108 protein-coding genes and 4 tRNA genes (2 of these 112 cut by a window edge) are annotated in these 112635 nt (G+C 67.2%); 52 read left to right on the top strand and 60 right to left on the bottom strand.

The features are described 5' to 3' along the window. Positions 1-772: the 5' portion of an ABC transporter permease subunit gene (locus EPL00_RS19665; RefSeq protein WP_135854930.1), read on the bottom strand. It extends 209 nt beyond the left edge of the window; only the first 772 of its 981 coding nucleotides appear in the window; the start codon lies at positions 770-772; the stop codon falls past the left edge of the window. Further along, on the bottom strand, positions 769-1680 hold the full coding sequence (locus EPL00_RS19670) for an ABC transporter ATP-binding protein (RefSeq protein WP_135854929.1): 912 nt from the start codon (positions 1678-1680) through the stop codon (positions 769-771). Before EPL00_RS19670 ends, EPL00_RS19665 begins: the two co-directional genes overlap by 4 nt. A gap of 336 nt (positions 1681-2016) precedes the next feature. Here EPL00_RS19670 and EPL00_RS19675 point away from each other — a divergent pair, with 336 nt between their 5' ends. Both EPL00_RS19675 and epsC read left to right on the top strand, forming a co-directional pair. Continuing rightward, positions 2017-3267, top strand: coding sequence for an MBL fold metallo-hydrolase (locus EPL00_RS19675; protein WP_135854928.1), 1251 nt, complete (start codon positions 2017-2019; stop codon positions 3265-3267). Positions 3268-3345: 78 nt separating this feature from the next. Next, positions 3346-4218, top strand: a complete 873-nt coding sequence (epsC, locus tag EPL00_RS19680) for a serine O-acetyltransferase EpsC (protein WP_135854927.1) — start codon at positions 3346-3348, stop codon at positions 4216-4218. 138 nt (positions 4219-4356) lie between these two features. Here epsC and EPL00_RS19685 read toward each other — a convergent pair whose 3' ends face one another. The 14 genes from EPL00_RS19685 to EPL00_RS19750 all read right to left on the bottom strand — a co-directional run bounded on the left by EPL00_RS19685 (position 4357) and on the right by EPL00_RS19750 (position 18885). After that, positions 4357-4623: a hypothetical protein gene (locus EPL00_RS19685; protein ID WP_135854926.1), complete on the bottom strand. Its 267-nt coding sequence runs from the start codon at positions 4621-4623 to the stop codon at positions 4357-4359. Positions 4624-4685: 62 nt separating this feature from the next. After that, a complete protein-coding gene (locus EPL00_RS19690; protein ID WP_135854925.1) occupies positions 4686-4895 on the bottom strand; it encodes a hypothetical protein in 210 nt (69 codons plus the stop codon). Positions 4896-4977: 82 nt separating this feature from the next. After that, the gene (locus EPL00_RS19695) at positions 4978-6258 is read right to left on the bottom strand and encodes an ornithine cyclodeaminase, nickel-pincer nucleotide-dependent (RefSeq protein ID WP_135854924.1); all 1281 of its coding nucleotides are present in this window, start codon (positions 6256-6258) and stop codon (positions 4978-4980) included. An 82-nt stretch (positions 6259-6340) separates the two neighbouring features. Next, the gene (locus EPL00_RS19700; RefSeq protein WP_135854923.1) at positions 6341-7480 is read right to left on the bottom strand and encodes an ABC transporter permease; all 1140 of its coding nucleotides are present in this window, start codon (positions 7478-7480) and stop codon (positions 6341-6343) included. Continuing rightward, entirely contained in the window at positions 7477-8130 is a 654-nt protein-coding gene (locus tag EPL00_RS19705; RefSeq protein ID WP_135854997.1) for an ABC transporter ATP-binding protein, read from the bottom strand. The genes EPL00_RS19700 and EPL00_RS19705 overlap by 4 nt, the downstream gene beginning before the upstream one ends. A 151-nt stretch (positions 8131-8281) precedes the next feature. Beyond that, positions 8282-9553 (bottom strand): COG1361 family protein, encoded by a 1272-nt coding sequence (locus EPL00_RS19710; RefSeq protein ID WP_135854922.1) that lies wholly within the window; start codon positions 9551-9553, stop codon positions 8282-8284. A 313-nt stretch (positions 9554-9866) separates the two neighbouring features. Beyond that, positions 9867-11018, bottom strand: coding sequence for an NAD(P)/FAD-dependent oxidoreductase (locus EPL00_RS19715; protein ID WP_135854921.1), 1152 nt, complete (start codon positions 11016-11018; stop codon positions 9867-9869). Positions 11019-11113: 95 nt separating this feature from the next. Further along, entirely contained in the window at positions 11114-11818 is a 705-nt protein-coding gene (locus tag EPL00_RS19720) for an ABC transporter ATP-binding protein (RefSeq protein ID WP_135854920.1), read from the bottom strand. Between the two features lie 112 nt (positions 11819-11930). Continuing rightward, a complete protein-coding gene (locus EPL00_RS19725; RefSeq protein WP_135854919.1) occupies positions 11931-12686 on the bottom strand; it encodes an ABC transporter ATP-binding protein in 756 nt (251 codons plus the stop codon). After that, positions 12683-13750 carry a branched-chain amino acid ABC transporter permease gene (locus EPL00_RS19730; protein ID WP_135854918.1) on the bottom strand — a complete coding sequence of 356 codons (1068 nt, stop codon included), beginning with the start codon at positions 13748-13750 and terminating at the stop codon, positions 12683-12685. The genes EPL00_RS19725 and EPL00_RS19730 overlap by 4 nt, the downstream gene beginning before the upstream one ends. Continuing rightward, on the bottom strand, positions 13747-14661 hold the full coding sequence (locus EPL00_RS19735; protein ID WP_135854917.1) for a branched-chain amino acid ABC transporter permease: 915 nt from the start codon (positions 14659-14661) through the stop codon (positions 13747-13749). Before EPL00_RS19735 ends, EPL00_RS19730 begins: the two co-directional genes overlap by 4 nt. Before the next feature lie 3 nt (positions 14662-14664). After that, a complete protein-coding gene (locus tag EPL00_RS19740) occupies positions 14665-15975 on the bottom strand; it encodes an ABC transporter substrate-binding protein (RefSeq protein WP_135854916.1) in 1311 nt (436 codons plus the stop codon). 282 nt (positions 15976-16257) lie between these two features. After that, complete coding sequence (locus EPL00_RS19745) at positions 16258-17559, bottom strand: 5'-deoxyadenosine deaminase (RefSeq protein WP_135854996.1); 1302 nt, start codon at positions 17557-17559, stop codon at positions 16258-16260. Positions 17560-17940: 381 nt separating this feature from the next. Next, entirely contained in the window at positions 17941-18885 is a 945-nt protein-coding gene (locus EPL00_RS19750; RefSeq protein WP_135854915.1) for a hypothetical protein, read from the bottom strand. Between the two features lie 128 nt (positions 18886-19013). On the opposite strand from EPL00_RS19750, the gene kdgK1 reads away from it, so the two are divergent. The 4 genes from kdgK1 to EPL00_RS19770 all read left to right on the top strand — a co-directional run bounded on the left by kdgK1 (position 19014) and on the right by EPL00_RS19770 (position 23644). Further along, positions 19014-19967 carry a bifunctional 2-dehydro-3-deoxygluconokinase/2-dehydro-3-deoxygalactonokinase gene (gene kdgK1 / locus EPL00_RS19755; protein ID WP_135854914.1) on the top strand — a complete coding sequence of 318 codons (954 nt, stop codon included), beginning with the start codon at positions 19014-19016 and terminating at the stop codon, positions 19965-19967. Between the two features lie 75 nt (positions 19968-20042). Next, entirely contained in the window at positions 20043-21422 is a 1380-nt protein-coding gene (locus tag EPL00_RS19760) for a hypothetical protein (RefSeq protein ID WP_135854913.1), read from the top strand. Positions 21423-21483: 61 nt separating this feature from the next. Next, positions 21484-22098 carry a carbohydrate binding domain-containing protein gene (locus EPL00_RS19765; protein WP_135854912.1) on the top strand — a complete coding sequence of 205 codons (615 nt, stop codon included), beginning with the start codon at positions 21484-21486 and terminating at the stop codon, positions 22096-22098. Between the two features lie 100 nt (positions 22099-22198). Beyond that, complete coding sequence (locus EPL00_RS19770) at positions 22199-23644, top strand: FAD-dependent oxidoreductase (RefSeq protein ID WP_135854911.1); 1446 nt, start codon at positions 22199-22201, stop codon at positions 23642-23644. On the opposite strand, the gene EPL00_RS19775 is transcribed toward EPL00_RS19770, so the two are convergent. Then, positions 23641-23814, bottom strand: a complete 174-nt coding sequence (locus EPL00_RS19775; RefSeq protein WP_135854910.1) for a YHS domain-containing protein — start codon at positions 23812-23814, stop codon at positions 23641-23643. The genes EPL00_RS19770 and EPL00_RS19775 overlap by 4 nt on opposite strands. A 509-nt stretch (positions 23815-24323) precedes the next feature. Here EPL00_RS19775 and EPL00_RS19780 point away from each other — a divergent pair. From EPL00_RS19780 to EPL00_RS19790, 3 genes are all read left to right on the top strand, one after another. Further along, positions 24324-24737: a hypothetical protein gene (locus tag EPL00_RS19780; protein ID WP_135854909.1), complete on the top strand. Its 414-nt coding sequence runs from the start codon at positions 24324-24326 to the stop codon at positions 24735-24737. Positions 24738-25186: 449 nt separating this feature from the next. Then, positions 25187-25666, top strand: coding sequence for a FlaD/FlaE family flagellar protein (locus EPL00_RS19785; RefSeq protein ID WP_135854908.1), 480 nt, complete (start codon positions 25187-25189; stop codon positions 25664-25666). 161 nt (positions 25667-25827) lie between these two features. After that, positions 25828-29892: a PAS domain S-box protein gene (locus EPL00_RS19790; protein ID WP_135854907.1), complete on the top strand. Its 4065-nt coding sequence runs from the start codon at positions 25828-25830 to the stop codon at positions 29890-29892. A gap of 78 nt (positions 29893-29970) precedes the next feature. Here the strand turns inward: EPL00_RS19790 and EPL00_RS19795 are convergent, their stop codons facing one another. From EPL00_RS19795 to EPL00_RS19805, 3 genes are read right to left on the bottom strand one after another with little or no spacing between them, the layout of a single operon-like run. Continuing rightward, positions 29971-32679 (bottom strand): heavy metal translocating P-type ATPase, encoded by a 2709-nt coding sequence (locus EPL00_RS19795; protein ID WP_135854906.1) that lies wholly within the window; start codon positions 32677-32679, stop codon positions 29971-29973. A gap of 4 nt (positions 32680-32683) precedes the next feature. Continuing rightward, entirely contained in the window at positions 32684-33571 is an 888-nt protein-coding gene (locus EPL00_RS19800) for a sulfite exporter TauE/SafE family protein (protein WP_135854905.1), read from the bottom strand. Positions 33572-33576: 5 nt separating this feature from the next. Beyond that, on the bottom strand, positions 33577-33807 hold the full coding sequence (locus EPL00_RS19805; RefSeq protein WP_135854904.1) for a hypothetical protein: 231 nt from the start codon (positions 33805-33807) through the stop codon (positions 33577-33579). 145 nt (positions 33808-33952) lie between these two features. Here EPL00_RS19805 and EPL00_RS19810 point away from each other — a divergent pair, with 145 nt between their 5' ends. Genes EPL00_RS19810 through EPL00_RS19830 form a run of 5 tightly spaced genes read left to right on the top strand, consistent with a single transcriptional unit; the run spans position 33953 to position 37324 of the window. Next, the gene (locus tag EPL00_RS19810) at positions 33953-34180 is read left to right on the top strand and encodes a hypothetical protein (RefSeq protein WP_135854903.1); all 228 of its coding nucleotides are present in this window, start codon (positions 33953-33955) and stop codon (positions 34178-34180) included. A gap of 13 nt (positions 34181-34193) precedes the next feature. Continuing rightward, the gene (locus EPL00_RS19815) at positions 34194-34706 is read left to right on the top strand and encodes a cytochrome c oxidase subunit II (protein WP_135854902.1); all 513 of its coding nucleotides are present in this window, start codon (positions 34194-34196) and stop codon (positions 34704-34706) included. Between the two features lies 1 nt (position 34707). Then, entirely contained in the window at positions 34708-36435 is a 1728-nt protein-coding gene (locus tag EPL00_RS19820) for a b(o/a)3-type cytochrome-c oxidase subunit 1 (protein ID WP_135854901.1), read from the top strand. Continuing rightward, entirely contained in the window at positions 36432-36629 is a 198-nt protein-coding gene (locus EPL00_RS19825; protein WP_135854900.1) for a CbaC protein, read from the top strand. The genes EPL00_RS19820 and EPL00_RS19825 overlap by 4 nt, the downstream gene beginning before the upstream one ends. Positions 36630-36634: 5 nt before the next feature. After that, positions 36635-37324 carry a DUF7546 family protein gene (locus EPL00_RS19830; protein WP_135854899.1) on the top strand — a complete coding sequence of 230 codons (690 nt, stop codon included), beginning with the start codon at positions 36635-36637 and terminating at the stop codon, positions 37322-37324. A gap of 86 nt (positions 37325-37410) precedes the next feature. On the opposite strand, the gene EPL00_RS19835 is transcribed toward EPL00_RS19830, so the two are convergent. The 5 genes from EPL00_RS19835 to EPL00_RS19855 all read right to left on the bottom strand — a co-directional run bounded on the left by EPL00_RS19835 (position 37411) and on the right by EPL00_RS19855 (position 41180). Continuing rightward, complete coding sequence (locus EPL00_RS19835; protein ID WP_135854898.1) at positions 37411-37662, bottom strand: hypothetical protein; 252 nt, start codon at positions 37660-37662, stop codon at positions 37411-37413. Positions 37663-37852: 190 nt separating this feature from the next. Continuing rightward, a complete protein-coding gene (locus EPL00_RS24200) occupies positions 37853-38998 on the bottom strand; it encodes an outer membrane protein assembly factor BamB family protein (RefSeq protein WP_368407957.1) in 1146 nt (381 codons plus the stop codon). A 180-nt stretch (positions 38999-39178) separates the two neighbouring features. Next, positions 39179-40489 (bottom strand): phospholipase C/P1 nuclease family protein, encoded by a 1311-nt coding sequence (locus EPL00_RS19845; RefSeq protein ID WP_135854896.1) that lies wholly within the window; start codon positions 40487-40489, stop codon positions 39179-39181. 291 nt (positions 40490-40780) lie between these two features. After that, a tRNA-Ile gene (locus EPL00_RS19850) sits at positions 40781-40855 on the bottom strand. Between the two features lie 252 nt (positions 40856-41107). Then, a tRNA-Asn gene (locus EPL00_RS19855) sits at positions 41108-41180 on the bottom strand. Between the two features lie 134 nt (positions 41181-41314). Here EPL00_RS19855 and cca point away from each other — a divergent pair. After that, a complete protein-coding gene (gene cca / locus EPL00_RS19860) occupies positions 41315-42688 on the top strand; it encodes a CCA tRNA nucleotidyltransferase (protein WP_135854895.1) in 1374 nt (457 codons plus the stop codon). 103 nt (positions 42689-42791) lie between these two features. Next, positions 42792-45521, top strand: coding sequence for an Hvo_1808 family surface protein (locus EPL00_RS19865; RefSeq protein ID WP_135854894.1), 2730 nt, complete (start codon positions 42792-42794; stop codon positions 45519-45521). Positions 45522-45539: 18 nt separating this feature from the next. Here EPL00_RS19865 and EPL00_RS19870 read toward each other — a convergent pair whose 3' ends face one another. Continuing rightward, positions 45540-45821 carry an RNA-dependent RNA polymerase family protein gene (locus EPL00_RS19870; RefSeq protein ID WP_135854893.1) on the bottom strand — a complete coding sequence of 94 codons (282 nt, stop codon included), beginning with the start codon at positions 45819-45821 and terminating at the stop codon, positions 45540-45542. 105 nt (positions 45822-45926) lie between these two features. On the opposite strand from EPL00_RS19870, the gene EPL00_RS19875 reads away from it, so the two are divergent. The 3 genes from EPL00_RS19875 to EPL00_RS19885 all read left to right on the top strand — a co-directional run bounded on the left by EPL00_RS19875 (position 45927) and on the right by EPL00_RS19885 (position 48782). Continuing rightward, the gene (locus tag EPL00_RS19875; RefSeq protein WP_202932722.1) at positions 45927-47060 is read left to right on the top strand and encodes a S1C family serine protease; all 1134 of its coding nucleotides are present in this window, start codon (positions 45927-45929) and stop codon (positions 47058-47060) included. A gap of 91 nt (positions 47061-47151) precedes the next feature. Further along, positions 47152-48042, top strand: a complete 891-nt coding sequence (locus EPL00_RS19880) for an NAD(P)H-binding protein (RefSeq protein ID WP_135854892.1) — start codon at positions 47152-47154, stop codon at positions 48040-48042. Further along, positions 48039-48782: a DUF7530 family protein gene (locus EPL00_RS19885; RefSeq protein WP_135854891.1), complete on the top strand. Its 744-nt coding sequence runs from the start codon at positions 48039-48041 to the stop codon at positions 48780-48782. Before EPL00_RS19880 ends, EPL00_RS19885 begins: the two co-directional genes overlap by 4 nt. Before the next feature lie 8 nt (positions 48783-48790). Here EPL00_RS19885 and EPL00_RS19890 read toward each other — a convergent pair whose 3' ends face one another. Next, positions 48791-49849 carry an NAD(P)/FAD-dependent oxidoreductase gene (locus tag EPL00_RS19890; RefSeq protein ID WP_135854890.1) on the bottom strand — a complete coding sequence of 353 codons (1059 nt, stop codon included), beginning with the start codon at positions 49847-49849 and terminating at the stop codon, positions 48791-48793. A 696-nt stretch (positions 49850-50545) separates the two neighbouring features. Then, on the bottom strand, positions 50546-51058 hold the full coding sequence (locus EPL00_RS19895) for an Hsp20/alpha crystallin family protein (protein WP_135854889.1): 513 nt from the start codon (positions 51056-51058) through the stop codon (positions 50546-50548). A gap of 177 nt (positions 51059-51235) precedes the next feature. Here EPL00_RS19895 and EPL00_RS19900 point away from each other — a divergent pair, with 177 nt between their 5' ends. Beyond that, the gene (locus tag EPL00_RS19900) at positions 51236-51616 is read left to right on the top strand and encodes an STAS/SEC14 domain-containing protein (protein ID WP_135854888.1); all 381 of its coding nucleotides are present in this window, start codon (positions 51236-51238) and stop codon (positions 51614-51616) included. 59 nt (positions 51617-51675) lie between these two features. Here the strand turns inward: EPL00_RS19900 and serB are convergent, their stop codons facing one another. Further along, on the bottom strand, positions 51676-52314 hold the full coding sequence (serB, locus tag EPL00_RS19905) for a phosphoserine phosphatase SerB (protein ID WP_135854887.1): 639 nt from the start codon (positions 52312-52314) through the stop codon (positions 51676-51678). 140 nt (positions 52315-52454) lie between these two features. Here serB and EPL00_RS19910 point away from each other — a divergent pair, with 140 nt between their 5' ends. Next, positions 52455-52721 (top strand): antitoxin VapB family protein, encoded by a 267-nt coding sequence (locus tag EPL00_RS19910; RefSeq protein ID WP_135854886.1) that lies wholly within the window; start codon positions 52455-52457, stop codon positions 52719-52721. Beyond that, a complete protein-coding gene (locus tag EPL00_RS19915) occupies positions 52718-53107 on the top strand; it encodes a PIN domain-containing protein (RefSeq protein ID WP_135854885.1) in 390 nt (129 codons plus the stop codon). The genes EPL00_RS19910 and EPL00_RS19915 overlap by 4 nt, the downstream gene beginning before the upstream one ends. A 15-nt stretch (positions 53108-53122) precedes the next feature. Here EPL00_RS19915 and EPL00_RS19920 read toward each other — a convergent pair whose 3' ends face one another. After that, positions 53123-53530 carry a hypothetical protein gene (locus tag EPL00_RS19920; protein WP_135854884.1) on the bottom strand — a complete coding sequence of 136 codons (408 nt, stop codon included), beginning with the start codon at positions 53528-53530 and terminating at the stop codon, positions 53123-53125. A gap of 219 nt (positions 53531-53749) precedes the next feature. Between EPL00_RS19920 and hisA the strand changes: the two genes are divergently transcribed. Then, complete coding sequence (gene hisA / locus EPL00_RS19925) at positions 53750-54478, top strand: 1-(5-phosphoribosyl)-5-[(5-phosphoribosylamino)methylideneamino]imidazole-4-carboxamide isomerase (RefSeq protein WP_135854883.1); 729 nt, start codon at positions 53750-53752, stop codon at positions 54476-54478. Between the two features lie 8 nt (positions 54479-54486). Here hisA and EPL00_RS19930 read toward each other — a convergent pair whose 3' ends face one another. Then, positions 54487-54684, bottom strand: a complete 198-nt coding sequence (locus EPL00_RS19930) for a hypothetical protein (protein WP_135854882.1) — start codon at positions 54682-54684, stop codon at positions 54487-54489. Positions 54685-54812: 128 nt separating this feature from the next. On the opposite strand from EPL00_RS19930, the gene hisB reads away from it, so the two are divergent. Beyond that, entirely contained in the window at positions 54813-55400 is a 588-nt protein-coding gene (hisB, locus tag EPL00_RS19935; protein ID WP_135854881.1) for an imidazoleglycerol-phosphate dehydratase HisB, read from the top strand. A gap of 36 nt (positions 55401-55436) precedes the next feature. Here the strand turns inward: hisB and EPL00_RS19940 are convergent, their stop codons facing one another. Then, entirely contained in the window at positions 55437-56759 is a 1323-nt protein-coding gene (locus EPL00_RS19940) for a hypothetical protein (protein ID WP_135854880.1), read from the bottom strand. A gap of 82 nt (positions 56760-56841) precedes the next feature. On the opposite strand from EPL00_RS19940, the gene EPL00_RS19945 reads away from it, so the two are divergent. Then, positions 56842-57345 (top strand): ACT domain-containing protein, encoded by a 504-nt coding sequence (locus tag EPL00_RS19945; protein ID WP_135854879.1) that lies wholly within the window; start codon positions 56842-56844, stop codon positions 57343-57345. A 36-nt stretch (positions 57346-57381) separates the two neighbouring features. Here EPL00_RS19945 and EPL00_RS19950 read toward each other — a convergent pair whose 3' ends face one another. Next, on the bottom strand, positions 57382-57864 hold the full coding sequence (locus EPL00_RS19950; RefSeq protein ID WP_135854878.1) for a GNAT family N-acetyltransferase: 483 nt from the start codon (positions 57862-57864) through the stop codon (positions 57382-57384). Between the two features lie 135 nt (positions 57865-57999). On the opposite strand from EPL00_RS19950, the gene EPL00_RS19955 reads away from it, so the two are divergent. The 4 genes from EPL00_RS19955 (at position 58000) to EPL00_RS19970 (ending at position 62728) form a co-directional block, all read left to right on the top strand. Then, positions 58000-59460 (top strand): PQQ-dependent sugar dehydrogenase, encoded by a 1461-nt coding sequence (locus EPL00_RS19955; RefSeq protein ID WP_135854877.1) that lies wholly within the window; start codon positions 58000-58002, stop codon positions 59458-59460. 75 nt (positions 59461-59535) lie between these two features. Then, positions 59536-60738, top strand: coding sequence for an AI-2E family transporter (locus tag EPL00_RS19960; protein WP_135854876.1), 1203 nt, complete (start codon positions 59536-59538; stop codon positions 60736-60738). Next, the gene (locus EPL00_RS19965) at positions 60735-61430 is read left to right on the top strand and encodes an IMPACT family protein (RefSeq protein ID WP_135854875.1); all 696 of its coding nucleotides are present in this window, start codon (positions 60735-60737) and stop codon (positions 61428-61430) included. Before EPL00_RS19960 ends, EPL00_RS19965 begins: the two co-directional genes overlap by 4 nt. A gap of 89 nt (positions 61431-61519) precedes the next feature. After that, positions 61520-62728: a hypothetical protein gene (locus EPL00_RS19970; RefSeq protein WP_135854874.1), complete on the top strand. Its 1209-nt coding sequence runs from the start codon at positions 61520-61522 to the stop codon at positions 62726-62728. 21 nt (positions 62729-62749) lie between these two features. Here EPL00_RS19970 and EPL00_RS19975 read toward each other — a convergent pair whose 3' ends face one another. Further along, positions 62750-63961, bottom strand: coding sequence for a sodium:calcium antiporter (locus EPL00_RS19975; protein ID WP_135854873.1), 1212 nt, complete (start codon positions 63959-63961; stop codon positions 62750-62752). A gap of 151 nt (positions 63962-64112) precedes the next feature. Here EPL00_RS19975 and hisI point away from each other — a divergent pair, with 151 nt between their 5' ends. Next, complete coding sequence (gene hisI / locus EPL00_RS19980; RefSeq protein WP_135854872.1) at positions 64113-64568, top strand: phosphoribosyl-AMP cyclohydrolase; 456 nt, start codon at positions 64113-64115, stop codon at positions 64566-64568. Next, on the top strand, positions 64561-65706 hold the full coding sequence (locus EPL00_RS19985; RefSeq protein ID WP_135854871.1) for a DUF7118 family protein: 1146 nt from the start codon (positions 64561-64563) through the stop codon (positions 65704-65706). The genes hisI and EPL00_RS19985 overlap by 8 nt, the downstream gene beginning before the upstream one ends. A gap of 32 nt (positions 65707-65738) precedes the next feature. On the opposite strand, the gene EPL00_RS19990 is transcribed toward EPL00_RS19985, so the two are convergent. Together EPL00_RS19990 and glmM are read right to left on the bottom strand one after the other, a co-directional pair. Beyond that, positions 65739-66146: a hypothetical protein gene (locus tag EPL00_RS19990; protein WP_135854870.1), complete on the bottom strand. Its 408-nt coding sequence runs from the start codon at positions 66144-66146 to the stop codon at positions 65739-65741. Positions 66147-66201: 55 nt separating this feature from the next. Beyond that, entirely contained in the window at positions 66202-67566 is a 1365-nt protein-coding gene (gene glmM / locus EPL00_RS19995; RefSeq protein WP_135854869.1) for a phosphoglucosamine mutase, read from the bottom strand. A gap of 544 nt (positions 67567-68110) precedes the next feature. Between glmM and EPL00_RS20000 the strand changes: the two genes are divergently transcribed. Further along, the gene (locus EPL00_RS20000) at positions 68111-69040 is read left to right on the top strand and encodes an HVO_0234 family beta-propeller protein (protein WP_135854868.1); all 930 of its coding nucleotides are present in this window, start codon (positions 68111-68113) and stop codon (positions 69038-69040) included. Positions 69041-69181: 141 nt separating this feature from the next. Next, on the top strand, positions 69182-70039 hold the full coding sequence (locus tag EPL00_RS20005) for a ribose-phosphate diphosphokinase (RefSeq protein ID WP_135854867.1): 858 nt from the start codon (positions 69182-69184) through the stop codon (positions 70037-70039). An 18-nt stretch (positions 70040-70057) separates the two neighbouring features. Here the strand turns inward: EPL00_RS20005 and ileS are convergent, their stop codons facing one another. Continuing rightward, complete coding sequence (ileS, locus tag EPL00_RS20010; protein ID WP_135854866.1) at positions 70058-73300, bottom strand: isoleucine--tRNA ligase; 3243 nt, start codon at positions 73298-73300, stop codon at positions 70058-70060. 126 nt (positions 73301-73426) lie between these two features. Here ileS and EPL00_RS20015 point away from each other — a divergent pair, with 126 nt between their 5' ends. The 3 genes from EPL00_RS20015 (at position 73427) to EPL00_RS20025 (ending at position 75204) form a co-directional block, all read left to right on the top strand. After that, entirely contained in the window at positions 73427-73855 is a 429-nt protein-coding gene (locus EPL00_RS20015) for an SHOCT domain-containing protein (RefSeq protein WP_135854865.1), read from the top strand. 74 nt (positions 73856-73929) lie between these two features. Further along, complete coding sequence (locus EPL00_RS20020) at positions 73930-74361, top strand: HIT family protein (RefSeq protein WP_135854864.1); 432 nt, start codon at positions 73930-73932, stop codon at positions 74359-74361. Positions 74362-74430: 69 nt separating this feature from the next. Next, positions 74431-75204: an AAA family ATPase gene (locus EPL00_RS20025; RefSeq protein ID WP_135854863.1), complete on the top strand. Its 774-nt coding sequence runs from the start codon at positions 74431-74433 to the stop codon at positions 75202-75204. 475 nt (positions 75205-75679) lie between these two features. On the opposite strand, the gene EPL00_RS20030 is transcribed toward EPL00_RS20025, so the two are convergent. Then, on the bottom strand, positions 75680-76201 hold the full coding sequence (locus EPL00_RS20030; RefSeq protein ID WP_135854994.1) for a DUF7858 family protein: 522 nt from the start codon (positions 76199-76201) through the stop codon (positions 75680-75682). A 172-nt stretch (positions 76202-76373) separates the two neighbouring features. On the opposite strand from EPL00_RS20030, the gene EPL00_RS20035 reads away from it, so the two are divergent. Continuing rightward, complete coding sequence (locus tag EPL00_RS20035; protein ID WP_135854862.1) at positions 76374-77249, top strand: transcription initiation factor IIB; 876 nt, start codon at positions 76374-76376, stop codon at positions 77247-77249. A gap of 26 nt (positions 77250-77275) precedes the next feature. On the opposite strand, the gene EPL00_RS20040 is transcribed toward EPL00_RS20035, so the two are convergent. From EPL00_RS20040 to EPL00_RS20070, 7 genes are all read right to left on the bottom strand, one after another. Further along, positions 77276-77956 (bottom strand): MinD/ParA family ATP-binding protein, encoded by a 681-nt coding sequence (locus EPL00_RS20040; protein ID WP_135854861.1) that lies wholly within the window; start codon positions 77954-77956, stop codon positions 77276-77278. After that, positions 77953-78666, bottom strand: coding sequence for a DUF7857 domain-containing protein (locus tag EPL00_RS20045; RefSeq protein WP_135854860.1), 714 nt, complete (start codon positions 78664-78666; stop codon positions 77953-77955). Before EPL00_RS20045 ends, EPL00_RS20040 begins: the two co-directional genes overlap by 4 nt. A gap of 188 nt (positions 78667-78854) precedes the next feature. Continuing rightward, positions 78855-79661, bottom strand: coding sequence for a DUF7856 family protein (locus EPL00_RS20050; RefSeq protein WP_135854859.1), 807 nt, complete (start codon positions 79659-79661; stop codon positions 78855-78857). Further along, positions 79658-79996, bottom strand: coding sequence for a DUF7855 family protein (locus tag EPL00_RS20055; protein ID WP_135854858.1), 339 nt, complete (start codon positions 79994-79996; stop codon positions 79658-79660). Before EPL00_RS20055 ends, EPL00_RS20050 begins: the two co-directional genes overlap by 4 nt. Positions 79997-80060: 64 nt before the next feature. Further along, complete coding sequence (locus EPL00_RS20060) at positions 80061-80696, bottom strand: DUF835 domain-containing protein (protein WP_238398258.1); 636 nt, start codon at positions 80694-80696, stop codon at positions 80061-80063. 151 nt (positions 80697-80847) lie between these two features. After that, positions 80848-81126 carry a DUF7854 family protein gene (locus EPL00_RS20065; protein ID WP_135854857.1) on the bottom strand — a complete coding sequence of 93 codons (279 nt, stop codon included), beginning with the start codon at positions 81124-81126 and terminating at the stop codon, positions 80848-80850. Position 81127: 1 nt separating this feature from the next. After that, a complete protein-coding gene (locus EPL00_RS20070; protein WP_135854856.1) occupies positions 81128-85693 on the bottom strand; it encodes an LAGLIDADG family homing endonuclease in 4566 nt (1521 codons plus the stop codon). A gap of 280 nt (positions 85694-85973) precedes the next feature. On the opposite strand from EPL00_RS20070, the gene EPL00_RS20075 reads away from it, so the two are divergent. Continuing rightward, on the top strand, positions 85974-86465 hold the full coding sequence (locus EPL00_RS20075) for a DUF4112 domain-containing protein (RefSeq protein WP_162224281.1): 492 nt from the start codon (positions 85974-85976) through the stop codon (positions 86463-86465). Next, the gene (locus tag EPL00_RS20080; RefSeq protein ID WP_135854854.1) at positions 86462-87781 is read left to right on the top strand and encodes a hypothetical protein; all 1320 of its coding nucleotides are present in this window, start codon (positions 86462-86464) and stop codon (positions 87779-87781) included. Before EPL00_RS20075 ends, EPL00_RS20080 begins: the two co-directional genes overlap by 4 nt. Before the next feature lie 75 nt (positions 87782-87856). Here EPL00_RS20080 and EPL00_RS20085 read toward each other — a convergent pair. From EPL00_RS20085 to EPL00_RS20105, 5 genes are all read right to left on the bottom strand, one after another. Further along, a tRNA-Pro gene (locus EPL00_RS20085) sits at positions 87857-87929 on the bottom strand. Positions 87930-88002: 73 nt separating this feature from the next. Then, on the bottom strand, positions 88003-89817 hold the full coding sequence (locus EPL00_RS20090) for an SLC13 family permease (protein ID WP_135854992.1): 1815 nt from the start codon (positions 89815-89817) through the stop codon (positions 88003-88005). 110 nt (positions 89818-89927) lie between these two features. Continuing rightward, on the bottom strand, positions 89928-90218 hold the full coding sequence (locus EPL00_RS20095) for a HalOD1 output domain-containing protein (protein ID WP_135854853.1): 291 nt from the start codon (positions 90216-90218) through the stop codon (positions 89928-89930). A 253-nt stretch (positions 90219-90471) separates the two neighbouring features. Further along, complete coding sequence (locus tag EPL00_RS20100) at positions 90472-90798, bottom strand: hypothetical protein (RefSeq protein WP_135854852.1); 327 nt, start codon at positions 90796-90798, stop codon at positions 90472-90474. A gap of 98 nt (positions 90799-90896) precedes the next feature. Then, entirely contained in the window at positions 90897-92951 is a 2055-nt protein-coding gene (locus EPL00_RS20105) for a DEAD/DEAH box helicase (protein WP_135854851.1), read from the bottom strand. 248 nt (positions 92952-93199) lie between these two features. On the opposite strand from EPL00_RS20105, the gene EPL00_RS20110 reads away from it, so the two are divergent. Next, positions 93200-93373 (top strand): hypothetical protein, encoded by a 174-nt coding sequence (locus tag EPL00_RS20110; protein WP_162224282.1) that lies wholly within the window; start codon positions 93200-93202, stop codon positions 93371-93373. 11 nt (positions 93374-93384) lie between these two features. Here the strand turns inward: EPL00_RS20110 and EPL00_RS20115 are convergent, their stop codons facing one another. Further along, entirely contained in the window at positions 93385-93759 is a 375-nt protein-coding gene (locus EPL00_RS20115) for a cupin domain-containing protein (protein WP_135854850.1), read from the bottom strand. 527 nt (positions 93760-94286) lie between these two features. Continuing rightward, complete coding sequence (locus tag EPL00_RS20120) at positions 94287-95495, bottom strand: RNA-guided endonuclease InsQ/TnpB family protein (RefSeq protein WP_135854991.1); 1209 nt, start codon at positions 95493-95495, stop codon at positions 94287-94289. Positions 95496-95758: 263 nt separating this feature from the next. On the opposite strand from EPL00_RS20120, the gene EPL00_RS20125 reads away from it, so the two are divergent. Further along, positions 95759-96943, top strand: a complete 1185-nt coding sequence (locus tag EPL00_RS20125) for a site-2 protease family protein (RefSeq protein WP_135854849.1) — start codon at positions 95759-95761, stop codon at positions 96941-96943. Then, a complete protein-coding gene (locus EPL00_RS20130; protein WP_135854848.1) occupies positions 96943-97686 on the top strand; it encodes an SOS response-associated peptidase in 744 nt (247 codons plus the stop codon). The genes EPL00_RS20125 and EPL00_RS20130 overlap by 1 nt, the downstream gene beginning before the upstream one ends. Before the next feature lie 484 nt (positions 97687-98170). On the opposite strand, the gene EPL00_RS20135 is transcribed toward EPL00_RS20130, so the two are convergent. After that, a tRNA-His gene (locus EPL00_RS20135) sits at positions 98171-98243 on the bottom strand. Between the two features lie 161 nt (positions 98244-98404). Between EPL00_RS20135 and EPL00_RS20140 the strand changes: the two genes are divergently transcribed. Further along, on the top strand, positions 98405-98860 hold the full coding sequence (locus EPL00_RS20140) for a DUF5814 domain-containing protein (protein ID WP_135854847.1): 456 nt from the start codon (positions 98405-98407) through the stop codon (positions 98858-98860). A 10-nt stretch (positions 98861-98870) separates the two neighbouring features. Here EPL00_RS20140 and EPL00_RS20145 read toward each other — a convergent pair whose 3' ends face one another. Beyond that, positions 98871-99281 (bottom strand): ribbon-helix-helix protein, CopG family, encoded by a 411-nt coding sequence (locus EPL00_RS20145; RefSeq protein ID WP_135854846.1) that lies wholly within the window; start codon positions 99279-99281, stop codon positions 98871-98873. A gap of 190 nt (positions 99282-99471) precedes the next feature. On the opposite strand from EPL00_RS20145, the gene EPL00_RS20150 reads away from it, so the two are divergent. After that, on the top strand, positions 99472-100302 hold the full coding sequence (locus tag EPL00_RS20150; RefSeq protein WP_162224283.1) for a mechanosensitive ion channel family protein: 831 nt from the start codon (positions 99472-99474) through the stop codon (positions 100300-100302). Between the two features lie 53 nt (positions 100303-100355). Here the strand turns inward: EPL00_RS20150 and EPL00_RS20155 are convergent, their stop codons facing one another. Continuing rightward, complete coding sequence (locus tag EPL00_RS20155; RefSeq protein WP_135854844.1) at positions 100356-101000, bottom strand: helix-turn-helix domain-containing protein; 645 nt, start codon at positions 100998-101000, stop codon at positions 100356-100358. 87 nt (positions 101001-101087) lie between these two features. Here EPL00_RS20155 and hutU point away from each other — a divergent pair, with 87 nt between their 5' ends. From hutU to hutH, 4 genes are all read left to right on the top strand, one after another. Then, positions 101088-102908, top strand: coding sequence for a urocanate hydratase (gene hutU, locus EPL00_RS20160; RefSeq protein ID WP_135854843.1), 1821 nt, complete (start codon positions 101088-101090; stop codon positions 102906-102908). A 26-nt stretch (positions 102909-102934) separates the two neighbouring features. Then, the gene (gene hutG, locus EPL00_RS20165) at positions 102935-103900 is read left to right on the top strand and encodes a formimidoylglutamase (protein WP_238398261.1); all 966 of its coding nucleotides are present in this window, start codon (positions 102935-102937) and stop codon (positions 103898-103900) included. Next, positions 103897-105174 carry an imidazolonepropionase gene (gene hutI, locus EPL00_RS20170; protein ID WP_135854841.1) on the top strand — a complete coding sequence of 426 codons (1278 nt, stop codon included), beginning with the start codon at positions 103897-103899 and terminating at the stop codon, positions 105172-105174. Before hutG ends, hutI begins: the two co-directional genes overlap by 4 nt. A 64-nt stretch (positions 105175-105238) precedes the next feature. After that, the gene (gene hutH / locus EPL00_RS20175) at positions 105239-106813 is read left to right on the top strand and encodes a histidine ammonia-lyase (protein WP_135854990.1); all 1575 of its coding nucleotides are present in this window, start codon (positions 105239-105241) and stop codon (positions 106811-106813) included. A 71-nt stretch (positions 106814-106884) separates the two neighbouring features. Here hutH and EPL00_RS20180 read toward each other — a convergent pair whose 3' ends face one another. Continuing rightward, positions 106885-107415, bottom strand: coding sequence for a DoxX family protein (locus tag EPL00_RS20180; RefSeq protein WP_135854840.1), 531 nt, complete (start codon positions 107413-107415; stop codon positions 106885-106887). 167 nt (positions 107416-107582) lie between these two features. On the opposite strand from EPL00_RS20180, the gene EPL00_RS20185 reads away from it, so the two are divergent. Beyond that, positions 107583-107987 carry a universal stress protein gene (locus tag EPL00_RS20185; RefSeq protein WP_135854839.1) on the top strand — a complete coding sequence of 135 codons (405 nt, stop codon included), beginning with the start codon at positions 107583-107585 and terminating at the stop codon, positions 107985-107987. Between the two features lie 80 nt (positions 107988-108067). Here the strand turns inward: EPL00_RS20185 and EPL00_RS20190 are convergent, their stop codons facing one another. The 4 genes from EPL00_RS20190 to EPL00_RS20205 all read right to left on the bottom strand — a co-directional run bounded on the left by EPL00_RS20190 (position 108068) and on the right by EPL00_RS20205 (position 111292). Continuing rightward, positions 108068-108478: a hypothetical protein gene (locus EPL00_RS20190; RefSeq protein ID WP_135854838.1), complete on the bottom strand. Its 411-nt coding sequence runs from the start codon at positions 108476-108478 to the stop codon at positions 108068-108070. A 387-nt stretch (positions 108479-108865) separates the two neighbouring features. Beyond that, a complete protein-coding gene (locus tag EPL00_RS20195; protein ID WP_135854837.1) occupies positions 108866-109540 on the bottom strand; it encodes an RPA family protein in 675 nt (224 codons plus the stop codon). Position 109541: 1 nt separating this feature from the next. Beyond that, positions 109542-110477 (bottom strand): replication factor A, encoded by a 936-nt coding sequence (locus tag EPL00_RS20200; protein WP_135854989.1) that lies wholly within the window; start codon positions 110475-110477, stop codon positions 109542-109544. Between the two features lie 140 nt (positions 110478-110617). Next, positions 110618-111292 carry a LysE family translocator gene (locus EPL00_RS20205; RefSeq protein WP_135854836.1) on the bottom strand — a complete coding sequence of 225 codons (675 nt, stop codon included), beginning with the start codon at positions 111290-111292 and terminating at the stop codon, positions 110618-110620. Positions 111293-111396: 104 nt separating this feature from the next. Here EPL00_RS20205 and EPL00_RS20210 point away from each other — a divergent pair, with 104 nt between their 5' ends. The 3 genes in view from EPL00_RS20210 to EPL00_RS20220 are tightly spaced (at most 40 nt apart) and all read left to right on the top strand, a layout consistent with a single transcriptional unit that may run on beyond the window. Continuing rightward, on the top strand, positions 111397-111666 hold the full coding sequence (locus EPL00_RS20210) for a DUF7322 domain-containing protein (protein ID WP_135854835.1): 270 nt from the start codon (positions 111397-111399) through the stop codon (positions 111664-111666). Positions 111667-111706: 40 nt separating this feature from the next. Then, positions 111707-111985 carry a DUF7091 family protein gene (locus EPL00_RS20215; protein WP_135854834.1) on the top strand — a complete coding sequence of 93 codons (279 nt, stop codon included), beginning with the start codon at positions 111707-111709 and terminating at the stop codon, positions 111983-111985. A 2-nt stretch (positions 111986-111987) separates the two neighbouring features. Beyond that, positions 111988-112635, top strand: partial view of a mannose-1-phosphate guanylyltransferase gene (locus EPL00_RS20220; protein WP_135854833.1) — the 5' portion only. The gene runs 402 nt beyond the window's last position; only the first 648 of its 1050 coding nucleotides appear in the window; the start codon lies at positions 111988-111990; its stop codon lies beyond the right edge, outside the window.

Genomic DNA, 112635 nt, shown 5'->3' on the forward strand with positions numbered 1-112635 from the left:
AGAAGTACCACTCGGGCTTGGGATAGGGGTCCTCGACGCCCGACATGAGCAGGAACTGGAGCGCGGGCCACCCCGCCCGGAGGACGGTGAACGCCGCGATGACCACCGCGACCGAGCGGTTCGAGGTGTCGGCGTACGCCGAGGCGGTGAGTCCGATGCCGACGAACAACAGCGCGTAGGGAATAGAGAGCATCGTCAGCCCGACCATCCCGAGGAGCGAGCCGTTCTCGAACGTGAGCGCGACGATGACGCCCGTGAGGACGAGACAGACCACCAGCGGGACGACGACGACCGCCGACCGCGAGAGGTACTTGCCGACGTACGCCTCGTCGCGGGAGTTGGGCAGGCCCAGCAGGAACCGGACGCTCCCGGTCTCGCGCTCGCCGACCAGCGCGGCGTAGCTCCCGACCAGACAGACCAGCGGGAGGAGGACCGACAGCGCCGACCCGACCGCCACGATTGCGAGTTCCATGTCCGGCCGCCCGCCCACCGACTGCGGTTCCGAGAGCGCGAGCGTCGCCACGACCGCCAGCACGGTGAACCCGACGACCACGCCCGCGATCTGCTTGGGGTTCCCGAGGAAGACCAGCGCGAGGAGCGACGCGATGGCGGCGAGACCGCCGACGCCGCCCAACAGCGCCACGTCGCTGGCCAGCGCGAACAGGCCGACCGCGACCACGGTCGCCAGCGCGACGATGGCCGAGACCGCGGTGCCGGTCCGGGACCGGTAGACGCTGGTCAAATCGCGCCGGAACACGTCGGCGCGGCTCACGCCGGACCCTCCGTGTACTTCGAGAACACGTCCGACAGCGACGCGTCGCTGACCTCGAAGTCCTCGAAGACGCCCGCGTCGGCGACCGCGTTCAGCGCCCGGAGCTTCGTCTCGCCGCCGCCGTCGCAGGCGATTTCGACGCGACCGTGGCGCTCCCGGACCTCGCGGACGCCCTCGATTTCGCGGAGGTCGGCCAGCAGCGACTCGGACACCGACGAGACCCACACCGAGAGGGTCGTGCCCGCACCGAGTTCCCGCTGGAGTTCGCCGACCTCGCCGACCGCCGCGAGCGACCCGTCGAGCAGGATGCCGATGCGGTCGGCCACCGCGTCCACCTGTTCGAGGATGTGCGACGAGAAGAACACCGTCGCGCCCCGGTCGGCCTCCTCGACCACGACCTCACGGAGGGTGCGCGCGCCGTTGGGGTCGAGACCGGTCGATGGTTCGTCCAGCACGAGGAGGTCCGGATTACCGACCAAGGCGACGGCGAGCGCCATCCGCTGGCGCATCCCCTTCGAGTAGCCGCCAGCGCGCCTGTCGGCCGCTTCCCGGAGGCCTACCCTGTCGAGCAGTTCGTCGGGGTCGTCGTCGGCGTCCTTCGTCTCGATGGCGTGTTCGACGTGTTCGCGCCCGGTGAGCCGCGGGTACGCGCCGTAGCCCTCCAGCAGGAGGCCCGACCGCTCGCGGACCGCGACCGACTCGCGGTTGGCGTCGTTCCCGAACACCCGAATCTCGCCGCTGGTCGGCTTCGTGAAGTCCAACATCGCGTTGATGGTCGTGGACTTCCCGGCACCGTTCGGGCCGAGGAAGCCGAACACCTCGCCCTCCTCGACCGACAGCGACAGGCCGTCTACCGCGGCAACGTCGCCGAACTGCTTCGTCAACTCGTCTATCTCGATGACTGACATTGGGGACCTTGTTGCCGTTGGCTCAGGGACGCGGAATAAGTCTTCTTGCTATCAGATATGCGAATCGACACGACGTAACCGACAACCGACGTAGGCCAGTGGATCAGCCGCCGTCCTCGGCGGACTGAAAGGGCGAGCGAGGCTCGCGTTTACTCGGTCGTCTCAGCGCGGCCCTATTCGGCGCGCGCAGACCTGCGCGCGCCGAATATCCCGGTGAGCGACCGCGAGCCGCGCGAGGGCTTTCGAGGCTACCCTCCCTCTGAACCCATGTTCAACCCCGACTTCCCCACTCTAGAACCGACGGACGAAAAGGCCCGCGCCGAGTACTCCCCGCTAATGAACATCGAGTTTCTCGGCGGAGCCCGCGAGATAGGGCGAAGCGCCCTCCTCGTGGACGACTCGCTCCTGCTGGACTACGGGATGGCGACGGGCAACCCGCCGTCGTTCCCGGTCGGCGACCCCGACCCCGACGCCGTGGTGGTGAGCCACGGCCACTTGGACCACGTCGGCGCGATTCCCTCCCTGCTGTCGGGCGACGCTCGCCCGCCGATTCACTGGACGCCGCCGACCCGCGACCTGACGCGCGTGCTGGCCGAGGACACGCTCAAGTTGCACGGCGGGAGCTACGACTGTCCGTTCACCCACACCGAGGTCAAGCGCATGAGCCAAGTTTCCGAGACCCACGGCTACGGCGAGACCTTCGCAGTCTGCGGGGGACCCGCGTCCGGCGGGTACGAAGTCACCTTCTACGACGCGGGCCACATTCCGGGGAGCGCGCACGTACTGGTGGACGACGGCGAGACCCGACTCCTCTATACCGGCGATTTTCATACGGAGGACACGCAACTCCTCTCGGGGACCACGGCCCGGCCTGACGCCGACATCGTGATTACGGAATCGACCTACTCCGACGTGGACCACGACCCCCGCCAGCAGGTCGAGGAGTCGTTCGTCGAGAGCGTCCGGACCACCATCTGGGAAGGTGGGACCGTCGTCGTCCCGGCGTTCGCCATCGGTCGAACGCAGGAGATGCTGATGGTCTGTGCGGCCCACGACCTCGACTGCTACGTCGATGGGATGGGCCAGCAGGTCACGCGCATCGCGCGCCAGTACCCCGAGTTCGTCCGGGACGCCGACGCCCTCGGTCGCGCGAAGTCCAACGCCCGGTTCGTCACCGGCCGCGACGGCCAGCGCAAGCGCATCGCCGAGAAGAACACCGTCGTCGTGACGACCTCGGGGATGCTCTCGGGCGGCCCCGCGATGACCTACATTCCGGAAATCCGCGCGAACCCGACGAACAAAATCGCCTTCACGGGCTACCAAGTCGAGGGGACGCCGGGCCGGGAACTGCTGGACTCGGGGCGCGCCGAAATCGACGGACGAGTAATGCCCGTGAGCGCGCAGGTCGAGTCCTACGACTTCTCGGCGCACGCAGACCGTGACGGACTCTTGGGGTTCCTCGACTCGTATCGGAACGCGCAGATTCTCGTGAATCATGGCGACCGATGCGGGGACTTCGCCGACGAGTTGCGCGAGGAGGGCTTCGATGCGAGTGCCCCCGAACTCGGGGAGAGCATTCCTGCCTGACATGCTCTCTCGGAAACGACGAGGAGTCCCCGAGAGAGTAAGCGAACAAACTTCACTCGACGGCGGTACCACTCACACATGGGGTACGAGTACACCGGTGACGCCCACAGCGAACTCGTCGAGTCCTATCGAGTGGACGAATCGCCTTTTCCGACGGACACCTCGCGGGTCTACCCCCGCCGCGATTCGCTACGTGACGAACCGCCCCTCCTCAAACAGTTGCTGTTCCCGAGGTGCTGGAACGCGACGGAACTGGTAGACGACCCCGACGAAGTTCGCGCGCACCTGACCGAACTCGGAGTCTGTATGCAGAAGGGCATCACGGCCTATTCGGACGGTGACGGTGACGACTCGACCGGAATCGTGGACGAAACACTCGACCGATTGCCAGCGGTTCGACGCGCGCTGAAGAAGGATGTCGAGGCCGCGTACAAGGGCGACCCCGCGGCGAAGAGCTACTGCGAGATTATCCGGTCGTATCCCGGCTTTCACGCTATCATGATTCACCGGGTAGCGCACGGCCTCTACGAGAAGGACTGCCCCGAGTACGCCCGCGAACTCGCCGAGTACTCGAAGACCGAGACGGGTATCGACATCCATCCCGGTGCAGAAATCGGCGAGTACTTTTTCATCGACCACGGGACCGGCGTCGTCGTCGGCGAGACCGCGACCATCGGCGACTGGGTTCGGGTCTATCAGAACGTCACGCTGGGCGCGCTCCACTTCGAGGAGGAGGAAGGCGAGGACCACATGCTGGCGAAAGAGTACAAGCGCCATCCGGACATCGGCGACAACGTCGTTATCGGCGCTGGAAGCAACGTCCTCGGGCCGGTAGAAATCGGCGACCACGTGAGCATCGGTGCGAACTCGTGGGTGACCGACGACGTTCCGGACGACACGAGCGTGTTCATCAGCGACCATCCAGAACAAGAGCGGAAATCGAACAGATAGTGTCGAATCGCCGAGTTCGCAGTCGTTCCCTCGGTAGAGAGTTTCGCGGCAAGCGCGACAGAAATCGGAGAGCGCGGTACCGCGAAGTGACTCGTTGGGTGTCGAGACGGACCGCTCGCCGGAAAGTTGGGAGAAGCTCTACCCACCGCCCCCGCCGAAGCTCCCTTTCTCGGCCTCCAGTTCGTTCTCGCGTCGAGTTCGCTCGTCGTCGGAGTCCGGCGGCGTTTCGGTCTCCTGTCCGGACTGCCGGACCGCGAGCGCCCAACCGAGACCGTACGCCGCGACGGCGCATCCGACTCCGGCCGCGGTCCCGAGGAGGGACGCCCCGACGAGAAACGACGCGATAGCCAGTACCGGGCCGCCGAGGAGCGCGTACCCGAGGTTTTCGGTCACGAGTCGTCGCATCGTCGCATCGACGTTTTCGAGCGCAGTGCAAATGCTTTGTCCGTTAGCCGTCGGAGGGTGGCCTACTCGGTCTGCGGGTCGATGTGGTGGACCGCCTCGGGCGACAGCAGGCGACCCGAGGGGAGTTCGACCCAGCCGTTCCCGAGGACCCTGATGGGACCGTCGTGGAGGACCGTCTCACCCTCGAAGTCGGCGTAGACGACCGCGCTCTCGCACTCCGTCGTGAAGTCGTCGGCGACCTCGCTCCAGACCGGTTCCGTGGAGAATACCATGCGGTCGCCTTCGACTGACAGACTGATAACAGTATCGCGGCGTTTCGGTCTCCGACTCGGCGCTCCGCGCCGACCCGCCTCGCTACTCCTCGACCAGCACCTCGGCGAGTTTCGGGACGAAGGTGCCCACGTCGGTCACCATCCCGATGGCTTGGGCGCTCCCGCGGTCCAGCAGTTGCGTGACCGTCGCGGGGTCGATGTCCACGCAGACGACCTTCGTGGTCGAGGGCAGGCAGTTGCCGACCGCGACCGAGTGGAGCAGGGTCGAGAGCATTATCACGAGGTCGGCCTCGCGGGCCTGCTCGCGGATGGCGTTCTGGGCCTCCACCGCGTCGGTGATGGTGTCCGGAAGCGGACCGTCGTCCCGAATCGACCCCGCGAGGACGTAGGGCGCGTCGTTTGCGACGCACTCGTACATCACGCCCTCCTCGACCAGTCCGTCTTCGACGGCCTCCTCGATGCCGCCAGCCCGGATTATCTCGCTGATGGTGTAGATGTGGTGCTTGTGGCCCTTCCGGGGGCTTTCGAGCGTCTCCACGTCTAAGCCCAGCGACGTGCCGTACTGGCCGCGTTCGAGGTCGTGGACCGCGAAGCCGTTGCCCGCCGAGAGCATGTCCACGTAGCCCTCGCGGACCAGTCGGGCCAGCGCGTCGCCAGCGCCCGCGTGGATGACCGCGGGACCGGCGACCGCCAAGACGGTGCCACCCTCGGCCTTCGTCTCGGCGACGGCCTCGGCGATTTCCCGGATGAGCGACCCCGACGGGCGCTCGGCGGACACCCCGCCCTGCATGAACCCGAACGGACCCTTCGACCCGCGGGGGCGCTCGGGCGGGTCCACCCGGACGCCAGCCTCGTCGGTCACCACGAAGTCGCCCTCCTCGATGGCGTTCAGGACCTTCGTGTAGGCCCGCGGGCCGTCGTCCGCGGTCTCCGCGTCGCTCTCTCCATCTCCGGCCTCCGCGTCGGGGTCCGACGCCGGTTCGACCACGACGGCGCAGTCCATCTCGACGTTCTCGACGGGGAGCCACTCGCCCTCGTAGCGAACTTTCGTCGGGTGGTTCGTCGTGGAGTAGAAGCCGTGGGGCACCACTTTGTCGCCGGGTGCGGGTTCGAGCGTCGCGTCGGGCGGGTCCGAGAGGTGCGCACCGTGCTGGTGGAGTTCGTGCAGGATTTCGCGCAGGGACTCCTCGTCGTCGGCCGTGACCACCATCCGGCAGTACGACTCGGCGTCCTTGTGCGTCCCCACGTCGAAGACCTCCACGTCGAAGTCGCCCCCGAGGTCCATCACGACGCCGAAGCACTGTTGCATCATCCCCGAGTCGATGATGTGGCCCTCCAGCTCGACCGTGCGTGCGACTGTCATACCCGGAGAACGGAAGGCCGAGCAATCAACGTTGCGCTGGCGGTGGTTATTCGCTGGTCGCAGAACGGTCGGAGTCGAGGAGTCAGTCCCGGAGCGCCTCGACCGGACGCTCGTTGGCGGCCTTCCACGCGGGGTAGAGTCCGCTGATGACCGCCGCACCGACCCCGAACGCGAGTCCGAGTCCGATGTACTGGAACCCCTTCGCGGTGAACGCGAATGGGTCCCCGAGCAGTTGCCGGTTGATGAGCAGCCCGAGTCCGAGACTCAACACGGCACCGACGAGCGCGCCGACGAGTCCGAGGAGCGCCGACTCCCCGAGCATGAGCTTGAGGATGTCGAACCGGCCGTAGCCGACCGCCCGGAGGACGCCGATCTCCTCGCGGCGCTCGATGACGCTCATCAACTGGACGTTCAGGATGGAGATGCCCGCCACGAGCAACGAGATGCCCCCGACCCCGAGGAGAAAGAGGTTGATGGTCGACATCTGCTCGTTGAACCGCTCGATGGAGTCTTTGAAATCGACGATGCGGTAGCGGTCCTCGCGGCCGAAGCCCAGACGCTCACGGAGCATCACCGCGGTCCGGTTGGCTTCGGTCGGCGAATCGGTCCGAATCTGAACCTGCGAGTACTGATCCTCCTCGAACGTCGACATCGGGACGAGAACGCCATCGTCGAGGCTCTGGAACGCGCCGCCGCGGGGTTGGTCTTCGAGGACGCCCGCGACTCGGTACGACTTGCCGTCGAGCGTGACGCTACTGCCGGGACCTACGCCGTAGGTGGCGGCGGTCTCCGCGCCGACCAGCACCTGCTTGCGCCACGTGTTCGGTATCCGCCCGCGCTTCGTCGAGAGGTACTGGCGGGCCTCCTCGAGACCGTAGACGGAGACCGGCCCGGACTGCCGGAGATGCGACAGCCGCCCGCGGCGCTGTTTCATCGCGTACACCTCGTCGTCGGCGTCCACGTTCGACTTCACCTTCGAGACCTGACTCTGCGAGAGCGTGAAGTTGGCGTCCTCGCCCGGCATGACGAGGACCGTGTTCCCGAACGTCGCGCCTTGGAGGAACGACAGTTTGAACGCGACGCCGAACACGCCGAGCGAGGCGATGGCGACGACGCCGATGACGACGCCGAGCATCGCCAGCGCCGACCGAGTTTTGGCCCGAGAGAGGTTCCTGCGGGCGAGCATCGCCAGCGGAAACCGCTCGAACAGCCACTCCATCATCGTATTCGTCCGTCCACGAGTTCGATGGTTCGGTCGGCGAACTCCGTCACCTGTTCGTCGTGGGTGACGGCGACGACCGCGACGCCGTCGTCGGTGATGCGACCGAACTCCGCGAGGACCTGCGACCCGGTGTCTTGGTCCAAGTTCCCGGTGGGTTCGTCGGCCAGCACGAGGTCGGGTTCGTTGACCAGCGACCGCGCGACCGCGACGCGCTGTTTCTGGCCGCCGGAGAGTTCGTTCGGGAGGTGGCCGAGTCGGTCGCCGAGACCGACCCGTTCCAGCAGGTCCGTGGCGAGGTCGTGGGTCGCCGACCGGTCGCCGTCGAGCAGCCGAGGCACCTTCACGTTCTCGACGGCCGACAGCGTCGGGATGAGATAGAAGTTCTGGAAGACGAACCCGACGGTGCGCTTGCGCAGTCGCGTCCGCTCGGCGATAGAGAGGTCGCTCACCGCGGTTCCCCGGACCGAGACCGTGCCCTCCGTGGGCGTGTCGAGCAGTCCGAGTTGGTTCAACAGCGTCGATTTGCCGCTCCCGCTCGGGCCGACGACCGCGACGAACTCGCCGGGACGAACTTCGATATCGATACCCTTGAGCGCACGCAGGACCTCCTCGCCGGAGTCGTACTCTTTGACGACGTTTCGCGAGCGGATAACGGGCGACGTGTCGGCGGCCGACTCGCCGTCGTTCCCGCCGGATTCGCCGTCGGTCGTGGCGGGGGTAGCGTCGGTCGCTCCGGTCTCGCCGTCGGTCGTCGCGTCGGTCGCGTCGGCGAGACCCGCGGTAGTTCCCTCGGTCGATTCGTCAGTCGCCACGGAACCACCTCCAACCGCCCGCGAGCGCGACCAGTCCGACGAGACCGCCGCCGACGAGCGGCAGTGATAGCGGGAGCGACGACCCCGACTCGGAAGTGGCCGGTTCCGCGGGGCGTTGGGGTACGTCGTAGGTCACCGAGACGGTCCGATTCCGGCGCACGTCGTCCACGATGTAGCTGACCCGCAGCGGAACCGTCACCGTCGAGACGTTCCCGTCGAGTTGCGCCCGAACCTTGAACGAGGTGAAGTCGCTCGACGCCACTTTACCGACGAAGTATTCGGCGGTCGATTGACCGGGCGAGACGTTCTCGCCCGACTTCACGCCGACGGTCACGCCGAGTACGTCGGTCGTCCCGACGTTGCTCGCGCTCCCGGAAATCTGGAGCGTCTGGCCGCGGCGCACGACCGAGAGGCCGGTGAGTTCGATGGCTCCGGGACTCGAAAGCGGGGTGAACGTCGGCCGAAGCGTCCGGGTGACGCTCCGGTGAGTCCCGTTCGCAGTCGTGTATTCGAGATCTGCGGTCAGATTCGCGGTTCCCTCGGTATCGCCGCTCACCTCGAACGCGAACTGCTCGGTAGACGTTGCGGCCAGTTTCGCGACGCTTCGGCGGTTGTCCTTCACCGACACGCCGTCACCCCGGAGTCGGACTTCGACGCTCCGAATCTCCTCGTCGTTTCCGTTCGACAGCGAGAAGTTCAGCGTCGTTCGACTGCCGGGGAGGGTCGGTTCGGTCTCGACCGTCATCTTGGGATGGGGGTCGTAGACGGTGATTCCGACCGGTTGCTCGACTACGTAGTCGGTCTTATCGGTGCGGCGTAACTCGAGGTGGACCGTGAGGTCGTGTTCGCCCGGTTCCTCCAAGGCGAACGACTGTGCGCTTTCGAGACGCTGGCCGGACCAGAGTCGCTTGTTCGGGGTCTTCTCCGCGAGTACCTCGCCGTCGGACTGTCGGCGTATCTCGACGGTCTCGACGTACACGTCGCCGTCTCCGTCTTCGACGTTCTCGACGTGCGTCGTGAGCGTGACGTTCGACCCCGCTTCCGGTTGGGTGTCGTTCAGCGATGTCCTGACCGTCACGAGCGTCGGCGTACTGGACTGGGCCGCGGCGGTGTCGAGGGCGGCAGGTTCTTCGCCAGAGGAGACCGACTCCTTCGCGGGAGTATCGGCCGCTCCGGCGGAGGCGGCGACCGCGGGGGCGACTCCGGAGGCGGCCGCCGAGACGACGACGACCAGACACGCGAGGAGTCGTGCCGTCGTCATCGCGGCGCACACCTCTCGGTCGTCGGTTCGGCGTCTGTCGGTGAGGAGGGGCGAACGTGGCGGAGGGCGGGCGTGCCGTCGTCGCCGGACCGGTCCGCACGCGTCGGACCGTCCCGCCGAGTTCGGACGCCGCGCCGCGTCGTGTTCGGGGACATGTCGGTACGGGTTGATATCTCTGCTTTCATTAATAACGTTAGGATTTCTTCGAGCGACGGTCCGCCGTCCTCGATTCTTCCGCTCGATTCACCGCTCGGAGAAAGGCCCGTTCAGTCGATTACTGGGGTTCCCGGTCTGTGCCGTCCCGGCCGACGCGTCACGCGACGTTCTGCTCGACCAACTCCCCGCCCTCGTCGCCGAACCGGTCGCTCGACAGTGAACTCACGTCTACGAGCGACGCCTCGCCGTCCAGACAGAGTTGGGCGACCAACGTCCCGGTCGCCGGGGCGTGCTGGAAGCCGTGACCCGAGAACCCGGCCGCGGTGACGAACCCCGGCGCGGTCTCCTCGATAATCGGGTGGTGGTCGGGCGTCACGGCGTACAACCCGGCCCACCCGCGCTTGATGCGCGAGTCGGCGTCGAAGTAGGTCGCGCAGTCGGCCGCGCGCTCGACCGCGGTCGCCGCCCACTCGATGTCCATCGACTCCGAGTAGGCGTCCGGGTCCACGTCGGGGTCCTCGTCGCCAAACTGTCCCCCGACCAGCGCCGCGCCGTCGCGCTCGGGTCGGAAGTACGACCCCGTGTCGAGGTCGATGGTCAGAGGCACGTCTTCGGGGACCGGCGTCGTCGGTTCGACCGTCGCAATCTGGCGTCGCCGGGGGTGTATCGGCAGGTCGAGGCCAGCCAGTTCGGCGACCCGACTCGCCCACGCTCCGGCGGCGTTCACCACGAAGTCGGCGTCGATGCGCTCGTCGTCGGTCTCGACGCCGACGACGCCCGAATCGTCGGTCAGCACGTCCCGAACCGCCGTCTTCGTTCGAATGTCCGCTCCGGCCTCGCGGGCCGCCTCGGCGTACCCCTGTACGGCGAGGTTCGGGTCCGCGAAACCGTCCTCGGCGTTGTACTGGGCCGCGACGAACTCCTCGTCCCGGAGTCCGGGGCAGTGTTCGCGGGCCTCGGCGGGCGAGAGGTACTCACTGCCGACGCCGAGGTCGTTCTGCATCGCCACGTCGGCCCGGAACCGTTCGGCGGTCCCGTCGCTCCGCGCGAGAAAGAGATAGCCCGGTCGCCGATGTTCGATGTTCACGCCGAACTCGTCGGCGAAGCCGTCCCAGACTTCCATGCTCGCCAGCGAGAGCCTGACGTTGACCTCCGTCGAGAACTGCATCCTGATGCCGCCCGCCGAACGCGCGGTGCTTCCCATCCCGAGCGACCCCTTCTCCGCGAGCGTGACGTTCGCGCCGCGCTCCGCGAGCGCGTACGCCGAGGAGAGTCCGACGATTCCGCCGCCGACCACGACAACGTCCATATCTCCAGATACTCGACGCCACGGCTAAATAAGTGTACTGTTACCACATGGCGAGAAAGATTCGCAGGTCGAAGGTGTCGGTCGGTTCGAACGCTTCAGCCGCCGAGGAACTGCTTGCGAACCTCGTCGTCGCCGAGGAGGTCCCGGCCCGAGCCTTCGTAGCGGTTCTCGCCTTGGGCCAACACGTAGCCGCGGTCGCACCGCCGCAGGGCCTCCTTGGCGTTCTGTTCGACCATCAGGACGGCCGTGCCCGAGTCGTTGACCGCGTCCACGCGGTCGAACATCTCGGTCACGAGGTCGGGCGCGAGTCCAGCCGACGGCTCGTCGAGTAAGAGGAGGTCGGGGTCCAGCATCAGCGCCGCGCCCATCGCGAGCATCTGCTGTTGGCCGCCCGAGAGCGTCCCGGCGTTCGCGTCGAGTCGCTCTTCGAGGATGGGGAACCGCTCGAAGACGGCCCGGCGGCGTTCCTCGGGCGTCTCGTCGAGGATGTACGCGCCGAGTCGCAGGTTCTCCTCGACCGTCAGCGACGGGAACACGTTGTCCACCTGCGGGACGTAGCTCAGTCCCTCGTGGATGACCTCCTCGGGGTCCATGTCGCCGATGTCGCCCCCGTCGAAGGTGATGGAGCCGTCCAGTCGGTCGGCGATGCCGAAGACGGCCTTCATCGCGGTGGACTTGCCAGCCCCGTTCGGACCGACGATGGTGACGTACTCGCCCTCCTCGACGTGGAGGTCCACGTTCGAGAGGACCTGTAGCTCGCCGTAGCCCGCGTCGAGGGCCGACACGTCGAGGAGGCTCACGCGACCACCTCCGTCGCTCGCTCGGCGGTCTCCCGTCGCTCGCCGACCGCCAGTCGCTCGCGGGCCGTCTCGTCTCGGTCCAACTGCTCGTGAGTGTATCGTGCGTTCATGGTCACTCTCCGAGGTACGCCTCGATGACGCGCTCGTCCGCCAGTACCTCCTCGGGGTCGCCCTCCACGAGGAGGCTCCCCTGCTGGAGGACGACGAGTCGGTCCACGAGTTCGGTCAGCGTCTCCAACTCGTGTTCGATGATGACGACCGTCATCCCCTCGTCGTTCAGTTCGCGGATGCGGTCGGCGATGTCGCGGGTCAGCGAGGGGTTGACCCCCGCGAACGGTTCGTCCAGCATCAGCAGGTCCGGTTCGAGCATCAGCACCCGCGCGAGTTCCAGCAGTTTGCGCTGGCCGCCCGAGAGGTTGCTGGAGTACTCGTCTTCGAGGTGGTCCAACTCGAACGCCTCGATGAGTTCGTCCGCGCGCTCGCGGACCTCGCGCTCGGTGGTCTGCATTCCGTCCGTGCGCAGGAGCGCGGGAAGCGTCCGCTCGCCGGGTTGCTCGGGCGCGGCCAGTCGCACGTTGTCCCGGACGGTCATCGTCTCCAACTCGCGGGTCCGCTGGAACGTCCGGACCAGTCCCTTCCGGGCTAGCTCCTCGGGGGAGTCGCCGGTCACCTCCTCGCCCGCGAATCGGACCTGTCCGTCGTCGGGCGTCAGCACGCCGCTGACGCAGTTGAAGAACGTGGACTTCCCGGCCCCGTTGGGACCCATCACGCCCACGAGTTCGCCCTCCTCGACCGACAGCGAGAGCCGGTCGATGGCCCGGAGGCCGCCGAACTCCTTGACGATGCCGTCCACGTCGAGGAGGGTCACGTGTCCACCCCCAGTTCCTTCGCGTCGCCCCAGATGCCCGCCGGGCGGTACCGGATGACCGCGACGAGGACGAGACCGACGAAGATGAGTCGGATGGAGGCGAACGCGTCCGCCGAGACCGGCGCGACGCCGAGCGCGAACCGCGAGGCGAGTCGCAGGCCCATGATGACCGCGAGGCCAGCCAGCACCGCGCGGTGGTTCGACGCGCCGCCCAAAAGCATCCCAATCCAGACCGTCACCGTCACCTGAATCGTGAAGTAGCCGGGCGCGACCGCGCCGTTGTAGAGCGCGAACAGGCCGCCAGCGAGTCCGGCGAGCGCCGCGCCGTAGACGAACGACTGCATCTTGTAGGTGAACGTGGACTTGCCGACCGATCGCGTGACGAGTTCGTCGGCGCGGATGGCCCGCAGGACCCGGCCGTACGGCGAGTCGGTGAGTCGCGTCACGACCGCGAAGACGATTGCGCAGACGCCGCCGAACAACAGCAGGGTCGCCAGTAGCGTCGTGTCGGTGTTGCCCGCGAGGTCCTTGATCGGCTGTGGCACGCCGAGGATGCCGGTGTTCCCGCCGAAGACGCCGCGGAAGTTGACGAACAGCGAGTGGAATATCTCGGCGGTCGCCAGCGTGGCGATGGCCAGAAAGTCGTCCCGGAGTCGGAGCGAGGTCGCCCCGACGACCGCGCCGAGGAGTCCCGCGACGACGATTCCGGCGACGAGCGCCAGCGGCCACGGGAAGCCGAGGCCGATACCCGCGAAGGGGTCCTCGGCCGACAGCATCGCGACCGTGTAGCCCCCGGCCGCGAAGAAGACCACGTGGCCGAAGTTGACCAGCCCAGTGTGGCCGTACTGGAGGTCCAACCCCAGCACGAGGACGCCGTAGATGGCGAACAGGATGGCGACCTCCAAGAAGACGTACAGCGCGCCGGGGAGCGTCGCGCTGATGGGCGTCAGCAGGAACAGCGCCGCCAGCAGGGCCAACGCGCCCCCGAAGACGAGCGCCGTGTCGCCGCTCCCGTCGGGGAGGCGGTCGCCGATGCTTCCGGGGAGGCGGTCGGCGACGCTCACGCCTCACGCACCTCCTGACCGGCGATACCGCTGGGCTTGACCAGCAGGACGACGACGAGGATGAAGAACGCCACCGCCGTCGAGATGCCCGTCATCCCTGCGGGGAGGAACGCCGTCGAGAGCGCCAGCACGAGACCGATGACGTAGGCTCCCGCGATGGCTCCGTACGGACTCCCGGCACCGCCCAAGATGGCGGCCGCGAGAATCTGCAGGATGTGGCTGAACCCGGTACTCGAACTGACGTTCGTCTGGATGCCGATGAGGACGCCCGCGAGTCCGGCCAGCACGCCCGCCAGCACCCACACGCTGTCCCGGATGAACTGCGTGTCGATGCCCCGGACGCGGGCCAGACTCTCGTCGTCGCCCATCGCGCGCATCGCGATGCCCACGTCGGTCCGGGTCAGCATCGCGTGCAGGACGACGAAGACCGCGACCGCACTGCCGACGACCACGAGTTGTTCGGACGTGACGAACAGGTCGCCCAGCAGGTCCACCGGGCCGACCGCGAGGGCCGGGAGACCGTCGAACTGGTAGGTCGTGGTCTCGGTGTCGAAGTAGCGCGCGCTCCGGCCGCCGGTGAGTCGGATGAGATTCCGGAGCGCCAGCCCGAGACCGATGGACGTGAGCAGCATCGGCACCGGACCGGTGTCGTTGATGGGCGTGAAGAACGCCCGTGCGAGGACGAGACTGGCGATGCCGCCACCAGCCATCGCGACGAGCGCCGCGACCGGCAGGGGCAACGGGAGCATCCCCGCCGAGAGGACGCCGACGAACGCGCCGATGGTGAGATACTCGCCGTACGCGAAGTTTATCATGTTCACGATGCCGTAGATGAGCGTGAACCCGATGGCGGCGATAGCGATGTACGAACCCGTGACGAGGCCGAAGACGACGTTCTGAGCCAACCCCATAGCTTAGTACTCGTCTTCGCTGACGAACTGGCGCAGTTCCTCGGCCGGGATGGTCTCCAACGTGGAGAACGACCCGCCTCTCGCTTCGTTGATGGTCACGGAGCCGAAGACGTTGCCGAAGTTCGTGAACGAGGTCGCGGTCGCCGCGCCCCGGTAGACGATTTCGTCGCCGTCGGCCAGCGCCTCCTTGCCCTCCTCGAACGAGGCGACTTCGGTGCCCTCGCCGCGCGTGACCGGCCCGAGGTTCTTCTCGACGGCCTCTCTACTGGCCTCTCCGGCGCGCTCGACTGCGAGCGCGGCCACCTGCGTCGCGTCCCACGCCGGGGCGGTCCAGCCGTTTATCTCGGCGTCGCCGTCCATGCTGTTGTACTCGCTCTCGAATGTGTCGTAGTTCGGCCCGGCGTCGCCGGGGCTGGCGGCCCACGCGCCGTCGAGGGCGCTCCCGACCTGCTTGGGCAGTTCGTCCTGCGCGAGGGGGTCCGAGAGGATGGGCTGGCGGCCGTAGCCGCCGTCGGCCCAGTCGCCCATCAGGGTGATGGCGTCTTCGAGCGGGATGCTCACCGCGAAGGCGTCGAACTCCGCGTCGAAGAGCCGACTCAGCGCCGACTGGTAGCTCGAACTGCCCTGACTGACCTCGACCTCTCGGGCGACGGTACCGCCGCCCTCCTCGTAGGCGGTGACGAAGCCGTCGGCCCAACTGCGCGCGCCCTCGGTGTTGCCGTTGATGACGCCGACCGTCTCGTGGCCTTGGTCGAGCGCCCGCTTGGCCGCGCCCGCGGTGTGGACCGTGTCGCTGATGACGGTCCGCCAGATCCACTCGTCGTCACTGAGGTCGTCGGGGGTCCCGTGGTCGCCGCCGCGGGTGTCGAGGAAGTTCGACCCCGGCCACGGCGTCACGACGGGAGTCTCCTGTTCCTGCAGGAAGTCGAACAGGGGGTTGATTTCGCTGGAGAACAGCCCCAGCAGTGCCAGCGCGTCGTCGTTCTCCACGAGTTGCGTGACGACCGACCGGGCCTCCTGTGGCTTGACGGCGGTGTCGCGCCGGACGACTTCGAAGTCAGCGTCGAGCGGGCCGCCAGCGTCGTTGATGTGCTTCACCGCGGCGTCGGTCGCCTGCGAGACGCCCGGTTGGAGGAAGTCCCACTGACCGGTCTGGGCCGCAGGCTGGCCGAACACTATCTTGTCGGGACCGTCGCCACCGCCGTCCCCGCTGCCACCGAGTCCGATACAACCGGCCGTCGCGGCCAGTCCACCCGCACCCGCGAACTTGAGAAACGTTCGCCGATTCGCCCGTTCCGTGTCATTGTCTCTCATTACAATGGGAAGAAGTCACTACCAGCATATAACGTTATTCGTCTATCGCCGCCAAACAGCGACCATTCACAGCCATTTAGGCAGTTATATACCTGAAAATTAGTCTAATTGCATAATTAGTTGACAGAACTGGAAATTTTGGATTGCGGTAGGCGGGGCGCGACAGTGGGAAGATGGGAGTGGTCGGCGGGCTGCGGTCGTAGGAAGACAGGAGTGGCCGAGGGGTCACGGTCGCAGGAGGAGGGCAGTAGGACGGCTTTCGACTCGCTCGCGTCTCCCGACTCACTCGGGACCGACCGGGAGGTCGTACTCCCGCGCTCGCCGTCGAATCGCGTCGGCGTCGCCGGTCCGCAACTCGCCGTCGTCGTAGACGACCTCGCCATCTACCATCGTGAACTCCACGTCGTCGCCGTGCGCCGAGAAGACGAGGTGTGAGTACACGTCGTGGAGCGGCGTGGCGCGCGTGATGTCGGTCGTCAGGCCCACGATATCGGCCTTCCACCCCGGCCGGAGTCGGCCGACGTTCTCGAACCCGGCGGCCTTCGCGCCGTTCCGCGTCGCCATCTCGAAGACCAACTCGGCGGGCGTCGTGGTCGGGTCGAGATGTTCGACTTTCTGGAGGAGACTCGCCTGTCGCATCTCGGTGAACGGGTCGAGCGTGTTGTTACAGGGCGGGCCGTCGTTGCCCAGCGCGACGTTGATGCCTCGCTCGGCGTAGTCCATCACGGGCGCGATTCCCGAGGCCAACTTCATGTTCGAGGAGGGACAGTAGGTGACGTGGGTGCCGGTCTCCGCGAGGACTTCCCGCTCGCTCTCGTCGGTCCAGATGCAGTGGGCCAGCACCACGTCCTCGCCGGTCAGGCCCACCTCGTCCAGCCAGTGGATGTTCCGGCGGCCGGTGCGCTCCTCGACGGTCGCCACCTCGTCGCGGTTCTCGCTGGCGTGGGTGTGGATGCGCACGCCCTCGTAGGCGTCCGCGAGGTCGCGCGAACCGCGCAGGCACTCCTCGGTGCAACTCACCGCGAAGCGCGGCGTGACCGCGTACTGGATGCGCCCGCCGTGCGTGTCGTGATATCTCTGAATCAGGCGCTCGGTCTCGTCCAAGCCCTCCTGCGTCTCTTCGAGCAGGCCGTCGGGCGACTCGGTGTCCATCAGCACCTTGCCCATCCGGGCGCGGATTCCCAACTCCCCGGCGGCCTCGAACGCCTCGTCGGCGTGGCGCACCGACAGGTGGTCGATGGCGGTCGTGACGCCCGATTCCAGCAGTTCCAGATAGCCCAACTCCGCGGCAATCCGCATCCCTTCAGCGTCGAGTCCGGCCTCCATCGGCAACACGTAGTCGAACAGCCAGTCCAGCAGGGCCGTGTCGTCGGCGATGCCCCGGCCCAGCGACTGGACGGAGTGGACGTGGCCGCCGACCACGCCCGGCGCGAGGAGGTCGTACTCCCTGCGCTGGTGGTCCGGGTACGTCTCGACCAACTCGTCGCGGTCGCCGACGGCGACGATTTCGTCGTCGTCGGTGACGACCGCGCCCTCCTCGATGACCGTCTCGGCGTCGGCGACGACCGTTCCCTGTAGTAGCATCCCGAAACCAGTAGGGCACGAACTCGGAAAATAGCTGTCGATTCCGGAGCGCCCCGCGGTGCGGTGAGTCGCGGCGTTCACGGTGCTGTCGGCGGCGGTTGCGGCGCTGTCGGCGGTGCAGTTCTGACAGGTGTCGGCTATCGGACTGGCGTCGGCGGTCGCTGTCGAGCGGTTTGCGGTACCGTCGGCGGAGGCGATTGCGGTGCGGTTCTGATTGGCGTCGGCTTCTGGACTGTCGGCGATGTTCACCGTCGGGCGGTCGGCGGTGCGGTTCTCGTCGGTGCCGGTTTCCGGACCGGATTCCTCGAAGCCCGCCCGACTAAGAAATCTATAGGTTTCTAAGAAACTTCTATACTCACCCTAGACAAACTTCTACATTTCTTATTCGTCGTCGGCTAGCGACCGAATCTCGTCGTCCAGTCGCTCGAAGTGGCGTCTGCGCCGGTCGTCGTGCGACTCGGAGATGCGAATCGTGGGGCGCTCGTCCACGTCGAACACGTCCTCCTCTTCGAGGTCGGTCTCCTCGATTGCGTCTTTCAGCTTGGACTTGTCGAAGCTCCGGACCTCCTCGGGGTCCACTCCGGCGTCGGCGAGCGCGCGATGGACGCGCTCCTCGTCGGCGACTTGCCGGTAGTTGTAGGTCGTGCGACTGACGCTCCCGAGGTCCGCCGGGATGGTGCGGTCCTCGCTCACGTGTTCCAGTAGTTCGTCCCGAACGTCCTGCCGGGCGTCGTCGGCGGAGTTCTTCAAATCCGCCAGCAGGGAGTAGAGGTCGGCCAACTGCCACGTCCCGAGGTCCTCCAGCGACGACAGGTCGTACTCGCGGGCGAGTTCCAGCAGGACCAGCGCGTCGCGCTCGAAGCCGAGTTCGAAGGGGGTCTCGTCGGCGGCGTCCGGGTCGCCGTCGGACGGCTTGGACCGGCCACCGGACGATTCCGACCCGCCGCCGGACGACTCGTCGTCGGATTGGGACGCCGCGGTGAACTCGCCGCTCCCCGTCCCACCGGCCGCCGGGTCGCGGGCCTCCTCGGCGGTCGCGGTGTCGGCGGTCGCCGTGTTGGCGGTCGTGGTCTCCTCGGTCGCGGTATCACCAGTCGAACCCGTGCGTTCGGTCGAACCGCGATTCCCAGCGCCACCGCCGTGCTGGCGCTGGCGGCGCTTCTCGGTCTCCACGAAGTCCCGCGCTCCGGCGTAGCCGAGTCGGTCCCACGCGTGGGCGTCGTCGTCGGTTTGGGCGACGTGGGCGGCGACCGAGCGCACCGCGTCGCGGTACGCGCAGTCGCTCACCGGACAGCCGACGGGGTCGTAGTCGGTCGCGTCGGTCATCTACCCGGAACTGACTCGCCATCGGGGATAAACTTTCGTCGGCGACGTGCGCCGAGGAGTCCCCGGAAGCGCGCCGAGGAGTCTCCGGAATCGAGTAAATTATTGCTCGCCGGGGAGAGGAGCGACGTATGACCGACCTCGTGACCTTCGGCGAGACGATGCTACGACTCTCGCCGCCCGACGGCGAGCGACTGGAGACCACCGACGAAGTCGAGTTCCGGGCCGCCGGAGCGGAGAGCAACGTCGCGGTCGCGGCCGCGCGCCTCGGCGCGGACGCGGCGTGGACCTCCAAACTCCCCGACTCGCCGCTCGGGCGGCGCGTCGTCTCGGGCCTGCGGCGTCACGGCGTCGAGACCGACGTGGTGTGGACCGACGAGGGGCGACAGGGCACCTACTACCTCGAACACGGCGGCAAGCCCCGCGGGTCGAACGTCATCTACGACCGGTCGGGCGCGGCGGTCACGACCGCCGAGACCGACGAGTTGCCCGTCGAGCGCGTCCGCGAGGCCGACCGGTTCCACACCACCGGCATCACGCCCGCGCTCTCGGACACCCTCGAATCGACGACCGCCGACCTGCTGGCGGAGGCCAGCGAGGCCGGGACCACGACCTCCTTCGACGTGAACTACCGCTCGAAGCTCTGGAGTCCGGAGTCGGCCCGCGAGACGCTGGAATCGCTGTTCCCGGACGTGGACCTCCTGCTGGTCGCGGAGCGCGACGCCCGCGAGGTGCTGGGCCGCGAGGGCGACCCCCGAGACATCGCGGCGGGACTCGCCGACGAGTTCGGCTTCGAGACGGTCATCGTCACCCGCGGCGAGGAGGGCGCGCTGGCGCTCCGCGACGGCGAGACCCACGAGCAACCCGCCATCGAGACCGAGACGCTGGACCCCATCGGGACCGGCGACGCGTTCCTCGGAGCCTTCCTCTCGCGGCGCATCGCTGGCGACGACGTACCGACTGCGCTCGAATACGGCTCCGCGACCGCCGCGCTCAAGCGCACGATTCCCGGCGACGTGGCGGTCGTCACCCGCGAGGAGGTCGAGGGCGTGCTGGCCGCGGAGGGCGGCGAAATCTCCCGGTGAGGGGCGAGTTCCTATCACGCGATTTCCACGTAGCCAGAAGACGTATGACGGCCACACGGTTCACCGCCGACTATCGTGAACCGAGTCGTGACCGCCCTACTGGTACTCGTCGTGACCGCGAGCGTCGCACCCGCGCCAGTCGCGGGGGGCGTCGCCGCCGCGGGTAGCACCGACACCGCAACGACGCGACAGGCGTCCGAATACGCCGGAACGTACGTCTCGTTCGACGCCGGAGAGCGCGCCGTGACCGACTACGCGGTCCGCGGCGAGGAGATGCTGGACTCGGTGCGCGTCGCGTCCGAGCGGTCGGTCGAGAACGGCAGTCTCGCCGACCTCGACGCCGGACTGTCCGCCGTGACCGAAATCGAGGGCGCGGGCCTCGACTTCTCGGCGACGAGTCGGACCGAAGCCACCGTCGCGGCCGAGACCGGCGCGACGCTCACGGCCCACGACAACCCCCGCGGTCTCTTCGTGGTCGCCGGAAGTGACGAGTCGAATCAGTCGAACCGGTCGAGCCAGCAGTCCAACCGGTCGAACCAGTCGAACTACGTGGTCGCGGACCTCGCGGCGGGCGCGAACGCGACCGCCGACGGCGACTCGCGGGTCGAGGTAACGACCGAAAACGGGACGGAAGCCACCTTCCTCGTCGTCGGCGCGGGCGAGGCGACCGTCACCGACGAGGGCGACGTGACCGCCCGCCTCGGCGAGGGGGGTCTCCTCGTCTTCCGGGCGTACCCCGACGGGAAGGACGACCGTGACGAGAAACAGGAGGCGCTGATCGCCGAGGGAACCGCCACGGCCGAAGCGTACGTGATGGTCGAAAATACGACGACAGTCGTGGACACCGTGAGCTACGGGGCGAACACGACCGTCGAGACGACCGAGACCGCGGTCGGTGAAGTCACCGTCGCGGTCTCGCGGACGACCGACGAGGGGACAATTCTCCTGACCAGCGTCTCCGAGCGCGCGCTCGCCGCCGCCGACCTCGAAGTCGCGGTGGACGGCGAGGCCGCCGCGGAGGCCCGCACCTACACCCAACTGAAGAGCGCCCTCGGGAGCGACCGGTCGCGCTACGTGGTTGAGCGCACGATAGACGCGGGGAAAGCGAGCGCGTCGGCCGACGCCAGCGCGGACGTGCTAATCGCGGTCAACCGCTTCTCGGAGCGGACGGTCTCCATCGCGTCCGCGTCGGCGAGCGAACCGACGACCGGCAGTAAAGAGGCAACTGGCGGTGAGGAGACGACCGGCGGTGAGACGACGACCGATACCGGTGATTCCGGAACGAACGAGACGACGACCGACGCCGGGGAGCGCGCCGAGGAGTCCGGCGGCGAGACGGCCACTGCGACGGTCGTGGACGACGAGACCGGCAACGGCGCGGGCGTCCCCGGATTCACCGCGAGCGCGGCCCTCCTCGCGCTGGTCGCCGCGGCGATGCTGGCGAGACTGCGATGAGTCTGTGAGCCGATACTTTGGGAAGAAACGTTTATGCTGGCTCTTTTCGAGAACTCGATACATGAGCGAGAGCCGAGGAGCGTCGCCCGTCGTCGGAACCGTGGTGTTGGTCGCGGTCGTCGTCATCGTCGGCGTCTCGTTGACCGTGCCGTTCCTCGGCATCGTGCAGGACGGCATCGACACCAACGAGAAACCCGTGCCCGTGACCGACAACCTCCTGTCGGACCCCGGATTCGAGGACGACGACGGGAGTTGGAGACACTACGGGCCGGGAGCGGTCGTCGCCGAGCAAGCGAACTACGGCGCGGCCGCGCTGAAGGTCCCGCCGGGGTCGAACGACGCCTACCACGCCCAAGACGTGACGAAGAAGATGCGCGCCGGGAGTACCTACCGACTCTGCGCGTGGTCGAAGCGCACCGACTCCGACGGCGAGACGTGGGTCGGCGTCCAGTTCTACGAGACCGAAGCGAAGAACAACATCATCGAGAAGCAGACGTGGAGAGTCGAGTGGAACGCCTACCGCGAGGAGTGCGTCCTCGCCGAGACGCCCAACGAGACGAGCGTCCACACGGCCGAGGTTTGGGTCTACCGACCGGCGGACACGCAGGGCGTCGCCTACGTGGACGACGTGTCGCTAGTCCGGATGGCGTACCTCGCCGACCCCGACGAGCGGTAGAAAGAACAGTTCCGCGAGTACACGCGTTCGTGTGACCGCCACGCGGCCGCCCGTGCCGCGGGCCGAACCTCTAAATCCGCCGGGCGTCGTGAATGTAGGCATGACCACTCACGTCGTCATCGTCGGCGCGTACGGGAGCGCCGGGGTCGCGGTCGCACAGGAGTTAGCAGACGAGGAGGACGTTCGACTGACCCTCGTGGACGACGGCGAACCCGGCGGCGGCCTCTGCATCCTGAAGGGGTGTATGCCCTCGAAAGAGATTCTCTCGGCCGGGAAACACCGATTTCAGGCGCGCCACGACGACCGCGTCGAAGGCGTGCCCGAGGTGGACCTCGAATCGGTCGTGGCGACCAAGGACGAACACGTCGGCAACTGGGCGGAACACCGACGCGCCGCGGTGAAGCAACTGGCACAGCGCGAGAACGTCGAATTCGTCCACCGGACCGCCCGGTTCGTGGACGACCGCACCGTCGCGGTCGGCGACCGAGAAATCGAGGCCGATTACGTCGTGGTCGCCACCGGGTCGTCGGTCAACGTGCCGGAACTGAACGGCATCGGCGAGGTGAACTACGCGACCAGCGCGGACGTGCTGGACGCGACCGAGTTCCCCGACTCGGGCCTCGTGATGGGCTTCGGCTACGTCGGGTTGGAGATGGTGCCCTACCTCGCGGAGGCCGCCGAGATGGATATCACCGTTATCGAACACGACGACTACCCGCTGGACGAGGCCGACGAGCAGTTCCGCGCGACGATGCTAGACCTCTACCGCGAGGAGTTCGACGTGGACGTGCTGACCAACACCTACGAGCAGTCGGTCGAGGAGACCGCCGACGGCGGCGTTCGGCTCCACGTCAGGCGCGGCGTGACCGGCGGGCGCGGCGGGTCCACTGGAGGTGGCGAGTCCGGAGGCCGACGCGAGACCGTCGAAGCCGACGAACTGTTCCTGTTCACCGGTCGCAGGCCGAACGTGGCGGATTTGGGACTGGAGAACACCGCGCTCGACCCCGGCGCGGGGTGGGTCGCCGACACGATGCAGGCCCGCGACGACGAGCGCGTCTTCGTCCCCGGCGACGCCAACGGCCACGAACCCATCCTACACGTCGCCAAGGAGCAGGGCTTTCTGACCGCCGACAACATCCTGCGACACCGCGCGGACGAGGAGCTAGAGCCGTACCGGAACGTCCACCACCACGTCATCTTCTCGGGGCTGGGCGTCTACCCCTTCGCTCGCGTCGGCACCTCCGAGGAGGCGCTGGCCAGCGAGGACCGCGACTACGTGGCGGTCTCCCGCGAGGCGAGTAGCGACGGCGTGTTCAAGACCAAGGCGGTCCCGCGCGGACTGGCGAAACTCGTCGTGGACGCCGACGACGGCACCGTGCTGGGCTATCAGGGCCTGCACTTCCACGCCGACGTAATGGCCAAGACGATGCAGGTCGCGGTGGAGATGGAACTGGACGTGCGCGAGATTCCCGACCGGGCGTACCACCCCACGACGCCCGAGATTCTGGATGGTCTAATCCGCGACGCGAGCGACGAGTTGACCTAAGCGTACTCCTCGGGAGCTTTTTCGAACGTCTCGCGGTGTTCCTCGCTACAGAACCGGTAGGTCTCGCCCTCGTACTCGACCTGCGCGACCGCGAACTGCTCGTCCCGGTAGTCGGTCTCCTCGGGGCTGGTCTTCTCTACGTCGGCACCGCAGACGGCGCATTGAGCCATGTCGGCTGTCGGGCGGCCAGCGCGGAAAGGGTTCGGGCCGGAGGACGAACGACCGCGACGAGACGAGTGAGGACGATACGACGACGAGTGGCGAGTGACGGTCGATACCGAGACAGGCCCGTACCGATACAACGACCCGGCGCGTGGGGGCGCGCCCTCGTGGCGCGCCCATCCGCGCGAGGTCTGCGCGAGCGGTTGCGCGGCGCTCCGCGCCGCGATGAGCGAACGGTGCAACCGTGAGCGGACGCGAGTGCAGGCTCGGAGGACGCGGTTCGTCCTCCGGTGGACGCGGCCGCGTTCAGGCGGCCGCGAGGCTGGGGAGGAGTGAGGCTCGCGGTCGCGGTGCGGTAGACTCCTGTGTTCAAGCCTGAAGCCGGTCTCTCCTCAGTCCGTTCGTCTGCTCACGATTCATCGAGGCTGTTTTCGTTTACTCTCGGTCTCGCTGCCAGCCGAGTGACATCGAGTACGTAGCCGCAATCTATTCGTGTTTGACTAGCGAAGTGGATGGCATGGCAATCCTAGAGATAAATCTGGAGAAGCCCGCCCTGATAGAGGAGTACCAGTTCCCGGCCGAATCGTCGGCTGGCCACGCCGTCGCGTCCGAGTCCGCCGAGTCCGAAGCCACCGACTCCGGCGCGTCCGACTCCGGCGGGTCGGGCGGTTCCAAAGGCAAACTCGTCGGCCTCCTCGCGGTGGCCGCGGGCGTCGGCCTGCTGGTCTGGAAACTCAAGAACCGCGGCGGCGACGACCAGACGGACTTCGACGAGTTCGAGACCGACGACGAGTCCGAGGCCGACGACGAGTCCCCGGAGTGGGAAATCGAGGAGGACGGCGGCAGTAGCAAGGGCAAGGTCGCGGGCCTGCTCGGACTGGTCGTCGCGGCGGTGGGTCTCGTGGTCGCGGTTCAGAAGCGTCGGAACTGAACAAGGACGGTTTTCGTCGTTCTGTTTTCAGTCGATTCTATTTCGAGGGAGGTGGAGCGACTGTCAGTTCCGGAGATTCGTCGGTCTCCTCGCACGACGACAGTGGCCGTCGAGAGGGAGCTAACTACTGCCGACAACAATCAGACCGCAACCGCCACCGCACCGCGAGGGCCACCTCCTCCCCACCCGATTGCGGTCCTCACTTCGTTGCGGTCCTCATCCCTCGCGCGTGTCGGCGTGACCCACGAGGAGTCACGCCAGCACACGCCGGGATGGAAATCGAGGTGTCGCTCTTCCCGACCGGAAAGCTATCGGGACGCAAAACTGAGTAGGGGCCGCGTAGTCCGGCGATTTCGGGTCAGAAATCGGGGAATTCTCTTTGCCCCATCACTCGAATGGCAAGAAAGTTTAAATGGACCGTCCGAGATAGCCGAACGTACCCGAGTACCATGCCGACGACGCCCGGAGATTACGACCTGCGCGAACTGCGTCGCCTCGCGGACCCGCACCGCGAGACCCCCGAGGAGTTCGAGGAGGGCGAGGAGTTGCCAGCGCCGCCCGACGAGGTGTTGCGCCACAGCGAGCGAAACGAACTCGTCCAGTTGCAGAGCCAGTTCGCCGCGGCGGGCGCGCTCCCCGAGAAGCCGTATCTCGACGCCCTGCCCGACCAGTACAGCACGGAGGTCGTGGTGTTCGAGTGGCTCGACTTCCTCATCAACAAGGCCGGGTTCGAGAACACCGGCAACGCCCTCCAGTACTACGAGGAGGTCGAGTGGATAACCGCGTCGGTCCGCGAGGGGTTGCGCGACTACATGCGCGGGTTCTCGGAGGTCGAGAGCTTCGACCCCGACAAGCCCGGCCCGGCCGACCTCGACGTGGACGACCACGTGTTGAGTCTGGTGTACATCGCGCGACTGGCGTCCGTCTGAGGCCAGCGAGGAGCGGTCCGCGTCCCGCGAGAGGGAGGCAGTCGTGGCGAGCGTCGCGCCCGACGAGCGTCGTTTTCTGCGGAGAAGAGTAGTAGGACGAGTCGTTCAGGCGTGGGACTATTGAGTCCGCGGTGTGTATCGGGGACAAGAGATTCCCAACCATGAGCGGCCACAGCGAACAGTCGGCGGAGGGCGGCGGGAAGTCGCCGGGTCCCGACTTCGGCGACGACTTCTTCGAGCGGATGGTGGAGTCGGCCAGCGACGCCGTGGTCACGGCCGCCGCGGACGGGACGCTCGTCTACGCGAACCCGGCGGTCGAGGACCTACTGGGCTACGAACCCGCCGAGGTCCGCGGCAAGCGGTTCCCCGAGTTCGTCCCCGAACGGCTCCGGGACAGGTACGACGGCTGGTTCGACCGCTACACCGACGGCGACGGCGGGACGCCGCTCGACGACGAGAGCTACGAGGTGACGTGGGTGGCCGCCGACGGCGAGGAGGTCCGCCTCTCGGTCTCGGGATTCGCCCACGAGAGCGACGGCGAGCAGTGGTTCACCGGCTTTCTCCGGGAGGCCGACGACGAAGAGGCGTCGGCCGAGCGCCTCCGCGAGGAGGAGGCGCTCATCGAGGAGATATTCGAGACGAGTCCGGTAGCGTTCGCGGTGCGGGACGAGAACGGCGACCTCCTGCGGGCGAACGAGCGGGCCGCCGAACTGGTCGGGGTCGGGTTCGACGAGCTTCCGGCCGACGCCGACGGCGAGCAGGCGTGGGACATCTACGACGCGGACGGCGAACCGCTGGCCGACAGCGAGTACCCCGTCAACCGAGTTTTGGAGACCGGCGAACCGGTCTACAACGAGGAGGTCGTCGTGGAGCAACCGAGCGGGCGGCGCGTCCACCTCTCGGTCAGCGCGGCCCCGGTCCGAGAGGGCGACGAGGTTCGGCGGGTCGTCAGCGCGGCCGAGGACGTGACCGAACTTAAGGAGACGCAGTTCGAACTCGAACGCCGCCGAGACGAGTTAGAGACCGAACTCTCCGAGGTGTTCAGCCGAATCGCGGACGCCTTCTTCGCGCTGGACGACGATTGGAACTTCACCTACGTCAACGACGAGGCCGAGAACTTGCTGGACCAGTCGGAAGAAGAACTCGTCGGCGAGAACGTCTGGGAGATGTTCTCCGAGGCAGTCGGCACGACGTTCCAACACGAGTACGAGCGAGCGATGGAGACCCAAGAACCCACCTCGTTCGTGGAGTACTACCCGCCGCTGGCGGCGTGGTTCGAGGTGCAGGCCTACCCCTCCGAGACCGGTCTCTCGGTGTACTTTCAGGACGTGAGCGAGCGCGTCGAGCGCGAGGGCGAGTTGCAGAACCGAGTCAAGCAACAGCGCGCGGTCGCGGAGTTCTCCCAGTCCGCGCTCGAAGACCGGTCGCTCGACAGCCTGTTCGACGAGGCGGTCGAAGTCGTCGCCGAGACGCTCGACCACGACTACTGCAAGGTGTTGGAGTTGGACGCCGACGCCGACGAACTGTTGCTCCGGAGCGGTGTCGGCTGGCGCGAGGGCATCGTCGGCGAGGCGACGGTCGCCAACGACCGCGGCTCGCAGGCGGGCTACACCCTCGTCTCCGAGGAGCCCGTGGTCGTGACGGACCTCGAAACCGAACCCCGGTTCTCGGGTCCCGACCTGTTGACCGCCCACGGCGTGAAAAGCGGCATCAGCACCATCATCGGGTCGGCCGACGAGCCGTGGGGAATCTTGGGGACTCACCACGCCGAGACGCGCGAGTACGCCGACCACGACGTGCAGTTCGTCCAGTCCATCGCCCACATCCTGACGACCGCCATCCAGCGCCGCGAGCGCGAGCGACGGCTCGAACGCTACGAGACCATCGTGGAGACGGTCGAAGACGGCGTGTACGCGCTGGACGCCGACGAGCGATTCGTCATGGTCAACGACGCGTTCTGCGAGATGACGGGCTACGACCGCGAGGAACTGCTCGGCGAACCCGCCTCGGTCGTCCACAGCGAGGCCGTCAGCGAGCAGGCCGCCGAGATGAGCGAGGCGGTCACCGACGAACTCGGGAGCGTGATGCTCGAACTCGAACTCCGGACGAAGGACGGCGACGCCGTGCCGGTCGAGGCGCGGTTCGGACCGTACCGCGACGACGCGGGCGCGTTCGCCCGGACCGGCGTCGTCCGGGACATCACCGAGCGCAAGGAGCGCGAGCGCGAACTTCGCAACCGCGTCAGCCAGCAACAGGCCCTCTCGGAGTTCTCCCGGCACGCGCTCGAAGACCGACCGCTGGACGACCTGATGGACGAGGCGACCGAACTCGTCGCCGAGACGCTCGACCACGAGTTCGGCAAGGTGTTGCAACTCCGGCCCGAGGAGGACGACCTGCTCCTCCGGGCGGGGTACAACTGGGACGAGGAGACCGTCGGGTCGGCGACGGTCGGCACCGAACGCGACTCGCAGGCGGGCTACACGCTCCTGTCGAGAGAGCCGGTCGTGGTCGAGGACTTCCCGAACGAGGACCGCTTCTCGTATCCCGACCTCAAAGCCGCGAAGGGCATGATAAGCGGCGTCAGCACCATCGTCGGGTCGCCGGACGAGCCGTGGGGCATCCTCGAAACTCACACGACCGAGCGCCGGGAGTACGCCGACTACGAGGTCCAGTTCCTCCAGTCCATCGCCCACATCCTCTCGACGGCGATTCGCCGCCGGGAACGCGAACAGCAACTCGAACGCTACGAGACTATCATCGAGACCGTCGAGGACGGCATCTACATCGTCGGACCCGACGGGACGTTCTCGCTGGTGAACTCGTCGTTCGCCGAGTTGGTGGGCTACGACCGCGACGAACTCGTCGGCACGTCGCCCGCGCGACTCTACGACGACGAGACCGCGGCGACGGTGAGCAACCTCCAAGGGGAGATACGCGACGGCGAGCGCACCTCCGCGACTCTCGAACACGACCTCCGAACGAAGGACGACGCAACCGTCCCGGCCGAGACCACATTCACCCTCCGACCGACCGGGGCGGGCCACGAGCGCGTGGGCGTGACCCGCGACATCACCGAGCGCAAGCGATTCGAGCAGACCCTGACCGCGCTCCACGAGTCGAGTCGGGAACTCCTCCAACTGGAGACCGCCGACGCGGTGGCCGAATCGGTCCTCCGGACGACGACCGACGTGTTGGGGATTCGGGGCGCGGGAATCTACCTCTACGACGGCGAGGCCGACGAACTCGCCCCGGTAGCGGTCTCGGAGTACGTCGTGGACCTCCTCGGCGAGTTGCCGACGTTCGAGGAGGGCGACGAGGCGCTGACGTGGCGGGCGTTCGCCGACGGCGAGACCATCGCGTTCGAGGACGTGTCCGAGACCCACCTGACCTACCGGGACGACACGCCGTTGCAGAGCGGCCTCTGGATTCCGCTCGGCGACCACGGGGTCCTCGCGGTGGTGTCGTCGGAGCGCGACGCGTTCGACGCCGACGACCGGACGCTCGCGGACCTGCTGGCGGCGACCGCGGAGGCCGCGCTCGACCGGGTGGAGCGCGAGCGCGAGCGCCGCCAGCACGAGCAGGAACTGGAGGTCCAGAACGAGCGGTTGGACGCGTTCGCCAGCATGCTGGCTCACGAACTCCGCAACCCGCTCGAAATCGCGCAAATATACCTCGACATGGGCGTCGAGTCGGCGGTCGGCGACGGCGACGACGCCGATTCGTTCCGGGAGGTCGAGCGCGCCCTCGACCGCATCGAGGAGATGATAGACACCCTGCTGGTCGTGACTCGGCGGGGCGGAGCGGTCGAGACGACCGAGGCACTGGACCTCGGCGAGGTGGCCCGCGAGTGGTGGAACGAGTTGGACCCCGACGGCACGCTCGCCGTCGAGACCGACCGGGAAATCGTCGCCGACTCGTCGCGGCTCCGCCAACTGTTAGAGAACCTGTATCGCAACGCCGAGGAACACGCCGGGCCGGACGCGACGGTCCGGGTCGGCGACCTGCCGGGCGGGTTCTACGTCGAGGACGACGGGCCGGGCATCCCCGCGGACGAACGGCGCGAGGTGTTCGACCCCGGCTACTCGACCAGCAACGTCGGCATCGGCTTCGGTCTCGCGGTGGTCGAGCAGTTGGTCGAGGCCCACGGCTGGGACTGCGAAATCACCGAGAGCGCGTCGGGCGGCGCGCGCTTCGAGTTCACGAACGTCGAGACGCCTGCGGAGTAGCCGACCGGCTTCGGCAATCCATATCGTTTCAAAAAAGTCCTTGGCGTTTTCAAAGAACGCTAACGGTTTCTCGACCCGTTACGTTCGTCCGCCGTCCGACCCGCGAGACTGCCCGCCGAGCGACCGCGAGGAGTTCGCCACGACGACCAGACTGCTGGTGCCCATCGCCAGCGCGGCGAACAGCGGGTTCAGCAGACCAGCGAGCGCGAGCGGGACCGCCACGGCGTTGTAGAGGAACGCCCACCCGAGGTTGTGGCGAATCCGGCGGTTGGTCCCGCGGGCCACGTCGAACGCCGCGACCACGGCGTCGAGGCCGCCCTCCACGATGACGGCGTCGGCGGCGTCGCCCGCGAGGTCGGTCCCGCTCCCGAGCGCCACGCCGATGTCGGCGGTCGCCAACGCGGGCGCGTCGTTGCTCCCGTCGCCGACCATCGCCACGGTGCCCCGCGATTCGAGTCGTTCGACGGTCTCGGCCTTCGCCTCGGGCGGCACTCCGGCGAACACCTCCGAGACGTTCGGGTCCGCGCGGAACCGCGCGGCCGCCCGCTCGTCGTCGCCCGTCAGGACGACGACTTCCCGACCGTCAGCGAGGTCGGCCACCGAGTCGCGCCACCCCTCTCGGGGACTATCGCCGACGACCACAACGCCACGCGCTCGGCCCGCCCACCCGACCGCGACGGGGACGTGACCCTCGGCGCGAGCCGCGGCGGCGGCCTCGCGGAGCGAGTCGGCGACCGCGAATCCGCGCGAGTCGAGCATGTCGGGGTGGCCGACCGCAATTTCGTCGCCGCCGAGTTCGCCGGTCTCGGATTCGCCGGTTTCGACCTCGCCGGTCACTCCTCGGTCGTGGGTCTCGACGTTTCGGGCGTCGAGTAGGGTCGCAGTGCGGTCTGCGGTCGCGGTGCTGTCGGCGGTTGCGGTCTCACTGATGTCGGCATCAGCGGCGGTCGCTGTCGTCGCGGTCGCAGTGCGGTCTGCGGTCGTTGTCGCTGTTGCGGCGCGGTCTGCGGTCTCCTCGGAGTCGGCTTCAGGAGCGGTCGCAGTGGCGGTGCTGTCGGCGGTCACAGGTCCGGTTCCGGATTCCGAGCCAGCATCGACCGCCGTGTCAGAACCGCCAGCCGCCACGATGGCCTCCGCGATGGGGTGGGCCGAGTAGCGTTCGAGCGCCGCGGCGCGGGCGACGACCTCCTCGGACGCCACTTCCGACTCGCGGGAATCGTCCACCACCACGTCCTGCACCGCCATTCGCCCGTCGGTCAGCGTCCCGGTCTTGTCGAGGAGAACCACGTCGGCCTCGGACGCGGACTCGAACACGGCGTCGGAGGCGACGACGACGCCGCGGTCGGCCGCCTCGCGAATGCCCGAGGCCACGGCCAGCGGGGTCGCCAGCCCGAGCGCGCAGGGACACGAGACGATGAGGACCGTCAGGCCCGCCAGCAGCGCGTCGGCGACCGGCGCGCCAGTCACGAGTCGCCAACCGGTCGCTACCGCGGCGAGGAGAAGCACCGTCGGCACGAACAGCGTCGCCAGCTTGTCGGCGAGTCGCTGGACGCCCGACCGGGAACTCTGAATCTCCCAGAGCAGGTCCACGAGCCTGTCGAGGGTACTCTCGGCCTCGTCGCCGACTTCGACCACGAGCGGGTCGTCGGTGACGACGGTGCCCCCGAGAACCGAATCGCCGGGCCTGCGGGTCTCGGGCAACGACTCGCCGGTCACGAGCGACTCGTCCACCGCGGCGGTGCCCTCCGCGACTTCGCCGTCCACGGGCACGCGCTCGCCCGGCCGGACGAGGAGACGGTCGCCCGGCGCGAGGTCGGCGACCGGGACCGATTCGTGGCTTCCGTCCGCCGTGACGCGGGTAGCCTCTGAGACTCTGGCGCTGGTCAGTTCCGAGAGGCCGCTGGCGGCTCTCCGCTTGATGCGCTCCTCGTAGTAGTTGCCCAGCGTCACGACCAGCACGATGGCGACGGTCACGTCGAAGTAGACGTGCGTTCGGCCGACCAGCACCGCGACGCTGCTGTAGGCGTAGGAACTCAGCGCCGCGAGCGAGACCAGCAGGTCCATGTTGGGCTGTCCGGCCCGCAAGCTGACCACCGCGCCGCGCAGGATGGGGTAGCCCGTGTAGAACAGCACGAGCGAGGACATCAGCCAGACGTTGCCGAACAGGTAGAGGCCCGCGTAGTCGCCGAGGTCCACGAGGGGGTCGAAACCGAGGTAAGTGGGATAGAGGAACAAGACGTACCACAGCATCACCATCATGCCGAAGACGCCGCCGCCGAGCAGGAACCGGACGATTTGGGTGTCGGCCCGGTCGTCGGCGGCGGTTCCGCCCTCGGGGTCGCCGACCGCGTAGCCGTACCGGTCGAGTGTGCGCCCGAGCGCGTCGAGGTCGGTCTCCTCGTCGTGAGCGACCCGGAGCATGTCGGTGGCGTAGCTCGCGTCGGCGGCGTGGACGCCCTCGGCGTCGGCGGCGGCCGACTCGATGAACGTCTCGCAGGTCGCGCAGTGCATCCCCTCGACGCCGAGGTACGTGTGGTCGGCGTCGTCGGGCGCGTCTTCGACCCCGCCGCCACCGCGCTCGTCGCGGACCACCTCGGCGTCGGCCGACTCCACTTCCTCGACGGTCCGCGCGATTTCGAGACACCCCCGACAGCAGTACGCGCCGGGGACCTCCTCGGCGGACTCCAGCACGTCGTCGGTTATCGGCGCGTCGCCGGTCGGCAGTCCACAGAGGGTACACTCGTCGGGGGCGTCTTCGGGGTAACTCTCCGCGTGTTTCTCACTCATGCGTTTATCCCAACGGTTGGTACTCCGGTGCCGGGAGCGGGAGCATCACGCGGGGCGCGTCGATGCCGAGCAGCGCGAGTCCGTGCGCGACCATCAGATACCCCAGCACGACGAACGCGACGCCCAACACCTGATGGACTCGCTTGCTCGCCGACAGCGACCCGAAGACGGTGCCGTACACCAACAGCGTCGGGAACGTGCCGAGACCGACGAGCGCCAGCAGGAACGCCCCGCGAACCGGGTCGCCGAGCGCGAAGGCGTAGACGTACGCCGGGTACGTGATGGGACACGGGAGGAGGGCGTGAACCACGCCGAGTCCCGCGATGCGGGCGTCGCCGACGAAGGCGTCCACCCGGCGGGTCAACGCCGCGCTCACCCGGCCGAACAGGTCGTCGAACGGTCCGAGCGAGGGGTGGGCGGCCGACCCGCCGACGTAGCTGACTCCGGTCACGCCGATGAACGCTCCCGCGAGCAACGCGGTCGTCGCCTGCACGCCGGTCCCGGCCGCTAGCACCTGTTCCATCGCGCCGACCGTGACCGCACCGACGAAGCCGAGCAACGCCCCGACGGCGGCGTAGCCCGCCGTCCGCCCGAGGTTGAACAGGACGTGCTGGCGGACCTGCCGGAGCGTGAGGTCGTTCGACTCACCGGCGGCCTCCTCCTGCGCTCGGAGTCGGTCGGCGTAGACGCTCACCAGCGGACCGCACATCCCGAGACAGTGGGCACCCCCGAGGAGGCCGACCACGAGGAACACCGCGGCGTCCACGTTCCCGGTCGGGAGCGGGCCGCCGTGACCGTGGAGCGGGAGCGGCGCGGCGTGGGCGAGTGACGACGCCAGCGCGCGGTAATCGAGCGACGAGGCCAGCGCGCCGTGGCCGAGGAGCGCGAGCATGGGACTCAGACCGTCGAGTCACTGGCTTCGACAGTCTCGTCGGTCGCGTCGCCGTGGTCGTCGTGACCGTGCCCGCCCTCGGTCGGCGAGGTGAGGAGGTAGAGGCTCCCGGTGATGAGGGCGACGTTGACGACGGCGACGACTGCCAGCATACTCCGGCCGAGCGCGAAGAGGACCACCGGAGCGAGCGCCAGTAGCGCGACGACACTTAAACTCCGAGGCGAACGGTTAGCCACTATCCTTTTAATACCAGACTGTCCCTGTGACTGCTCCATACGAACCGATAGTAACGGTAGTACCAATCCGATTTCGCCCGTTTTCAGGGTCTGGGAATCGGATGTCCGCATTAAATATTCCCTGTTCGTACCCTCGTTTATGTCGATGGAACCGAAGACGGAGAGTACGGTCCGCGAGGACGTTCCCGAACGTCCCCGCGGGTACGTGGTCGGCTCCGCGCCCGACAGCATCGAGCGCGAAATCGGCCACGACGAGTTCGACCCCGTGGGAACGCTGGTCCTGATACTGGGCTACTTCGCCATCTTGGTCGTCATGTGGGTGTTCATGTACTTCGTGGAGTTCCTCGGTCGGGGACTGACGGTGGTCGGATAGGAGGTGATTCAGGATGGAGATACACGCATACGAGAAGTTCTGGCTCGCGGCGGCGCTCCTGCTCATCGTCGGCTTCATCGCGACCGTCTCCTACGGCGCAGTCGGGGCTGGCGTCGAGATGATAGCCGACGACGGCGGGACCGTGGACCCCCAAGCACTCGACGAGCATCCGAAGTTTAGCGACCCCGGCGTCTACGAGTCCGGCCCGAACGAGTACGACGTGTACGTCGTCGCCCAGCAGTTCGCGTTCCGACCGGGCACCGCCGAACCGATTCGGGTGCCCGCCGACAGCACCGTGACGTTCCACGTGACCTCCGCCGACGTGATTCACGGCTTCGAGGTCGTGGGCACCAACGGCAACACGATGGCCATCCCCGGACAGGTCGCGACGTTCACGGTCGAAGTCGGCGGCCCGAAGGAGTACGGCCTGCTCTGCAACGAGTACTGCGGGTCGGCCCACCACGCGATGGAGGGGAGCATGGAAGTCGTCCCGAAAGACGAGTTCAACGCGACGGGAGGTGCCTGAGATGGCGACGTTCGTAGACCGCTATCCGGAGGAGGCGTCGGTCGTCAAGGCGACGCTCGTCGTCTCGTTCCTCTCGCTCGGTATCGGGGCGCTGTTCGGGCTGGTGCAGGCGCTCCACCGGACGGGCTACTTGCGCTTCCTCGACTCGGTGGACTACTACACCATCCTGACGGGCCACGGGGTACTCCTCGCGCTGGTGTTCACCATCTTCTTCCTGATGGGACTGTTCACGTGGGCGGTCGTCCAGAGTCTGGAACGCCCGCTTCCGGACATCAGACTGTCGTGGGCGTGGGTCGGCCTCACGACGACCGGCGCGACGTTCGCGGCGGTCGCCATCCTCGCGGGCCTGATTCCGAGCATCGACATGAGCGCGGACGTGCTGTACACCTTCTACGCGCCGCTGATGGCTCACCCGCTGTTCTACGTCGGGCTGGCGATGTTCATCGTCGGGACGTGGCTGGCGGGGGCCGACTGGTTCCTCGCGTACCGCGAGTGGCGCGCCGAGAACCCCGACGAGCGCATCCCGCTCCAGACGTTCATGGTGCTGACGACGATGCTGATGTGGTATCTGGCCACGCTCGGCGTCGCCGTCTCGACGGTGTTCTTCCTCATCCCGTGGTCGTTCGGCTGGGTCGAGACCGTCAATCCGCTGCTCACGCGGACGCTGTTCTGGTTCTTCGGCCACCCCGTCGTGTACTTCTGGCTGATGCCAGCCTACCTGATGTGGTACACCGTTCTGCCGAAGCTGGCGGGCGGACGGCTGTTCAGCGACCCCCTCGCGCGGGTCGTGTTCGTGCTGTTCCTCCTGCTCTCGACCCCGGTCGGCATCCACCACCAGTATCTCGACCCCGGCATCGCGGAGGGCTTCAAGTTCATCGCGATGACCAACACGATGTTCCTCCTGTTGCCGAGTCTGCTGACCGCGTTCACCGTGGTCGCCAGCATGGAACACGGCGCGCGACAGCGCGGCGGCGAGGGCTACGTGAGTTGGCTCGGGTCGCTCCCGTGGCGCGACCCCGCGTTCACCGGGATGGCGCTGGCGGGCGTGATGTTCGCGGCTGGCGGCTTCTCGGGCATGATAAACGCCGGGATGAACATCAACTACCTCATCCACAACACGCTGTGGGTGCCGGGGCACTTCCACCTGACCGTCGGCACCGCGGTCGCGCTGACGATGATGGCCGGGTCCTACTGGCTCGTCCCGCAACTGACCGGTAAGCGCCTGTACAGCCGCCCCATCGGCCTGCTACAGGTCGTCGTGTGGTTCGTCGGGATGGTGCTGATGTCGAACGCGATGCACCGCGGCGGTCTCGCCGGAATCCCGCGCCGGACCGCCGAACCCCAGTACCAGAACTTCGACTTCTCGATGGCGCTCGGGACCGTCGGCGAGATTCGCGCCGGAATCGCCATCGGCGGGACGCTGCTGTTCGTCTCGGTCGTGCTGTTCCTCGTCAACATCCTGCTGTCGGCGTTCGAGGAGCCAATCGAGAACCCGGTGGACGACAGCCTGCCCGAACCGCTCTCGGGCGCGAGCGGGAGTCCGGTCGTCCTCGACAACCTCCGGCTCTGGACCGCCATCGCGGTCGTGCTGGTGATTCTGGCCTACACGCTCCCGCTGGCTGGCATCGTCGGCGACGCCGGGCTGTTGGGCGACGTGCCGGGCGTCCCGGTCTGGGTGTCCGCGAACGCCGAGGCCACGCTCGACCTGCTAACGGAGGTGATAGCATGAAGATGTCCCGCGCGGGTCTCCTCGTGGCAGTCGCGTTCGGCATCCCGGTCGCCATCGAACTCCGAGTGCTGTTCAGCTTCTTCGGGGTCGAACTCCCGCTAGTGTCGGTGGTCGTGTTCGAGGCGCTGTTCTTGCTCCTCGTCGCGGTCCTCTACAGCCTCAACGCGGAACCGAAATCGGCGAGCAAGCACTGAGCGACATGACGACCGACGCCTCCTCGAACGCCGACGCCGATTCGTCGGTTCCGGAGTCGGGTCGGTCGCTCGGCCGCCCGGCGCGGGCCGCCCGGACGTTCGTCGCGCTGACGGTCGCGGAGGCGGTGGTCGTCCTCGCGTATCTGGCGCTCGCCGGGACCGAGGTGGTCTCGCTCCGGTACCTCGCCTACCCCTTCGTCTGGATAAACGCGGCGCTCCTCGCGGTCGCGTACGCGCCGATTCCGCGACCGACCGACCGATGGCAGGTCGGCGCGACCGCGGTCGGCGTCGGTTACTTCGGGGCGCTCTGCGTCGCGGGCGGTCTCGCGTCGCTGGGCGACGGCTCGGGAGTCGGGACACTGACGGTCGCCGCAGCCGCGCCCGGCTGGGGACCGCTGGTCGTCGTCTCGGGTGGCGCACTCCACCTCACGCTCGTCCCGTTCAAACTGGTCGGCTACGCCGGGCTGGCGACGCTCGCGTCCGCCGCGGTCGCCCGTGCGAGTCGCGGCCTGTTAGGCGGTGCGCTCGGTCTCGTGACCTGCGTCAGTTGCACCGGGTCGGTGCTGGGCACACTGCTGGCTGGCGTCGGCGGCTCGTCGGTCGCCGTCTCGGCGGTGCTGGCTCGGTCCTACGACCTCTCGACCGCGGTGTTCCTGCTCGCAATCGGCGGGCTGTGGGTCGGCCTACAGCGGTGAGCGGACGAATCGAATTTCCGGCTTCGGGTCCCCCGAGCAACTCTGCTGTCGGACCAGACTCCGACTCTCACGTTTCGGAAAACAGTTCAGGCGCTTCCGCGACGCCGACGCCGCTCGTGGCGGTCAGTAGTGTTGTTGAGCCACGCGGTCAGCACCGCCGCGAACACCACTAGCGAAACACCCGACAGCACCGCAACTGCGAGGTCGGCGGAGATAGCGACGTTCGCGGGTGCGAGCAGGGCGTACCCCGCGACGGCGGTCAGGACGACGCCGAGGAGAACGAACAGTCCGATTGCCACGCGTAACACGTCGAACCGCTGGGTCGGTTGGGTGGTCATGGCTCACTCTCCGGTACGCGGAAGACCCACATCAAGGATGAACGCGATTCTCAGGTTCTGAAAACGAAGGGGCGACGGACGGGAGCGGCGAGCGTAGCCGGAAGGTCCGGAACTGTCGTTTGGCTGGGAGCATCGACCCGTCTCCGCGTTTCGCTTCGTCGCGCGTCGGACGGGCGGACGGCGCTGGAAGCTACTCCTCGCGTTCGGGCACGTCGCCGAGGGCCGCGAGACCGTCGATGTTGTTGGCGGTAAAGAACACGGCCCCATCGACCAGCACCGGCGGTGACGTTACGTCGTCGTGGAAGTTCGAATCGAGCGCGTAGTACCAGCGCATCTCTCCCGAGTCGCGATGGAACGCGCTGATCGTCTTCTCGTTGGGTTCGAACTCGGGGGCGTCGAGCGGGAACACGACCGTTTCGGTCCCGACACAGATTCCCGAGTCGTAGACCGGCGTGTCGCGACGCCATCGCTCCGCTCCGGTTTCGCTATCGACCGCGACGGCACCGGACTCGCTGGTGACGAACAGGGTCCCGTCGGCGGCGGCGACCGTCCGAGGAGCCACCTCCTCACCGAACGAGACGAGTTCACAGCACCGGTCGCCGGTCTCCTCGTCGTAGACCACGAGCGTCCGGTCGTCGGAGACGACCACTCCCTCTCGGGTCGCGACGGGCGCGGCGGATTCGGGCACGGACGCGAGTTCGCTCCGCCAGCGCTCCGAGCCGTCCTCCAGCGAGAGGGCAACGAGCGACGGCGCTCCGTCCACGCTTCCAACTGCGAACACGCGCCCGTCGTACACCGCGGGCGAACGGACGAGTCGGCGTACCGCGTCGGTCTCCCAGCGTCGCTCCCCGTTCGCCGCCCGAAACGCCTCGATGCCCTCGTCGGAACCGACCAGTACGGTTTCGGTGGCCTCGTCCGCGACGAGCAGTTCCGAAAAGTCGAGTCCGTTCGTCGTCGCCCTCCAGACCCGCTCGCCCGTTCGGGAGTCGAGTCCGACGAGTTCCGTGTCGTACGCCACGACACATCGGTCGCCGACGACGACGGTCGCGTTCTCCCCGCTGGCGTCGAGGGTGGTCCGCCACCGTTCGGTGCCGTCCTGCGCGTCGAGTGCGATAGCGCTCCCGTCGTTGCTGGGGTCGAAGTTCGTCGTGTACACCGTCCCGTCGGAAACGACAGGTTGCCAGCGTGTGAAGGCCTCCGATGTCCACGCTAAGTTTCCCCGCGATGGTGCGGAGACGTTCGTCGCGAACGTGTTCGCCCCGTCGGCGCCGTACTGTGTCCACGCTCCCGTGGGAGCGTCCGGCAAAGACGTATCCGAGTCCGACGACGGAAGCATCGACAGACAGCCCGAGGAGGCACTCGCGCCGACGACAGCCGTCGAGAGGAACGTCCTTCGGTTCACATCTGGAGAGTAGAATGCTAATTTTATAACCTTTCTTCCCGCGTAGCGGTCGTCGGCCGAGCCGGAACGACCGCCGGGTGACGACGAGAGCGGTCAGCGACGCTCCGGCCGTGGCTACAGATTGTTGATCGCTCCGCGAGAGTAGGCCCCGGCGAACCACATGCAAGCGTACGCCGAGTTTTCCACGAAGTCGTCCCAGTCGTCACGGTTGTTGGGACCGTTGTTGACGATGGTCTCGTAGACCTGTTCGGAGTAGTTCGTCGAGTCGTTCGCTATCGCCTTGCACGCTTCTTCCATCGAGCCGTCCCACTGCGGGTTGTTTGTGCCCTCGTCGAACCTCTCGGAGAAGTCCTTCGAGGTGTCGCTGGCGTTGTTCCAGTTGTCCTGAATGAAGCGTTTGTACGCGTAATGAATCGTACCTTGCGTGTCCAGTACCTGCGGTCCGATCGAGCCGGTGTGCAGGGGCTGGGACATGTCCTGCAGGAAGTGGAACGACCGCCCGAGTTCGTCGATGTTGGTGTAGGACCCGATGGTGGCGTTCTCCCAGTGGGCTTGGGCATCCTGTGGTGCGGCTCCGATGAGTTCCACTTCGAGCAGGGTGATCGACGGTGGCAGGACTATCGAGAGGAGGCCGGTGACCTCGAACTCCTCTCCTCCCGGAACGTACATGTGATGGGGGCTGGCCGAGTCGTCGATGTCTCGGATGGCCCGCCGGAGATCGTCCTCGACCGCGCTGAGAGAGATATCGACCAGATCGAATCTGTCGCCCAAGTTCACCCAGCCGTCGGAACAGACCCGGCACTTTTGGTCCCACTGGTCGGGGTCGGTCGATGCGTCTTTCAGGTCGTCGGCCGAGTTGTCGTAGGCAGTGCCCTGAACTGCACGGCCCGCCATTTTCCGGTGAATCGTCCCGGAGTGCATCGGTTCGACCCCCGACTGGGCCTCCCGTTGCAGGCCAGCGCTCACGCTGTCGGCGACGCTTTTGACGGCTTCCTTTCCGCTCTTCGACCCTTCCAGCGTGTCCTTTCCGATCTTCGTCTCCTGTAGCGAGGGAACTGCCGGTTCGGCGAGGTGATAGGTGAGTTCCCGGTCGTTTTGTTCGTCCCGTTCGAGTTCCACCTCGTAGGCCGAACGCAACGCGTCTATCATCTCCTGTTGTCGGGTTACGTCCGTTCTCACGGGTGATTTCTTCAACAGCTCGCCGATTCTGTCGCGATCGACGGTCAGCAACCACCACAGGTGGCCGACGGCGTCGCGAACGTCGTCTCCGACCGTTTTGTACTCGAAGTCGAACGGTGGCTCCGAGAGTTCCGCCACCGTGCCCTGTCTGGTCGCCGCGTTGCCGACTCCCGTAGCACCTGCGAAGGCCGCGGTGCCGCCGATCGCTTTCAACACGGTTCGCCGAGAGGTTTTTTCAGACTCCATATTAGATTAATTGAAGTATATATAGATAAAATTAATGGTTAGGACTATGCTTTGTAGCATAGTATCGGCTCCGCACGTGGTCGCCCGAAGACAGCGGAAGCAGTTCTCCACTGTCGTCTGCTCCGAGGGTACCGTTCTCACCGTCGGCCGTCAGCGAACCCACGACGGAGCAACCGCCGTCCGACAGTTGGAGAAGCCGCCCGCTCGGCGAGACTGCCTCCGACTGCGAGAAACGAATCCGCCGAGCGAACGACACCGAATCCGACGACCCCGAGCAGGACGAAAACTGGATGGGCCCTGACGGATTCGAACCATCGACCACTCGGTTATGAGCCGAGCGCTCTAACCAGACTGAGCTAAGGGCCCGTCGGATACACGTTTTCCGTCGGACCCTTTTAGCCTATCGTTTCTGGTGATACGGACGGCTTTCGGGGGACGGGAGTGCGGGTCTCCTCCGACCGAAGCGTCGGGCGAACGAAAGTTCCCGAACGACGAGTCGCTACGTCTCGCTTCCGAGCGTGCGACTCGTCCGCTCGACTCCCCGTCGAGGAGACCCCGGTACTCGCGGATGGAAGTCGTTCGGAGATAGCTCCTCGCGCGATGTCCGTGAGAAAGTAGCGCCGCCGCCAGGGCTCGAACCTGGGACAACCTGGGTAACAACCAGGTGCTCTACCATCTGAGCTACGGCGGCTTTTCGCTGCATTTGGTCTTATGCGCGAGTCATTTGATAGGGCTTTCGTTTTCGCCCGAAGGGAGTCAGTCGTTGACGAGGCAGGGCCGGGCGAGGCGACACGTTTTCGGCCGGGGGCCGAGAATCCACGGTCGATGACCGGCGAGGAGACCGACGAGAAATTCGAGGCGGTGGTTCGGCGGGTCGGCGAGCGAATCGACCCCGACGAGCGCGAGCGCGAGCGAATGTGCGACGCCGTGGCCGCGCTGACCGAGCGTGCGGAAGACGCCATCGCCGACCTGCCCGTCTCCGGCGACGCGATTCAGGTCGGGAGTACCGCCCGCGGGACGTGGATTAGCGGCGACCGGGACATCGACCTGTTCGTGCGGTTTCCCGCCGACGTGGACCGCGAGGAGCTAGAGTCCTACGGGCTGGCGGTCGGCCACGCCGTCCTGCCGGAGGGCCGCGAGGACTTCGCCGAACACCCCTACGTGACCGGCGAGTTCGACGGCTTCGACGTGGACCTCGTGCCCTGCTACCGTCTCGACTCGGCGACCGAGATTCAGTCCGCAGTAGACCGGACGCCGTTCCACAACGAGTACCTGAACGAACGCATCGACGCCGACCTCGCCGGGGAAGTGCGCCTGTTCAAGCAGTTCTTGAAAGGCATCGGCGCGTACGGGAGCGACCTCCGGACCCGCGGGTTCTCGGGCTACCTGACCGAACTCCTCGTCGTGGAGTACGGGAGTTTCCGCGCGGTAATCGAGGCCGCGGCCGACGAGTGGCACCCTCCGGTCCGGTTCGACCCCGAGGACCACGCCACCGCAACGTTCGAGGACCCGCTAGTCGTCGTGGACCCGACCGACCCCGAGCGCAACGTGGCGGCGGTCTGCGCCGCCGAGAACGTCGCGCGCCTCCAGCACTACGCGCGGGACCTCCTCGGCGACCCCCGCGACGAGCTATTCTTCCCCGACGAGGCCGACCTCCTCGACGCGGCGGCGGTCCGCGATGCGGTCCGGGACCGCGCGACGACCCCGGTCGCGGTGCGCTTCGACGCGCCCGACGTGGTCGAGGACCAACTCTACCCCCAACTCCGGAAGTCGCTCGCTGGCGTCCGCGACGAGTTGTCGCGCCGGGGGTTCGACCCGCTCCGGGCCGAGGCGTTCGCCGCCGATTCGGCGGTTCTCCTCGTGGAGTTGGAGGTCGCCGAGCGCCCCGCGGTCGAGCGCCACGAGGGGCCGCCGGTCCACGTCCGACAGCACGCCGAGGGCTTCTTCGGGAAGTATGCGGACGACCCCGACGCCTACGGCCCCTTCATCGATGGCGACCGCTACGTCGTGGAGCGCGACCGGGAGTTCGAGACCGCCGAGGAGTTCCTGCGGAGCGACGCGCTGTTCGACGTGGCGCTGGGCGTCCACGTCGAGTCGGCGCTCGAAGACGGCTACGACGTGCTGGTCGGCGACGAGGTCGCGCAACTGGCCGACGAGTTCGGCGCGCGACTGGCCGACTACTTCGACCCCGCGCCGTGAGACGGTCAGTTCCGACCACCGACGAGGCGCGTTGAATACGCCCGAGTGTGTCCGAATCCGTCCCGGAGATTCATGCTCCGGCCCGCCGTCTCCGTGAGAGGGAATGACAGGGAGACGGATTTCGATACTGCTCGTCGCGGCGGCGCTGGTCGTCTGGCCCGTCGCGGGCGCGGCGAGCCCCGGGGGCGGAGCGAGCGACGAGCGAGCGACCGGCGCGTTCGGGGTGCAGGCCGCGAACGGACCGACCGAAATCGACTCGTGTACGACGATTACCGAGTCCGGTCGATACGTCCTCGCCGACGACGTGGAGAGTAACGCGAGCAGTCCCTGCGTGCGGATTCGCGCCAGCAACGTCGTGCTGGACGGTGCGGGCAACGCGCTCGTCGGGTCGGCGACCATCGACGCCGAGAGCGTCCGCGACCGGTTCTTCCGGGGACTGGAGAATCCCCTCGACCCGCGGGCCTCGGTCGGCGTGGCCGTGAGCGCGAATCGGCCGCTATCGAACGTCACCGTGGCGAATCTCACGGTTCGGAACTGGCGGTGGGGAATTGTCGCCGACGGCCTCCGAGGAGGCCGGGTCGCGGGCGTCCGCGCGACCGAGACCGCCTTCGGCGTCGCGGCCTTCCGCTCGCCCCGGTTCCGCGTGACCGAGACCACGGCGGCGGACAACGCGGTCTTCGGCGTCGGCGTCTTCGGCGGGCCGGGCGCGACCGTCACGACCGTCACCGCCAGCGGGAACGGCGTCGCTGGCGTCTATCTCGGGCAGGGGCGGAACGGCGTGGTCGCCGACGTGACCGCGCGGGACAGCGAGTTGGCGGGCCTCCTGTTGGACCGGACCCGCGGGGCGACGGTCCGCGACGTGGAGACCGCGGGGAGTCGATTCGGCGTCTACCTCTTCGAGACCCGGACCAGCGAGGTCGTCGGCGCGACCGCGACGCAGGCCCGGACCGCGGGCGTCTACGCGCTCAACGCGACCGGACCGCGAATCACCGACACCGAAGCGACGAACAACGGTCTCGCGGGACTCCTCCTGCAGGGCACCGTCGGCGCGGAGGTCACGACGACCAACGCCTCGCGAAACCGCTACGGCGTCTACCTCTTCTTCGCGGAGGACACCGGCGTCACCGACTCGACCGCCAACGACGGCGTGATGGGCGTGTTCGTCCGGAACGCGACCGACGCCGCGGTGCTGAACAACACCGTCCTCGACAACAGTTTCGACGGAATCTACGCCGAGAACTCGACCGACGTGCGAGTCGAGAACAACCGCGACGGCGCGCTCGTCATCGAGTCCACGGGCAACGAGAGCCTCGGCGAGGAGGGCGGCTACGCCGCGAACGCGACCATCGACGTGAACCAGTCGGACGGACTCACCGACGAGGAGCTACGCGCCTACGTCTACCGGGCCATCGCCCGCGCCGAGGAGTTGCGCGGACTGGAGTTCGAGGAGTCGTTCTCGATAGAAGTCGTCACGCAGGAGGAACTCCGGCGGCGGAACGCGGTCGAACCCGAGCAGTCGGCGACCGTCGCGGCGTGGGAGAACCAGCTCTGGGAGGCGCTGTTCGTCGTCGGCGAGGACCGCAACTCGACGCAAGTGACGGAGAACGAGTCGGGGCGCGTCGCGGGGTTCTACAACTTCTACGCCGACAAGATGGTCATCGTCTCCGACGACGACCCGCCGACGGTCAGTAGCACGACGCTGGTCCACGAAATCGTCCACGCGCTACAGGACCAGCACTTCGACCTGACCAGCGACCAACTCCGGCCCCGGACCGAGGACGCGATTCGCGCCCGGAGCGGGCTGGTCGAGGGCGACGCCAGATTCGTCGAGGAGCGATTCGAACAGCTCTGTGGCGTCGTCTGGAACTGCGTGCAGGTCGAATCCGAGGAGCCGCCGGGCGGCGAGATTTCGCCGACGCGCAACTTCGCGTTCCGCCAGCTAATTCTGGCTCCCTACTCGGACGGTCCGAACTACGTCGCCACCCTCCGGAGCGAGGACGGCTGGCAGGCGGTCAACGACGCCTACGAGACGCCGCCGAACTCGACCGAGCAGTTCGTCCACCCCGAGCGCCGGACCGAGGAGCCGATTTCCATCGACTACGAGGACACCGCCACCGCGGGGTGGGAGAAGTTCGAGCAGTCGAATCTCTCGTTCAGCGGCGTGAACGCCACCACGACCGTCGGCGAGGTCGGCATCTTCACCATGTTCTGGTATCAGGGCTACGAGTACGGCAACGAAATCGTCGGCGTGAACGATCACCTCTACCCGAACGACGCGACGTTCGACTGGTTCGACTACACCGCCGACCCCTCCGAGGGGTGGGGCAACGACGTGCTGGTGCCCTACCAGCGGGAGACCGCCGACGGCACCGACTACGGCTACGTCTGGCGGACCGCGTGGGACACCGACCGCGACGCCGACGAGTTCCACCGGGCGTATCTGGACCTCTTGGACGGACAGGGAGCCGAGCGCGTCGCTCCGAACACGTGGGTCGTCCGGTCGGGACCGTTCGCCGACGCCTTCCGGGTCGTCCGCGAGGGGTCGAACGTGACCGTCGTGAACGCGCCGACGGTCGATGCGCTCGGGGACCTGCGGCCCGGTCTCGGTCCCGAGTCGGGCGAGCGAGCGACCGCGACGACCACCGGAGCGCGCGAGACGACGACCGGCGAGAACCGGACCGCTGGAACCGCGACGACGACCGGCGAAAACGCGACTACTATCGCCGCAAACGCGGCCACGACCACCGCCGAAAACGCAACCGTGACGACTACCGGCGAAAACGCGGCCACGACCACCGCCGAAAACGCGACCGTGACGGCCACTGGCGAGTAATCTCGAAATCGAGGAGCCTCAGAACCCGAGAATCTCGTCGGCGCGCTCGCGCTTCTCGTCGTCGTCCATCCCGTCGGTGGCGAACGAGCCTTGGGGCATCCAGCCGTCTATCTCGTACAGCAGGACGTGGGCGGTCCCGTCCGTTTCGAGGACCCACGCGTCCACCATGTTCTCGCGCTCGTTGACCCCGCTTCGGAGCGGTTCGACCCACTCCACGGCGTCGCCGTCCGCGAGACCGTCGAGTTCCGACTGCTTCATCGCCCGGTCCGGAAGCGATTCGAGGACGCTCTGTTCGGACATGACCGTCGGTTGAGGGAGCGAGGCTAAAAGTCCCGTCGGTAGCGGAGCGACCGAGTTCCCGACCGGCCCGCACTTTCTTTGTGGTTCCGGCCGTCTCGGTTCCCGATGCACGGACAGACGCGTGTACTCGTCGGAGTAGTCGTCGTGATGCTCCTCGGAATGGGACCGGTGGGGGCGGTGGGACCGGCAGGGGAAATAGGTCACGCAGGGGAAGCGAGACCAGCGGGAGACGTTGGGGTATCGCCGAGCGAAGACACCGCGAGACAGCAGGTGTCGTGTGACTACGAATCGCTGTACGACCGGACGATAGGCTCGGTCGTCTCGGTGCGGGTGTTGACCGGGCAAGGACAGGGACTCGGCTCCGGGTTCGTCTACGACGACGAGGGCCACGTCGTCACGAACCAACACGTCGTCGGGAACGCCTCAACGGTCGAGGTCCAGTTCAACCGCGGGCAGTGGCGCACCGCCGAGGTCGTCGGGACGGACGTGTACAGCGACCTCGCGGTGCTGGACGTGAACCGCGTGCCGGACTACGCGACGCCGCTCGAACTCGCGGACGACGCGCCCGAGCAGGGCCAACCGGTCGGCGCGCTCGGGAGTCCGCTCGGCTTCGACGCCACCATCACGGACGGCATCGTCAGCGGGACCAATCGGTCGCTCCCCGCTGGCGGGCCGGAGGGACCGCTGTTCACCATCCCGAACACTGTCCAGACTACCGCGGCCATCAACCCCGGTAACTCCGGCGGGCCGCTGGTGAACTGCGAGGGACAGGTCGTCGGCGTCAACACCGCGACCCTCGCCGAGAGCGAGAACACTGGGTTCGCGGTCCCGGCGAGTCGAGTCGCGCGCGTCGTCCCGGCGCTCATCGAGAACGGGTCGTACGCCCACTCGTACCTCGGTATCTCCTCGGTTGACGTGTCGCCGCTCGTCGCGCAAGGGAACGACCTCGACGTGACCCGCGGCGTGCTGGTCCGTGAGGTCCTGCCGGGCGGTCCCGCCGACGGCGTGTTGCAGGGCGACACCGGGACCGCACAGGTCCAAGGCGTCGAGGTGCCCCGCGGCGGCGACGTGATTCTCGCCATCGACGGCAACCGGATTCGCTCGGGCGAGGACCTGTCGAGCTATCTCACGCAGACTCGACCCGGCCAGACGGTGACGATGACCATCCTGCGCGACGGCGAGCGGATGCGGGTCCAAGTCGAGTTGGGCGAGCGTCCGGAACCGGGCGAGGAGTTGTAGGAGAGCGCGAGAACTCCTCGCGGAGACGCGGCGTTCTTTTCACCGCAATCGGCCGCCGACTATTATAGCCCTCGGACCGTAGACGTATCAAATGCGCGTACTGGTGACTGGAGCGACGGGGTTCGTCGGGGGACGCCTCGTGCCCGCTCTACTGGACGCTGGCCACGAGGTCGTCTCGCTCGTGAGGGACGCCGAGGACTACGACGCCCCGGAAGGAGCGGCGGTCGTAGAGGCCGACTTGTTGGAACCCGAGAGCTTGGAGGGCGTCTTCGAGGGCGTCGAGGCGGCCTACTACCTCGTCCACTCGATGCGGACCGGGAGCGGCTTCGCCGAGCAGGACCGGCTCGCGGCCCGGAACTTCGTGGCGGCCGCACGCGGGTCGGACCTCCGGCGGGTGGTCTATCTGGGCGGTCTCGGCGAGACCGGCGACGTGCTGTCCGAACACCTCAAATCCCGCCGGGAGGTCGAGACGATTCTGACCGAGGGCGCGAGCTTCGAGTTGACGACGCTCCGGGCCGCCATCGTCGTCGGCGACGGGAGCGCGGGGTTCGAGATGATTCGGGAGTTGGTCGGCAAGCTACCCGTGATGGTCGCGCCGAAGTGGGTCCACAACGAGTGTCAACCCATCGCCGTCGACGACGTGGTGGCCTACCTCGTCGGCGTCCTCGACCACCCGGAGACGGCGGGCGAGACCTACGAGGTCGGCGGACCGGACGTGCTGACCTACGCCGAGATGATGCGGGAAACCGGACGAGTAATGGGTTACGAGCCCCGAATCGTCTCCGTGCCCGTGTTGACGCCGAACCTCTCGGCCTACTGGGTCGATTTGGTGACCGACGTGCCCAAGTCCATCGCTCACCCCCTCATCTCGGGGCTGAAGAATCCCGTCGTCGCCGACGACGCGCCCATCCGCGAGCTACTGCCGATAGAGCTGACGACCTTCGAGGAGGCAGTCGAGCGCGCGCTGGCCGACGCGGAATGAGCCGGGAGCAAAGCGAACGTGGCTCCTCGGGGGAGACCCCGGCGACGCGGTACGGCGAGACGTGGGTCTACGAGAGCATCGTCGGCGCGATTCCGGGCCTATCGCTGTCCCAGCCGGTCGCGGTCGGCGTCCAGTTCGCGCTGTTCGAGGGCCTGATTCTTCTGTTCGCGGCGGTCTACAACCTCTGGCCCGCGGTGCCCGCGGGGACCGCCGCGGTCGCGGTCGCGGCCGCGGGGAGCTACCTCATGCTGGCGCTCGGCGACGAGATACGCCGGATGGAGACCCCCGACGCGTACCGGCGGCTCCTGTTCTCGTCCAGCATCGAGGTCGTCCTCGGCGTGGTGTCGTTCGTCGCGCTCCTGACGTACCTGTTCACGCTGGACGCCCGGAGCGGGCAGGTGCCCCTGCTGGCGTTGCTCCTCGGCGAGTCTCCGCCAGCACCCGCGGTGTTTCTCACCCTGCTGGTGCTGTGGGACCTCTGTTACCGCATCGGCACGGGGTGGTGGGCCAGCCTCACGGGACTCGTCCGGACGGTACAGTACGGCGACCAGTTCGACGCAGTGGGCCGCAAGCAACTGCTCCGCATCGACCTGCTGACCATCGGGTTCGCGGTGGTCCAACTGCTACTGGTACCGTTCGTCTGGGGCCGGAGCCTGCTGGTCGTGGCCATCGTCGGCCACGTCGTCGCGGTGACGCTGGTCTCGGGGGCGTCGGCGGTGCTGTTGGGGCGCGAACAGTAGAACCGTTCTCAGTATCGCTCGGCGATTCGCTCGCCGGTCTCCAGTCCCGACCGGAGCGCGGCGTGGATGCGTCCCTCGCCCGCCACCCAGTCACCGGCGAAGAACAGGTCGGCCTCGGCTCCTCGGTCGAGGATTTGGGCGTCTGCCCCGCGGTCGGGGAGCGCGTCGCGCCAGCGCACCACGTCGGCCCAGTCGAACTCGTAGCGGTCGGGGTCGTCCAACAGTTCGGCGGCCGCGTCGGCGGCCTGCACCGCGATTTCGTCGTCGGCGTCGTCGTAGCGGTGGCGCGACCACTCGGGCGAGGGCTGGACGACCAGCAGGCTCTCGCCGTCGGGGACGTGGCCGGGCTTGCACTCCTCGCGGGAGACCCACCCGAGGTCGTGGCTCTTGTCGGTGTTGACGAGCGCGTAGTACGGCAGGTCGGCCCGGTCGGGGTAGTGGAGCGCGACCGAGAGGAGCGTCCGGTAGGGCACGTCGGCGGCCGCCTCCACGAGGTCCTCGCGGAGCGCGTCGTCGCCCGCGCCCCAGTCGGCCCGGTCAAGGAGGTACGCGGTTGTCGGCGCGGGCGGCGTGAGGACCACGGCGTCCGCGCGCTCGTCGCCCGCCATCGGCGAGTCGGGGTCGGCGACCTCGAACTCGACGCGCCACTCGTCGTCCCCCTCGCGGGTGAGCGCCGTGACCTCCACGCCGGTGCGGACCGTCGCGTCGCTCGCGTCGCGGAGTCGCTCGCCGAGCGTCGCCAGTCCATCGCGGTAGGACCACTTGCGGTCGTCGTCGCCGCGGCCCGCCGAAATCTCGCCGTCGGCGTCGAACGTCCAGACCGGTCCCGCGGTGTCCACGAGTCCGTCGGCGAGGTCGCCCGACAGCAGGTCGGCGACGCGCTCGTCGTCGTCCTTGCAGTAATTCGCGCCCACGTCGTACACGCAGTCGTCTCGCCGGTGGGTGGCCGCGCGGCCGCCGACCTCCTCGCGGCGCTCGAACACCGTCACCTCGGCGTCCGTCTCGCGGAGCGCGTACGCGACCCCGAGTCCGGCCACGCCCGCGCCCACGACGGCGATGTCGGTCATGGGAGGAGGGTAGGCCGCTCGGGGGAAAAGGGTACTCCTCGGGTCGGGCGGCGGAAGTGGTCGAGGCGGACGACGGGGGAGTCGAGGCGGACGGCGGGGGAGTCGAGGCGGACGGCGGGGGAGTCGAGGCGGACGGCGGGAGTGGGGCGAGCGCGCATCGTCATCGGCCACTACGAGCGCACGACTCCGCAGACCACCGCACACGTCTCCACAGACTACCGCAGGCACACGTCTCCACAGACCACCGCAGGCACACGACTCCACAGACCACCGCAGGCACACGACTCCACAGACCACCGCAGGCACACGACTCCACAGACCACGGGATGCGCCGCCCGCTCGGCCGCGCCTGCGGTTCCGCGCGGCCGAGCGCGCAGGCGGGGAGGTTCGGGGCGCGGTGCCGTGCGGTCGCCGTGCGGTCGCGGTCTGACAGGAGTCGGAGATAGTCCGCGTTGCCGTCGCGGTGCGGTTGCCGTCGCGGTGCGGTCTCGGGCCGCGTTACCGTGCAGTCGCAGTGCTGACCTCATCGGAGTCGGCGGTAGCGAACAGCGGAATAAAAACACCAATATATTGTTATTGAACTTCTATAGCTGCTTCTAAAACACACATATATGTCTCTAAAACGCACATAGATACCTCTACCGCAGGCGGACTTACTACGTCTCCACGCCGCAGTCGGCCGCACCAAAAGAAATCCTAGTCTCGGATGTCGATTCTGCCCTCGTCGTCGGTCTCCTCGACGGGTTCCGCGAGGGGCAGGTGGACCTCCAGCACGCCGTTGCGGTACGAGGCCGTAATCTCGTCTTCGAGAATCTCCTCGGGAATCGTCACCTGCTCGGCGACGCGCCGGGAGCGCGTGACTTTGCTCCGGACCGCGATTTCGTCCGCGCGAGCGGGCTTGCGGGCGTCGGTGCGCTCGTCGCCAGCGCGCTCGCCGCCGGTCTCCTCGTGCGTCTCGTTCTCCGCGGCGAGGGTCAGCACGCCGTCGGCGAATTTGAGGTCGATCTCCTCGCGCTCGAAGCCCGGCAGGTCCGCGACGAAGACGTACTCGTCGTCGTGGCGCTTGAGGTCCATGCGTACGTCCTCGCCCGTGCGAGAGCGTCCGCCGCGGGGCGTCCCGAGGTCGCCGAGCGAACCCTCGGTCCACATTCGGGTGCGCATCTGTTCGAACATCCGGTTCATCTCCTCGAAGGGGTCGTGTCGCTCCATTCTAATTCACCGACTACCTATAGGCGAGCTGAGGAGATAAAGATAGCAGGATACGTGCTATCACGCGGCCGAAATCGAAAGATACTGCTCTGCCGACGGTCGGCGACCGGCGGTCGTTTCCGGCGAGACCGGGCGCGAGAGTGGGTTATTTTTACGCTCGATACGTTCGTCCAAAGTATGTCGGAGAGTAAAAGTTCGGACTGGGAGTTCTACGTCGAGGAGAACGTCATCGTCGGGGAGTTCCCGGAGGAGACGGAACTCACCGGTCCCGAGAGCGACAAGATGGTCGAGGAGTTCGGGAAACTGCTGGAGCGGCCGGAAACCGACGCTCACGTGACGGTCCTCCGTTCGAGGGAACCGTACTCCAAAGAGGGCCAAGAGAACCTCCGCAAGTCCGCGGAGGCGAGCGTTGACCACGGCGTCACGCGGTGGGCCGTGGTCGCGGCGGGAACGAAGCAGTTGACGATGAAGACCACAGCGGACATCGACGGTCTCGAAGTCGAGACGTTCGACCTCGGCGAGAAAACCGACGCCATCGAGTGGGCGCGAGGCGACTGACGTAGTGGGGAGTCGTCCGAACGGTTCCGCGGCGGCGTGCCGACTCGACCGAAAACGCGTCAGTCGAGCAGTCCCTCTTCCTCGAAAACGTCCCGCAGTTTCTCCATCGTGGCGACCACCACGTCGCAGGAAGGCCGGACCGCCGACTTCGGGACGAACCCGACCGCGAGGCCAGCGATTTCGAGCATGGGAAGGTCGTTCGCGCCGTCGCCGACCGCGATGGTGTCCCGGATGTCTATCTCGCGCTCGCCAGCGAGGCGTTCGAGGGCGTCGTCTTTCGTGCCCTCGATGAGCGGCCCCTCGACCTCGCCGGTGAGTTCGCCCTCCTCGACTGGGAGGCGATTGGCGACGATGGTGTCCACCGAGACGCCCTCGCGTTCGAGGGCGACTTCGACGCCGCGCTCGAACCCGCCGGTCAGGACCGCGGTGGTCACGCCCGCCTCGTTGAGTTCCCGGATGACCGTCGCCGCGTCGGGGCGCAGGTAGACCTGCTCGAAGGCCTCCTCGGCCTTCGCGTCCGGGAGTCCTTCCAGCAGGGCCGCCCGGTCCCGGAGACTCTTGGCGTAGCTAATTTCGTCGTTCATCGCTCGCTCGGTGATATCGGCCATCTCGTCGGCGACCCCCATCTGCTCGCCGAGGAGGACCGTCATCTCCGAGTCCGAGAGCGTGCCGTCGAAGTCGAACGCGACCAGCGTCATGGCCGGGGGTTGGTCTGCCGGGGGCTTGAAACGAACGGAAGGCGCGGGCGTTGCGAGTCGAAATCCCGACGAGCGAACGGTCGACTCGGAAACGAGACGGCGCCGGGACAACACTCATTACGGACACAAACACAAACAAAATGGCGACCAAGAACATCGGCATCAGAGAGGACGTGTACGAACACCTCAAAGCTCACAAGCAGGGCGACGAGAGCTTCTCGGACACTATCCAGCGACTCCTCGAAGACGCCGAGGGAGACTGGCGAACGAACTTCGGCTTCCTCGACAGTGAAGCGGGCGAGTCGTTGGCCGAAGCCGTCGAAGCCGAACGCGAAAAGTTCGACGCCGAGGTAACCGAGCGACAACGCGAAATCGTTGACGCCTTCAGCGAGGACGACGGCGAATGAAACTGCTCGACGCCTCGGTTCTCGTCGGCTACGCACAGGGCGAGCGAGCCGCCGCAAAGTACCTCGAACGGAACGACGACACGGTCTTCGGTGCGCCGAGCATCGTTCTTTCGGAGGTGTACACGGGTCTCTTCCGAACGACGGAGATGAGTCGTGAAGAAGTGAAAGCGAAGTACGGGTGGGTCCGAGCGGTCCCGTTTACCGACGAAGTCGCGCTCGAAACCGCCGACATCCGTGCCGCGCTCAGTTCGCGTGGGGAGAAAATCAACGCGAACGACACCTACATCGCTGGAACTGCACGAGCGTTCGACGTACCGCTCGTCACGGCCGACGGGGACTTCGAGAAGGTGGACGGTCTCGAACTCGAACGATACCGCGAGCAGTAGGACCGACACGTACTGTTATCGACCGACGACCGTCTCCACGTTCGCGTCCACGTCGAAGTGCTTGCCGCCGCGAAGCACGTCGTAGCCGAAGAAGAGGAGCGAGAGCGCGCCGACCGAGGAGACGACGAACAGTGCGACCTCCGCCTGCGAAGCGGTGCCCGCGAGAACGCTCGACAGGTAGCTGCCGGGGAGTATCACCGCGAACAGCGCGTAGGTGAGCGCGACGAAGTGCCGCCACGAGAGCGCGAGCGGGCCGACCGACACCGACTTCACGCTTCCGGCGACGAGCGCGGCGACGCCAGCGAGCGCCATCGCGGGGACGACGACGCTCGCGGTGAACGCCCCGACCCCGAAGACGGCGACGAACGCTCCGACGAGGAGCAGGTCGAAGACGCCGAGATACCGGAACGAAGATTGTTTCATAGCGACACGTCCACCGGAAGCGACCTAAAAGTAGCGTCCGGCGGCCGCGAGCATTCGACGAACGTCAAGGTCTGGCGACCGCGAGCGTTCGGCGACCGCCAAGGTCTGGCGGCCGCGAGCGTTCGGCGACCGTCAAGGTTTGGCGACCGCGAACGTCCGACTGTCACGAGTCCCCGCCGAAGAGTGAGTCTTTAACCGACGCTCCGCCTATCGACGCACATGACACACTTCCCGGAGTTCGAAGTCGTGCCCGCGGTGGACATGCAGGACGGCGAGGTCGTCCAGTTGGTCGCTGGCGAGCGCGGCACCGAGACGACCTACGGCGACCCCGTGGCGGCCGCCGAGCAGTGGGTCGAGCGTGGTGCCGAGACCCTGCACCTCGTGGACTTGGACGGCGCGTTCGAGGGCGAGCGCGGGAACGCCCCGGCGGTCGAGGCGGTCCTTGACGCGGTGGGCGAGGGCGTGGACGTGCAGTTGGGCGGGGGCATCCGGACCGTCGAGGACGCGACCGACCTCCTCGGTCGCGGCGTGGACCGCGTAATTTTGGGCACCGCGGCGGTCGAGAACCCCGAAATCGTCGCGGAGATATCGGCGGAGTACCCCGGTTCGGTCACGGTGAGCCTCGACGCGAAGGACGGCGAGGTCGTCGTCTCGGGGTGGACCGAGGGCACGGGACTCGACCCCGCCGAGGCCGCGGCGCGCTACGAAGAACTGGGCGCTGGCGCGATTCTGTTCACCGACGTGGACGTGGAGGGCCAACTCGCTGGCGTCCAGACCGACCGCGTGCGCGAGGTGGTCGAAGCGGTCGATATCCCGGTCGTGGCGTCCGGCGGCGTCGCCACACTGGACGACGTGCGGGCGCTCCGCGACGCGGGGGCCGCCGCCGTCGTCGTCGGAACCGCGCTCTACGAGGGCGAGTTCACGCTCGAAGAAGCGAAGTCGATTTGAGTCGCGGGTCAGCGAGCGAGCGCACCGACGGCGGCGGTCAGTCGGGCGGTCAACCGCCGTTCGGCCGGTCGCGCTCGCCGTTCGGCCAGCAGGTACGCGCTGGTGACGAGCAGTGGCACACCGAGGACTCCTCCGTCGCCGAGCGACAGGAGTCCGCCCACGAACAGTCCGAGGAGCGTCAGGGCGTCTCTCTTTTGTATCTCCATCTTCCCAACAGGAATTACGGTCAACTATTTAATATAAGTTCGTCAGACGCTCGTCACATCCCCGCGCCGGAGGCCGTCACTGCGCGCCGGAGGGCAACGACCTTGTGGCTCGGGACGAACTGTCGGGTATGAGCGACCGAACCGCCGCGGTGACCCGCGAGACCGCGGAGACCGACATCGACGTGACCCTCGACGTGGACGGCGACGGCGACGCCACCGTCGAGACCGGCGTGGGCTTTTTCGACCACATGCTCGAAAGCTTCGCCAAGCACGGCCTGTTCGACCTGACGGTGCGCTGTGACGGCGACCTCGACATCGACGACCACCACACCGTCGAGGACGTGGCCATCACGTTGGGCGACGCCTTCGAGGAGGCCCTCGGCGACAAGCGCGGCATCGAGCGATTCGCCGACCGAAAGGTCCCGCTGGACGAGGCGGTCGCGGGCGTCGTCGTGGACGTGAGCGGGCGACCCCTCTTCGAGTTCGACGGCGAGTTCTCCCAGTCCAGCGTCGGCGAGATGACGAGTCACATGGCCAAGCACTTCACCCGCTCGCTGGCCATGAACGCGGGCCTGACCCTGCACGTCGCTATCTCGGGCGAGAACGCCCACCACGAAATCGAGGCGATGTTCAAGTCGCTCGCGCGGGCGCTGGACGACGCGACGAGGATAGACGAACGCCGGAGCGACGTGGCGAGTACAAAGGGACAGTTGTAACGCCGAGCGAAGTCGCCACGGCGCTTCGGACCGGAATCAGTCCTCGGCTTCGGCCGTGATTCGGTACACGTCGCCGTCGTACTCGACGAAGTACGGTTCGCAAACGCCGAAGGGCGGCCGAGACGAGTCGTACTCCTCTATCGTGATCGCCTCGGAGTCGTACTCGCGGAGGAGTCCGAGCGCGTCGCGCAGTTGGTCGCGCCGCAGGACCTGCTCGGCGATCAGTCGCCGAGGGTCTGCGTCCGCGGGCGGAGTATCGACTCGGGCGAGGTCGTATTTCGCGGGACGACTCCACTCGTCGTCGGGGTCCCCGCGCGTCGAGGTCGCGGTCAACGAGTCGCCACCGCGCTCGACGCTCGCAATCGCGTCGCTCGGCGTCACTTTCACGGGGTCGCCGAGCAGGTCGAACGCGACTGCGTGGGTCACGCGGTCGTCCATGCCGACGGTGAAGGCGTACCGACCGCCGCCCAGATATCCCACGTCGTGGCCATCCTCGCATGTGACTGGTTCGCCGTGGAAGACGCGCAGGGCGTCCGTTCGGGTGGTTCCGGGAGAAAGATGCGTGAGTGGAAGCGGCGTCACCTCCGGCGCGACGCGGTACCAATCTCCGTCCGAGAGTTTGTAGAGGTGCCACTCCAGCGGGTTCCCCTCGACGACATCGTGGGAACGGTTGACGAACTCGAAGTCGAGGCGACCCGGAACGACGGCCTCCTCCGCACTCGGTGTCAGATACACCTCGGTCGTCGAGTCGGCCTCGTGGTACCACGCCATCTCGTCGGCGTCCGGAAGCAGAGGGAGGCCGATTCCGGCGAACTGCGAGTCCCCGTCCGGACCGGGAGCGTCGGTGTCCCAAATAGCGACCGAGAACCCCTCAGACGGGCTACCGAAACGGTATCGACCCGGCGCGACGTCGTCCGCGTCGGGGTGGCCGAGCAGGTAGTACTCCCCGGCTACCTCCTCGTCGGGGTCGAGCCAGAGGGATTCGGGTTGTTCCGGCGGGACCTCGGTTACGTGCCAGTGGCCGTTTTCTCGGCGTTCGTACTCCGGAGACGACTCGACGAGCGGGTGTTCCTCGGTCGGCGCGAGATAGAGAGTCGCGTCGTCGGAACGGTCCGACCCACGTAGGCGTGAGAAACTGACGCGGTCGAACGGTGGTATCGAACTCGTCCGGAACTTGGCTCGGAACTCGTTCCAGTTGGTAGCCGTCGCTCGGAGGACGGCTGGCGCGTCGCTGGTCGCCGTCGTGACCCACTCCAACTGGACGCTGGCCCCGGTCGCGGTGCCGTATCCCGTCGAGACGAGCGACGCGGTGCGAGGCCCTGTCTGCAGGTCGATGACCTCCGGTTGGCGTCGCGACATGTAGTGACCGACGGCCCAGTCCCACATGAAGATGGTAGGAACGACCGGGAGACCCTTAAGAGGCGCTTCCGTTAGCAAAGCCATGTTCGACGAGATTATGCAGAAGTTCGAGGGCAGTCCCTCCCAACAGGCGGTCATCCGACTGCTCCTCGAACGGGGCTTCTCGGTCAACGACGAGGGGCGGGTCGTCTCCGGGAGCATCGAGATTCCCAACACCCAAATCGCCCGCGAAATCGACGTAGACCGGCGCGTCGTGGACTCCACGACCGACGCCATCCTCGAAGACGAGGAGTTGCGCCGCATCTTCCAGAACATCTCCTCGATTCCGAGCCTGATGGACCTCGCGCCCGTCCTCGATTTGCACGTCCTGACCGTGGACGTGTCCGACGCCGACCGGCCCGGCATCGTGGCGACCATCACGACCCTGCTGGCCGACGACGGCATCTCCATCCGCCAGACCGTCAGCGAGGACCCCGAGTTCACCGACGACCCGCGCCTCTATCTGGTGACCGACGAGGAGGTCCCCGGCGACCTGCTGAACGAACTGAAGCGCCTCGACTTCGTGCGGAAAATAGAACTCCAGTGAGTCGTCGCGGAGTCTCCACCGACCCGCGCCAACCGGTCAGGGGGACGCGTCGTCGAGCGACTTGCGGTAGGTGAGGACCTCGAACCGGCCGCGCTCGCGGGCGTCGGTCCGCTCGTAGCCGTGTTTCTCGTAGAGACCCTGCGCGGCCCGCTGGCGGGCGGTCGTTTCGAGGACGAGTTCGCCGTAGCCGAGTCTCGCGGCGGCCGCTTCGAGTTCGACCAGCACGGCCTCGCCGAACCCTCGGCGGTGGTGGTCGGGGTCTACCCGCATCCGAGTCACCTCGGCCGTCTCGCCGTCGCGGGGTTTCAGGCCGCCCATCGCGACGACCGCGCCGTCGAGTTCGCCGACCAGAAACTCCCCGCCGGGGTCGATGTAGGTCTCCTCGACCGCCCGCAGGTCGTCGGTCCAGCCCTCCTCGTCGGGTCTCGCGTCCACCGCTTCGAGGGCCTCGCGCTCTAAGGTCAGCACGCGGTCGCCGTCGCTCGGTTCGTAGCGCCGCAGTCGGAGGTCCGCCGTCACGCTCGGACCGAGGAGAGCCGCGCTGAAAAGCCGCCCGCCTCCGAGCGGGACCGGGCGGTGCGGTCGCCGCGCCGGTGGCTCCCCCGCGGAGCGTCGCGCCCACCTATTTCCGTGTCCGACCCGTAGACGACTGCCATGACCTTCGACTCGAACCGACGCCGGTTCCTCGCGCTCGCGGGCGCGACCGGCGCGGTCGGACTCGCTGGCTGTGCCGGAGACGCGCCGTCGGCCGACGGGAACGCGACCACCGAGGAGACCGACTCGGACGGGACGACGACCGGGACGACGGACGCCGAGAGTGGCGACTCGCTCCCCGAGGAGGTCGGACTGGAGACGCTGGCGACCGGGTTCGAGATTCCGCTGGACGTGGCGTTCGCGCCCGGCGCCGACCGGCGCTACGTCGCCGACCAGCGGGGTCGCGTCTTCGTCAACGAGGGCGAGGGGGTGCGCGAGGAGCCCTTCCTCGACCTCCGGGAGACCGTCACCGTGGGGAGCGAGACCGGCCTGCTCGGCATCGCGCTCCACCCGGACTTCGCGCAGAACCGCCGCGTCTTCGTCCGGTACAGCGCCCCGCCGCGCGAGGGCACGCCCGACGGCTACAGCCACACCTTCGTCCTCGCGGAGTTCGAGGCGACCGACGACGGTCGCCGAGCGAAGCGCGACTCCGAGGAGACGATTCTCGAAATCCCCGAACCGCAGGGCAACCACAACGCCGGGTCGGTCGTCTTCGGTCCCGACGGTCTCCTCTACGTCGGCGTCGGCGACGGCGGGTCGGGCGGCGACCAAGGCACCGGCCACGTCGAGGACTGGTACGACGCCGTGGAGGGCGGCAACGGACAGGACGTGACCGAGAACCTGTTAGGGAGTGTCTTGCGAATCGACGTGGACGGCGAGGCGTCGGAGACGCCTCGAAACGGAGGCGGTGAAACCGCCGACGGCGGGCAGGGAGGGAAGCCCTACGCCATCCCCGAGGAGAACCCCTTCGCTGGCGACGACAGCGCGGGTCTCCCCGAACACTTCGCGTGGGGCTTCCGGAATCCGTGGCGGATGACCTTCGACCGCGGAGACCTGCTGGTCGCCGACGTGGGCCAGAGCGGTTACGAGGAGGTCTCGCTGGTCAAGCGGGGCGGCAACTACGGCTGGAACGTCAAGGAGGCGACCCACTGCTACTCCGCGGACGACTGCCCGGACAGCACGCCCGAGGACGTGCGCGGCGGGGAACCGCTCGTGGACCCCGTCATCGAGTACCCTCACGGCGGCGAGGGCGTGACCGGCGTCTCGGTCATCGGCGGGGCGGTCTACCGCGGGTCGGCGATGCCCGACCTCTCTGGGGTCTACCTCTTCGCGGACCTCGCGGCCCGCGGGCGACTGTTCGCCGCGACGCCGCCCGAGTCGCGGGGCGGTAACGACGGTGCTGGCGGTGCTGGCGGTGGGTCGGGCGACGGCGACCTCTGGCCGACCCGAGTCGTGGACGTGGCCGACGACGCCGGGAAAGTGAGTCGGGTCTACTCGTTCGGCCGGGACGCCGACGGCGAGGTGTACGTCTTAGCGAGCGGCGACGACGGCGGCGGTCTGCATCGGGTCGTCCCGGCGTAGTCGCGTCTCGCCGACCAAGCGATTCGGGCTCCTGTGGCCCGCGGAACTTTACCGCGTCGGTGACAAGACGAGGGTATGGTCGAACTCCCCGACGAGCGCGAACGCCTCGCGTGGTGGGGCCTCACGTTGGCGGTCGCGGGCGTCTTCGCGTTCGTCCTCTGGTCGTTCGTCGGGACCATCGTGCTGGGCATCTTCATCTACTACGGCGCGCGACCGCTCTACCGGCGGCTCAGGACCGAGTTCTCGTCGGACCACGCCGCCGACCTCACCCTTCTCATCGTCCTCGTGCCGGTGTTCGCGCTGGTCGGCTACACCGTCCTCGTGGGCCTCGACCAGTTGAGCCAACTGACCGGGACCGACCTCGAATCCTACGCCCGGTTCGTGCCGGGGTCGCCCGAGCAGGCGACCGCGCTGGTCGAGAACGCGCGGGGCCTCCTCGGTTCCGGCCCGATGCGGGGCCAGATGGAGCAGGCCCTCTCGGCGGCAATCGGGGTGTTCACGACGCTGACCGGGGGACTCGCCCACCTCGTCCTCGCCTTTCTGCTGGCGTTCACGCTCCTACGCGAGGACGACCGCATCGCGGCGTGGTTCCGCGACCAGTTCGGTGCAGAGGGGTCGGCGGTCTACGCCTACGCCGAGGCCGTGGACGAGGACCTCCGGACGGTGTACGTCGGCAACGTCCTGACCGTCTTCGCGGTCATCGTGCTGGGACTGGTGGTGTACAACGGACTGGACCTCCTCGCGCCGCCCACCATCGGCGTGCCGGTGCCGACCCTCCTCGCACTGCTGACCGGACTGGCGACGCTCGTGCCGCTCGTCGTCGGGAAGATAGTCTACGTGCCCGTTGGCATCTATCTCGCGTATCTGGCCGCGACCGGGCCGGGACCGCTCTGGTTCCCCGCGGTCTTCTTCGGGGCCTGCTTCGTCCTGCTGGACTTGCTTCCGGTCGCGGTCCTCCGGCCGTACATCGCCGGGCGGAACATCCACGGCGGACTGATGATATTCGCCTACATCGGCGGGACGATGCTGTTCGGCTGGTACGGTCTCTTCCTCGGCCCCCTGCTGGTCGTGGTGGGCGTCCACCTCGCCAGAATCGTCCTGCCGGGACTGGTCCACGGCGAACCGGTCACGGGCGTCGTCCGGGCCGCCGAATCGCTCGGGGCCGACCCCGAGACCGTGGCCGAAGGGCCGACGGCCGACGAGTCCGGGGCCGAGGAGCCGACGACCGACGGAGGGAAGACCGGGGAGGACGAAGCCGCGAGCGAGCGCGAGGAATGACCGACGACACGTATCTCACGCTGGCGGGCCGGGGGCAGGCGACCTTCGAGATTCGCGGCTCGGAATTTATCGGCCACGCCGCGCCCGCCGCCGACCGCGACGAGGCCGAGGAGTTCGTCGCCGAGGTTCGGGCCGAGTACGACGACGCGACGCACAACGTCCCGGCCTACCGGGTCCGGGAGTCGAGCGGCGGCGGGTCGGCGTCCGGTGGCGACGCCGGGACCAGTCGCGGGATGCTCCGGGAGTACGGCGACGACGACGGCGAACCCTCCGGGTCGGCGGGCAAACCCGCGCTGAACGTCCTCCAGCAGGAGGGCGTCGAGAACGCCGTCGCGGTCGTGACCCGCTACTACGGCGGGACGAACCTCGGCGTCGGCGGACTGGCGCGGGCCTACTCGCAGGGCGTCAAGGAGGCCATCGAGGAGGCCGGAATCGTCACGGAGCGCCCCCACGAGCGGTTCTCGGTCGGCGTCGAGTACGACGATTCGGGGACCGTGCGGGGAATTTTAGAGAGCGCGAGCGGCGAGGAGGGCGCGACGTTCGACGCCGAGTACGCCGAGCGCGTGACGTTCGAGGTCCGAGTGCCCGTCGAGGAGGCCGAGGGGCTTCGGGACCGCATCCGGAGCGCGACGAGCGGTCGGGCCGACATCGGCGGCGCTAGCGGCGGCGACGCTACCGGTGGCGACGAGTGAGCGAAATCGGCTTTTCTGCCGTCACGAGACCTGAACGTCCGCTAACTGCTTGGCGAACGTTTATACCAGCCGCGTGAATTATCGAGTTCATGAAACCACCGAGTGCGAGCGCGGTCGCGGGCCTGTTCGTCGTGGTTCTCGCCGTGGGGGCCGGGTCGGCGTTCCTCCTCGACGTGGACGGCGACGGCATCCCGACCCGCGAGGAGGTCGGCGCGACCGACCCCCTCTCGGCCGACACCGACGGCGACGGACTGGACGACGACGTGGAACCCGGATTCGGGTCGGACCCGACCGTCGCGGACACCGACGGCGACGGCCTGACCGACAGCGAGGAGTACTGGGGAAACCGGGGTTACGATAGCCTCGGCGTCGGTACCGACTCGCCGTTCGAGTGGAAGCGGTCGGACCCCGCCTCGAAGGACTCCGACGGCGACGGCATCGCGGACGCCGCGGAGGTCGAGGCGGGACTGAATCCGACCGCGAAAGACAGCGACGGCGACGGCCTGTCGGACCCCCGCGAGCGGGAGGGACCGACCGACCCGGCGAACCGGGACACCGACGGCGACCAGTTGCTCGACGGATGGGAGGTCCGCGGCGAGACCGACGGAGGCGCGAACATCGCGGAGGCTGACCCGCTCCACAAGGACGCGTTCGTCCACGTCCTCTACCTGCGCGGAGCCGACGAGACGCTTCCCCTGCCGGTGTTCTCTCGGACGAAGGAGTGGTTTCGTGAGATGCCCGTCCGGAACCCCGACGGCGAGACGGGCATCGACGTTCACGTCACCGACGAACAGCGCACCGACCGCTCCATCGACGAGTGGGTTCACGAGGACGGGAACACGACGTTCGGCGTCGGCGGGTACATGGTGATGCGGGAGTTCTACAACCGCGAGACCATCGGCGCGAACACGGGGAGCCACTTCCTCGTCGTGATTCCGGGCGACGACGTGCCGGTCCGGGGCGGCGGGAACGCTGGCGGGTCGAAGACCTCCATCATCCGCCAGTGGCAGGGCGGCGACAGCACGACCGAGCGGCGGTACGCCCGGACCATCGTCCACGAGATGCTTCACAACATGGTCCGGGAAGTCGGCGGGCAGGACTGCAACGGTCAGATGCACACCTGCGAGGGGTTCCTCTCGTACACCGAGGACACCTACCTCTCGGAGCGAGCGACCCGGAAACTGAACCGAAGCGGGTTCGTCGGACCGGTGTACCCCGAGCAGATGAACGCGACGAACTGCGAGGAGACCATGTACTACGAGGACCAGTGCGGCGTCGAACCGGGTCCCGAGCGGTGAGTCGCGGCGTCGAGACCGGTCTCAGCCGCCGAGGGGGACCCCGCCGAACACGACCAGCGCAATCGCCCAGTACGCTACGTAGAGACCGCCCAACAGGTAGCCGTGCCACCGCTTCAGGCGGCCCTCGTGGAAGAAGTAGGCCGCGAGCGCGGTCACGAGGACGACCGCCGGGAGGTGGAACGTCGCCACCGACGACGAGACGGTGAGTTCGCTCAACAGCAGGATGACGCCGACGTTGCCCGTCACCGAGAAGAGGACGCTCCCGATGACGTTGCCCACGCCGATTTCGGGGACGCCGCGTCGGACCGGTTCGAGCGTGAGCAACAGGTCCTCAAAGGTCAGAATCGCGGTCAGCACGGTCGCGCCGAAGACGGTCCCGTCGATGCCGACCCCCTCCACGACGACCCCGGAGCCCGCTTCGAGGAGCATCGACGCGAAGACGATGCCGACCAGCGAGACGACCGCCAGTCCGACCCACAGCCACCCCGCGCCGGTGCGGCCGGAGACGAGGCGGTCTTCCGGAATCTCGGACACCGACGCGGGCAGGGCGCGGCCGCCGTCCGAGCGAACCGACTCGCCGAGTTCGGTGTTCCGGAAGACGGGCGTGTCGCGCCGGTACTCCCGGACGATGACGTAGCCGAACGTCAGGACGAACGACCCGACGAGTAGGACGCCGTGGACGGCGGTCAGTGTCCCCGCGAGGACGAACGGGACCAACAGGAGCGGCCCGACCGCGAACAGGACCACGTAGTCGGTCGGCAGGTCCACCGGAAACGGCTCCACGACGGCGGCCAGCGCGAGCGTGACCCCGACGATGGCGAGGCCGGTCCCGAGTGCCGTCCCGAGCGCCGCGCCTTCGAGTCCGCCCGCCGAGAGGACCAGCGCCAACACCGTGTCGTCGAACTCGAACCCCGTGAAGACGATGGCGAGCGCGAACAGCGACAACCGCAACCCGAACGCGGCCCGCGTCAGATAGCTGATGAGCTTCTCGACGCAGACCGTCATCAAGGCCGCGCCCCCGAGCAGGACGAGTACCGCACCGGCCAGCCCCTGTCCGCCGACGACCTCCTCGATTGCGCCCTCGATGCCGCCCTCGCCCTCCTCGCCGTCGTCCTGCGCGAAAGTCGCGTCGTGCGGGCGTCCGTGGCTCTGCCCGGCCACCGGCGCGACGCCACCCGCGACGACGAGCAACGCGACCGCTACCAACCCGATTCCCACCCCCCAGCGTGACATACTCGATTACACGACGCGGAGCCTCATGTACCCTCGATTCCCGGTAGACGAGTCCGTTGAAAGATTATACACGCGAGGCCGAGCGACGAGCCGACGGGTCGCGCCGAGCGACACACAAAACATATCGCCGGGAAAGCCGAACTACCGCGACATGAGCGACGCCCACACCGGCGACGCCGACCGCGACCCCGACGGCGACCGGAATCCGGACGCCGAAATCGACGGCGACCCCGACACCGACCTCGCCGCCGTCGAACTCGACTTCGGCGAGACCGGTCGCATCCCCGCCATCGCACAGGACGCCGACACCGGCGACGTGCTGATGCTGGCCTACGTCACCCCCGAAGCCGTCGAACAGACCCGCGAGACCGGGCTGGCCCACTACTACTCCCGGAGCCGCGAGGAGTTGTGGCAGAAGGGCGCGACCAGCGGGCACGTCCAGCAGGTCCGGGAGGTCCGCGCGGACTGCGACGGCGACGCCCTGCTGTACCTCGTGGAGCAGGAGGGCGGCGCGTGTCACACCGGCTACGAGTCGTGTTTCTACCGCACCCTCGACGGCGAGGTCGTCGGCGAGAAAGCCTTCGACCCCGACGACGTGTATGAGTAGCGCCACCGAAGCCGCGGCCGACGACCTGCCCGAGGAGTTAGCGGACGCCGACGCGGCCTACCGGGACGTGGAGGCCCGCATCGAGGACCACGGCGAGGAGACCGTCGAGCGAGTCGCCGACGCCTACGACCGGGCGACCGACCTGCTGGACCGCTACGAGGACCAAGCGACCGGCACCGGCAAGGAGAACTTCAAGAACTTCATCCAGTTTCAGGAGCGGTTCTCCTCGCTGGTCGAGGAGTTGCCCGAGGACCTGCCCGAGCGCAACGCCTTCGAGGACGCCGACGACCGCTTCGACAAGCGCCGACTCAGCGAGTCGGACTTCGCCGCGGCCCGCGACCGACTCGCCACCGCGAGCGACATCGCGGGTCTGCTGGACGAGCGCCGGGACGCCCTCGCGGAGTACCGCGAGGTCCGCCGGGAGGTCGGTCACGCTCTGGTGGACGTGCGCGAGGAGATTTCCGAGCGCGAGCGACTGGTCGAGTTGGGCGACGCCGACTTGGACGCCCCGGTCGAGGAGATACGCGACCCCATCGAGGCGTACAACGAGGCGGTCGGCGAGGCGTTCGACTCGTTCCGGTCGTCGGCCAGCGCCCGCGAGGTGCTGTCGTTCGTCGCCGCGACGGAGGACTACTCGCTGGTCGAGTTCCGCGACCCGCCGGACGCCCTTCGGGAGTACGTCGAGACCCGCGACGTGGGGACCGAACCGATTTCTGACCTGCTGGAGTACGCCCGCTACTCGAACTCGAAGCTCGACCACTACGTCGAGGAGCCGACCGCGCTCAAGCGCGCGGTGGCGACCAACGAGACCTACCTCGAACGACTCGACGCCGACCCCCTGCGACTCGACTGGCCCCCGCGGTCGGCCGCCGACCTCCGGTGGCGCATCGAGGAGCTAATCTCGGTCGTCGCCCGGTTCGCCGACGACGAGGTGGTCGCCGACCTGCGCGCGGTCCAGTCGCTCGTGCGCGACGACGCCCGCTTCGAGCGCCTGCGGACCGCCGCCGAGGCGAAGACGGAACTGTCCGATTCGGAGCGCGAGAAGGTAGCGAGCGGTGCGATAGAATCGGAACTGGCGGAGTTGCGCGAGAAGAAAGCGAGATTGGAAGACGCCCGCGAGGAGTATCCCGAGCGGTGAGCCGCTACGATTCCGGCCAGCGGCACGTCGGGTCACTCCAGTGATTGGTGAACGTTCCGGGAGATGTGGGGTAGCACGTGGCCCGACAGGTAGCCGGTGAACGCACCGCCGAACGCCGCGACCGGGACGATGGCGATCAACGGCATGGTCCCCCAGACTAGCGTCAGGAAGGTCAGGTCTAGTCTGGCCGCCGACGAGAGCGACGCCGCGTTGAACCACACCAACGCGCCGAAGGCGGCCCACGAGAGACCAGCGCCGAGCGTCGTCGTCAGGGCACCGTACCCGAGTTGGGCGTCCACGGTGGCGCTGGTCCGCCCCGCGACGAGACCACCGACGACGAGCGAGCCGCTGGAGACGAGCAACGAGTCGGTCGCCAGAAACAGGGCGGTGAAGACGGCGACCTGACCGAACGCACCGAGTGCGAGCGCCTTTCGATTCATGGCGCAGTTTTAGTTCAGATATAATATAAATTTGTGGGAACAATCGGGCGGAGCGTCAGACCTCGGCTTTCGCGGCGCGAAGCTGACCTTCCAGTTCCGCGGCTAGCTCCTCGGCGCGGGCCTCGTCGCGGGCCTCGGCGTAGATGCGGACCATCGGTTCGGTCCCGCTCGGGCGGGCCAGCACCCACGCGTCGCCGTAGTCGATTCGGTAGCCGTCGAGGGTGGTGGTCTCGGCGTCGGACTCCTCGGCCTCGCGCTCGGCCGCGGCCAGCAGGGCGTCGCGCTCGGCGTCGGTGTCGTACTCGACGTTGATGCGGACGTTGTGGTAGCCGTCGTAGGGCGCGACGACCTCGCTGGCGGGGCGGTCGGCCAGCAGTTCGAGGAACCGGGCGGCGGTGTAGGCACCGTCGCGCGAGAGCCGGTAGTCGGGGAAGAAGATGCCGCCGTTGCCCTCGCCAGCGACCGGGACCGGCTTGCCCTGCTCGCGGAGTTCCCGGATGCGAGTGATGATGTTGGTCGAGCCGATGGGCGTCAGTTCGAGGTAGGCGTCCTGCTCGTCGGCCACGTCCACGAGGCGCTGGGAGACGTTGACCGCCGAGACGACCGACTCGCCGGGGTCGAGTTCCGCGGCCGCGAGCGCGGCGAGCGTGGCGTCGCCCTCGACGTACTCGCCGTTCTCGTCGTAGAAGATGGCGCGGTCGGCGTCGCCGTCGTGGGCGATTCCCACGTCGGCGTCGGTCGCCTCGACGAGTCGGCCGAGGTCGCCCAGATTCTCGGGGACGGGTTCGGGGTTCCGGCCGGGGAAGTGGCCGTCGGCCTGACTGTTGGCGGTGACGACCCGACAGCCGAGTTTCCGGAAGAACTCGGGGCTGGTGAGCGACCCGGCTCCGTGGCCGGGGTCGAGCGCGACGGTCAGGTCGGCGTCGGCGATGGTCTCGCGGTCTACCGCGTCCAGCAGGGCCTCGACGTACTCGCGGCCCGCGCCCTCGACGCGGCGGCTCTCGCCGGTCTCGCTCCAGCGCGCCGAGTCGAACTTCTCGGCGAGGAACTTCTGTTCGATGCGCTCTAGCTCCTCGACGGAGAGTTCCACGCCATCGACGCCGATTAGCTTGACGCCGTTGTACTCCGGCGGGTTGTGCGAGGCGGTTATCATCACGACCGGCATTTCGCGGCGCTCGGCGTAAGCCTGCGCGCCCGGCGTCGGGATGATGCCCAACCTGTCTACGTCCGCGCCGACGCTGGCGAGACCGCTCGCGGCCGCGTCGGCCAGCATCTCGCCGGTCGCGCGGGTGTCGCGTGCGACCGCCACTCGCTCGGTCCGCCAGACGGTGCCCGCCGCCTTGGCGACCTTGAGTACGAACTCGGGAGTCAGCGCCTCGTTGGCGACTCCGCGAGTACCACTGGACCCGAACACTTTCATACGACACGCTCGGGACCCGCGGGCAAAAGTTATTCCGGAGCGCATCCAGCGAGGGAGTCGTTCACTCCCTTAGCGGGTTGACGGGTCGAGAGCGTGGCCGTTCGAGAACCGAATCGAGCGCGGCGTCGAAGGCACCGACTCGACGCGACGACGACACCGACCCGACGCGACGACGACACCGACCCGACGCGACGACGACACCGACCACCCGGCGCGTGCTGGTGCGACGCCGCCGTGGGTCGCACCAACCGCGCGAGGGAGGAGTAGCGCAGTGAAACGAGCAACGCAGTCGGTTGGGGAGGGTGTGGGCCGCGGTCGCGGTGCTGTGCGGTGCGGGGCGGAAAATCCTTGGAGTCGGCGATAGCTGGAGTCGGCGATAGCCCGCTGTGTGGGTGCTGTGCGGTAGACTCCCGTGTTCAAGCCTGAAGCTAGCTTCCTGCAGATTGGCGTTTCGTCTTCCAGTTCTCCGACGACCACCCAGACCGAAGCCCAACCAACACATAGAACCCGAACGTTTTCCCGCCCGTCCGACGCTCCTTCGAACATGGGCATCAGCATCGACGAGAAGCGGGTGTACGACGCCAGCGAGGGACCGACCCCGGTGTTCGTCGTCGGCGAGTTCGGGGTCGCCCGCGTGGACACCTCCGACGACCTCGTGGGCGAGTTCGGACTGGCCCACCGGTGTACGGCCCGCGACGCCGCGGGACGAGGAGGGCTCCTCGGGATAGCGACCGACGAGGAGTTACTGGTCGGCGTCTTCGGCGACGCCGAAACGGAAGTTGAGTTCGAACCGCTGGGCCTCGGCCCGACCGCGGCGGTCGGATTCGCGGCCGACGGGGAACTGGTGGCGGCCCGCGAGGACGGCACGGTCGTCCGCGGAAACGCGACGGGCGGCGGCGAGACGGGAGACGCGACGGGCGGCGACGAGACGGGAGCGACGAGCGCGGACTCCGGCGGGAGCGCGAGCGGCTGGACCGAACTCGGCGAACTGGACGACGTGCGAGCCATCGACGGCGACCTCGTGGCCGCCGAATCGGGCGTCTACCGGGCCGTGGGCGACGACCTCCAACACGTGGGCTTGGAGGAGGTCCGCGACGTGTCCGCCGCGGGCGTGCCGCTGGCCGCGACCGACGACGGCCTCTACAGGCTCGGCAACGGGTGGATGGACGTACTGAACGGAGCGTTCCGGGCCGTCAGTGCCGCGCCCGCGGAGACGGGTTCGTCCGCGAGGAGCCTCGGGTGGGCGCACGCCGCGGGCGCGGACGGCCTGTTCGCCCGCGAGGAGGGCGCGTGGCAGGCCGTCGAGTTGCCCGTCTCCGGCGAAGTGGTGGCGCTCGACCACGGCGACGGCGCGTACGCGGTCACGGCCGACGGAACGTTCCTGCTGTCGGTCGGCGACGGCTGGCACCACCAGGTTCTCGGATTACGGGGAGTCGAAGCGGTCGCCGTGCCGTCGGGCCAAAGAAACCTCTAGCTATTTCTAAGCAATATATTCAATAGTCTTACAAACGGCGGGCTATCTCTATCCGCACCGCCGATGCCGGACACGTCAGTGACGCCGACCGACGAGCCGCGATTGAAAACCGATTTACCCGCCGACGTACACCCCTCGCACATGATTATCAGCGGGTCAGCGTCCCAGTCGCTCGCGGCCGAACTCGCGGCCGCACTGGACGAACCTCTGGCGAGCGTCGAGTACGAACGATTCCCCGACGGCGAACTGCTGGCGGGCGCGCCCGGCGTCGCCGACGCCGAGGAGTCCCGCGCGGTCGTCGTCGCCTCGACGGTCTCGTCGGACGCCCACGTCGAACTCCTCCAGTTGCAGGACGCCGCCCGCGAGTGGGGTGCCTCGGAGGTCGTCACCGTCCTGCCGTACATGGGCTACGCCCGCCAAGACGAGGCGTTCGAGGAGGGCCACCCGGTCTCGGCCCGCGCCGTCGCTCGCGCCATCTCGTCGGGGACCGACCGCGTGCTGACGGTCGAACCCCACGAGGAGGCGGTCTGTGACTTCTTCGACGTGCCCGCCGAGTCGGTCGACGCCGCGGGACTCCTCGCGGACCCGCTGCCCGCGGACCTCGAAGAGCCGGTCTTCCTCTCGCCCGACGCAGGAGCGGTGGACATCGCCGAGACGGTCCGGGACGCCTACGGGTCGGGCGCGACCGACTACTTCGAGAAGGTCCGCCACTCCGGGACCGAGGTCGAGTTGACGCCGAGCGACACGGCCGTTGCGGGCCGCGACGTGGTGGTGACCGACGACATCATCGCCACCGGCTCCACGATGTCCGGCGCGGTCGAGATTCTGCGCGAGAAGGGTGCCTCGCGCGTGTTCGTCACCTGCGTCCACCCGATGCTGGCCGCCGACGCCTACACGAAGCTCTCGAAGGCTGGCGTCGAGTCGATTTGCGGGACCGACACTATCGAGCGACCGGTGAGTGAAGTCTCTGTCGCGCCCGTGCTGGCCGAAAAACTCTGAAAGAAAATCGTCGGTTTTCTACGCCTCTGCTTCCGCCAGCGGCGCAATCGCAATCTCCATCTCGACGCCTTCGACCTCCCACTCCTTGCGGTGGCCGTCCTCGACGCTCCCCACCTCGTCGGCGCGGACCTCCTCGCGTACGAGGTCCATGCGCTCGGCCACGAGGTCGGCCACGCGGTCGTCGGCGATAGCGAGTTCGAGGAGGATGCGTTCCTCGATGTCGAGGTCCATCTCCTTGCGCATCTCTTGGACGCGCCGGATGACCTCGCGGGCGTAGCCCTCGCTCTCGATGTCTTCGGTGAGTGCCGTGTCCACGTAGACGACGCCGCGCTGGTCGTCGTCGGTGTCGAAGCCGACGCCGGTGACGCCCTCGGGGGTCCGGGTGACGAACTCGACCATCTCGTCGGTCAGGTCCACGTCCATGCCGATGTCCTCCTCGACCGCCGATTCGAGCGCCGAGAGCGTCGGCTCCGCGATTTGGGCGTCGTTGAGCGCCTGCATGACCCGGCCAGCGTCGTCGCCGAACTCCGGCCCGAGGAGACTCATGTCGGCCTCGGCGCTGTAGTGGAGTTCGCCCCAGTCCTCGTCGGGCCCGACGAGTTCGATGGTGCGGGCGTTGAGCCGGTCGGCCAGCAGGTCGCGGTGACGCTCGACGGCCTCGACCGTGCGCTCGCCGTCGGCGGTGACCACGATGCGCGTGACGGGCCAGCGGAGCTTTCGCTCGGCCTGCTGGCGGGCGTTCGACCCGGCCTCCTCGATGGCGCGCAGGAGGCTCACGTCGGTCTCCAATTGGGCGTCCTGCCAGTACTCGTCGGCCTCGGGCCAGTCGAGCATGTGGACCGTGTCGTGGCCCTCCTCGCCCGTGAGCGTGCCGTAAATGGTCTCGGTGACGAACGGCGCGTAGGGTGCCAGCAGAGCGACGACCGTGGTCAGCACCTCGTAGAACGTGGCGTAGGCCGCCAGCTTCGAGTCGCTGTCCTCCTCTTCCCACATGCGCTCGCGGACGACCTGAATGTAGAACCGCGACACGTCCTCCACGACGAAGTTCAGGAGGACGGAGAGCGCCTTGTCCTGTCGGTAGTCGTCCCAGTGGTCGGTCATCTCGGCGACGACCGACTGGAGGCGCGCGAGGACCCACTCGTCCACGAGTTCGAGGTCGTCGTCCACGTCGTCCAAGGTGGTCTCCTTCGGGTCGAAGTCGTCCAGTCGCATGTAGGGGAGCGGGAACCGGAAGACGTTCCAGAGGATGTTGAGGTCCCGCTGCATCTCGCTCGTCTCGTCGTACGAGAAGCGCATGTCCTCGCCCTGCGGGTTCGCCGACAGCAGGAACATCCGCATCGGGTCGGTGCCGTACTCGTCGATGACCTCGTGGGGGTCCACGAGGATGCCCTTGGACTTGGACATGCCGCGGCCGTCGGGCATGTTGGCGTAGCCGTGCATCAGCACCTCGTCGTACGGGATTTCGCCGACGGCGGCCGTGCCCATGCCGAGTTGCGACCAGAACCACCCGCGGGTCTGGTCGTGGGCCTCCATGATGAGGTCGGCGGGCCACAGCTCCTCGAACTCGTCGTCCTTTTCGGGGTAGTCGAGCGTGCCCCACGAGGCGACCGAGGAGTCGAGCCACACGTCGAACACGTCGCCGACGCGGGTGTAGGTCGTGCCGTCCTGCGTGATGGTGAGGTCGTCCACCGTGCCCTTGTGGAGGTCCACGGACTCGGGGTCGATATCTTGGTCCACCTTCTCGGCTAGCTCCTCGCGGGTGCCGACGACGACGACGTTCTCCATGCTTCCGTCCCAGTCTTCGGGGGTCCAGATGGGGATGGGGATGCCCCAGTACCGCTGACGCGAGACGTTCCAGTCCGGGGCGTCTTCCACGAAGTCCCGGAAGCGATTGTCCCGTGCCCACTCGGGGTGCCACTCGCTGTCCTCGATGTTGTCCAGCAGTTGGTCTTTCACGTCGGTGATGGTGATGAACCACTGGTCGGTGACGATTTGGATGATGCCGGTGTCACACCGCCAGCAGTGGCCGTAGCTGTGGGTGGTGGTGCCCGACGAGAGCATCAAGTCCTTCTCTTCGAGGTCGGCGATGATTTCCTCGTCGGCGTCCTTGACGTACTGCCCGGCGTACTTGCCCGCCGAGTCGCCGTACACGCCGTCGCTCCCGACTGGACAGAAGATGTCCAGTCCGAGTTCGCGGCCGCGCTCGAAGTCCTCTTCACCGTGGCCGGGCGCGGAGTGGACGAGGCCGGTGCGGTCCACTTCCACGTAGTCGGCGGTGTAGACCTGCAGTGCGTCCTCGCCTTCGGCGTGGTCGGGGACCTCCTCGCGGAGGGGATGGTCGTACTTCCAGCCGACCATCTCGTCGCCCGTGACCTCGCCTTCGACTTCGTAGTCCGAATAGCGGCCCTTCTTCAGGACCTCCTCGACACAGCCGTCCGCGAGGTAGAGAACCTCCTCCTTCCCGTCTTTCGTCGCTCGGACTCGCTGGTAAGTCACGTCGCCGTCCACCGCGACGAAGGTATTAGCGGGGATGGTCCACGGCGTGGTGGTCCAGATGACCAGATACTCGTCGCTCGCGGGTTCACCGCTCGCGTCTTCCGAGACCGCCCCGTGGTCGGTCTCGCGAAGCGGGAACTTGACGTAGATGGACGGGTCGTCCACGTCCTCGTACTCGACTTCGTTGTTGGCGATGGCGGTCTCACAGCGCGGGCACTGGGAGATGGACCGCTGGCCCTGCTCGACCAGTCCCTTCTCGTGGGCCTGCTCGAAGCCCCACCACGCCGCTTCCATGTACTCGGGATTGACCGTCTTGTACGGGTCGTCCCAGTCCATCCAGACGCCGAAGGACTTGAAGTCCTCCTGCAAACCGTCGAGTTGGTCCTCGGCGAACTCCTTGCACTCTTGGATGAAGTTCTCCTCGCCGAACTCCTCGATGTCCTTCTTGTTCTCGAAGCCCAGTTGCTCCTCGACTTTCGTCTCGATGGGCAGACCGTGCATGTCGTAGCCCGGCCGGTCTGTCACGTCGTAGCCGGACATCCGGAGATACCGGATGTAGGCGTCTTTCAGGGTCTTGTTCCACGTGGTGCCCATGTGGGCCGCGCCGGAGGTGTAGGGCGGCCCGTCCACGAAGAAGAACGTCTCGGCGTCGGCGCGATGCTCCGTTGCTTTCTCGTAGGCGTCTACCTCGTCCCAGTAGTCGAACACCCGGTCTTCGACCGCGTCGGGGTCGTACTGGTCCTCGACTTCGCCGAACCTGCTCATACCTGTCCTGTGCTTCTACTGAGTTAAATCGGGTTCGGTTGTGCAGTTGGAACTGTCGGCGGCGACGGAGCGAAACACCCCAACGACTCCCGCACTGTTTTTACGCCGACCTTCGTAGTCGCTGGCATGACAGCGACGCCCTACGAGCGTCTTCGGGAGAACGCGACCGAGGTGGTGAGCATGCTGGTCACGGGCATCTGGCTCGCGGCGATGTTCACCGGACAGGACTGGTGGCTCGCCGCGCTCCTGTTCGGCTACGTCGTCGTCGTTCCGGTGGCCGAACTCCTGTTCGGCGACGAGGAGGACGACGGCGAGTGGTGGGACGACGAGGCCGACGAACGCGAAGCCGACGCCGAGACCGACGAACGCGGAGACGAATCCGACGACGACGCGCTGGAGACGCTCAGAGACCGCTACGCTCGGGGGGAACTCACCGACGAGCAGTTCGAGCGAAAGTTGGAGCGACTCCTCGACACCGAGACGTTAGAAGACGTTGAGGACCGCGCTCGCGCCCGCGAGGAGCAGACCGAAAAGTCGTTCGACCGGTCGTCCTGAGCCTCGCCTTCCCGGTCGAGCGAGTCAAGAAGCCTCAAAATTGATACGTCGCGGCGTCGAACGCTGGGACAGCCATGAGCCAAGACGACTGCATCTTCTGTCAAATCGTGGACGGCGACATCCCGAGCCGCAAGGTCTTCGAGGACGACACCGCGATGGCGTTCCTCGACGCGAACCCCCTCGCGCCGGGCCACACGCTCGTCATCCCGAAGGACCACTACGAGACGCTCGAAGACACTCCCGAAGACGTTGCCGCCCACGTCTTCGGCGCGCTCCACCGCCTGAACACCGCGGTCGAACACGCCGTGGACGCCGACGGCACCAACGTCGCGTTCAACAACGGCGAGGCCGCCGGACAGGAGGTCCCGCACGTCCACGGCCACATCATCCCGCGGTTCGACGGCGACGGCGGCAACCCCATCCACGCGGTGGCGGGCCAGCGCCCGGACCTCACCGACGACGAGTTGGACGAAATCGCCGAGGAGATTCACACCCAGCGCGACTGAGCGAAGCGACCCGACGGCCGGGCCAGCCAAGCATACGCTTTTATATCAGGGCGAAGCAAGCTCGCAGTAATGACACGTTCGACTGCCGCGCTCGTCGGCGCGACCGGCGGCGCTGGCACGACTCGACTCGCCGTCGAACTCGGCGCGACGCTCGCCCGCGACGGCCGCGAGGTCGCCGTTCTGGACGCCGACTTCGCCACCGAAGGGCTGGCCCGCCACTGCTCGGGCCGCATCGACCCCGACGTGACGAGTCTCCTCACCGAGGAGCGACCGCTCGCCGACGGCCTCCGGGAACATCCCGCGACCGCCGACCTCGCGGGGCGACTCGAACTCTGCCCGGCGCGCGGCCCGTTCGAGCGACTCGCACGGGCGAAGACCGCCGAGGCCGCCCAACGGTTCGGGGACCTCCTCGGCGAGGCCGCGAGCAGGTTCGACCACGTGCTGGTGGACGCGCCGCCGGTCGCCGCGAATCAGGCCGTCGCGGCGGTGACGAGCGCCGAGCGGGTTGCGGTCGTCGCACCCGCGAGCGAGCGCGGCGTGGACGCGCTCCAGCGCACTCGCGGGCGAGTCGCCGACGTGGGCGCGAGGGTGGACGCCGTAGTCGCGAACCGCGCTACCCCCGACCATCCGCTCCGGAGCGCCGACGCCGCGGTGCCAAGGGGTGACTCCTCGACCGTCGCGGACGTGCCCGCCAGCGCGCCGGAGCCGGAAGCGACCTTCGCGCCCGCCGTGGCACACGCCGCGGAGGTCGCGTTAAACGCCGAGTTGGGACTGGAGTTCGAAGAGTCCGGACTGTTCGACTTCGACGCGGGCGAACTGTTGCCCGACGCGCTCTCGGAGTAGAACGGGAGAAACGGAAGCAGACCTATATTTTTCAGAATTCATTAGTAGAATTTATACCGTGTGAACTGATAACGTTCAGTGGAGGTTCAGAGAATGCTCTTCACCACGCCGTTCGACTGTGGCATCCACAAGTGTCTCCCCGTGTAGAGGTCGGGCGAGACGTTGATAGCGAGTCGAATCGCCAACAAGCCGAATCCAATACGTCACTTTTCGCACCCGCCGGAGACTCACGAAAACACTCCTCGATACGTCTCCGTCCACTGCCTACGTTCTCTAGTCGATTTTCCTATATTTAATTATATTTAATATAGATTATTTCGTAACTGATGGTTAGATTTATTATATTTCTCTTCGATTTGTCGATAGGAGGTGACAGATAATGATTAGCATCCGTCCGTTCGGCTGTGGCGCGTTCGCGTGCGACCCCCGCCCGTGGTAACCGACCGTCGGAACGCAACCGACGCCCGCATCGTCCTCAAATCAAATCCGTTACAGTGCTTCTCGCTTCCGAGAGCGCGTCTCGATTTCTATCGTCGCGCATCGACTGAACCCCGGAGACGACTTCCCGCGCACCGTCGAGCGGTTCGTGGGTCTCGACGAACGTCGCCAGCGCGAACTCCGTCTCGCTCGCGCCCGCGAGTTCACGGGCCTCGGTCCGGGAGAGGTCGGCCGCGAGCCAGTCGCGGAGAATCTGATGAGCGCGCGGCGTCAGCGGCGAGACGCCCTCGCACCCGAGGAGGTGGAGAGTCTTCGAGGCCGTGATGGGCGCGACGCCCGCGTCGTGGGCGGCGTCGCCGACCGAGGTGCCCGCGGTGTGTGCATCGACGATGGCGGCCGCCGAGGCGGCGTCGCAGGGCAGGTCGTCGGCGAAGTCGGCGAGTCGCTCTCGGAGGCCCTCCTCGGTTCCGGCGTCGGCCGTGGCGTCCACCGACGCGACGCCGCGGTCGCGCTGTTCGGTGGTGACTTCGAGTCCGTCGGCGATGTCCGAGAGTGTCACGTCCGAGGGTTGTCCCGTCATCGACTTAAGCGTCGGTGACAGGTATCGAACCTGATAACCGGTAGCGCGACGAAACCTACCGATTACCGGTACGCTCTCCGGAGCCGAGTCGGGCGTTTCTCCCGAAATCTTCCTTCCTTTAAATACCGTTTCGGCCGAAGTTTGGAGTGTAATGAGCAAAGCACACGCACCGACCGAGACGTGCCCGGAATGCGACGGCCGACTGACCCCCGACGGCGGCGAGACCGTCTGTGACGACTGCGGACTCGTGGTCGCCGAGGACCGAATCGACCGCGGTCCCGAGTGGCGGTCGTTCGCGGACGACGACACGCAGAAAGAGCGGACCGGCGCGCCCCTCACACGGTCGCGCCACGACCGCGGACTGACGACCGAAATCGGCCACGACAGCGACCTCCGGTTGACCGGTCGCAAGCGGCGGCGCGTCGCCCGAATGAGAAAGCACCACGACAGGGCCAAGATAGGCTCGAAGACCGAGCGCAATCAGGTGTACGCCTTCACCGAGATTCGGCGGCTAGTGAGTTCGCTGGACCTCTCGAACAACGTGCGGGACCGCGCCTGCGTGCTGTTCGAGTCCGCCCAGTCCGAGGACCTGCTCCGCGGTCGGTCGCTGGAAGGGTTCACCGCCGCGGTGGTGTACGCGACGTGTCGGACCTCCTCGGTCTCGCGCACGCTCGACGAGGTGCTGGACGTGGCGCGGGCGACCCGGAGCGAACTCAAGACCGCCTACGACGTGATGAACACCGAACTCGGCCTGCCGACCGGTCCCATCGACCCCAAGCAGTACCTGCCCCGGTTCGCCAGCCGACTCGACCTCCCGACCGCCGTGGAGCGCGAGGCCGCCGAACTGGTCGAGGAGGGCCACGACAGGAACCTGATTTCGGGCCGGAACCCCGGCGGGTTCGCCGCGGCGTGTCTGTACGCCGCCGCGCTCGGGACGCGCCACCGGATGACCCAGAAAGCGGCCGCCGAGGTCGCGGACGTGACCGCGGTGACGCTCCGGTCGGCGTACAAGGACTTACAGGACTGAGCGTTTTCGCCGAGCAGTTCCGCCCGCTATCGAACCGACGACCGCGAATCGAACGCCAGACGCGACTCTTCTGCGAGGTCCCGGAACCGGTCGGCGGGGCGGCTCTCGGGCGCGAGGGCCGCCACCGGCGAGCCGTTGCGATGCGCGCGCGCCACTCGGTCGTCGTCGGGAATCGACACGACGGGGGCACCGAGCGCCCGCCGGACCTCGGCGGTGGGCGGGTTCTCACCGGTCCGGTTGAGCGCGACGGCGGCCAGTCCGGCGTCGAGTTCGCTGGCGAGCGCGCGGGTCCGGAGCGCGTCGGCCAGCGCGAACTCGCGGGGCGCGGTGACGAGAACCGCGGCGTCGGCCGCCAGCAGACCCATCCCCACGTCGGCGGCCATACCCGCCGGACAGTCCACGACGACCGACCCGTAGGTCTCCTCGACCGCCTCGACCGCCGAGACGAGGCGGGTCACGTCGCCAGCGCGCGCTCCGGCGAGGGTGCGCCCGCAGGGGAGGAGAGCGACCGGTCCCTCCTCACAGACCGCTTCGAGGGGGTCGGCCCGCCCGGCCAGTACGTCGTGGAGGTCCGGGCCGCGCCCGGCCGCGAGGTCGGCCATCGCGAGGTCGGCGTCCACGACCACGGCGTCGAGTTGCGCGCCGAGTTCGAGCGCGACGGTGGACTTGCCGACGCCGCCCTTGCCGCCCGCGACGGCCAGAATCACGGCGACCGCCCCGAGCGCCCGCGAAGCGCGTCGATTCGGTCCGCGACGGTCCCGAGCGCGGCCCGGTCGGCCGGTCGGAGGCCCGGTCCGGACTCGCCGGGTCGGGCGTCTGCGCGCTCCTCGACGGCCGAGAGCCACTCCTCGACCGGTTCCGGGATAGGTCGGTCGGGAACCGGCGCATCGTCCGTCTCCGACTCGGAGACTGATGACACGGAGTCGGCGGACGAGTCGGCCGCGGAGGACTCAGCCGCGGGGGAGTCGGGGGTCGGCACCGCGTCGGCGGGCGGCCGCGGGTCGCCGAGCGACCGGACGACGCCCTCGGGGGTCCCGTCGGCGGCGACCTCCTCGGGGTCGGTCTCGGAACGAGACTCGGACGACCCGGCGCGCTCGGACCAGACGATTTCCGCGGGAGGGTTCGCCAGCGCGTCGGAATCGTGGGAGACCTCGGGACCGCGAGGAGCGTCGGCGTCGGATTCGTCCACGGGACTCGCGTATCCCAACGCCCGCCGGTCGCGGGCCGGGACGACGCCCTCGAAGCCGCCGTCGTCCCACCCCGCGGCGGGGACGCCTTCACACCGCGGCGGCCAAATCGGCCCGGCGAGGAGGTCGGCGATCCGAACCCGGCGAGGAACGTCGCTCGGATTCCGGACGACCAGCGTCACGAGCGCGACGCCAGCGCGGCGTTCGACCTGCGAGTCGAGTTCCAGCATGGCCGTGGTTCGTCCCGTCTTCGGTGATAAAGGTGGACCCGAGTCGGGGCGCGTCGCGCCGAACGCTTCCGCGGCTCGAAGACGAACCGGTAGCCGAGCCGACGAGTGAAGCCGACTAAATCTACCTTTAGCACTTCTATACCATTCTTTAGCACTCCTGTATAATTCTCAAAGAAACCTATAGAACTCTACACCCGGACTACGGGAGCGTCCACCCACTCCGCGAGCGCATCGACGCGGTCGAACGACTCGACCGTGCCGACGACGACCGGCGCGTCGAGAGCCGCGACGCGAGCGACCGCGAGCGCGGCCGAAACCGGCGGCTCGGCATCGACCGGCAGTTTCTCGCGGGCCTCCTCGAACGCCTCGCGCACGTCGTCGGCCAACGACTTCCGGGCGCTCCGGCGGAGGTTCGCCGCGCGGTCCTCCAAGCGCAGTCGCTCCCGGCGGCGCTCGCGGTCGGCGCGGGCCTGCTCGCGGGCGCGGGCCAGCGTCTGCTCGGCCGCGATGCGCTCGGTTTCCGCCTCCGAGAGGAGTCGCGTGGTCTCCGCGAGGTCCGCCTCCGCGTCGGTCGGGTCGGCGTCCGCCTCCCGGAGCGCCCGCACGCGCCCCCGGAGGGTGGCGACCTCCTCGCGTAACTCCTCGGCCGCGTCGGTGGTCTCGGCGACCCGGCGGCGGGCGTCCCGCAGGTCGATGGCGGGCGCGTCGAGGTCGTCGAGGAGGTCCCGGACTTCCGCGAGGGCGTCGGCCTGCGGCGGGGCGTGACCCCGCGAGCGCGCGGCCGCCGCGAGCGCGGGCCGGAGCGACCACGCCATTCCGGCGCGAATCGCGCCGACGTGGGCGTGGGCCGGACCCGGCGGCGGGCAGTCGATTGCCACCGGGGAATCCGTGTTCTCGTCGCGAATCGCCTCGGCGACCGCGGTGATTTCGAGGTCGTAGCTCCGGAGGTCGATGACGTTGCCCGTCCGAGTCTCGTCGGCGACGCGGACCCTCATAGCTCCGCGTCGCGCATCGCGTCGGCGTCGGGGTGGTCGGTGCCGACCGCGAACTTGGCGTAAGGTGTACTCGCGTGGTCGCGCTCCTCGTAGGCCGCGGCGGCGTCCCGGACCGACTCGGGGACCTCCTCGAACTCGTTGAACGTGGTGGTTCGTTCGAGTTGTACGTCGCCAGCGTGTTTCTCGCGGAGGCGCAACGCCAGAAACGCGCCGAGTTCGGTCGCGTCCAGCAGGGCGGCGCGGCCGAACCGCTGGACGACCGCCTCGTCGTGTCGGTTACAGACGTTCCGGAGGGTCTGGCGCGCGGCCCGCGAGTACGTCACGACCAGTAGCACGGGCGTAGCTTGCCGTCCGTTCGATTTTAAAATTATCCTCTCGCTCCGGGCGACCTGCGGACGACTATCTGCTCCGGACGACCCACTCGCCCTCCTCGCGTTCGACCACCGTGTCGAACAGCGAGGTGAGCGTGCTGACGGTCTGCTGGTCGCAGGCCTCCGGGTCGAGGTGGAAGTGTGCGGTCGCGTCGGCCGTGTCGAACCGACCCGTCAGGACGTGGAGGAACTTGTAGATGGTCTGAAGGTCGGCGTACTGGAGCAGCGCCGTCAGCGAGTCGAAACACGCGACGGTCTCGTTGTCGTTGTCGCCCCACTCCTTGAGAATCTCGCTGAGTTTGATACCGAGACCGGTCAGGTCGCCCGGATTCGAGAGCGGTTCCACGATGTCGCTGGTCGGCGCGGGTCCGGCGCTGTCGCCCACCGCCGCCGAGGCCGACCGGGTCGTCTCGCCGACGCTGACGATGCGTGCGTTCCGGGGGCGCTCGTCGGTGTGGGATAGCCAGTCCCGGATACAGGCGTCGGCCGACCGCGTGTACGTGACCCACAGGACGTTCTCGTCGGTGTCCCCCGTCGGCGTGAGGAGGTCGTGGCACGCGTCGTCGGTGGCCTCGTGAATCGACGGCGTCAGTAGCAGAACGCAGGCCCCCTGCTCTACGTCCGCCCGGAGTGACTCGCTCTCGTCGTGGCCCTTGCTTCGCATTGTGATGTCCCGTGCGTGCTGATTCGACTGGTTGGTACGTCTGAACGGATACTCCTACGGGAACCTACCTTATTTATTTTCCTTTGTCATTCACGTGCGACCGAAGTCGTGAGCCTCGTCGCGGGTCCGCGAGTCGTCGAACGCGGGACGGTTAGCTCAGTTCCCGGACCTCGACCGCCGACTCGTCGGTCTCGACGCGCTCGGCCACGTTCTCGCGGGCGCGGGACGCCGATTCGGCGACGACGACGACGCCCTCCGCCTCGTCGGTGCCGGAAGCGCGGTAGACCGACAACTGGTCGTCCTCGAACTCGGTGGCGTACGTCCGGAGGACGTTCACGACGCGGCGCTCGGTCGCGCGCAGGTCGGCCTCGCCCGACTCGAAGTCGGCCAGCGCCTCCTCGACGTTCCGAAGCGCGGAGATGCGGTCCATGCTACGTCGTCCGGAGGTGGTCGGTCGAAGGCTCGTACACCTCGCCTTTCTGTTTCAGTTTGTCTATCTCGTGTTCGGCCTTCGAGTGTTCGAGGCCGATCTCCTCGGCGCGGTCCAACACCACGTCCATCGGCGCGCCTTCGTCGTAGTCCTCCTCGATGTCAGCGATGAGTTGCTTGATGTTCTTGATGCGGTCGCGCTGGGACTTCGAGGTCCCGGTCTCGACCACGTCGGCGTCGAACTGGCCGGTCTCGGGGTCCACGCCGATGTCCTGCAGGCAGGAGCGCGTAATCGAGACCGCGCGCTCGGCGTCTTCCTGTTCGACCTCGTCGGAGAGACGGACGCGCGCGCTGGCCTCCGAGAGGCGGACCAACGCCTCCAGTTTCCGGGCCGTCACCGGGACCGGAGCGTCCTCGTCGGCCCCCTTCGTCCGGAGGTCCACGTAGAAGTCCTCGATGGTCCGTTTGGCCTCGTCGGTCATCGTCGGGAAGCAACTGCGCTTTGCGTACGCGATGTACTTGCGCAGGAGGTCGGGGTCGATTGCGGGCGCGACCTCCTCGGTCTGGCTCTCGACCTCCTCCTCGGAGATGTTGGGCGCGCTCATTTCGGTCCGCTGGGTGTTCAACTGCCCGGCGTAGTTGGTCTGGATGATGTGCTGGGCGAGGCGCTTGTCGTGCTCCTCGTCGGGCTGGTCGGTGACGGTGAAGATGAGGTCGAACCGCGATATCAGGGCGGGTTCGAGGTCTATCTGCTCGCCGATGGACTCGTACTGGTCGAACCGGCCGTACTTGGGGTTCGCCGCCCCGAGGAGCGAACACCGGGACTTGAGCGTCGCGTTGATGCCCGCCTTCGAGACCGAAATCTTCTGCTGTTCGAGGGCCTCGTGCATGGCCGAGCGGTCCTCCGAGTTGTGAACGACCATTCCGTTGGCGACGAAGTTGTGTGTTCCCTCGACCGTCAGGTCGTACACCTTCGGTTCGGAACTCGCTTCGATTGCATCCAGCAGTCGCTGGGCCTCCTCGCGGACGTTCCGGACGTGATCGAGTGCAACCGCTTCTACTTCAGGGAAGCGGTCGGTCTCCACGACGCCCCTGAACCACCGCGAGACGGTCGAAGGGGCGACATCTAAATCGTCGGCGAGAGCGGCGAGCGAAACGTCGTGTCGGTCGAGTTCGTCACGCAGGTCGCTCCATGTTCCTCCCGACGGTTGGGTCGCCAACAGGTTCCGTGCCGTTTCGACGCTATTCTCGGGCGAACACGTCAAAAGGTCGGCGAGTTCGCCGCGCATCAGTCGCTTTCGGTCGGTTGCCTCGCTCGCCGTCGTCGCGTCCACGGACTCGACGCGCCGCCACTTCACGTCGCCGTGAACTAACGACCGGAACGGGTCGAGATCGGTGTCGGTAACGGACGTGACGAGCGTAGAGAGTCGGTCGCACACGACGGCACGGAGGTCGTCGTTTCGACCCCATTCCCGAGAAATCATCTGTTGAGTGTACTCGGTTCCGTCGGCGAGTTCGCTCTGCGACGCATGGTATCGGTCTTTGACCTCGGTGAGCGTCGCCCAGTCGCAGTCGCCGGTCAGCGTTTCGAGAGTAGCGGCGGCGTCTCGCTTGCGGTCCTCGAATGCGTCTAGGATACGTCGAGCCAAGCGAAGCGAGACGTTTGCGTCGTCGTTCTCGAAGTTACAGTACGTCGCGTCGTCGAGTCCACACTCCGACTGATAGAGTCGAAGTGACTTCCGAATCTCGGCGATCAAATCGCCACACTCCGGAATCACGTCGAGTATTGTCCGGTCGCCGGATGCCGATTCGCAGACGGCCTCGAGTGACGACTGTTTTCGGTCAAGCGTGAACCCGATGTGACTGTCGAACGCTTCGAGTGAGTCTGCCGCCGTGATAGCGAGGAGATACATATCCCGACCCGTGTCGTGTTCACGGGTCTGAATCTGGCTCGTCACGCCGAACTCCAAGAGCAGACTCTTGACGCCGAGTAGCAACTCGTAGCTGGACGAGTGAATCGTGACGTTCCCCGTCTCCGGATCGACGCTCCCTTCACTATCCGCCAATGCCCGGATGAAGGCCGCCTTCGTGGCAGATGGTGCGTCGGTGACGCCGTCGGGGAACGCCTTCTCGTCGTACGTTTCGAGGTTCATCCCCGCATCAAGTACCGCGTCGGCGTACTCGCGCCCCGGAAGGCGAACGGTCTCGACACCGTCGTCGCGCTGTTCGCTCGGCGGTCGAACCGGGTGTGCGTCGAACGCTTCCCGGCACGCTCTCTCGAAGTCCAGTAGCAGCTCTTCTTCCTTGTTGATGAAACGAATCCCGTAGACGCCCTCGTCACGGTCGTAGTATACGTTTCCATCGCCGGAGAGATACCCGAGAACTGCGCCGAGAGACGGTTCCGTACCCGTCGGTAAGTCGGCCGATTCTGATGTCTCGACAGCAGTTCCGCCGTCTGTCGTCGGCTGAGACAACTGGCGCGGTACGTACACCCAGTCGCCAGCGTCGAGTTCTGCGGCAGGCGTCTCGACTCGCTGGCCGTCTTCGAACACGAAGAACGGGTGGTCGTGAGTCGCGGTCAACTCCTCGCCCGACTCGACGCTGACCGTCGTCACTTCCTCCGGAGCGTCGTACTCGTGGACCGCCGTAACTGGGCGCTTGACGAGCCGCCCGTCGTCGGTCATCGTCCACGCTTCGAGGTCCACATCCCGAATCGTGCGCCCGTTCGGAAGCTCCTCGATAGTGCCCGTGTCGGCGGCTTCGCGTGCGAGGTCCCGAATGCGCGAAACCCGGCCGTCGGCGAGGTGAACGAGCGTGTCGCCGGTCACACAGCGCATCTTGTCTAACTCGTCCACCGCTGCGATGCCTTGGTCCGCGAGGACGAGCGCACCCGCTTCGAGCGTCCACTGCTGGCCGTCGCCGAAGTCGTCTCTAACAGCCGCCGCCGTAAGTCCTGCCGAACTGCTACCCTTCCCAGACGTGTACACAGACCGTGGCGCGATATTCTGCACGTAGGAAATCATCTGCGAGTTGTGCGAGAGAACTCCATTAGAGACGTAGCTGTGTGTCCCTTCGACTTCGAGGTCGTACACCCAGTCGTAGTCCGGTTCGACGGTTTCGATGGCTTTGATTGGAGATGTTCCGACCTTCGAACCGAGGAGCCAACTCGAATCCCCTCCTGCCCGATTTGTGACTCGTGTCCCGCCGTCGGTCAGCGCGGGGTGACTCTGCTTACTGACTGCCACGGAGTCCCCTTCTCCGAGATTTTCGGCCCGAACTGCATCGAACGAGCCACCGGACTGAACGAAGAGCGGATGCGACGGCGTAACTTCGAGTTCCGACCCACTGGCCGTCCGAATGCGATACATCCGCTCCGGTGTTTCGCGCTTCCAGACTTTCGTCGCGCGCCGCTGTTCTAACGACCCCCGAGGAGTGAGAGACGGGAGTTCGAAGTCTACGTCGTCGTAGACGCCGTCGTCGATTGGCTGAGGGTCGTTCAAGTTCTCCTCCACCAATTCCCGAATTTCGCGCTCGGTCCCGTCTGCGAGCGTGATTCTCGTATCGCCTTTGACACACTTCCCCGTACCGGGGTCCCCGATGAGGAGCATGTGCAGGTCCCCGCGAATCCGCGACTCGTCGGGGAGGTGTTTGGTCACGCCCGAGAACAGTTGGAGAATCATCGCCAGTTTCTCCTCGTCGTAGCCGTAGATGGCCGGGGCCATCGAATCGACCATCTGCTCGTAGATGTCGTCGGACTGGGAGAGTTCGACGATTTCCTGCTTGTCCTCGTCGGTGATGTCCATCTCCTCGAACTGCTCGTCCTCGATGGTCACCGAGATGCCGTCCATGTACACGTCGAAGACCGCGGACTTGTCCTGTCCGCTCCCCTGCTGTTCGAGGTGGAGGACGCCCGTGACCGTGACGTGGTCGCCGGGCGTCACCTCGCCGGTGATGTCGTCCTCGATGTGAACGTCGAGGCTCTGGGGCGTCTCCCCGCCCCGGAGTCCCTCGGGACTCTCTTGGACGCGGAGTTTCTGGGAGTCCACGAACTCCGACTGGTCGAAGTTGATCTGGAAGGGACCCTGTCGCTCACAGCCCTGACACTCGTGGGGTTCCTGAAAGTCGCCGCCGCTCTGGGGGATGTAGGTCAGCGTCCCGCACCGCTGGCACTCGAAGGCGGCCTCCTGAATCTTCGGCCGAACGTCGGTCGCCTTCCGGACGATGCCCTGCACGCTGACCATCGTGTTGACGTGCCGGGCGCGAATCTCCCGGATGTCGGTACTCTGGTCCAGATTCTGCACGCGGACGTGGGCCTGCCCGAGGCTCACGTCCACCGGGAGGTCGTACAGGCGCAGGGCCTCCTCGGCGTACTCGCGTAGCTGTTCGGGTTGCGAGAGGAAGTCGTCCGCGAGGTCCGAGTCGTAGCGATAGAGGTCGGTCCAGTCTACGTACAGCGACCGCTGTTCGTTCGGGTAGTTCTGCGCGAGTCGCCCGATCTCGTCGCTGTAGTACCGCCGGTAGAACTGCTCGAAGTTGTCGATAAGCTCCGTATTCTCCGCGCGAGCCATTCACCAGAAACGTAGTTCTTCCTCCGGTAAGAAGGTTCGTAAAGCACGCTGAAAGTGAACGAGCGGTGACGGCCACGGGTCGCGTCGCGTTCTTTCCCGTCGCGTTCCTCCCCACTGCGTCTCTTCCCGTCGCGTCTCTCCTCGTGTCGTCTCCTACATATCGAATTCTCGATTATTTCGATCGCAGACGACCGAGGAGTCCGTTCGGCCTCGTCGGGCCACGGAAACCCACCCCGGCAACGTTGGAGTTTTATTACTGATGATTGTGAAACCGGCGCATATGTCAGTTTCGGATAATAGTGTCGCCCACGAACTCGATCCGGCGACGGCCGGGGCCGAGTTCGAGTCGGCGTCGGCGGTCGGCGAGAAACTGGACGCGTTGGAGAACAGGGCGGTGTGGCTGGACGCCGAGTTTCGCCTCCCGTTCACCGACTTCCGGGTTGGCGTCTCGACTATCGTCGGGCTGCTTCCCGGCGTCGGCGACGGTGCGATGATGGTGCTGGCGGCGACGCTGGTCTACCACGGGACGGGACTCGGCGCGCCGACGTGGACGCTCGTGAAGATGTCGGTCATCCTGCTAGTCGAGGGGATCGTGGGTGCGATTCCCATCGTTGGTGACCTCGTGGGGCTGGTCTGGTCGGCGAACGTCGGGAACGTGGGACGGCTCCGGCGACACGAGGAGACACTCGACGGCTCGACTAACTGGCTGTTCGTGCTGTTGCTAGCGTCGCCGTTCATCCTGTTCGTGCTGGCACTGGGGAGTCTACTATGAGCCGCCACGAAGCGCCCGCGTACTTCTGCGCGACCGAGAGGGTCGGTCGGAATCCACCGGACGAGTCCTGCGTCGAGGGACGACTCTTCGTCGAGGACCGGCGACTCGTCTGCGGTGCCGGGGACCCGACGGTCCAATCGGGGTACGTCGGGAAGGTAGACGACCACGCCGGTTCGACAGTCAGGCGATTTCTCGGCGGTTTCAAGGGCTTTCAGGAGTTCGAGGTCGAGGAGGCCGCGAGTCGAGAACGGACCCGCTCGGTCGCGTTCGCCGGAGTGACCGGCGTGGAGTTCGCCGAGTGGCAGGGAAGCGAGTTGAAGGGCGCGGACCGGACCTACGCGGTCGTGGTGGACGCCGCCGAACTGACTGGCGAATCACTGGTGATACAGCTCGGCCGCGGCTGGCGAAATCGCGGGAGCGGGCGACAGCGCCACGCGGCGCTCGCTCGCGTCGTCCGCGCGCTGTCGGCGGAGGCCGACGCCGAATCGGACGCCCCCCCGGCGAACAAGGTCGCATCGGGCGATAGCGGAGCAGTCGCGTCGGGCGGTAGCGGAACAGTCGCGGCGACCGCCGCGACAGCAAGCGGAGCGACGACCGAGACAGCAAGCGGGGCGACGACCGAGATAGCGAGCGGCACGACTGGCGGCGAGACCGACGCGTCGGGATTCGACGGCGAGACCGGCGACACGACGCTCGTCGCACGCAACGACACCGGAAGCCCGGTCAGCGCGCGCATCGGCTGTCGCACCGACGAGGGCACCGAGTTCGCCGAGGACGTGACGATACCGAGCGGGGAGCGCGAGGAGTGGACCGACCTCCCGGCGGACCGCGCGTTCGAGATCGGCGTCAGCGTAGAGGGCGGCGACAACGCGCTCACCGAGTTCGAGGGAGCCGAGACCGTCCGCGGCGACATCCACGTCTACCTCGCGCCCGACGACGTGGTCGTAGACACCTCGACGCCCGGCAGCGTCGCCACCGGCGCGACCGAGACCGAAACCGCGGGGACGACCGCCGAACGCACGGACGCGACGCCGGACCGCCGAGGAGCGACGAGCGACGCCGCGGTCGAATCGACCCGCGAGTCGGCCTCGGAGGGCAGTCGGCTGAAATCGGCGGGCATCGCGCTCGTCGGCGTGGTCGTCTGGTTCGGGTCGGCGCTCCTGCAACCGAGCGTCGCGTTGCCCGGCCGCGGCGTCCCCTACTCGGCGGACCCCTCGCTCGTCCAGACTCTAGAGACGGCACAGGCAGTGGTTGCGTTTCTCGGCGTCGGTGTTCTCCTCTACGGCCTCTACAGCTTCGTAACCGGCGGGAAGTGAGAGAATCTGATACGGTGATTTGGACCGAAGGCGAATGGACCCCGACGAGTCCGTCACAGAATCGCAGAAGCTGGATGGGACCGCCCGGATTCGAACCGGGGTTATCGGCACCCAAGGCCGAAAGGATACCAAGCTACCCCACGGTCCCGCACGATTTAGTAGACGGCAGGCCGTGTAAAGAGTTTCGTTTAGGTCGGCGAAAAGCGACCCGTCGGCACTCCTCAGACCACGCCCCAAATCGCGGCGATGCCGAGCGTCGTCGCCACGGCGAACAGGAGTTGGAGGGGCGCGCCGACCCGCACGTAGTCGGTGAACTTGTAGCCGCCGGGACCGTAGACGAAGAGGTTCGTCTGGTAGCCGACCGGCGTCATGAACGCCGTCGAGGCCGCGAACGTGACCGCCAGCACGAACGCGAAGGCGTTGGCGTCGAGTTGTCTGGCGGCCTCGGCCGCGACCGGAATCATCAACACGACGCTCGCGTTGTTGCTGACGATGTTGGTCAGCACCGCGGTCACGACGTAGAACAGGCCCAGTACCGCGATGGGTGGCAGGAAGGTGGCCGACGCCACCAACAGGTCCGCGATGAGGTCGGCCGCACCGGTCTGTTCCATCGCGATGCCGAGCGGGATGACCCCCGCGAGCAGGAAGATAACGTCCCACTCCACCGCGTCGTAGACCTCCGGTGGCTTGAGGACGCCGGTCAGGACCATCACGAGCGCGCCCGCCAGCGCCGAGACCATGATGGGAAGCACGTCGAGGGCGGCCACCGTGACGACGGCCCCGACGATGCCGATGGCCAGCGGAATCTTCGACTCGCGGTAGTCGGGCCGGTCTATCTCTTGGGCGACGATGAAGTCCCGGTTGACGTTCAACCGCGAGATGCTGTCGGGGGTCGCCTGCACCAACAAGGTGTCGCCGACCTGCAACTCGGCGTGGTCCATGCGCTTGCGGATGTACTCCGGGCCGCGCCGCAGGGCCAACACGGTCGCGTCGTAGCGGTCCCGGAAGTTCGCGGTGGCGAGCGTCTCGCCGACCAGCGACGACCGAGGAGCGATGACGACTTCCACGAGGCTCCGGTCGGCGTCCTCGCCCGCTAGCTCCTCGTCGTCCACGTCAACGTCGGGCAGGAGTCGAAGCCCCTCGGTGTCGGTGAGGTCCAACAGCGTCTCGCGGTCGGTCCGGAGCGCGAAGATGTCCTCGGCCTGAATCTGCTTCTGCCCGAGCGGTTCGCCGAACGTCTTGCCCCCGCGGACGAGTTGCACGAGGTCCACGTCGAAGTCGGTGTCCGCGAGCGCGTCGGCGACGGTCCGGCCGACGAGCGGCGAGTCGTCGGTGACGACCACTTCGGTCAGGTACTCCTCTAACTCGAACTCCTCGGTGAGGTCCTCGCGCACGGGGATGCGAGCGGGCGTGAGCCACCGACCGACCGTCATGAGGTAGGCCGCGCCGACGATGGAGACCAAAATTCCGAGCGAGGTGAACTCGAACATCGAGAAGGCTCCGAGTTCGGGGTACACCTCTGGGTTCTGCGCGCCGAGTCGCGCCGCGAGGTCGCTGGCGAGGATGTTGGTCGAGGTGCCGATGAGCGTGAGCGTGCCGCCGAACATCGAGGCGTAAGAGAGGGGGAGCAGGAGCTTCGACGGCGAGGTCTTGCCCTCGTGGGCGAGGTCGGTCACCATCGGCAACAGGATGGCGACCGCGGCGGTGTTGTTGATGAACCCGGAGATGGAGCCGACGACGCCGATAGTCGCGCCGAGCTGGCGGTCCTCGTCGTCTTTGGTGAACGCCGCTATTTTCCGGCCGAGAATCTGGACCGCGCCGGTCCGCTGGACGCCGTAGCTCAGGATGAACATCGCCAGCACGGTGACGGTCGCGGAGCTAGCGAACCCCGAGACGCCCTCGGCGGGCGAGACCTCGGTCCACGGTTCCAGCACCATCAGCGCGACCATGATGCCGATAGCGGTGATGTCGATGGGGACCGGTTCGGTCGCGAACAGCACCAGCGCCGCGAGGATGACGAGGAACACGACGACGATGCTCGGCGTCAGCGAGAGTGCCACGTCGAATACATCTCACGGCGAGAGCAAAAATGGTGCGGACTGCGCGGCGACGGCCCGACCGTCGGCCGACCGCTCGGCGGCGACGGTCAGTGGTCCCAGACCGAGACGTGACCGCTCCCGGTGACGACGACCAGAAAGCCGTCGATAGCGAACTCGAACTGCCAGTGGCCGTCGGACGAGCGGCGCTCGAACAGCGTGTCGAGCGCCTCCAAATCCACGGCCTTGTAGAGTTCGAGGTCCCGGTCGGTCGGGTCCACCCCCTCGACCGAAGCGACCGCTTCGATGATCGTCTGACTCAGCGACGCGTCCCCGTCGTGGTGGGTCTCGTAGACCGGGACTCCCCCGCGAGGAGGTCCATTACCGTCTGCTGTCGCCATCGAGACGGTCTTCGAGTGAACCCACTATTAAATCCCGGCAGACGAGCGTCAGACGAAGGTCAATCTACCGAATGATTTCCGAGTACCGCGATAGACCGGTATTTCTCCGTCTCACGGGGGTTCGAAGACAGCGAGTTTAATCTCCGAACCGGAACCGACTCGAAACTCTCGAATCGGCCGACGACGCCGAAAGCGGGAACGGGTACTCCTCGCGCGGGACGTGTAATCGGGGACGCGATACGACCGGCTACAATTAGCCGAAGATGGGCATGTTCGGGTGCCCGTTCGTCGTCACGTCCTCGCCGAACACCGTCACCGACAGGTCACCGAAAATCGGCATGTTCGGGTGGCCGTCCGTAGTCACGTCTTGGTCGAACACCGTCGCCGACTTGTCACCGAAAATCGGCATGTTCGGATGACCCTCGGTCGTCGCGTCCTGACCGAACACCGTTACCGACTTGTCACCGAAGATTGGGTTCGGGTGGCCGTCGGTCGTCGCGTCACCCGCGGCAGCGGCGGGCGAAGCCAACAGTGCGAGCGAGACGCCAACTACTACGAAAAGTGTGGTAATCCGTTTCATGGTATCTATGGGCGATTATACCCGAGATACTAGTTACCACTTATTGACTTAAATTTTTGGGTTTGTAGTTTGTATGAATTCAAGGATTGTAACCCATTCTACTCTTCTTCGCCGTGGAGTTCGAGTTCCGCGACGATTTCGAAGGGGTGGTGGTCCTTTCGCACCCCGTCGAGAATCTTGAACGCCTCGTCGGGCGCGAGGAAGTGGCTCGTGACGACGCGGCCGAGGTCGGTCGGTTCGAGTCCGTCGATAAAGCCGTATTCGAGCAACTTCCCGAGCGCGTGCTTGGTCGGAATCTCGCCGATCATCCGGTCGCCCAGTCGCTTGGCCTCCGCGCCGCCGACCGTGATGTTGGCGAGGGTCTCCTCGACCGCGGAACTCTCGTCGTAGAGCGTCCGGACGTTCTCCATCTCGCCCTTGAGGAGTTTGAACGCCACCTCGTCTTCGGTCATCTCCATGCTGTTGTGGTAGGACGTGTCCGGTTCCACGAGGACGTACACCTTCCCGCGGTCGTGGTAGTCCGGGCGACCCGCCCGCCCGAGCATCTGGTGGAACTCCTGTACGGAGAGCCACTCGATGCCCATCGCGAGCGTGTCGAAGATGACCTGCGAGGCCGGGAAGTCCACCCCGGCCGCCAGCGCCGCGGTCGTCACGACCGCCGCGAGGTCCTGATCGGCGAACATGCGTTCGACCTTCTTCCGGCGGCCGTAGTCGAGTCCGGCGTGATACGGCGCGGAACTGTACTCCAGTTGGCGAGAGATTTCGTGACACCGACGCCGGGAGTTGGTGAAGATGATAGTCTGACCCCGGTAGCCCTGCGAGGACTTGCTGTCGTACTCGCGCCTGACGAGTTTGTTCTCGATGTCGGGCTTCTCCTTGCCGTCGGCGAAGGTGACGTGGCGTTCGAGGGGCACGGGACGCTCCTCGAACTCCACGAGGTTCGCCTCCAGCGACTCGGCGAGACTGGAGGGGTTGCCGACCGTCGCCGAGAGGTAGACCCACTGCGCCCCGCCGTAGTCGTGGCTTTGGGCGGCGCGGTTCTCGCAGTAGTGCTTGAGTCGCGCGATGAGTCCGTCGAGGCGGTGGCCCCGGTCCTGCTCTTTGAGCGTGTGGACCTCGTCGATGACGACGGTCCCGATGTCGCCCAAATTGCGGCCGGTCCGGAGCGCGTGGTCGATGCCTTCGTAGGTGCCGACGATTACGTCGGCGTTCGGGTCGAAGGCGTGGCCGTCGTCCCGGACGCGACTCGCGCCCACGCGGATGGTCACGTCCACCAAATCGCCGTACTCGTCCTCGAAGTCCTCGTGTTTCTGGTTGGCGAGCGCGACCAGCGGGACCAAAAAGAGCATCTTGCCCTTCCCGTTCAGCACGCGGTCGATGCCGGTCATCTCGCCCACGAGGGTCTTGCCGGTCGCGGTCGCGCTCACGACGAGTTGGTCCTCGCCGTCGAGGAGACCGTTCTGAACCGAGAGGCTCTGGACCGGGAGTAGCTCCTCGAACCGCGGTTCCAGCAAGTTCTGGATGCCCGGATGGAGACCGAGCGAATCGACCCGGATGTTGTCCACGTCCTCGACGTTCGCGCTTATCTCGTCGAACTTCGTGAGGTCGGGGTCGAGTTGCCCCTTCAACAGATTCGTGATGCGTTCCAAGTCCTGCACTTCCAACAGGAGGTCTTCGAGGCGGTTTCGGGCCTCGCTCGTCATGTCACCTTGGAAGGAGAGTTCCCGCTCCAACTCTTCTTTCGCGCAGTCGGGACAGATGTACTCGTCGCCGGTATCGACCGCGGTGTCGCCGGTGATGGGCGAGTAGTGGCCGCTCGACGCGCAGAACCGGCAGGTGCGGACGGCCTTCGCGTCGAGTTGGTAGGCGTCGAGCATCTCCTGTAGCTCGTCGCGGGCGGCTTTCGAGGTCTGCTGAGAGATGCGGATGCGGTCGGCTCGGCGGGCGATCTCCACGAACTGGTCGGGACTGCGGGGCTCCTCGCTCGTCCCGCGCTTGACGCGGAACTTGCCGGGTCGCGGACCGGCGCTCGTCTCCTGTAGTTCGAGTTTCGACTGGAAGACGCGCTCGCCGTCCCGATTCACGACCGCGACGTAGTCGCCGGACGACTCGTGGAGGAACAGCGCGTCTACCTGCGGGACCTGCTTCGACACGTTCGCGGATAATAGCTCGCGGTATTTGAGCGGTTCGGAACTGTGGGTACGGACGGCAAACGGACGGAATTCGATGCCGGAATCGCGCGTCCGAGGCCGACAGCTTCCCCGGAAATGTGACCCTAACTCGCGGTAAGCCGACGATAACTTCCGTCTCACACGGTTATTCCGGTAATACCGCTCGGGCAACCGGCAAATAACAAAGACCGCTTCGTGGTAAGCGCCGGATGCGAAGCGACCGACCAACTATGAGGGGGAGACACAACACGCGGTTACCCGAGCGGTTCGACGAACAAGTCACGCTTGAAATCGAGGACGACACGGACGGCACGCCGACGGTCCGAATGCAGGACGAGTCGGCCGCCGACGCGTGGATTTCCGCTGACATTCAGGCCCTCGTCTCGCTACCGGAGTACGAGTAACTTCTACTGGACTACTCGACCAGTTCGATCTCGTCGTCGCCGTTGGGCACGGCGCAGATGAACGCGCCCGGTTCGTCGCCCTCGTTTCGGTACCAGTGGACGACGCCCGCGGGAATCAACAGCGAGTCGCCTTCGCCGACGGTGTACTCTTCGTCTCCGATACCCACGACGTACTCGCCCGAGAGGACGTACTGCTCGTGTTCGACCTCGTTGGTGTGTTCGGGCACCGACGCGCCGGGGTCGAGTTCGAATCGCCGAATGGCGAAGTTCGGCGCGCCGCGCTCCTCGTCTATCAGGACGCCCTTGGACATGCCGTCGGCCGCGCCGACCTCCTCGTACTCTATCTCCTCGCTTCGGCGAATCAGTGGCTTCGGTCGCTGACTCATGGCCGGGGCTACGCGGGCGAGTCGTAAAAAGTTGCGTCGAGCGACGGCGGGACTGCTTTGGACTCATATGAGACAGAATTAACTCTCTTTGAGAAACCTTTAAATTGTTCTGCGGTCGGCGCGCGCTGGTGCGACCCGCAAGTGGTCGCGCCATCGGCGCGCGAGGTCTGCGCGAACGGATGTGAGCGCACGGCTCGGGAGACGCGGTTTGTCTCCCGGTGGACGAGCAACGGAGGCCGGAGCGAAGCGGAGGCCGAGTAGCGCAGTCGGTTGGGGAGGACGTGGCCGTCGCGGTGCTGTGCGGGGCGGTGGCAGTGGCGGTGGCTCCTTTTTGTCGGCTCTAGCTTGCGTTGCTGTCGCGGTTCGCAGTCGCGGTAGCAGTGCTGTCGCGGTTCGCAGTCACGGTAGCAGTGCTGTTGCGGTGCGGTCGCAGTAGGATTCGCTCAAGCGGAAACTCAAGTTCGCGTCGCCGACGAACTCGAAGCAGACAAAAACAGAACCAACCCGAAATAAAACCCCACTCCGCCCTAATCCGACCGAGGAGCCTCCGAAAGCTCCGCGTAGGGCGTGAAGCCGTCGTCGGGCGTCACCAGCCCCGACTGGAGCGCACAGGCCGCCGCGCCGAGACCCCGCGACGAGAGCGGGCCGCGCCGGACACACCGGAACGCGATGTTCTTGGCGGCGTTGTAGTCGTCGTGAGCCGACGCCTCGCACTTCAGGCACTCGAACTGGCTCTCGTCGAGGTTCCGGTTCTGCGGGTGGGTGAACCCACACTCCATGCACCGCTGGCTGGTGTACTCCGGGTTGACCTCCACGACCGCGACGCCCTCCTCGGCGGCCCGATACTCCACGAACGAGAGGAGTCGCTCGAAGAGCCACTCGTGGTACGTCTCGGCCTCGGGGAGGAGGTCGGCGGCTTCGCTCAGTTCGCCGAACGCGATTAGTTCGCAGTCGTACTCGACGGCCTCGGCGACGATGCCGTTGGCGACCTCGTGGAGGCGCTGGCGGACGAAGCGGTCGATGCGTTCGCCCGCCTGCCGGAGCGTGCGCGCCGCGCTCCGGGTGCCGGTGGCGTCGAGGGAGGCCCGGACCTCCTCGAACTCGTCGCGGCGGTGGTTCAGTTCGCCCGCGCCGAAGAAGCGCGCGGTGCTGGTGACCGCGAGGTTCTCGACGCCCAAATCGACGCCCAGAACCGTCGCGCCCTCGGTCGGCGAGTCGATGGCGGGCCGAGGAGTCCGGAAGCCCAGATGGAAGGTGAACTCGCCGTCGCGGTAGTGGAGGGTACTCTTGGCGGGTTCCCACTCGTCGTCGTCCAAGTACCGGGACTGATAGCCGTCGTCCGAGAGCTTCAGGTCGCACCGAACGCGCTCGCCGGTCGTCGTGAGACTGACCGTGTGGTCGTCGAACACCGTCATCGTCCGGGTGTCGAACGCGACGGTCGGAGTGGTGAACTCCGGTCGCTCGCCCTCGCGCTCCCGAGCGCGCTTGATGGCCTCGGCTGCCCGGTGGGTCGCCAACACCGCGTGCTGGCTTCCGAGGTCGGTCTCCTCGCGCAGGCGGTCGTACGCGAGCTGTTGGACTTCGCTTCGCGTGTGACAGACACCCCACGCCTCGTTGACCGCGAGTTGGCACCCGCGTTTCCACGCGTCGACCAACTCGCGAAGCCGTGCGGCGTCCGTCGGGGACACGGAGAGTCCGGTGACTGCGGTTCGTCTGCAATATTCGGTGTCTGCCACGTTGTACGTGACTGTCTCCGGGGGCATCTTGAATACTTTGGCTTGGCCGGGCAGAATAAGTCAACTCGTCAGAACGGTTGGTGGAACGAGGCGGCGAAACGTTGGTGGAACGAGGCGGCGAAACGTTGGTGGAACGAGGCGGCGAAACGTTGGTGGAACGAGGCGGCGAAACTGACGACAGGCCCGGTCGCTGGCGCGAGCGCAGGCCGGGGGCCGTCGCCGCCAACCCTACCGTTAATACTCTGCCACGGCTACCCATACGTATGAGAAGTTTCACCGTCGGGCGGGCGTTCGGGATTCCGATAAAACTCGACCTGACGTTCCTCCTCGTCTTGCCGGTGTTCGCGTGGCTCATCGGCTCGCAGGTGGGGACGCTGGTCGGGAGTCTCAACCTGCTTTGGCGCACCAACCTCGATGCCGCGGCGCTCACCACCGGGAATTTAGAGTGGATACTCGGCGCTGTCGCGGCGGTCGGCCTGTTCGTCGGCGTCGTCCTCCACGAACTCGGCCACTCGCTGGTGGCGATGCGCTTTGGCTTCCCCATCGACTCCATCACGCTGTGGATTTTCGGCGGCATCGCGCGACTGACCGAGACGCCCGAGGAGTGGAAGCAGGAACTGCTCATCGCCGTCGCCGGTCCCGCAGTCAGCGTCGCACTCGGGGTCCTCTCCTACGGCGCGCTCCTCGTGACCGGCGGTCTACCCGCGGTCCAGTTCCTGTTCGGCTACCTCGCGCTGATAAACATCACGCTGGCGATATTCAACCTCCTGCCCGGCTTCCCGATGGACGGCGGGCGCGTCCTCCGCGCGCTACTGGCCCGAAACCGGTCGTTCGCCGACGCGACCCAGACCGCCGCCGAGGTCGGCAAGATATTCGCCATCGTCCTCGGCCTGTTCGGCCTGTTCAGCGGCAACATTCTCCTCATCGGTATCGCCTTCTTCATCTACATCGGCGCGACCAGCGAGGCCCAACAGACCGTGATGAACGCCGCGTTCCGCGACGTGCGCGTCAGGGACGTGATGACGCCCGTCGAGAAACTGAACACGGTCGAGGCCGACATCTCGGTCGCCGACCTGATGGAGACGATGTTCCGCGAGCGCCACACCGGCTACCCCGTCATGGACCGCGGCGAGTTGGTCGGGATGGTCACGCTCGACGACGCCCGACAGGTCTCGGACGTGGAGCGAGAGGCCTACACGGTCCGGGACGTGATGTCCGGCGACCTGAAGACGATTCCGGCCTCCGACGACGCGATGAGCGCGTTCGAGCAACTCCAGCAACACGGCATCGGTCGCCTGCTGGTCATCGACGCCGACGGCGAACTCGCCGGACTGGTCTCCCGGACCGACCTGATGACCGCCTTCGACATCATCCAGAAGAGCGGCCGCGCCGACCGCATCACGCCGACCGAACAGCCCGTGCGCGAGACCGAACAGCCCTCCCGATAATGTGCGGACGAACCTCGCTGTTCGCCGACCCGGAACTGGTCCGCGAGCGATTCGACGCCGAACCGGTCCGGGCGCTCGAACCCCGATACAACGTCTCGCCCGGCCAGTCTCACCCCGTCGTCCGGAACGACGACCCCGACGCCATCCGGTTTCCGACGTGGGGGCTGGTACCCCGGTGGAGCGACGACGCGCCCTCGTCGGGCCACATCAACGCCCGGAGCGAGACGCTGGCCGAGAAGCCGAGTTTCCGCGAGGCGTTCGCCGAGCGCCGGTGTCTCGTCCTCGCGGACGGCTTCTACGACTGGAAGCCCACCCCGACCGGGAAACAGCCCTACCGAATCGAACGCAAAGACCGCGAACCCTTCGCGTTCGCTGGCCTCTGGGAACCCCGGAACGAGGGCGCGGCGTCGTCCGCGGCGGACAATGCCGCGACGGACGGCAGTAGGACCGGCGGCAGGACGGACGACGCCGCGACCTTCACTATCGTCACGACCGAACCGAACGCAGTGGTCGAGGAGGTCCACCATCGGATGCCGGTGATGCTTTCGCCGGGCGACGAAGGGCGGTGGCTCGATGCCGACTCGGAGGACGCGCTCGCCGACTTGCTGGACCCGTACCCCGCCGACGAGATGCGCGCCTATCCGGTCTCCGAGACGGTCAACGACCCCGAGAACGACGGTCCCGAGATAATCGAGAAGGTCCCCGCCGAGGAGGACGTACAGACAGGGCTGGACGAGTTCTGAACTACCCCCTCGTTTCGTGTGGAGTCAGAGAGAAGAAAATCGAGAACCGCATCACCGTAGCGCCACATTCGCTTCAGACTGCGAGGTCGTACCGCACCACAGTGACCGTAGTACCGCGTCGAGCCGAAAGGAGAGGTCGCAGAGTTCACGGCCGCCGGGACGAGAACTTTCGCGGGAGGGTTGGTGACACGACGGCGGGAGGCCAGCCCGCCACCAGCGCCTCCGGCAGCGCCGGGGAGCCGTCTGCTTGCACGTCGCGCCCGAGCCGTCGGGCGCACTCACTCGTAACGCGGATTCGGACTTTGTTATACGGCGGGTTCCCTGCGGAAGGAGGCGACTGTGGGCCAATCAGACGAGGTCTGAACTCGTTTTGCAACGATTGAAACGGTCGTCCGCGAACGGTCGGAGCAGAGCTATCCGGTCGTTGAACTACGATTCGAAGAAGCGATACGGCATAAACAGTAAAAGCGTGAAATTTTGAAGGGTCCAGGTGCGAGAATCGAACCCGCGTCTCAGCCTCCACAAGGCTGAAGGATAGTCCACTACCCCAACCCGGACACGCACTTGGCGATAGTAGCCTGAAATTAAAATACGTTACGACTCTGTGCGATACTGCCAGACAGTGACACTCCGACCAACGGAGAAGTGTGGTAGGACCGTGACGACGAGCGAAGCGACGACACGCTTTTGGGTGCCAGCACCCAACTGACGGCCAAGCGTGGCCATCACGGACAAAATCTACGTTAAGAACCACCGGCAAATCGGGTCCCAGCTAGAGACCAACATCCCGAAGGGCGCGTTCAAGGGCGCGACGCTCGACATGCTGTTTCAGGGCGACAACCTCGCGCAATTGGACGACACGACCCAAGAGCGGGTGCTGGACTTCGCGGAGGACTTTCTGGACTGCGACTGCCAGAGCAACCCCTACTGTGGCTGTCCCGAGCGCAAGTTCATGCGCTACCTGCTCCGTCTCCGCGAGCAGGGGATGGGACCGGACGCCATCGTGGACGTGATGACCGACGACTACATGGTGTACGCCTACCCCGGCGACGTGCTGTCGTTCCTCGACAACTCGGTGCGGACGCTCGAAGCCGTCGAGGAGCTAGCGGGCGTCGAGGGCGACGGCGAGATGGAGTCGAAGGCGAGACGGAAGAAAGAGAGCCTGTCCGGCTAATCGCCCCGACCTACCCGAGTCGGTAGGTCTCGTCGCTGTCGAGTTCGTCGTCCAGTTCTTCGAGGTGGACGACCTCCTCCACGTCGTCGCTCTCCTCGACCTCGTCTTGGAGCCGACTCGCGTACTGCTTGTACTCCTGTAACTGCTCGCGGAGATGTTCGGCTTCGAGTTCGAGGCGCTCGTGTTCGCGGATGAAGCTCTTGGGCACTTCGACCTTCGGCGGGAACTCGGTGCCGTCGGTCTCCTCGCCGAGTTCGGTCTCGGGGACGACCTGCACCCGGCCGTCGTGGGCGACGAGGGTGTCCACGTAGTCGCGGAACACCGCCGACAGCGAGATGTCTCGCTCCTCGGCAATCTCCCGGAGCGTCTCGAAGGAGTCTTCGTTGACCCGGAACGAGATCGTCTTGTTCTTGTTACCCATCTTGGTGATAAGTCGCACGCGGGACCACTTAAGGATTGGTCAGACGCCCGAGGAGGGGAACCGAGCGCGGGTCCGGGCCGACGGTCACCGCCGCTCCTCGGCGGTTCCGCCGAGTCGGAGACCCCACCGAAACGGCCGCACTACCGTCTTCCGGCCAGATTTTATACGGATTCGCGTCGTCGTCCCGTCAGTGACGGGGTCAGCGGTGCAACCCTTCGTTTTGCAGATAGACGACGTATCGGGAGTCGCTATCGAGGGGTACCTCGACCTGCTCTGGGACTTCGCGGTGGCCGTCGTCGTGTTCGTCGCGCTGTACGTCGTCGGGCGGCGGGTCGTACTCCCGATAGTCGAGCGCGCGCTCGCCACCCAACGGATTCAAGAGACCGTCGCCACCGCGCTAGTCAAGACCGCCCACGTCGTCGTGATACTGACCGCGCTCCGCCTCGCGCTCGACGTGGCCGACTACGGCTACCTACTGTCGATTCCGCCGACCGTCGTCGCCGCCCTGACGGTCGCCGTCGGCTTCGCCAGTCGGGACATCGCGGCGAACCTCGTCGGCGGCGTCTTCATCGTGACCGACCCGAAGTTCAACATCGGCGACTGGATTCGCTGGCAGGACAAGGAGGGCGTCATCGAGGACATCAGCTTTCGCGTGACGCGCGTCCGGACGTTCGACAACGAACTGCTGACCGTGCCCAACTCCCAACTGGCCACCAGCGCCGTCGTCAACGCGGTCGCCAAGTCCCCCCGCCGCATCTCTCACACGTTCCACGTCGGCGACGACGCCGACCTCGCGGAAGTGGCGACCCTCCTCGTCGAGGAGGCCCGAGCCAGCGAGAACGTCCTCGACCGGCCGACGCCGACCGTTCGCGTGGTCGAACTGGACAACGGCCGGGCGGGCGTGCAGGCCCGCTACTGGATAGACAAGCCCTCGCGCGAGGCGTTCGTCACCATCCGGTCGAACTACCTCCAGCGCGTGAACCGGCGGTTGAACGAGGCGGGCATCGAACTGCCGGAGTAGCCCGACGAGCGGACGGCGAGGCCGTCGCTTTCGGGACCGGTCGCGTCGGCGAGTTACATCGCGTCCGCGAACGACCGCAGGAGTTTGTTCTCCGCTCGGCGGAGGTGTTCTTCGAGGGTGCGGCGCTCGACGCCCAACTGGTCGGCGACCTCGGCGGTGGTCACGTCGCGGGGAATCCGGTAGTAACCCATCTCGACGGCGGTCGCGAGCGCGTCGCGCTGGCGCGGCGAGAGGTCCGGGAGCGCCGAATCGAAGGTCAGGAGCGGCCGGTCGGCCCGGACCGACGCCACCTCACGCTTCGACTCCACGACGACCGAGAAGTCGGCGGCCACGTCGCGGTAGAACGCGGTCAGGTTCGCCGAGTCGAGCGCAAGCACGCGACACCACTTGCGGCCCTCGGCGTACCGGAGCGGCGGCACCAGCAGGCAGTCGTGTGCCGCGAGCGTGGCCTCGATGGGGTCCTCGTCGCGGGCTTTCAGGCACTCGTCGGTGATGAGCAACTGCTCGTCGCCCTCGGCGATACGCTCGCGGACGCCGACGGCCTCCTCGACGTGAGTAAGGACCTCCTCGGCTCCCGACCCGCCGACGTGCAGGAGGTCGCAGTGGTCGTTGCACCAGAGTTCGACGGTCGTGTCGGTGCCCGCGGTCGCGGCGGCGTACGCGCCGGGGTGTTCGATTCCGAGGAGGGCCTCGTGCATCGACCGGAAAGGGAGCGTGACGATACTTAAAACACCCTCCCTTAGGCGGTATTCAGCTATTTGCGTCTCGCGCCCGACTAGCGTACCATGAGCGAAGGCCAATCGGAACAGTCCGACGAAGAACGCCGCGACGCCGAGGAGACCGCGGAGTGGAGCGTCGGCGAACCGAGCGACCAGTGGAAGGAGTATCGGGGCGCACCGACCGGCACCGACATCGAGTGCGAAGGCTGGCGACAAGAGGCCGCGCTCCGGATGTTGAACAACAACTTGGACCCGGAGGTCGCCGAGAAGCCCGAGGAGCTAGTCGTCTACGGCGGCACCGGTCGGGCCGCGCGGTCGTGGGACGCCTACGACGCGATTCTGGCCGAGTTGCGCGAGTTGGCCGATAGCGAGACCCTGCTGGTCCAGTCCGGCAAACCGGTCGGTCGGTTCGAGACCCACGAGGAGGCACCGAGAGTCCTCATCGCCAACTCGAACCTCGTCGGCAAGTGGGACGACTGGGACCACTTCCACGAGTTGGAGGCGAAGGGCCTCATCATGTACGGTCAGATGACCGCCGGGTCGTGGGCCTACATCGGCACGCAGGGCATCATCCAAGGCACCTACGAGACCTTGGCGGAGTTGGCCGAACAGCACTACCCCGACAATCGGGGCCTCGAAGGCAAAATCGTCGTCACGGGCGGTCTCGGCGGGATGGGCGGTGCCCAACCACTCGCGGTGACGATGAACCACGGCGTCTGTATCGCCGCGGAGGTAGACGAGGAGCGCATCGACCGGCGCATCGAGACGGGGTACTGTCAGGAGAAGACCGACGACTTAGACGAGGCCATCGAGAAGGCGAAAGAAGCCGCCGAGCGGGGCGAACCCTACTCGGTCGGCGTCCACGTCAACGCCGCGGACATGCTGGAAGGGATGTTGGAGCGGGATTTCGTCCCCGACGTGGTGACCGACCAGACCAGCGCCCACGACGAGTTGGAGGGCTACTACCCCTCGGGCTACACCGTCGAGGAGGCCGACGAGTTGCGCGACGAGGACCCCGAGGAGTACGTCGAAGCGAGCCTCGACACGATGGCGCGCCACGTGCGGGGCATCTTGGACATGCAGGACGAGGGCGCGATAGCCTTCGAGTACGGCAACAACATCCGCGGGCAGGTCGAGGACCACCGCGAGATGGAAGACGCGTTCGAGTTCCCCGGCTTCGTCCCCGCCTACATCCGGCCGCTGTTCTGTCGCGGGAAGGGACCGTTCCGGTGGGCCGCGCTCTCGGGCGACCCCGAAGATATTTATCGGACCGACGAGGCGGTGAAGGAGTTGTTCCCCGAGAAAGACCACCTCCACCGCTGGATAGACCTCGCCCGAGAGCAGGTCGAGTTTCAGGGCCTCCCGTCGCGAGTCTGTTGGTTGGGGTATCAGGCGGGCGACGGCGACGACGCCGACACCGACGCCGGGGATGATGTCGAGGAGGGCGACGGTCTCACCGAGCGCGCCCGGTTCGCGCTCCGCATCAACGACCTCGTGGCGGAGGACGAGATTTCGGCCCCGGTGGTCGTCACCCGCGACCACTTGGACGCCGGGAGCGTGGCCAGCCCCAACCGCGAGACGGAAGCCATGCGCGACGGTTCCGACGCCATCGCGGACTGGCCGATACTGAACGCCCTGCTCAACTGCGCGGCCGGGGCCGACATCGTGTCGGTCCACGACGGCGGCGGGGTCGGCATCGGCAACGCGCTCCACGCGAACAACCACGTCGTGTTGGACGGGTCGGACCTCGCCGCCGAGAAGGCCCGCAGGGTCTTCACCACCGACCCCGGCATGGGCGTGATTCGCCACGCCGACGCTGGCTACGACGAGGCGCTGGCGGAGGCGGAGGAATCGAACGTCGCCGTACCGATGCGGGACCGAGAATGACCGACTGCAGACACACTTTCGACTGGATGGGACCCTCCAACGACAACCACGACGAACAGTTCGGCCACGTGGTCGAACTCGCGAGTATCGACGACGCCGACCGCTTCGACGCCGTGCTGGTCGGCGAACCGTTCGACCGGGCGGTCATCGGTCGGAAGGGCGCGAGCGAGGGACCGGCGGCGCTCCGCCAGCACCTCGCGGGCACCAAGACCCACCACTTCGACGCCGGACCGGTCGGCTCCGTCGCGGACTTGGGCGACGTAACGATGGGTGATGGCGACCCCGAGGAGCAGTCGGTCGCCGACCTCCAAGCGCGCGTCCGGACCATCGCCGAGCGCGTCCACGACGCGGACGCCTTTCCCGTCTTCCTCGGCGGCGACAACTCGATGACGTACCCGAACGCCGCGCCTCTGCTGGACGAGGGGTCGCTCGGCGTCGTCAACTTCGACGCCCACCTCGACGTGCGCGAGGTCCGGGAGGAGCGCGGCCCGACCAGCGGGACGCCCTACCGGCAACTCTACGACGAGGGCCTCGACGCCTACGCCTGCGTCGGCGCGCGCCACTTCGAGACCTCGACCGACTACGCCGAGTACGTCCGCGAGCGGGGCGGCGAGGTCGTCACGGCCGAGGAGGTCGGCGACGACCCGATAGAAGCAATCGACCGCGCGATAGACGCGATGGGCGACGTTGACCGGATATACGCCAGCGTCGATTTGGACGTGCTGGACGCCGCGGCCGCGCCCGGCGTGAGCGCGCCCACGCCCGGCGGTATCTCCTCGCGGGAGTTGTTCAGGATGCTCCGGTTGGTCGGCGCGGAGGACCGCCTCGCGGGCTTCGAGGTCGTGGAGTGTGCCCCGGCGCTCGAATCGGGCACCGCGAACCTGACCGCGAGCGCCGGGTCGCGCGCTATCGCGCACCTCCTGAGCGCCCGGCCGAGACGCGACGAGCGCGAGGAGAACGGCGGACGCGATGCCGCGGGAGGGCGACGATGACGCTCACCGCGGTCGTCTACGACGCCGCCGAAATCGTCACGCTCGAAGCGAACGAGGGCAACGACGGCGGACGGGCGAGTGCGAGCGACGACGAGACCCCCGACGAGACCGCCGACCTCGGCATCTACGAGGACGCCGCCGTCGCCATCGAGGACGGCGAGGTCGCGCGGGTCGGTGCCTCCGGTCCCGTGACCCGCGAGTTCCCGCCGGAGAACGCGGCCTACGCGGTGGACGCGACCGGGAAGTCGGTGATTCCGGGGTTCGTGGACCCCCACACCCACGCGCTGTTCGCGGGCGACCGCTCCGACGAGTTCCAAGCCAAACTGCGCGGCAAGACGTATCAGGAGATTATGGCCGAGGGCGGCGGCATCCTCCGGACCGTCAGGGCGACCCGCGAGGCGAGCGACGAGCAACTGCTCGACCACCTGCTGGGACACCTCGACACGATGCTGGCCCACGGGACGACGACGGTGGAGGTAAAGTCGGGGTACGGTCTCGACACCGAGACCGAACTCCGGATGCTCGACATCATCGACCGGGCGGACGACCGCCACGCCGTGGACGTGGTGGCGACGTTCATGGGTGCCCACGCGGTGCCCGAGGGCCGAGAGGCAGACAACTACGTGGCGGAGGTCGTGGACGACCAACTTCCCGAGGTCGCGTCGCAGGGCATCGCGCAGTTCTGCGACGTGTTCTGCGAGGAGGGCGTCTTCGACGTGGACCAGTCCCGCCGCGTCTTGGAAGCCGGAAAGGACGCCGGACTCACGCCGAAGGTCCACGCCGAGGAGTTGTCCCACATCGGCGGGACCAAACTCGCGGCCGAAATCGGGGCCGCGAGCGCCGACCACCTCCTCCACTCGACCGAGGAGGACATCGCCGCGCTCGTGGACGCCGACGTGGTTCCGGTTCTCCTCCCCGGCACCGCGTTCGGTCTCGGCGCGGAGTACGCCGACGCGCGGGCCTTCCTCGACGCGGGCGCGGACGTGGCCATCGCGACCGACTTCAACCCGAACTGCTACAGCCAGAGCATGGGATTCGCGGCGTCGCTGTCCTGCGTCGAGATGGGACTGACCCCCGCCGAAGCCCTCCGCGCGGCGACGACGAACGCGGCCGCCGCGCTCGACTTGCCCGAATCGGTCGGCACCCTGCGCGAGGGGGCACCCGGCGATTTGGCGATTCTGGACGCGCCGAGCTACGTCCACGTTCCCTACAACTTCGGCGTGAACGCGGTCGAGACCGTCCTGAAGGACGGGGAGGTGGTCTCCCGTGAGTGATTCGGACCGCGGTCGTGATGTCGGCGGCGGCGGCGGACCGGAATCGGACCCCGACGGCGAGGCGGTGCTGGCCGACGGCGAATCGCTCGTTCCCGAGGAGGTCGCTCGGGTCGCGCGCGAGGACGCGCGCGTCGTCGTGCCCGAGAGCGCCCGCAAGAAGGTTCGGACCGCCCGCGAGCGCGTCGCGGAGGTCGTCGAGAGCGGCGAGGCCGTCTACGGCGTCAACACGGGGTTCGGCGAACTCGTGGACGAGCGCATCCCCCGCGAGGACATCGAGCAGTTACAGCTCAATCTGGTCCGGAGCCACGCCGCCGGAGCGGGCCGCGAACTGGCCCGCGAGGAGGTCCGGGCGTTACTCCTCGGGCGACTCAACGCCTTGGTCAAGGGGTACTCGGGCGTCCGGGAGTCGGTCGTGGACCTCCTCGCGGCGATGCTCAACGAGCGGATTCACCCGGTCGTGAAATCGAGGGGAAGCCTCGGCGCGAGCGGCGACCTCGCGCCACTGGCGCACCTCGCGCTCGTGCTGGTCGGGGAGGGCGAGGCGGAAGTGGAGATGGACGGAGAGACTCATCGAATGGACGGCGCGGACGCGCTCGCCGCGGCCGACCTCGAACCGCTGACCCTCCGGGCGAAGGAGGGCATCGCGCTCATCAACGGGACCCAACTGACCGTCGGTCTCGCCGCGCTGGCGGTCGTGGACGCCGAGCGCGCGGTCCGGGCCGCCGACGTGGCGGGGTCGCTCACGACCGAGGTGACGATGGGGACCACGGCGTCGGCCGACGAATCCATCGCGGCCGTCCGACCCCACGCGGGCCACGCCGAGAGCGCCCGGAACGTCAAGCTCCTCACCGAGGACTCCGAAGTCGTGGAGTCCCACCGAAACTGCGACCGAGTGCAGGACGCCTACTCGGTTCGGTGTCTGCCCCAAGTTCACGGCGCGGTCCGGGACGCGATTGGTCATCTGCGAGAAGCCGTCGAAGTCGAACTAAACAGCGCGACGGACAACCCGCTCATCTTCGACGCGGCCGACGCCGACGAGCGCGCGTCGGGGACGGAAAACGCCGCCGTCCTCTCGGGCGGCAACTTCCACGGCGACCCGCTCGCGCTCCCGCTTGACTACCTGACGAACGCGATTACCGAACTCGCGGCCATCTGCGAGCGCCGCGTCGACAGGATGCTGAACCCGAACGTGCAGGAGGACCACCTGCCGCCGTTTCTCACCGAGGAGAGCGGCCTGCGCTCGGGGTACATGATAGCCCAGTACACCGCGGCGGCGTTGGTCAACGAGAACCGCGCGACCGGGAGGCCCTCGATGGACAACACGCCGGTCAGCGGGAACCAAGAGGACCACGTGAGCATGAGCGCCCAGTCGGCGTTCGACGCGCGGGGGGCGGTCGAGAACGCGCTCACCGTCGTGGGAATCGAACTCGTCTGCGGCGCGCAGGCCGCCGAATTTCTGGACGACGACCTCTCGCACGGCGTCGGCACCGGCGCGGCCTACGAGGCGGTACGGGAGGTCGTCGCGCCGCTGGTCGAAGACCGGCCGCTCCACGGCGACATCGAGCGGGCCGACGCACTCGTCGCGTCGGGATTACTGGCAGAACGAGTCGAGGAGGCCCTCGGCGAGTCACTCGATTGAGTCGGTCGAACTGCTCGGGTCGCGGCGCGGTGTCCGTCCGGAGGGACAGACCGCCAGCGCGGCGCGCCCCGTCAGCCCATCAGGTACCGGAGCCATCCGTTCCGTTTCACCAACGCCGTCTCCTCGAGGAGTTCGTCGAGGCCGAGGATGCGGCCCGCGCCGAACGCCCCGAGACCGAACAGGAGCAGGGCGTAGACGACGTGCGAGTCGATGACAATGCCGTTCGCGAGCGGGAGGCTGGCCGCCCAGTAGAACAGCATCATCACCGCGCCCCAGAGCGCGCTCCACCGGACGAACGCCCCGACGAGCAACGCGAGGCCGACCAGCGTCAGTCCCCACTGGTTCAGCGGGTCGATGAGCCACAGCCAGTCGTTGGCCATCGTGGCCCAGACGCCGGTGAAGGGGTTACCTTCCGGAATCGCGTTGAGCAGGAAGCCCTCTGCGGACCACGAGGAGTCCAGCACCTTCGTGATTCCGGCGTAGAACAGCGTCCAGCCCATCACGACCCGGAGGCCGAACAGGGCGTAGCCGACCCACGTCTCGGAGTACCGGAAGTTTGTGCGTCGCCCGAACAGTTCCGCTTCGAGTTCACGAGTGGACATCGGTGGTCACCTCACATGCGGTAGTTGTTCGGCACAACCCTTTAACGGGGGCCGCGAATCCCAGTCGCTGAAAATCGCTCGGGAACCGAGCAAAAAGTATTGCGGTCGTTTTCGCCGCGTCAGAGTCGGAACCTTCTATTAACGGGGGCGAGACCGTACCCAGACACATGTACCAGATACTGGCCGCAATCGGGACGGACGAAGACCGGGCGCTCGAACAAGCCGAGACCATCCTCGACCTGCCGCGGAACGGCGACGTGTCGGTGACGCTGTTCCACGACTTCGCGGACGGCAACCCCGAGGGCGCGTCGGTCCATCAGGTCGGGGCGGTCCGCCGGGCCGCCGAGCGACTCGAAGAAGCGGGCATCGAGGTCGGCTACGCCGAGTCGAGCGGCGACGCCGCCGAGACCATCCTCCGAACCGCCGACGAGATGGACGCCGACCTGCTGTGTCTCGCGCCGCGCGGGCGGACACCGACGGGCAAGGCGCTGTTCGGGAGCGTGACCCAGCAAGTTCTCTTGGAGGGCGACCGGCCGGTCCTCGTCGTCGGCGCTGGCGAGGCGGGCGAGTAGGCGACGAGCTAGACAACTCTATCCACCGATAGAAAATATAAATAGTCGTTAGAGTATGGAAAATCTGTCTCCGGGCGCGTTCAGTCGCTTCTGACCGGCCCGCGTGCGCGGCGGGTCTCGTCGGCGTCCGGCGGGTCGGCATCCGGCGAGTCGGCGTCTGCGCTCTCGCCACCGCTCGCCGACGCCCGGAAGACGCCGTGTTCGTCGCACTCGTACGCGTCCCGGACGACGTGCTGGCACGTCCGTCCGCAGTCCGGACACGGGCGGGTCGCCTCCTCGGCGTTCGGGTCGGCGTCCATCTCGTGATAAACTTCGCGCCACCCGGCGCTCGGCGACTCGCGTTCGTCAACCATCCGCCCGCGCTCCGTCTGGTCGGCGGTTCCGTCGGTCGTCACCGCTGCGTTGTTCGTCACCGCTGCGTTGTTCGTCACCGCCGCGTCGCTCGTCACCGGGTCCCGTCTCGTCGTCGCGCTCGTCGGTCGCTCGGCCACCGCAGCGGAAGCACTCCTCGCGGAGTCGCCGGTCGGTGGTTTCGAGGCCGCATCGCTCGCACCGCCAGTAGCGGTGGTCGAGGTCGCCGTCGCTGTCCCTGCCGACGTGTGGGCCGGTGACGGTCTCGGTACTTTCTTGTGACCGTGGCGTGTTCGTGGCCATTGGGCTTGCTCGTTTCGGGGCACGCCCAGCGTTCGGGTGCTGGTCCCACCCGGCGCACTTCGAGGCGCGGTCGCTGGGCTACTCGTAGCACTGTTCTCGCGGTATTCGGCGGTCTCCTGTCTCGTACTCACCCCCGTGAGTCGGTCGGCTTCCCCCTCGAAAGTCGGTCGAGCGTCGATTCCTCGCCGCCGGATGTTCGTCCGGCTAGGTGCCCGAGTCGCGGGCTACGCCTGCGGTTCGGGTTCGGTTCCGGCCTCGGCGTCGTCGGCCGACTCCGATTCGGTTCCGGCGGCGTCGCGGTCGTCCGCGCCGGAGTTCCCGGCGCTCGGGTCGTCTTGGAGACTTTCGAGCGCCGAGACGACGGATTCGCGGTAGCGTTCGAGCGGGATGTCGTACTCCGATTCGGCCATCCGGGCGTACTCGTTGGTGTCCGCCTCGAACGCCTCGATGCGGTCTAAGGTCTGCTCTGCGGTCTCGACCACCCAGCGGTCGCGGGTGTCCGGACCGACTTCGGTGATGGACTCGGGTCGCACGGAGACGTTGACCGTCCCGTCGTCAGTCTCGAACGTCCGGGGCTTGCCGGTGATGGCGACGTACGCGGGCGGTTCGAGTTCCCGGAGCATGCTCGCGGCTTCCGGCTGGTACTGACCGGCGTAGACGAAGAACGGGTCGCCGTTCGGGTCCACGACCCGGCCCTGCCAGTACTCGCTGTCCTCGCCCACGTCCTCGGTCTCGGTCAGCGTACCGACGACGAAGATGCGGTTGGCCCGCGCGCCCGTCGGCAACAGGACGTACACCGGGGCGCGCTCCTCGTCGGACTCTTTGAACGTGTGCGTCGCGTCGTTGAACTCGTCTGCGAAGACGCGTCGGGCGACTTCGCGGGTAGGTGCTCCACTCATGTCAGATCGACCTCGCTCGGATGAGCGCGTCTTCGGTGTTCGTCGGCCCGGCCAGTTGCTCCATCTCGTCCACGAGGAGATACCGACCCATGGTCGGTCCGGCCACGCGGTAGTAGAGGCCGAGGGTCTGCTCGCGCATCTCCTCGGCGACGACGGTCGTGTCCAGCGCGTCCATCGCCATGTCTTGGGCCTCTTGGAGGCCGATGCCGGTTAGCTCCTCGGTGGCCTCCTTGTCGAAGATGACCTCGTGAACGTCCGTGCCGTCGTCTAAGACGCCCTTGATGCGGAGGTCGAACTCGCCCTCGCCTTCGCCGTGTTCGGAACACCGCCCGTTCTGGAGGACGCGGGTACAGCCCTCCTCGGGACAGCGCTTGATGAGTCCGGACCCGCTCTGGATGTCCACCAGCGCGCCGTCGATTTCCGCGGTGTCGTCGCCGACCTCGATGTCCTCGTCGGCCTCCTCGACGGTCGTCGTGCGGTTGAGTTTCACCGAGTAGTCGCCCTGATACTCGTCGGAGACGAGGTTACCGAGGTGGTAGACCGTGCCCTCCTCTAACTCGGGGAGGTCGGAATCGGCCCACTTGGTGAACTTGATGGTCCCCGTCTCGTCGCCGAGCAGACCGACCTGCCCGACGGCGTCGCTCCGGGGGTCCCAGAGGTCCACGACCTTCGCGGTGAGGCTGAGCCACTGCTCGTCCTCGGTCACGTCTTCGACGTTGACCTGCTCGGAGCCACCGCCGCCGCTCCGGATGTCGTCGCGTTCGAGTCCGGCCTCGTCGAGGTAGTGGCTGACGACGCTCCGTCGGGCCTCTTCGAGAGGGACGCGGTACTCGTTGACGAGGTTGTCGAGGCGGTCCTCGACCTCCTCGACTGTCAGGTCTAAGTGTTCGGAGAACTGTTCGCGAATCTCTTCGGCGTGCTGGCGCACATCGCTCATGGTTGAATCCGTCTCCGCGTCGTTTTCTTCGGGAGACATGCGACGGGTTAGTGCGCTATGGTATAAAAGGCTTGGTACGCGCGGTGAAAGTGAAAGTGGACGCGTCAGAGCCGCCAACCGTCGTCCGCGGTCGTCCGCGGTCACCGGGATTCGAGCGCCAGCGCGGCCCCGAGACCGACCAGCACCGACCCCGAGACCCACCGCAGGCCGTCGGCGAGTCGGGGGCAGGCGCGGAACGCCGACCGGACGCCGCCAGAGACGAGGCCGACCGTCCCGAGGTAGCACGCCGTGAGAGCCGCGTAGGTCCCGCCGAGCGCCAGCATCTCGGCGGTGGCCTCGGGACCCGAACCGACGAACTGCGGGAGAAAGGCGAGAAAGAAGAGGGCGACTTTCGGGTTCAGGACGTTGACCGTCACGCCGCGGACGTAGCCGCCTCGAAGTTCCCCGTCCCGGAGCGTCGAGTCGGTCGTGTCGGCCGACGGAGCGTCCGTCGATGCACCGTCGGCGAAATCGAGGTCGTTCCCCCGCCAGAGCGTCGTCACGCCGAGGTACAGGAGGTAGGCCGCGCCCGCGTACTTGACCGCCGCGTAGGCGAGCGCGGACGCGCGCAGGAGCGCCGCGAGACCGAGCGCGGCCGCACCCGTGTGGACGAGGACGCCCGTACTCACGCCGAGCGCGGACGCGACGCCCCCGCGCTTGCCCGCGCTCACGCCCTGCGTGAGGACGAACACCGTGTCCGGGCCGGGCGTCAACACCAGCGCGACTGCGGCCCCGACGAACAGGAGGTAGCTCTGGAGGTCGATTGTCGGGAGCATTCGATTGGCGAAACGTCGGCCGTGAGACTGTTAAGCCTACTGACTCGGCAATCCGACCGACGGAGACCACACGACTATCAGTCTCGCGGCACAACGTAAGACCGATGTTCTTCGACCCGGAGTTCGCAGAAGACGAGGAGGCCGACCGCGACCTCCGGCACGGACTCTCCGAGGGGTCGCCGGAGGTGCTGAAAGCGTTCGCACTGCTGGCGGTCCTGATTCAGGCGGCGCTCCTCGCGGCCTCGCTCGGGGCGATGCTCGTCGTCTTCCGCGGCCAGCGACTCGTCGGCGGCGCGCTGGTGGTCGGCGGCCTCGCGGGTCTCGGCGTCGCGGCGGTCGTCTACCGGCGGGTCAAGCGCCGGACCGCGACGTGACGAACAGACCTATCTTGCGGGGCCACCAAGGAGTCGGCAAATGGACGACCGCCTCGAAAGCTTCCTCCGGTCGAAGATTCGGTCCGCCGGGCGGCAGGTCGCCGACGCCAAGCGGGCCTACGCCAACGCCCGGCAGGCCGCCTTGGCAGACCTGCCCCAAGACGACGAGGGGAAGGCCAGAATCGTCTGCCGACGGCACGCCGAGCGCCGGGCCGTCGAGTTGGACTCGGAGGCTCGCCCCGCCTGCTTCGACCCGGACCACCCCGACTGCGAGGGCTGTGTCCGAGACGTGCGCGACGGCCGCATCGAGACGTGGTAGCGATGCCGGACGCCGATTCCCCCGACGCCAGCGACGCTCTCGACCGACCGGTCGTCGCGCTCGTGATGGCGGGCGGCACGGGCACCCGACTCTACCCCGCGAGCAGGGCCGACCGACCCAAGCAACTCCTCTCGCTCGGGGTCGGCGAGTCCGACGAGAGCCTGCTCGAACGGACGATTTCGCGGGTGAGCTTCGCCGACGAACGCTACGTCTCGACCAGCGAGGAGTACGCCGAGCGGGTGCGCGAGGAGGTCCCCGAGGCGGGTCTCCTCGTGGAACCCGAACCCAAGGACACCGGCCCGGCGCTGGTGTACGCGGCCCACCGAATCCGCGAGCAGGTCGGCGAGTGCGTCCTGCTGTGCGTGCCCAGCGACCACCTCGTCGCGGGCGAGTTCGCGGCGAGCGCCGAGCGCGCGGTCCGGACCGCAGTCGAAACGGAGGGGCTGGTCGCGTTCGGCGTCGAACCGACGCGACCCGCCACCGGATACGGCTACATCGAGCCGAGCGATTCGGCGGCCGAGCGCGCCGAAATCGAACAGTTCCGGGAGAAGCCCGACCGCGAGACCGCCGAGCGGTTCGTACAGGAGGGTTTCTACTGGAACGCCGGACTGTTCGCGTGGACGCCCGAGAGCCTGCTTCGGGAAGCGCGG

The sequence above is a fragment of the Halorussus salinus genome, assembly GCF_004765815.2.
Taxonomy (GTDB): Archaea; Halobacteriota; Halobacteria; order Halobacteriales; family Haladaptataceae; genus Halorussus; species Halorussus salinus.

Bases quoted from the DNA above. Each gene is read 5' to 3' on its own strand.
- EPL00_RS19670 (WP_135854929.1), bottom strand. From the start codon at position 1,680: ATGTCAGTCATCGAGATAGACGAGTTGACGAAGCAGTTCGGCGACGTT.
- EPL00_RS19675 (WP_135854928.1), top strand. From the start codon at position 2,017: ATGAACATCGAGTTTCTCGGCGGAGCCCGCGAGATAGGGCGAAGCGCC.
- epsC (WP_135854927.1), top strand. From the start codon at position 3,346: ATGGGGTACGAGTACACCGGTGACGCCCACAGCGAACTCGTCGAGTCC.
- EPL00_RS19685 (WP_135854926.1), bottom strand. From the start codon at position 4,623: ATGCGACGACTCGTGACCGAAAACCTCGGGTACGCGCTCCTCGGCGGC.
- EPL00_RS19690 (WP_135854925.1), bottom strand. From the start codon at position 4,895: ATGGTATTCTCCACGGAACCGGTCTGGAGCGAGGTCGCCGACGACTTC.
- EPL00_RS19695 (WP_135854924.1), bottom strand. From the start codon at position 6,258: ATGACAGTCGCACGCACGGTCGAGCTGGAGGGCCACATCATCGACTCG.
- EPL00_RS19700 (WP_135854923.1), bottom strand. From the start codon at position 7,480: ATGATGGAGTGGCTGTTCGAGCGGTTTCCGCTGGCGATGCTCGCCCGC.
- EPL00_RS19710 (WP_135854922.1), bottom strand. From the start codon at position 9,553: ATGACGACGGCACGACTCCTCGCGTGTCTGGTCGTCGTCGTCTCGGCG.
- EPL00_RS19715 (WP_135854921.1), bottom strand. From the start codon at position 11,018: ATGGACGTTGTCGTGGTCGGCGGCGGAATCGTCGGACTCTCCTCGGCG.
- EPL00_RS19735 (WP_135854917.1), bottom strand. From the start codon at position 14,661: ATGGGGTTGGCTCAGAACGTCGTCTTCGGCCTCGTCACGGGTTCGTAC.
- EPL00_RS19740 (WP_135854916.1), bottom strand. From the start codon at position 15,975: ATGAGAGACAATGACACGGAACGGGCGAATCGGCGAACGTTTCTCAAG.
- EPL00_RS19745 (WP_135854996.1), bottom strand. From the start codon at position 17,559: ATGCTACTACAGGGAACGGTCGTCGCCGACGCCGAGACGGTCATCGAG.
- EPL00_RS19750 (WP_135854915.1), bottom strand. From the start codon at position 18,885: ATGACCGACGCGACCGACTACGACCCCGTCGGCTGTCCGGTGAGCGAC.
- kdgK1 (WP_135854914.1), top strand. From the start codon at position 19,014: ATGACCGACCTCGTGACCTTCGGCGAGACGATGCTACGACTCTCGCCG.
- EPL00_RS19765 (WP_135854912.1), top strand. From the start codon at position 21,484: ATGAGCGAGAGCCGAGGAGCGTCGCCCGTCGTCGGAACCGTGGTGTTG.
- EPL00_RS19770 (WP_135854911.1), top strand. From the start codon at position 22,199: ATGACCACTCACGTCGTCATCGTCGGCGCGTACGGGAGCGCCGGGGTC.
- EPL00_RS19775 (WP_135854910.1), bottom strand. From the start codon at position 23,814: ATGGCTCAATGCGCCGTCTGCGGTGCCGACGTAGAGAAGACCAGCCCC.
- EPL00_RS19780 (WP_135854909.1), top strand. From the start codon at position 24,324: ATGGCAATCCTAGAGATAAATCTGGAGAAGCCCGCCCTGATAGAGGAG.
- EPL00_RS19785 (WP_135854908.1), top strand. From the start codon at position 25,187: ATGCCGACGACGCCCGGAGATTACGACCTGCGCGAACTGCGTCGCCTC.
- EPL00_RS19790 (WP_135854907.1), top strand. From the start codon at position 25,828: ATGAGCGGCCACAGCGAACAGTCGGCGGAGGGCGGCGGGAAGTCGCCG.
- EPL00_RS19795 (WP_135854906.1), bottom strand. From the start codon at position 32,679: ATGAGTGAGAAACACGCGGAGAGTTACCCCGAAGACGCCCCCGACGAG.
- EPL00_RS19800 (WP_135854905.1), bottom strand. From the start codon at position 33,571: ATGCTCGCGCTCCTCGGCCACGGCGCGCTGGCCTCGTCGCTCGATTAC.
- EPL00_RS19810 (WP_135854903.1), top strand. From the start codon at position 33,953: ATGGAACCGAAGACGGAGAGTACGGTCCGCGAGGACGTTCCCGAACGT.
- EPL00_RS19815 (WP_135854902.1), top strand. From the start codon at position 34,194: ATGGAGATACACGCATACGAGAAGTTCTGGCTCGCGGCGGCGCTCCTG.
- EPL00_RS19820 (WP_135854901.1), top strand. From the start codon at position 34,708: ATGGCGACGTTCGTAGACCGCTATCCGGAGGAGGCGTCGGTCGTCAAG.
- EPL00_RS19825 (WP_135854900.1), top strand. From the start codon at position 36,432: ATGAAGATGTCCCGCGCGGGTCTCCTCGTGGCAGTCGCGTTCGGCATC.
- EPL00_RS19830 (WP_135854899.1), top strand. From the start codon at position 36,635: ATGACGACCGACGCCTCCTCGAACGCCGACGCCGATTCGTCGGTTCCG.
- EPL00_RS19835 (WP_135854898.1), bottom strand. From the start codon at position 37,662: ATGACCACCCAACCGACCCAGCGGTTCGACGTGTTACGCGTGGCAATC.
- EPL00_RS24200 (WP_368407957.1), bottom strand. From the start codon at position 38,998: ATGCTTCCGTCGTCGGACTCGGATACGTCTTTGCCGGACGCTCCCACG.
- EPL00_RS19845 (WP_135854896.1), bottom strand. From the start codon at position 40,489: ATGGAGTCTGAAAAAACCTCTCGGCGAACCGTGTTGAAAGCGATCGGC.
- cca (WP_135854895.1), top strand. From the start codon at position 41,315: ATGACCGGCGAGGAGACCGACGAGAAATTCGAGGCGGTGGTTCGGCGG.
- EPL00_RS19865 (WP_135854894.1), top strand. From the start codon at position 42,792: ATGACAGGGAGACGGATTTCGATACTGCTCGTCGCGGCGGCGCTGGTC.
- EPL00_RS19870 (WP_135854893.1), bottom strand. From the start codon at position 45,821: ATGTCCGAACAGAGCGTCCTCGAATCGCTTCCGGACCGGGCGATGAAG.
- EPL00_RS19875 (WP_202932722.1), top strand. From the start codon at position 45,927: ATGCACGGACAGACGCGTGTACTCGTCGGAGTAGTCGTCGTGATGCTC.
- EPL00_RS19880 (WP_135854892.1), top strand. From the start codon at position 47,152: ATGCGCGTACTGGTGACTGGAGCGACGGGGTTCGTCGGGGGACGCCTC.
- EPL00_RS19885 (WP_135854891.1), top strand. From the start codon at position 48,039: ATGAGCCGGGAGCAAAGCGAACGTGGCTCCTCGGGGGAGACCCCGGCG.
- EPL00_RS19890 (WP_135854890.1), bottom strand. From the start codon at position 49,849: ATGACCGACATCGCCGTCGTGGGCGCGGGCGTGGCCGGACTCGGGGTC.
- EPL00_RS19895 (WP_135854889.1), bottom strand. From the start codon at position 51,058: ATGGAGCGACACGACCCCTTCGAGGAGATGAACCGGATGTTCGAACAG.
- EPL00_RS19900 (WP_135854888.1), top strand. From the start codon at position 51,236: ATGTCGGAGAGTAAAAGTTCGGACTGGGAGTTCTACGTCGAGGAGAAC.
- serB (WP_135854887.1), bottom strand. From the start codon at position 52,314: ATGACGCTGGTCGCGTTCGACTTCGACGGCACGCTCTCGGACTCGGAG.
- EPL00_RS19910 (WP_135854886.1), top strand. From the start codon at position 52,455: ATGGCGACCAAGAACATCGGCATCAGAGAGGACGTGTACGAACACCTC.
- EPL00_RS19915 (WP_135854885.1), top strand. From the start codon at position 52,718: ATGAAACTGCTCGACGCCTCGGTTCTCGTCGGCTACGCACAGGGCGAG.
- EPL00_RS19920 (WP_135854884.1), bottom strand. From the start codon at position 53,530: ATGAAACAATCTTCGTTCCGGTATCTCGGCGTCTTCGACCTGCTCCTC.
- hisA (WP_135854883.1), top strand. From the start codon at position 53,750: ATGACACACTTCCCGGAGTTCGAAGTCGTGCCCGCGGTGGACATGCAG.
- EPL00_RS19930 (WP_135854882.1), bottom strand. From the start codon at position 54,684: ATGGAGATACAAAAGAGAGACGCCCTGACGCTCCTCGGACTGTTCGTG.
- hisB (WP_135854881.1), top strand. From the start codon at position 54,813: ATGAGCGACCGAACCGCCGCGGTGACCCGCGAGACCGCGGAGACCGAC.
- EPL00_RS19940 (WP_135854880.1), bottom strand. From the start codon at position 56,759: ATGTCGCGACGCCAACCGGAGGTCATCGACCTGCAGACAGGGCCTCGC.
- EPL00_RS19945 (WP_135854879.1), top strand. From the start codon at position 56,842: ATGTTCGACGAGATTATGCAGAAGTTCGAGGGCAGTCCCTCCCAACAG.
- EPL00_RS19955 (WP_135854877.1), top strand. From the start codon at position 58,000: ATGACCTTCGACTCGAACCGACGCCGGTTCCTCGCGCTCGCGGGCGCG.
- EPL00_RS19960 (WP_135854876.1), top strand. From the start codon at position 59,536: ATGGTCGAACTCCCCGACGAGCGCGAACGCCTCGCGTGGTGGGGCCTC.
- EPL00_RS19965 (WP_135854875.1), top strand. From the start codon at position 60,735: ATGACCGACGACACGTATCTCACGCTGGCGGGCCGGGGGCAGGCGACC.
- EPL00_RS19970 (WP_135854874.1), top strand. From the start codon at position 61,520: ATGAAACCACCGAGTGCGAGCGCGGTCGCGGGCCTGTTCGTCGTGGTT.
- EPL00_RS19975 (WP_135854873.1), bottom strand. From the start codon at position 63,961: ATGTCACGCTGGGGGGTGGGAATCGGGTTGGTAGCGGTCGCGTTGCTC.
- hisI (WP_135854872.1), top strand. From the start codon at position 64,113: ATGAGCGACGCCCACACCGGCGACGCCGACCGCGACCCCGACGGCGAC.
- EPL00_RS19985 (WP_135854871.1), top strand. From the start codon at position 64,561: ATGAGTAGCGCCACCGAAGCCGCGGCCGACGACCTGCCCGAGGAGTTA.
- EPL00_RS19990 (WP_135854870.1), bottom strand. From the start codon at position 66,146: ATGAATCGAAAGGCGCTCGCACTCGGTGCGTTCGGTCAGGTCGCCGTC.
- glmM (WP_135854869.1), bottom strand. From the start codon at position 67,566: ATGAAAGTGTTCGGGTCCAGTGGTACTCGCGGAGTCGCCAACGAGGCG.
- EPL00_RS20000 (WP_135854868.1), top strand. From the start codon at position 68,111: ATGGGCATCAGCATCGACGAGAAGCGGGTGTACGACGCCAGCGAGGGA.
- EPL00_RS20005 (WP_135854867.1), top strand. From the start codon at position 69,182: ATGATTATCAGCGGGTCAGCGTCCCAGTCGCTCGCGGCCGAACTCGCG.
- ileS (WP_135854866.1), bottom strand. From the start codon at position 73,300: ATGAGCAGGTTCGGCGAAGTCGAGGACCAGTACGACCCCGACGCGGTC.
- EPL00_RS20015 (WP_135854865.1), top strand. From the start codon at position 73,427: ATGACAGCGACGCCCTACGAGCGTCTTCGGGAGAACGCGACCGAGGTG.
- EPL00_RS20020 (WP_135854864.1), top strand. From the start codon at position 73,930: ATGAGCCAAGACGACTGCATCTTCTGTCAAATCGTGGACGGCGACATC.
- EPL00_RS20025 (WP_135854863.1), top strand. From the start codon at position 74,431: ATGACACGTTCGACTGCCGCGCTCGTCGGCGCGACCGGCGGCGCTGGC.
- EPL00_RS20035 (WP_135854862.1), top strand. From the start codon at position 76,374: ATGAGCAAAGCACACGCACCGACCGAGACGTGCCCGGAATGCGACGGC.
- EPL00_RS20045 (WP_135854860.1), bottom strand. From the start codon at position 78,666: ATGCTGGAACTCGACTCGCAGGTCGAACGCCGCGCTGGCGTCGCGCTC.
- EPL00_RS20050 (WP_135854859.1), bottom strand. From the start codon at position 79,661: ATGAGGGTCCGCGTCGCCGACGAGACTCGGACGGGCAACGTCATCGAC.
- EPL00_RS20060 (WP_238398258.1), bottom strand. From the start codon at position 80,696: ATGCGAAGCAAGGGCCACGACGAGAGCGAGTCACTCCGGGCGGACGTA.
- EPL00_RS20065 (WP_135854857.1), bottom strand. From the start codon at position 81,126: ATGGACCGCATCTCCGCGCTTCGGAACGTCGAGGAGGCGCTGGCCGAC.
- EPL00_RS20070 (WP_135854856.1), bottom strand. From the start codon at position 85,693: ATGGCTCGCGCGGAGAATACGGAGCTTATCGACAACTTCGAGCAGTTC.
- EPL00_RS20075 (WP_162224281.1), top strand. From the start codon at position 85,974: ATGTCAGTTTCGGATAATAGTGTCGCCCACGAACTCGATCCGGCGACG.
- EPL00_RS20080 (WP_135854854.1), top strand. From the start codon at position 86,462: ATGAGCCGCCACGAAGCGCCCGCGTACTTCTGCGCGACCGAGAGGGTC.
- EPL00_RS20095 (WP_135854853.1), bottom strand. From the start codon at position 90,218: ATGGCGACAGCAGACGGTAATGGACCTCCTCGCGGGGGAGTCCCGGTC.
- EPL00_RS20100 (WP_135854852.1), bottom strand. From the start codon at position 90,798: ATGAAACGGATTACCACACTTTTCGTAGTAGTTGGCGTCTCGCTCGCA.
- EPL00_RS20110 (WP_162224282.1), top strand. From the start codon at position 93,200: ATGAGGGGGAGACACAACACGCGGTTACCCGAGCGGTTCGACGAACAA.
- EPL00_RS20115 (WP_135854850.1), bottom strand. From the start codon at position 93,759: ATGAGTCAGCGACCGAAGCCACTGATTCGCCGAAGCGAGGAGATAGAG.
- EPL00_RS20125 (WP_135854849.1), top strand. From the start codon at position 95,759: ATGAGAAGTTTCACCGTCGGGCGGGCGTTCGGGATTCCGATAAAACTC.
- EPL00_RS20130 (WP_135854848.1), top strand. From the start codon at position 96,943: ATGTGCGGACGAACCTCGCTGTTCGCCGACCCGGAACTGGTCCGCGAG.
- EPL00_RS20145 (WP_135854846.1), bottom strand. From the start codon at position 99,281: ATGGGTAACAAGAACAAGACGATCTCGTTCCGGGTCAACGAAGACTCC.
- EPL00_RS20155 (WP_135854844.1), bottom strand. From the start codon at position 101,000: ATGCACGAGGCCCTCCTCGGAATCGAACACCCCGGCGCGTACGCCGCC.
- hutU (WP_135854843.1), top strand. From the start codon at position 101,088: ATGAGCGAAGGCCAATCGGAACAGTCCGACGAAGAACGCCGCGACGCC.
- hutG (WP_238398261.1), top strand. From the start codon at position 102,935: ATGGGACCCTCCAACGACAACCACGACGAACAGTTCGGCCACGTGGTC.
- hutI (WP_135854841.1), top strand. From the start codon at position 103,897: ATGACGCTCACCGCGGTCGTCTACGACGCCGCCGAAATCGTCACGCTC.
- EPL00_RS20180 (WP_135854840.1), bottom strand. From the start codon at position 107,415: ATGTCCACTCGTGAACTCGAAGCGGAACTGTTCGGGCGACGCACAAAC.
- EPL00_RS20185 (WP_135854839.1), top strand. From the start codon at position 107,583: ATGTACCAGATACTGGCCGCAATCGGGACGGACGAAGACCGGGCGCTC.
- EPL00_RS20195 (WP_135854837.1), bottom strand. From the start codon at position 109,540: ATGAGTGGAGCACCTACCCGCGAAGTCGCCCGACGCGTCTTCGCAGAC.
- EPL00_RS20200 (WP_135854989.1), bottom strand. From the start codon at position 110,477: ATGAGCGATGTGCGCCAGCACGCCGAAGAGATTCGCGAACAGTTCTCC.
- EPL00_RS20205 (WP_135854836.1), bottom strand. From the start codon at position 111,292: ATGCTCCCGACAATCGACCTCCAGAGCTACCTCCTGTTCGTCGGGGCC.
- EPL00_RS20210 (WP_135854835.1), top strand. From the start codon at position 111,397: ATGTTCTTCGACCCGGAGTTCGCAGAAGACGAGGAGGCCGACCGCGAC.
- EPL00_RS20215 (WP_135854834.1), top strand. From the start codon at position 111,707: ATGGACGACCGCCTCGAAAGCTTCCTCCGGTCGAAGATTCGGTCCGCC.